The 115,343-nt window shown below is 68.5% G+C and carries 95 protein-coding genes and 5 tRNA genes (2 of these 100 only partly in view); 76 read left to right on the forward strand and 24 right to left on the reverse strand.

The window, feature by feature from the left end; all coding sequences use genetic code 11:
- The 3 genes in view from ACAM54_RS02770 to ACAM54_RS02780 are tightly spaced (at most 14 nt apart) and all read left to right on the forward strand, a layout consistent with a single transcriptional unit that may run on beyond the window.
- On the forward strand, window positions 1–5,451 hold the 3' portion of the coding sequence (locus tag ACAM54_RS02770) for a filamentous hemagglutinin N-terminal domain-containing protein (protein ID WP_369649763.1). 90 nt of this gene lie to the left of the window's left edge; 5,451 of the gene's 5,541 nt are visible here — the last part of the coding sequence; the start codon falls outside the window, past its left edge; its stop codon occupies window positions 5,449–5,451.
- A gap of 14 nt (window positions 5,452–5,465) precedes the next feature.
- Window positions 5,466–6,563 carry a radical SAM protein gene (locus tag ACAM54_RS02775; protein WP_369649764.1) on the forward strand — a complete coding sequence of 366 codons (1,098 nt, stop codon included), beginning with the start codon at window positions 5,466–5,468 and terminating at the stop codon, window positions 6,561–6,563.
- Between the two features lies 1 nt (window position 6,564).
- Window positions 6,565–7,344 (forward strand): glycosyltransferase, encoded by a 780-nt coding sequence (locus ACAM54_RS02780; protein ID WP_369649765.1) that lies wholly within the window; start codon window positions 6,565–6,567, stop codon window positions 7,342–7,344.
- Between the two features lie 18 nt (window positions 7,345–7,362).
- Here the strand turns inward: ACAM54_RS02780 and ACAM54_RS02785 are convergent, their stop codons facing one another.
- The 4 genes from ACAM54_RS02785 to ACAM54_RS02800 all read right to left on the reverse strand — a co-directional run bounded on the left by ACAM54_RS02785 (window position 7,363) and on the right by ACAM54_RS02800 (window position 13,295).
- Window positions 7,363–8,157, reverse strand: a complete 795-nt coding sequence (locus tag ACAM54_RS02785; RefSeq protein ID WP_369649766.1) for a hypothetical protein — start codon at window positions 8,155–8,157, stop codon at window positions 7,363–7,365.
- Between the two features lie 35 nt (window positions 8,158–8,192).
- On the reverse strand, window positions 8,193–10,190 hold the full coding sequence (locus ACAM54_RS02790) for a hybrid sensor histidine kinase/response regulator (protein WP_369649767.1): 1,998 nt from the start codon (window positions 10,188–10,190) through the stop codon (window positions 8,193–8,195).
- On the reverse strand, window positions 10,187–11,182 hold the full coding sequence (locus ACAM54_RS02795) for an ABC transporter substrate binding protein (protein WP_261380268.1): 996 nt from the start codon (window positions 11,180–11,182) through the stop codon (window positions 10,187–10,189). The genes ACAM54_RS02790 and ACAM54_RS02795 overlap by 4 nt, the downstream gene beginning before the upstream one ends.
- Before the next feature lie 223 nt (window positions 11,183–11,405).
- Complete coding sequence (locus tag ACAM54_RS02800; protein WP_369649768.1) at window positions 11,406–13,295, reverse strand: ATP-binding protein; 1,890 nt, start codon at window positions 13,293–13,295, stop codon at window positions 11,406–11,408.
- A gap of 255 nt (window positions 13,296–13,550) precedes the next feature.
- Between ACAM54_RS02800 and phnD the strand changes: the two genes are divergently transcribed.
- The 34 genes from phnD (at window position 13,551) to ACAM54_RS02970 (ending at window position 59,058) form a co-directional block, all read left to right on the forward strand.
- A complete protein-coding gene (gene phnD / locus ACAM54_RS02805) occupies window positions 13,551–14,561 on the forward strand; it encodes a phosphate/phosphite/phosphonate ABC transporter substrate-binding protein (RefSeq protein WP_369650938.1) in 1,011 nt (336 codons plus the stop codon).
- A gap of 14 nt (window positions 14,562–14,575) precedes the next feature.
- Window positions 14,576–15,619, forward strand: a complete 1,044-nt coding sequence (locus ACAM54_RS02810; protein ID WP_145742469.1) for a phosphate/phosphite/phosphonate ABC transporter substrate-binding protein — start codon at window positions 14,576–14,578, stop codon at window positions 15,617–15,619.
- A 182-nt stretch (window positions 15,620–15,801) separates the two neighbouring features.
- Window positions 15,802–16,137, forward strand: a complete 336-nt coding sequence (locus tag ACAM54_RS02815) for a hypothetical protein (RefSeq protein ID WP_369649769.1) — start codon at window positions 15,802–15,804, stop codon at window positions 16,135–16,137.
- 159 nt (window positions 16,138–16,296) lie between these two features.
- Entirely contained in the window at window positions 16,297–17,628 is a 1,332-nt protein-coding gene (gene tssK / locus ACAM54_RS02820; protein WP_145742466.1) for a type VI secretion system baseplate subunit TssK, read from the forward strand.
- Window positions 17,629–17,660: 32 nt separating this feature from the next.
- The gene (locus tag ACAM54_RS02825) at window positions 17,661–18,995 is read left to right on the forward strand and encodes a DotU family type VI secretion system protein (protein ID WP_145742464.1); all 1,335 of its coding nucleotides are present in this window, start codon (window positions 17,661–17,663) and stop codon (window positions 18,993–18,995) included.
- Window positions 18,992–22,591, forward strand: coding sequence for a type VI secretion system membrane subunit TssM (gene tssM, locus ACAM54_RS02830; RefSeq protein ID WP_369649770.1), 3,600 nt, complete (start codon window positions 18,992–18,994; stop codon window positions 22,589–22,591). The genes ACAM54_RS02825 and tssM overlap by 4 nt, the downstream gene beginning before the upstream one ends.
- Window positions 22,588–23,199 carry a type VI secretion system-associated protein TagF gene (gene tagF, locus ACAM54_RS02835; RefSeq protein ID WP_369649771.1) on the forward strand — a complete coding sequence of 204 codons (612 nt, stop codon included), beginning with the start codon at window positions 22,588–22,590 and terminating at the stop codon, window positions 23,197–23,199. Before tssM ends, tagF begins: the two co-directional genes overlap by 4 nt.
- 127 nt (window positions 23,200–23,326) lie before the next feature.
- A complete protein-coding gene (locus ACAM54_RS02840; protein ID WP_369649772.1) occupies window positions 23,327–25,222 on the forward strand; it encodes a protein kinase in 1,896 nt (631 codons plus the stop codon).
- Window positions 25,223–25,276: 54 nt separating this feature from the next.
- Entirely contained in the window at window positions 25,277–26,872 is a 1,596-nt protein-coding gene (locus ACAM54_RS02845; protein ID WP_369649773.1) for a murein transglycosylase A, read from the forward strand.
- 141 nt (window positions 26,873–27,013) lie between these two features.
- Window positions 27,014–27,763: a hypothetical protein gene (locus ACAM54_RS02850; protein ID WP_369649774.1), complete on the forward strand. Its 750-nt coding sequence runs from the start codon at window positions 27,014–27,016 to the stop codon at window positions 27,761–27,763.
- Between the two features lie 28 nt (window positions 27,764–27,791).
- Complete coding sequence (locus tag ACAM54_RS02855) at window positions 27,792–28,973, forward strand: hypothetical protein (protein ID WP_369649775.1); 1,182 nt, start codon at window positions 27,792–27,794, stop codon at window positions 28,971–28,973.
- 146 nt (window positions 28,974–29,119) lie between these two features.
- Window positions 29,120–31,075 carry a caspase family protein gene (locus tag ACAM54_RS02860; protein ID WP_369650939.1) on the forward strand — a complete coding sequence of 652 codons (1,956 nt, stop codon included), beginning with the start codon at window positions 29,120–29,122 and terminating at the stop codon, window positions 31,073–31,075.
- Between the two features lie 34 nt (window positions 31,076–31,109).
- The gene (locus ACAM54_RS02865; protein ID WP_145742452.1) at window positions 31,110–31,667 is read left to right on the forward strand and encodes a type VI secretion system tube protein Hcp; all 558 of its coding nucleotides are present in this window, start codon (window positions 31,110–31,112) and stop codon (window positions 31,665–31,667) included.
- 1 nt (window position 31,668) lies between these two features.
- Window positions 31,669–32,469 (forward strand): type VI secretion system accessory protein TagJ, encoded by an 801-nt coding sequence (locus tag ACAM54_RS02870; protein ID WP_145742450.1) that lies wholly within the window; start codon window positions 31,669–31,671, stop codon window positions 32,467–32,469.
- A gap of 2 nt (window positions 32,470–32,471) precedes the next feature.
- Window positions 32,472–32,987 (forward strand): type VI secretion system baseplate subunit TssE, encoded by a 516-nt coding sequence (gene tssE / locus ACAM54_RS02875; RefSeq protein WP_145742449.1) that lies wholly within the window; start codon window positions 32,472–32,474, stop codon window positions 32,985–32,987.
- Between the two features lie 7 nt (window positions 32,988–32,994).
- Window positions 32,995–34,887, forward strand: a complete 1,893-nt coding sequence (tssF, locus tag ACAM54_RS02880) for a type VI secretion system baseplate subunit TssF (RefSeq protein WP_369649776.1) — start codon at window positions 32,995–32,997, stop codon at window positions 34,885–34,887.
- On the forward strand, window positions 34,863–35,942 hold the full coding sequence (tssG, locus tag ACAM54_RS02885) for a type VI secretion system baseplate subunit TssG (protein ID WP_369649777.1): 1,080 nt from the start codon (window positions 34,863–34,865) through the stop codon (window positions 35,940–35,942). Before tssF ends, tssG begins: the two co-directional genes overlap by 25 nt.
- Complete coding sequence (locus ACAM54_RS02890; protein ID WP_369649778.1) at window positions 35,939–37,273, forward strand: methyltransferase domain-containing protein; 1,335 nt, start codon at window positions 35,939–35,941, stop codon at window positions 37,271–37,273. The genes tssG and ACAM54_RS02890 overlap by 4 nt, the downstream gene beginning before the upstream one ends.
- A gap of 69 nt (window positions 37,274–37,342) precedes the next feature.
- Window positions 37,343–40,072, forward strand: a complete 2,730-nt coding sequence (tssH, locus tag ACAM54_RS02895; protein WP_369649779.1) for a type VI secretion system ATPase TssH — start codon at window positions 37,343–37,345, stop codon at window positions 40,070–40,072.
- Between the two features lie 27 nt (window positions 40,073–40,099).
- Window positions 40,100–42,916 (forward strand): type VI secretion system Vgr family protein, encoded by a 2,817-nt coding sequence (locus tag ACAM54_RS02900; protein ID WP_369649780.1) that lies wholly within the window; start codon window positions 40,100–40,102, stop codon window positions 42,914–42,916.
- Between the two features lie 21 nt (window positions 42,917–42,937).
- Window positions 42,938–45,535 carry a DUF2169 domain-containing protein gene (locus ACAM54_RS02905; protein ID WP_369649781.1) on the forward strand — a complete coding sequence of 866 codons (2,598 nt, stop codon included), beginning with the start codon at window positions 42,938–42,940 and terminating at the stop codon, window positions 45,533–45,535.
- Between the two features lie 82 nt (window positions 45,536–45,617).
- Window positions 45,618–46,670 carry a pentapeptide repeat-containing protein gene (locus tag ACAM54_RS02910; RefSeq protein ID WP_369650940.1) on the forward strand — a complete coding sequence of 351 codons (1,053 nt, stop codon included), beginning with the start codon at window positions 45,618–45,620 and terminating at the stop codon, window positions 46,668–46,670.
- Between the two features lie 36 nt (window positions 46,671–46,706).
- Window positions 46,707–47,360 (forward strand): DUF3540 domain-containing protein, encoded by a 654-nt coding sequence (locus ACAM54_RS02915; protein WP_145742437.1) that lies wholly within the window; start codon window positions 46,707–46,709, stop codon window positions 47,358–47,360.
- A 23-nt stretch (window positions 47,361–47,383) separates the two neighbouring features.
- On the forward strand, window positions 47,384–47,779 hold the full coding sequence (locus tag ACAM54_RS02920) for a DUF4150 domain-containing protein (RefSeq protein ID WP_145742435.1): 396 nt from the start codon (window positions 47,384–47,386) through the stop codon (window positions 47,777–47,779).
- A gap of 46 nt (window positions 47,780–47,825) precedes the next feature.
- Complete coding sequence (locus tag ACAM54_RS02925; RefSeq protein WP_369649782.1) at window positions 47,826–50,204, forward strand: type VI secretion system Vgr family protein; 2,379 nt, start codon at window positions 47,826–47,828, stop codon at window positions 50,202–50,204.
- Between the two features lie 23 nt (window positions 50,205–50,227).
- Window positions 50,228–50,710 carry a DUF6484 domain-containing protein gene (locus ACAM54_RS02930; RefSeq protein WP_145742431.1) on the forward strand — a complete coding sequence of 161 codons (483 nt, stop codon included), beginning with the start codon at window positions 50,228–50,230 and terminating at the stop codon, window positions 50,708–50,710.
- Window positions 50,711–50,733: 23 nt separating this feature from the next.
- Window positions 50,734–51,846 carry a DUF2169 domain-containing protein gene (locus ACAM54_RS02935; RefSeq protein WP_369649783.1) on the forward strand — a complete coding sequence of 371 codons (1,113 nt, stop codon included), beginning with the start codon at window positions 50,734–50,736 and terminating at the stop codon, window positions 51,844–51,846.
- A complete protein-coding gene (locus ACAM54_RS02940) occupies window positions 51,843–52,880 on the forward strand; it encodes a hypothetical protein (RefSeq protein WP_209503138.1) in 1,038 nt (345 codons plus the stop codon). Before ACAM54_RS02935 ends, ACAM54_RS02940 begins: the two co-directional genes overlap by 4 nt.
- 2 nt (window positions 52,881–52,882) lie before the next feature.
- The gene (locus tag ACAM54_RS02945; protein ID WP_145742425.1) at window positions 52,883–54,016 is read left to right on the forward strand and encodes a PAAR-like domain-containing protein; all 1,134 of its coding nucleotides are present in this window, start codon (window positions 52,883–52,885) and stop codon (window positions 54,014–54,016) included.
- Between the two features lie 15 nt (window positions 54,017–54,031).
- Window positions 54,032–54,916, forward strand: a complete 885-nt coding sequence (locus tag ACAM54_RS02950) for a hypothetical protein (RefSeq protein ID WP_225612851.1) — start codon at window positions 54,032–54,034, stop codon at window positions 54,914–54,916.
- Window positions 54,917–54,932: 16 nt separating this feature from the next.
- Window positions 54,933–56,222: a TIGR02270 family protein gene (locus tag ACAM54_RS02955; RefSeq protein ID WP_369649784.1), complete on the forward strand. Its 1,290-nt coding sequence runs from the start codon at window positions 54,933–54,935 to the stop codon at window positions 56,220–56,222.
- Between the two features lie 14 nt (window positions 56,223–56,236).
- Window positions 56,237–56,404, forward strand: coding sequence for a hypothetical protein (locus ACAM54_RS02960; protein ID WP_186454151.1), 168 nt, complete (start codon window positions 56,237–56,239; stop codon window positions 56,402–56,404).
- A gap of 113 nt (window positions 56,405–56,517) precedes the next feature.
- Window positions 56,518–58,173: a type VI secretion system-associated FHA domain protein TagH gene (gene tagH, locus ACAM54_RS02965; RefSeq protein ID WP_369649785.1), complete on the forward strand. Its 1,656-nt coding sequence runs from the start codon at window positions 56,518–56,520 to the stop codon at window positions 58,171–58,173.
- 57 nt (window positions 58,174–58,230) lie between these two features.
- Window positions 58,231–59,058, forward strand: a complete 828-nt coding sequence (locus tag ACAM54_RS02970; protein ID WP_369649786.1) for a PP2C family serine/threonine-protein phosphatase — start codon at window positions 58,231–58,233, stop codon at window positions 59,056–59,058.
- Between the two features lie 46 nt (window positions 59,059–59,104).
- Here ACAM54_RS02970 and ACAM54_RS02975 read toward each other — a convergent pair whose 3' ends face one another.
- The 5 genes from ACAM54_RS02975 to tssA all read right to left on the reverse strand — a co-directional run bounded on the left by ACAM54_RS02975 (window position 59,105) and on the right by tssA (window position 63,518).
- Entirely contained in the window at window positions 59,105–59,665 is a 561-nt protein-coding gene (locus ACAM54_RS02975) for a hypothetical protein (protein WP_369649787.1), read from the reverse strand.
- A gap of 71 nt (window positions 59,666–59,736) precedes the next feature.
- Entirely contained in the window at window positions 59,737–60,219 is a 483-nt protein-coding gene (locus tag ACAM54_RS02980) for a type VI secretion system tube protein Hcp (protein WP_018904085.1), read from the reverse strand.
- A gap of 143 nt (window positions 60,220–60,362) precedes the next feature.
- Window positions 60,363–61,856, reverse strand: a complete 1,494-nt coding sequence (gene tssC, locus ACAM54_RS02985) for a type VI secretion system contractile sheath large subunit (protein ID WP_018904086.1) — start codon at window positions 61,854–61,856, stop codon at window positions 60,363–60,365.
- 40 nt (window positions 61,857–61,896) lie between these two features.
- Window positions 61,897–62,415: a type VI secretion system contractile sheath small subunit gene (gene tssB / locus ACAM54_RS02990; RefSeq protein ID WP_145742414.1), complete on the reverse strand. Its 519-nt coding sequence runs from the start codon at window positions 62,413–62,415 to the stop codon at window positions 61,897–61,899.
- Window positions 62,416–62,486: 71 nt separating this feature from the next.
- The gene (gene tssA, locus ACAM54_RS02995) at window positions 62,487–63,518 is read right to left on the reverse strand and encodes a type VI secretion system protein TssA (protein WP_369649788.1); all 1,032 of its coding nucleotides are present in this window, start codon (window positions 63,516–63,518) and stop codon (window positions 62,487–62,489) included.
- A gap of 71 nt (window positions 63,519–63,589) precedes the next feature.
- Between tssA and tssJ the strand changes: the two genes are divergently transcribed.
- The gene (tssJ, locus tag ACAM54_RS03000; RefSeq protein WP_369649789.1) at window positions 63,590–64,102 is read left to right on the forward strand and encodes a type VI secretion system lipoprotein TssJ; all 513 of its coding nucleotides are present in this window, start codon (window positions 63,590–63,592) and stop codon (window positions 64,100–64,102) included.
- Window positions 64,103–64,120: 18 nt separating this feature from the next.
- Here the strand turns inward: tssJ and ACAM54_RS03005 are convergent, their stop codons facing one another.
- Both ACAM54_RS03005 and ACAM54_RS03010 read right to left on the reverse strand, forming a co-directional pair.
- Window positions 64,121–65,239, reverse strand: a complete 1,119-nt coding sequence (locus tag ACAM54_RS03005) for a type VI secretion system protein (protein ID WP_369649790.1) — start codon at window positions 65,237–65,239, stop codon at window positions 64,121–64,123.
- Window positions 65,240–65,249: 10 nt separating this feature from the next.
- Entirely contained in the window at window positions 65,250–66,575 is a 1,326-nt protein-coding gene (locus ACAM54_RS03010; RefSeq protein WP_369649791.1) for a DotU family type IV/VI secretion system protein, read from the reverse strand.
- Window positions 66,576–66,824: 249 nt separating this feature from the next.
- On the opposite strand from ACAM54_RS03010, the gene ACAM54_RS03015 reads away from it, so the two are divergent.
- Window positions 66,825–67,508: a response regulator transcription factor gene (locus ACAM54_RS03015; protein WP_145742404.1), complete on the forward strand. Its 684-nt coding sequence runs from the start codon at window positions 66,825–66,827 to the stop codon at window positions 67,506–67,508.
- A 9-nt stretch (window positions 67,509–67,517) separates the two neighbouring features.
- On the opposite strand, the gene ACAM54_RS03020 is transcribed toward ACAM54_RS03015, so the two are convergent.
- The 7 genes from ACAM54_RS03020 to ACAM54_RS03050 all read right to left on the reverse strand — a co-directional run bounded on the left by ACAM54_RS03020 (window position 67,518) and on the right by ACAM54_RS03050 (window position 73,439).
- The gene (locus tag ACAM54_RS03020) at window positions 67,518–68,843 is read right to left on the reverse strand and encodes an MSMEG_0569 family flavin-dependent oxidoreductase (protein ID WP_369649792.1); all 1,326 of its coding nucleotides are present in this window, start codon (window positions 68,841–68,843) and stop codon (window positions 67,518–67,520) included.
- 40 nt (window positions 68,844–68,883) lie between these two features.
- A complete protein-coding gene (locus ACAM54_RS03025) occupies window positions 68,884–69,168 on the reverse strand; it encodes an MSMEG_0570 family nitrogen starvation response protein (protein WP_192323533.1) in 285 nt (94 codons plus the stop codon).
- Window positions 69,159–70,157: a sll0787 family AIR synthase-like protein gene (locus tag ACAM54_RS03030; protein ID WP_369649793.1), complete on the reverse strand. Its 999-nt coding sequence runs from the start codon at window positions 70,155–70,157 to the stop codon at window positions 69,159–69,161. The genes ACAM54_RS03025 and ACAM54_RS03030 overlap by 10 nt, the downstream gene beginning before the upstream one ends.
- Window positions 70,154–70,714: an MSMEG_0567/Sll0786 family nitrogen starvation N-acetyltransferase gene (locus ACAM54_RS03035; protein WP_209503145.1), complete on the reverse strand. Its 561-nt coding sequence runs from the start codon at window positions 70,712–70,714 to the stop codon at window positions 70,154–70,156. Before ACAM54_RS03035 ends, ACAM54_RS03030 begins: the two co-directional genes overlap by 4 nt.
- A 2-nt stretch (window positions 70,715–70,716) precedes the next feature.
- A complete protein-coding gene (locus ACAM54_RS03040; protein ID WP_369650941.1) occupies window positions 70,717–71,799 on the reverse strand; it encodes an MSMEG_0568 family radical SAM protein in 1,083 nt (360 codons plus the stop codon).
- A complete protein-coding gene (locus ACAM54_RS03045; protein ID WP_369649794.1) occupies window positions 71,762–72,811 on the reverse strand; it encodes a Nit6803 family nitrilase in 1,050 nt (349 codons plus the stop codon). Before ACAM54_RS03045 ends, ACAM54_RS03040 begins: the two co-directional genes overlap by 38 nt.
- Before the next feature lie 145 nt (window positions 72,812–72,956).
- Window positions 72,957–73,439 (reverse strand): MSMEG_0572/Sll0783 family nitrogen starvation response protein, encoded by a 483-nt coding sequence (locus ACAM54_RS03050; protein ID WP_013539065.1) that lies wholly within the window; start codon window positions 73,437–73,439, stop codon window positions 72,957–72,959.
- 345 nt (window positions 73,440–73,784) lie between these two features.
- Here ACAM54_RS03050 and ACAM54_RS03055 point away from each other — a divergent pair, with 345 nt between their 5' ends.
- Window positions 73,785–75,182, forward strand: coding sequence for a PLP-dependent aminotransferase family protein (locus tag ACAM54_RS03055; protein WP_369649795.1), 1,398 nt, complete (start codon window positions 73,785–73,787; stop codon window positions 75,180–75,182).
- Window positions 75,183–75,196: 14 nt separating this feature from the next.
- Here ACAM54_RS03055 and ACAM54_RS03060 read toward each other — a convergent pair whose 3' ends face one another.
- Window positions 75,197–75,646 (reverse strand): hypothetical protein, encoded by a 450-nt coding sequence (locus ACAM54_RS03060; RefSeq protein ID WP_369649796.1) that lies wholly within the window; start codon window positions 75,644–75,646, stop codon window positions 75,197–75,199.
- Window positions 75,647–75,915: 269 nt separating this feature from the next.
- Here ACAM54_RS03060 and ACAM54_RS03065 point away from each other — a divergent pair, with 269 nt between their 5' ends.
- The gene (locus ACAM54_RS03065) at window positions 75,916–76,281 is read left to right on the forward strand and encodes a hypothetical protein (RefSeq protein WP_369649797.1); all 366 of its coding nucleotides are present in this window, start codon (window positions 75,916–75,918) and stop codon (window positions 76,279–76,281) included.
- 20 nt (window positions 76,282–76,301) lie between these two features.
- Window positions 76,302–76,754, forward strand: a complete 453-nt coding sequence (locus ACAM54_RS03070; protein WP_369649798.1) for a hypothetical protein — start codon at window positions 76,302–76,304, stop codon at window positions 76,752–76,754.
- Window positions 76,755–76,771: 17 nt separating this feature from the next.
- Here the strand turns inward: ACAM54_RS03070 and ACAM54_RS03075 are convergent, their stop codons facing one another.
- On the reverse strand, window positions 76,772–76,999 hold the full coding sequence (locus ACAM54_RS03075) for a hypothetical protein (RefSeq protein ID WP_145742388.1): 228 nt from the start codon (window positions 76,997–76,999) through the stop codon (window positions 76,772–76,774).
- Between the two features lie 291 nt (window positions 77,000–77,290).
- Between ACAM54_RS03075 and ACAM54_RS03080 the strand changes: the two genes are divergently transcribed.
- Window positions 77,291–77,776: a PA2169 family four-helix-bundle protein gene (locus tag ACAM54_RS03080; RefSeq protein ID WP_145742386.1), complete on the forward strand. Its 486-nt coding sequence runs from the start codon at window positions 77,291–77,293 to the stop codon at window positions 77,774–77,776.
- A 71-nt stretch (window positions 77,777–77,847) separates the two neighbouring features.
- Window positions 77,848–78,555 carry a phosphoglycolate phosphatase gene (locus ACAM54_RS03085; protein WP_209503148.1) on the forward strand — a complete coding sequence of 236 codons (708 nt, stop codon included), beginning with the start codon at window positions 77,848–77,850 and terminating at the stop codon, window positions 78,553–78,555.
- 11 nt (window positions 78,556–78,566) lie between these two features.
- On the opposite strand, the gene ACAM54_RS03090 is transcribed toward ACAM54_RS03085, so the two are convergent.
- Entirely contained in the window at window positions 78,567–79,169 is a 603-nt protein-coding gene (locus ACAM54_RS03090) for a chalcone isomerase family protein (protein WP_369649799.1), read from the reverse strand.
- Between the two features lie 326 nt (window positions 79,170–79,495).
- On the opposite strand from ACAM54_RS03090, the gene trpE reads away from it, so the two are divergent.
- The 28 genes from trpE (at window position 79,496) to ACAM54_RS03230 (ending at window position 107,850) form a co-directional block, all read left to right on the forward strand.
- Entirely contained in the window at window positions 79,496–80,998 is a 1,503-nt protein-coding gene (gene trpE, locus ACAM54_RS03095) for an anthranilate synthase component I (RefSeq protein ID WP_369649800.1), read from the forward strand.
- A complete protein-coding gene (locus tag ACAM54_RS03100; protein ID WP_369649801.1) occupies window positions 80,995–81,387 on the forward strand; it encodes a GxxExxY protein in 393 nt (130 codons plus the stop codon). The genes trpE and ACAM54_RS03100 overlap by 4 nt, the downstream gene beginning before the upstream one ends.
- A complete protein-coding gene (locus ACAM54_RS03105; RefSeq protein ID WP_369649802.1) occupies window positions 81,384–81,968 on the forward strand; it encodes an aminodeoxychorismate/anthranilate synthase component II in 585 nt (194 codons plus the stop codon). Before ACAM54_RS03100 ends, ACAM54_RS03105 begins: the two co-directional genes overlap by 4 nt.
- A 6-nt stretch (window positions 81,969–81,974) precedes the next feature.
- Window positions 81,975–83,033, forward strand: a complete 1,059-nt coding sequence (gene ltaE, locus ACAM54_RS03110; RefSeq protein WP_369649803.1) for a low-specificity L-threonine aldolase — start codon at window positions 81,975–81,977, stop codon at window positions 83,031–83,033.
- An 18-nt stretch (window positions 83,034–83,051) separates the two neighbouring features.
- The gene (locus tag ACAM54_RS03115) at window positions 83,052–83,711 is read left to right on the forward strand and encodes a LysE family translocator (RefSeq protein WP_369649804.1); all 660 of its coding nucleotides are present in this window, start codon (window positions 83,052–83,054) and stop codon (window positions 83,709–83,711) included.
- Between the two features lie 20 nt (window positions 83,712–83,731).
- Complete coding sequence (gene trpD, locus ACAM54_RS03120; protein WP_369649805.1) at window positions 83,732–84,757, forward strand: anthranilate phosphoribosyltransferase; 1,026 nt, start codon at window positions 83,732–83,734, stop codon at window positions 84,755–84,757.
- 29 nt (window positions 84,758–84,786) lie between these two features.
- Entirely contained in the window at window positions 84,787–85,587 is an 801-nt protein-coding gene (gene trpC / locus ACAM54_RS03125) for an indole-3-glycerol phosphate synthase TrpC (RefSeq protein ID WP_145742369.1), read from the forward strand.
- A complete protein-coding gene (locus ACAM54_RS03130) occupies window positions 85,584–86,303 on the forward strand; it encodes a uracil-DNA glycosylase (protein WP_145742368.1) in 720 nt (239 codons plus the stop codon). Before trpC ends, ACAM54_RS03130 begins: the two co-directional genes overlap by 4 nt.
- 91 nt (window positions 86,304–86,394) lie before the next feature.
- Window positions 86,395–86,480, forward strand: a tRNA-Tyr gene (locus tag ACAM54_RS03135).
- Between the two features lie 65 nt (window positions 86,481–86,545).
- Window positions 86,546–86,619: transfer RNA gene (locus tag ACAM54_RS03140), tRNA-Gly, on the forward strand.
- Between the two features lie 40 nt (window positions 86,620–86,659).
- A tRNA-Thr gene (locus ACAM54_RS03145) sits at window positions 86,660–86,734 on the forward strand.
- Window positions 86,735–86,808: 74 nt separating this feature from the next.
- The gene (tuf, locus tag ACAM54_RS03150) at window positions 86,809–88,002 is read left to right on the forward strand and encodes an elongation factor Tu (protein ID WP_369649144.1); all 1,194 of its coding nucleotides are present in this window, start codon (window positions 86,809–86,811) and stop codon (window positions 88,000–88,002) included.
- 19 nt (window positions 88,003–88,021) lie between these two features.
- Window positions 88,022–88,097, forward strand: a tRNA-Trp gene (locus ACAM54_RS03155).
- Window positions 88,098–88,234: 137 nt separating this feature from the next.
- Window positions 88,235–88,618 carry a preprotein translocase subunit SecE gene (secE, locus tag ACAM54_RS03160; RefSeq protein ID WP_025569410.1) on the forward strand — a complete coding sequence of 128 codons (384 nt, stop codon included), beginning with the start codon at window positions 88,235–88,237 and terminating at the stop codon, window positions 88,616–88,618.
- Window positions 88,619–89,230 (forward strand): transcription termination/antitermination protein NusG, encoded by a 612-nt coding sequence (gene nusG / locus ACAM54_RS03165; RefSeq protein WP_369649806.1) that lies wholly within the window; start codon window positions 88,619–88,621, stop codon window positions 89,228–89,230.
- Between the two features lie 135 nt (window positions 89,231–89,365).
- Window positions 89,366–89,797, forward strand: coding sequence for a 50S ribosomal protein L11 (rplK, locus tag ACAM54_RS03170; protein WP_012745747.1), 432 nt, complete (start codon window positions 89,366–89,368; stop codon window positions 89,795–89,797).
- Window positions 89,798–90,496, forward strand: a complete 699-nt coding sequence (gene rplA, locus ACAM54_RS03175; protein WP_012745748.1) for a 50S ribosomal protein L1 — start codon at window positions 89,798–89,800, stop codon at window positions 90,494–90,496. It abuts the gene before it with no gap.
- Between the two features lie 248 nt (window positions 90,497–90,744).
- Window positions 90,745–91,278 (forward strand): 50S ribosomal protein L10, encoded by a 534-nt coding sequence (gene rplJ, locus ACAM54_RS03180; protein WP_012745749.1) that lies wholly within the window; start codon window positions 90,745–90,747, stop codon window positions 91,276–91,278.
- Between the two features lie 43 nt (window positions 91,279–91,321).
- The gene (gene rplL, locus ACAM54_RS03185) at window positions 91,322–91,699 is read left to right on the forward strand and encodes a 50S ribosomal protein L7/L12 (protein ID WP_012745750.1); all 378 of its coding nucleotides are present in this window, start codon (window positions 91,322–91,324) and stop codon (window positions 91,697–91,699) included.
- Between the two features lie 254 nt (window positions 91,700–91,953).
- Complete coding sequence (gene rpoB, locus ACAM54_RS03190) at window positions 91,954–96,078, forward strand: DNA-directed RNA polymerase subunit beta (protein WP_025569412.1); 4,125 nt, start codon at window positions 91,954–91,956, stop codon at window positions 96,076–96,078.
- 21 nt (window positions 96,079–96,099) lie between these two features.
- Complete coding sequence (gene rpoC / locus ACAM54_RS03195) at window positions 96,100–100,329, forward strand: DNA-directed RNA polymerase subunit beta' (protein ID WP_369649807.1); 4,230 nt, start codon at window positions 96,100–96,102, stop codon at window positions 100,327–100,329.
- A 102-nt stretch (window positions 100,330–100,431) separates the two neighbouring features.
- Window positions 100,432–101,034 carry a LemA family protein gene (locus ACAM54_RS03200; RefSeq protein ID WP_025569414.1) on the forward strand — a complete coding sequence of 201 codons (603 nt, stop codon included), beginning with the start codon at window positions 100,432–100,434 and terminating at the stop codon, window positions 101,032–101,034.
- A gap of 141 nt (window positions 101,035–101,175) precedes the next feature.
- The gene (gene rsmB, locus ACAM54_RS03205; RefSeq protein ID WP_209502728.1) at window positions 101,176–102,504 is read left to right on the forward strand and encodes a 16S rRNA (cytosine(967)-C(5))-methyltransferase RsmB; all 1,329 of its coding nucleotides are present in this window, start codon (window positions 101,176–101,178) and stop codon (window positions 102,502–102,504) included.
- On the forward strand, window positions 102,485–103,132 hold the full coding sequence (locus ACAM54_RS03210; RefSeq protein ID WP_025569416.1) for a DUF4390 domain-containing protein: 648 nt from the start codon (window positions 102,485–102,487) through the stop codon (window positions 103,130–103,132). The genes rsmB and ACAM54_RS03210 overlap by 20 nt, the downstream gene beginning before the upstream one ends.
- On the forward strand, window positions 103,129–105,459 hold the full coding sequence (locus tag ACAM54_RS03215) for an ATP-binding protein (RefSeq protein ID WP_025569417.1): 2,331 nt from the start codon (window positions 103,129–103,131) through the stop codon (window positions 105,457–105,459). The genes ACAM54_RS03210 and ACAM54_RS03215 overlap by 4 nt, the downstream gene beginning before the upstream one ends.
- Before the next feature lie 91 nt (window positions 105,460–105,550).
- Window positions 105,551–106,252, forward strand: coding sequence for a response regulator (locus ACAM54_RS03220; protein ID WP_025569418.1), 702 nt, complete (start codon window positions 105,551–105,553; stop codon window positions 106,250–106,252).
- 18 nt (window positions 106,253–106,270) lie between these two features.
- Window positions 106,271–106,346: transfer RNA gene (locus ACAM54_RS03225), tRNA-Phe, on the forward strand.
- A 196-nt stretch (window positions 106,347–106,542) separates the two neighbouring features.
- The gene (locus tag ACAM54_RS03230) at window positions 106,543–107,850 is read left to right on the forward strand and encodes a methyl-accepting chemotaxis protein (protein WP_369649808.1); all 1,308 of its coding nucleotides are present in this window, start codon (window positions 106,543–106,545) and stop codon (window positions 107,848–107,850) included.
- 47 nt (window positions 107,851–107,897) lie between these two features.
- On the opposite strand, the gene ACAM54_RS03235 is transcribed toward ACAM54_RS03230, so the two are convergent.
- Window positions 107,898–108,389 carry an SRPBCC family protein gene (locus tag ACAM54_RS03235; protein ID WP_369649809.1) on the reverse strand — a complete coding sequence of 164 codons (492 nt, stop codon included), beginning with the start codon at window positions 108,387–108,389 and terminating at the stop codon, window positions 107,898–107,900.
- Between the two features lie 226 nt (window positions 108,390–108,615).
- Between ACAM54_RS03235 and ACAM54_RS03240 the strand changes: the two genes are divergently transcribed.
- The 3 genes from ACAM54_RS03240 to ACAM54_RS03250 are packed head-to-tail and all read left to right on the forward strand — an operon-like array spanning window position 108,616 to window position 110,834.
- Window positions 108,616–109,305 (forward strand): dienelactone hydrolase family protein, encoded by a 690-nt coding sequence (locus ACAM54_RS03240; RefSeq protein WP_145742351.1) that lies wholly within the window; start codon window positions 108,616–108,618, stop codon window positions 109,303–109,305.
- Window positions 109,302–109,685 (forward strand): DUF427 domain-containing protein, encoded by a 384-nt coding sequence (locus tag ACAM54_RS03245; RefSeq protein WP_369649810.1) that lies wholly within the window; start codon window positions 109,302–109,304, stop codon window positions 109,683–109,685. Before ACAM54_RS03240 ends, ACAM54_RS03245 begins: the two co-directional genes overlap by 4 nt.
- A 36-nt stretch (window positions 109,686–109,721) precedes the next feature.
- Window positions 109,722–110,834 carry a mechanosensitive ion channel family protein gene (locus ACAM54_RS03250; protein WP_369649811.1) on the forward strand — a complete coding sequence of 371 codons (1,113 nt, stop codon included), beginning with the start codon at window positions 109,722–109,724 and terminating at the stop codon, window positions 110,832–110,834.
- Here the strand turns inward: ACAM54_RS03250 and ACAM54_RS03255 are convergent.
- Window positions 110,822–112,222 (reverse strand): hypothetical protein, encoded by a 1,401-nt coding sequence (locus ACAM54_RS03255; protein WP_369649812.1) that lies wholly within the window; start codon window positions 112,220–112,222, stop codon window positions 110,822–110,824. The two genes, ACAM54_RS03250 and ACAM54_RS03255, sit on opposite strands and share 13 nt — an antisense overlap.
- Before the next feature lie 272 nt (window positions 112,223–112,494).
- On the opposite strand from ACAM54_RS03255, the gene ACAM54_RS03260 reads away from it, so the two are divergent.
- On the forward strand, window positions 112,495–114,627 hold the full coding sequence (locus ACAM54_RS03260; protein WP_369649813.1) for a LamG-like jellyroll fold domain-containing protein: 2,133 nt from the start codon (window positions 112,495–112,497) through the stop codon (window positions 114,625–114,627).
- Between the two features lie 9 nt (window positions 114,628–114,636).
- On the opposite strand, the gene ACAM54_RS03265 is transcribed toward ACAM54_RS03260, so the two are convergent.
- On the reverse strand, window positions 114,637–115,343 hold the 3' portion of the coding sequence (locus tag ACAM54_RS03265) for an SMP-30/gluconolactonase/LRE family protein (RefSeq protein ID WP_369649814.1). It continues 400 nt past the right edge of the window; the window shows 707 of its 1,107 coding nt (coding positions 401–1,107); its start codon lies beyond the right edge, outside the window; it ends in the stop codon at window positions 114,637–114,639.

Genomic DNA, 115,343 nt, shown 5'->3' on the forward strand with positions numbered 1-115,343 from the left:
CCGGCCTGGGCGCAGCTCAACCTGCCGACGGGCTTTCCGCAGAGCGGCAATGTGGTGTTCGGCAATGTGAGCGTCGCGCCCAACGGCACGGCGGCCATGCAGAGGCTCAACCAGAGCACGATGAACGCCATCGTCAACTGGAATGCGTTTTCGCTGGCCGGCGGCAAGACGCTGGACATCAACCAGCAGATGGGCGCCGCGAGCGTGATGCTCAACCGCGTGGTGGGCACCGGCGGAGTGATCGAGCAGTCGGTCATCAACGGCACGCTGTCGGCCAACGGGCATGTGTTCGTGGTCAATCCCTCGGGCGTTCTCTTCGGCAGCACCGCCCAGGTGAACGTCGGCGGGCTGGTGGCGTCCACGCTGGACATCAGCGACAGCCAGATCGCCAAGGAGGGCAGCGTGGTGGGCAAGGGCAGCCAACTGCTGTTCGGCGGCGGCCTCAACGATGCCAACAGCATTGCCCGCGTGACGGTCCAGCCCGGTGCGGTCATCAGCGTGGGCGAGGGCGGCACGCTCGGGCTGATCGGTGCGCTGGTGCGCAACGAAGGCGAGATCAACGTGGCGCGCGGCTCGGCGGGCCTCGTGTCGGGCGCCCGGGTGACGCTGGACTTCGAGGGCGACGGGCTGACGAAGTTCACGGTGCCGGTCGAAGGCGGGCTCATGAACACGTCGGTGGCCAGCGTTCAGGCGACCGATCCCACCACCAAGGCGCTGGTGATGAACACCGGCACCATCACGGCCGACGGCGGGCGCGTGGTGCTGGTGGGCGCCTCCGGGCTGGTGCAGCAGGTGGTCAACCAGAGCGGCACGGTGCGCGCGCGTTCGCTGGTCGAGCGCGGCGGCGAGATCGTGCTGGAGGCCATCGGCGCGCAGGTCGACAGCGGTGCGGGCCTCGAGGTGAGCGGCACGCTGGATGCGCGCGGCAGTGCGGCCGGCGTGGCCGGCGGCAGCATCCGTACCACGGCCGGCAACCTGAACGTGCTGGCGGGCGCGCAGATCGCCGCCGGCGGCAACGCAGGCGGCGCCAACGGCAGCTGGACGGCCGAGGCGGGACGCAATCTCTCGATCGTGGCCGATGCCGACGCCGGCAACATCGCGGCCAGCGTCATCGGCAAGGCGCTGAGCCAGGGCACCGACGTGACGCTGACCACGCGTTCGTCCAGCAAGGTGGCGCAGATCAACGACGCCGTCGTGTTCCAGCCCGGCGCCCAGGTGATCAAGGACGGCGGCGGCACGGCCACGCTGCGCGTGAATTCGGTGGGCAACATCGACATGCGCTGGGCGGCCGAGGGCCAAGGTGCAACGATCGCTTCCACCAGCGGCGCGCTGAACGTCGAGTTCAATGCCGACGCGCAGGGCCTGGCCGCCGCCGAGGCCGGCCAGGCCAACGGCATTGCGGCGGCCATCCGGCTGGACCGCGCGCGCATCGATGCCAACGGCGGGAACATCCGCTTCTTCGGGCAGGGCGACAGCGACAACGGGCGAGCGATCGGCGGGCAGGTCAAGGGCCCGGACGCCGATGGCGCCGGCGATATTCGCAGCGGCGTCTGGCTGGGCGGCAGCACCTTGAGCACGCTCGGGGCGGGGAGCATTTCGCTGCGCGGCGAAGGCGGCACCGCCGAGGTGGGCAGCGGCTTCCTGAGCGCCACCGATGGTGTGCGCATCGACGGCGACAGCACGCTGAGCACGCAGGCCGGCGGCATCACCCTGGCCGGCCGCGGCGCCGCGGGAGGCTCGGGCGTGCGGCTGAACGGCGACGACTATTCGGTCGCACTGTCTTCGGCGAGCGGCGACATCGCCCTGACCGGGACGGTGCGCGACTGGACCGGCGGCGGCCCGGTCGGCGAGCCCCCGGACGGCGCCGGCGTACGGATCACCGGCGCGAAGCTGGCCACCGGCGGCGATGTGCGCATCACGGGCCAGGGCGGCGACCTGTCGGGCATGGCCGCCGGCCTGCGCACGCAAGCTGTCGAATTCGGTTCCAGCTACACCGTGGGCGCTTCGAATGGCGTGATGATCGATGGCACGCGGGTCGAGGCCGGCGCAGGCCGCAGCATCGCGATCACCGGCACGGCCGGCAGCGCGGGCTTCGGCTATGACGGCAACGGCGCGGCGCTGGGCTTCGCGCCGCTGGACGCGACGGTCACGCCCTTTGGTGTGCGGCTTTCGTCGTCCCAGCAGACCGACGGGCTGCATGCCGCGGGCGGCAGCATCCGGGTCGCGGCCGGCACGGGCGATGTGAGCCTGACAGCCGGCGCCTTCGAGGGCACGCTGCTCGATGCCGCCAGCGCCACCGGCATGGGCGGCAGCATCGGCGTGACGGGGCGCAACATCCTCGCGCAATCGACGGCGGACGCCAGCGGCCTCGCGGACGCCAGCGGTACGGGCGGCGGCGGCAGCATCGAGATCCGCGGCAGCACCGCGGCCGGCGCCGGCAACGAGAACACGGGCGTGGTTTCGGTGGGCCCGAACCTCACGCTGCTGGCCAACGCCCTGGGCAGCGGCAACGGCGGCAGCATCACCGTCGTGGGCGAGCGTTCGGTGCGCGCCTTTGGCGACCTGCAGGCCCGGGGCGGCAGCGCCGGCGGCAACGGCGGCACGATCGAAACCTCGGGCGGCTCGTTCGACGTGAGCGGCATCCGCGTCGACGCCTCGGCGCCGGCCGGCCTGGCGGGGCGGTGGATCGTCGATCCCTATGACGTCACCATCGTCCACGGCGCGGCAGGCGGCGGCAGCCTGCCGACCAACCCTTTCGACCCGGTGGCCACCTCGACCATCCAGGACGGCGACATCAACAGCGCGCTGAACACCGGCACGAGCGTGACCATCACCACGGGCACTGCGGGAACGGATGCGGGCGACATCCGCTTCGGCAGCGGCATGCTGATCGAGCGCACGGCGGGCAGCGCGCCGCTGGTGTTCGAACTGAACGCGGCGCATTCGATCGGCGACCGCGTGTTTTCCAGCTCGTACCTGGCGCCGATCATCCGCTCGACCACCGGGCCGATGGACGTGATCTTCAATGCCGGCTCGGCCGGGGCGCTCGACGGCTACGTCCATTACTTCGGCAATACGCCGGCCGATCCGGCCATCATCTCCACGAACGGGGGCCGCGTCCTGGCGCACGCCACCGGCACGGGCTATGCGGAAGTGGTTTTCGAGTTCGCCAGCATCGACACCGGCGGCGGCAACCTGCGCCTGCAGACGGACGGGCCCAGCACCACCCAGTTCGTCGCGCTCAGCGGCGATGTGCACACGCGCGGCGGCAGCGTGACGCTGGACTCCGGCTTCGTCGGCGGCAGCCCCGCGTTCAGCGACATCAACATCGACGTGGACGGCACCATCGACACGGGTGGCGGCGCGGTGTCCATCCATGCGCATGGCGTCGGTGGCATCTACGATTCGGTGACCAGCAGGTTCAACAACCGGATCATCACCAATGGCGGGGCGGTGTCGATCCTCAACGGACAGACCGGTGCGCCCTCGGGTTTCGTGCTGCTCCAGGGCACCCAGATCGACACGCGCGTCGGCCAGTCCGATGCGGGGGCCGGCGGCGACGTGAGCATTGCCGGCGGCGGCGTGAGCATCAACGGCGCGCGCATCGACAGCGCCACCGGCGACGTGACCATCACGGGAACCGGCGGCACGGGCCAGAGCGGCAGCGCGGTGCAGCTGGACTACCTGTTCCTGAGGGCCGTGGGGGTGCCGGTTCCCACCGCCATCTCGACCACCAGCGGCAACGTGCTGGTGCGGGGCGTGCAGGACTTCGACCGCGGCTCGAGCGCGTCCTATGCGACGCACGGCGTGCTGGTCACCGGCGGCAGCAGCATCACCACCGGCAGCGGCGACATCGCGCTGCAGGGCCTGTTTGCCAGCGCGCCAGTCGACGGCACCGACAGCGGCGTACGGCTGGAAGACGGCGCGCGCCTGGCCACCACCGGCGGCGGCAGCATCGAGCTGACCGGCAGTTCCCTGCAGGGCACCCCCGGCGTGTCGATCCAGCCCGGCATCTCGTCGTTCACCGGCGGTGTCGGTGCGGCGCCGCAGGTGCAAAGCAGCGGCAACCTGGTGCTGCGCGCCAGCAACGACGGCAGCGCGCCGGCCCTGGCCATCGACGTGCCGGTGAGCGCCGCCGGCGTCATCAACCTGCGGCCGGGCGGCATGGACGCATCGCTCAATGCCTTCGACGCCACGAGCACCGGCATCACCGTCGGGGGCGCGGCGGGGCCCGGCTTCACGCTGTCCGATGCGCTGCTGTCGCGGTTGAGCGCGCCGACGGTGGTGGTGGGCAGCAGCACGCACGACGGCACCATCACCGTGGCCGGGCCGGTGGCGACCGGCGGCGCCCTCACGCTGCAGAACGAAGGCGTGGGCGGCGGCGCCGGCGGCATCGTGCTGAACGGCGCCGTCACGGCGGACCGCCTGGGCCTGCTCTCGGCCGGCGACATCACGCAGACGGTGAAAGCACCGATCACCGCCCAGCACCTGCTGGCGCGCTCCAGCCGCGGCAGCGTGCTGCTGGACCAGGCGGCCAACAACGTGAGCGAGAACACGCTGGGCGGCGGCGCCGCCGGCGCCTTCCGCTACCAGGATGTCGATGGCGTGCGCATCGGCGCGCTGTCGGTCACCGGCTTCGACGCCGGCACCAACCAGCCGCAGGTGGTGTCGGCCACCTCGATGGCGGCCGACACGGTGTTCGTGCGCACGCTCTCGGGCGACCTCACGCTGGACACCGCCGTCACCAGCACCTCGGGCACCGACCTGGTGGCCGCGGCGCGCTTCCAGAATGCGGGCGGCGGCAGCCTGGGCGGCGCGCCCTGGCGCATCTGGGCTGACACCTGGGTGGGCGAGTCGCGCGGCGGCCTCGCCGGCTCGGGCGCCACCCCCAACCTGTTCCACTGCGCCTACCTGGGGCTGTGCACCGTGAGCATCACGCCGGGCGACAACCATTTCATCTATGCCCAGCAGCCGCGGGCCACGGTGGTCATCGGCGACGCCAGCCGGCCCTTCGGCATGGCCAACCCGCCCTTCGGCTTCACCATCGGCGGGCTGATCCTGGGCGACGGCACGGCCGGCTTCATGGGCACGCCCACGAGCCTGGCCGGCATCTTCAGCCCCGCGGGACGCTATGCGATCAACGGCAGCTTCACCTCGGCGGCCGGCTATGCGGTGGACGTGGTGCCCGGGACGCTGACCGTGACGGCCAACCTGCGCCGGCCGGACTTCCCGGGCTCGGACCTGGTGCGCGAGCTGCCCAACACCAACACCTACACCTTCGACCGCAACCTCGGCGCGCCGCCGATCTGCTTTGCCACCGGGCCGCTGGAGGGCGAACGTGCGCAGCAGGGCGGCGACCTGCTGGCGCGCGAATGGTCGCGCGTGCGTTCGCGGCCCAACCTCACGAGCTGCGTGGCCACGGACCGCAAGAACGGCTGCGCGGATTTCTGAGAGCGGACCTGGCCGTGGAACTGCCGCCGCCCCTGTTCCTGTTCCTCCAGACCAACAAGCGCTGCAACCTGCGTTGCGAGCACTGCGACTTCTGGAAGCTCGACGACGCCGACCGCGCGCGCTACCTCGGCGCGGCGCGCCGGCGCGAGCTGCTGGCGGAGTTCGCCGGGATGAATCCCCGGGGCAGCGTGGTGATTTGCGGCGGCGAGAGCATGCTCGACCTGGAAGACTACTTCCACATCTCGCGCAGCTGCCGCGAACTGGGCCTGACCTGCCTGTCGGTCATCAACGGCACCCGCGTGCGCGACGAGGCCATGGCCGAGCGCATGATCCGCGAGGGCCCGCATGGCATCTCGGTGTCGCTCAACAGCCATCGGCCGGCCCTGCACGACCGCACGCGCGGCGTGAAGGGCGCCTTCGGCAAGGCGGCCGATGCGCTGCGCCTGCTGCTGGCGGCGCGCTCGCGCGCGCCGGGCAGCGATACGAAGATCAACGTGATGGGCCTCATCTTCGACGAGAACTACCTCGAGCTGGAGGACTTCTACGCCTTCGTGCTGGACGAGCTGGGCGCCGACAAGCTGAAGCTGAACTTCCTGCAGCCCAGCTTCGGCCAGATGGCGCTGGTCGATCCGTTCTTCACAGCCCACCGCGACGTCGATCCGGACCGGCTGGTCGAGGTGATCCGCCGCTGCGACCAGCGCTTCCGCCTGGGACTGAACCCGCTCTGGCTGCATCAGGTCCACATGTACTTCTCCACGCTGCGCGCCTGCCCGGACGCGGCGCGCGGCTGGGGCTCGCACACGCGCACGCCGGAACACATCTGCAACACCTACGAGCGCAACATCATGGTGGACCACTATGGCGTGGCGCGCCTGTGCTTCTCGGGCAGCTTTCCGGGCATGCGGCTGGACAAGCCCGGCGACTTGCGCCTGTTCTGGCGCGAGGCGGAGTTCGTTCGCACAGCGATGCGCGGGTGCAACCAGTTCTGCGGCATCAGCCACAGCGTGCGACGGGAGACCAGCACCTGCGCCTCGCGCCGCCCGGCCGCGCTCTTTCCCGCGGCGCGGCCCACGGCCCGCACCATCCCCGTACTGGCGGACCGCGGAAGCTGAGGTGAACGACGCGCCGCTCAGGGTGGCTGTGGTCACCCCCTATCACCGCGAGCCGCCAGCCGTGCTGCGCCGCTGCATGCAGAGCGTGCGCGCGCAGGGCCATCCGCAGGTGGTGCACTACATGGTGGCGGACGGCCTTCCGCAGCCAGAGCTGCTGGCCGAATGGCCGCAGGTGCGGCATGTCCCGCTGCCGCACGGCAACGCCAACTTCGGCTGCACGCCGCGCGGCATCGGCGCGCTGTGCGCGCTGGCCGACGGCGCCGACATGGTGTGCTTCCTGGACGCGGACAACCTGTTCCTGCCCGGCCACGTCGCCTCGGTGGTGCAGGCCTACGCCGAGGCCCGGGGGCGGGGCCGGCCGGTCGATGCGGTGTTCTCTTCCCGGTACATGTTCCTGCCGGGCCACGAGCACCTGCGCATCGTTCCGCCGGACGAGGCGCCGGGCTCGGATTTCGTGGACACCAACTGCATCAGCCTGGCCCGCTCGGCCGGGTTTCTCTGGGGCGCCTGGTCGCAGCTGCCGCGTTCGCTGACCCCCGTGTGCGACCGGGCGATGTGCTGGCTCATGCAGCACCACGGGCTGCGGGTGCGCTGGACCCGGCAGAGCACCGTGCTGTACGAATCGCACTGGCGGGCCACCTATCTGCAGGCCGGCCTGCCGCCGCCCGAGGGGCTGCACGACGAGCTGCTGAGCTCGGCCGGAGTTGGCCTGACACCGGAGGAACTCTGGGGCCTGCTGCGGGTGCGGTGGACCTTCGATCCGCCGGCCCGGCGGGCATGACGGACCCGGCGCGCCGGCTCATCCCGGGAGGCCGTGGCCGCCCAGTGCGCCCAGCGCGCGCGGCAGGTCGCCGTGCCAGGTCTTCAGGCCCTGGTGCGACAGGCGCGACTGCAGGTCGACGAACACCTGGCCGCCCAGCTGCTGCCAGCGCCGGCAGAAGGCGAAGTCCTCGCTCAGGTAGCGGCCGGTGGCGGGTTCGAACTGGGTGTCGAAGAAGCGCCAGTGCGGCAGGTGCGCATTGGCGTGGTCGCCGGCCTCGGGGGTGTAGCGCAGCTCGGGCATGGCCGCGGCCATGCGTTCGAACACGCCGCGGGCGATCAGCATGAAGCCGGTGGGTGCGTCCAGCACCTCGACGAAGCCGTCGGTGTCGGCCTGCGTCGGCGTGTGGCGCAGGTTCAGCGGATAGCGCGCATGCAGTGCGTCGAAGTCGGCCTGCGTGGCGCCCGCCGGCAGCGGCCGCGCCAGGCCCTGGGCCGGCCAGCCATCGTGCTTGTGCGGGTAGACGCCGGCCACCACCTCGCGGCCGGACAGCAGCAGGCGCAGCGCCGCATCGGGCGCGAAGCCGACGTCGGCGTCGATCCAGAACAGGTGCGTCCACTGCGCATCGGCCATGAACTCGGCCACCAGCCGGTTGCGCGCGCGCGTGAGCAGGCTGTCGCCGTCGAGGAAGCGCGTCTGCATCGCGAAACCATGCGTCCACGCCGCATTGACCAGGCCCAGCAGGCTGCGCACGTAGAGGCTGGTCATGGCGCCGCTGTAGCTGGGCGTGGCGACGAAGGGGCGGATGTCCTTGAGGGCGGCGGTGTCGAGCATGGCGTCGTCGAAGGTGATGGAGGAGGGCGTGCCATTCAGGCCGCGTGCGCATGGCGCCGCGTGGTGAGCAGCGCGCGCAGCTTGGCCGGCGCGACCGGCTTGGTCAGCAGCATCACGCCGCCATGGCGCAGCCGCTGCAGCACCTCGGGCCCGGTGGCGCCCGAGACCAGCACCGCCAGCGCATCGGGCTGCAGGCGCCTGGCGGCGTCGATCACGTCCATGCCGTCGCCGTCGCCGGCCAACTGCAGGTCGCACAGCACCGCGTCGAAATGCACATCGCCCGTGCCCAGCCGCGCGATGGCCTCGGCGCCCGTGGCCACGCATTCGACCTGGCAGCCCCACTGCTCCAGCAGCGCGCGGCTGCCGTCGAGGATGGCGGGGTCGTCGTCCACCACCATGCAGTGCAGGCCGGCCAGCGGCGTCAGCGCGAGCGGCACGGGCTCGGGCGCGGTGGCGTCGGCCGCATGGGCCGCGGGCAAGGTGAGTGCGAAGGTGCTGCCTGCCTGCAGCGCCGAGCGCAGCGTGATGCGGGTGCCCAGCAGCGCCGCGATGCGCGCGCAGATCGCCAGGCCCAGGCCGAAGCCGCGGCGCCGGTCGCGCTCGGTGTTGGCCACCTGGTAGAACTCCTCGAAGATGCGGCCCTGGTGGATGGGCGCGATGCCGATGCCGTTGTCGCGCACCTCGATGCGCACGCTGTCGCCATTCTTTCCGCGGCTGCGGCGCGCGGCCACCAGCACGGTGCCGCCGGCCGGCGCATGGCGCAGCGCATTGGCCACCAGGTTGCCGACGATGCGCTGCAGCAGCGCGGCGTCGCTGCGCACCGCCAGGCCGCGGTCGCTCCAGCGCAGGCGCACATGCGTTTCGACCGCGGTGGCGGCATGCTGCGCATCGAGCTGGTCGAACAGCGCCGCGAGCGGCACCTTGGTGATCGCCGGCGTCAGCACCTGGGCATCGAGCCGCGAGATCTCCAGCAGGTCGTCGAGCAGCACGCCCATGAACTCGGTGCTCTCCTGCAGCCGCAGCATGGCGGGGCGCTGCGCGGGGCTGGCGCCCGGCAGCAGGCCGTCGATGAACAGGCCCATGGCATGCAGCGGCTGGCGCAGGTCGTGGCTGGCTGCGGCCAGGAAGCGGGCGCGCGAGAGCGCCGCCTGCTCGGCCTCGGCCATGCGCTGCAGCGCCACCGCGGTGGCCTCGCGCACGCGCTCCTCGCTGATCTGCCGGTTGCGCTGCAGGCGTTCGGCCAGGCGGTCGATGTCGTGCGCGAGCACCGTGAGCTCGTGCGCGCGGCCCCTGCCGGAATTGCCGGTGGACGCGCGGCTGTCGCCCTCGGCCACATCGCAGCGCGCCTCGAAGTGCCCGGCCTCGAGCGCGGCCACGGTGCGCGAGATGCGCCGCAGCGGCCGTGCCACCGTGCGCGCCATGTGGCGCACCGAGGCCCAGGCTGCGAGCAGCGCCACCAGCGCAATGCCGATGCTCGCGATCAGCGAGCGGCTGCGTTCGCGCGCATAGGCCGTGGTGTCGCGGAAGGTCTGCACCAGGCCGATGGGCGTGTCGCCGGCGGCGGTGGAGCCGGCCGGCGCGAAGGCGCTGGCACGCGAGGCTTCGCGCAGCGTGACCGGCGAGGTGAACATGCGCAGCTGCGCGAGCGACGAGGCCTTGGGGCCGGCCGTCACGTAGACGCCGGCGCTGTTGCTGATTTCCACGCGCATCACCTGGCCGCCGCGCAGCGCGGCATTGGCCACGTTCTGCAGCGCGGGCAGGTCGCCGGCATAAAGGCTCAGGTCGGACATGGCCGCCACCTGGCGCGCCACCGCCTGGCCCTCGGCGTCGAAGGCGGCCTCGAGCGTCTGCAGCCGGCTGTGGGTGAACCAGCCCGTGAGCGCGAGCGCCACCGCGGCGCACGGCACCACGCCGAGCCGGAACAGGTCGCGCTGCAGGTTGCCGCGCACCAGCAGCGTGGGCGTCGGCGCGGTGGGGTGAAGCGGCGCCGATGCATCGGCGCGCCCGCCCGGGGAGGGCAGCGTCTCGCTCATCGGACGACCGTGAGCCGCTCGGTCAGTTCCCGTTCCTCGGGCAGGCGCAGGCCGAGTCCGCGCGCCACGGTGACGTTGACCCGCACGGTCGCGGGCGCAGCCGATTCGACCAGCGGGTTGGTGCTGCCGCCGGCGCCGCTCGCCAGCTTCTGCCCGAGCTGGCGCGCCTGCTGGGCCAGTTGCGCCGGCGTGGAGACGGCGGCGGCCAGGCCGCCCGAGCGCACCAGCCCTTCGCTGGCACCGAACACCGGCAGGCCCGCGCCGGCGCCGGCGCGCAGCACCGAGAGCGTGGCGGCCTGGTTGTCGCCGATCAGGTCGGGCAGCACCAGCAGGGCATCGCTGCGCGGCAGCACCGAGTGCAGCGCGCCGGCCAGCGACCTGTTGTCGGGTGCGTACTCCACCTGGATGTCCCAGGGCGGATTGCCGTTCTGCGCGGCGCGCTGCAGCTCGCGCACCAGCGGTTCGGATTCGAGCGTGGCGACCACGCCGATGCGGTGCTTCTGCGGCAGCACCGCGCCGATCAGCGCCAGCTGGTCCGCCATGGCCGGATCTCGCAGCAGCACGCCCACACGCCGGTCGCCGCGCTTGAGCGCCGGGCTGCTGGCGCGAAGGCTCTCGTAGTCGAGCCGGCTCAGCATCGCGAGCACCAGCGGCTGCTGGCCCGGGCGCTCCAGCGCGGCGCGTGCGGCGGGCGCGCCCACCGCGAGGGTGAGCGCGGCGTTCGCGGGCGCGGTGCGCAGGCTGCGCGTGCGCACGCCGGCATTGGCGCCGCGTTCGGACTCGGGTTCGGCGCGGGCCGTTTCCACCGGCTGCGCGGCTTCGGCGCCGCCCGGGGCCAGCCGCACCAGTTCGAAGCGGCTGCCGGGCTCCTGGCTCGCGCGCAGGTGCTGCACGAACTCGGCATGCGCAGGGAGCTCGTCGCCCACCAGCACCGTGAGCTCGGCCGCCGCGGCACTGGCCGCGGGCTGCGCCATGCACACCAGGGCCAGCACGGCGCAGGCGCCTTGGCGTCGCCGTTTCCGGAGGAGCGAGATGAGAGGGTTCACGGCAACAAACTTGGGCTGCGGCTGCAGCAGGTGCAGCACCCAATGTACGGAAGCCGCCTGCTTCGCGCGATAAGGCAGAGGGCTTATGTCGGTGCCCGCAGCCCCGCGCCGCTGTGATGAAGATCACAGCGCGGCAGCCGCTTGGCCTATGTCCGACGCACTACCCTCGTCAGGCGTCGGCGTTCGACAGCACCGCCGCGCGCTGCGTCTGGATCGCCTGGCGCAGCACGCGCGGCGACACCGGTTTGTAGAGCACTGCGATGCCGGCGCTCGCCACTTCGCGCAGGCGGTCCGGCTTGGTCTCGCCCGTGACCAGCAGCCGTGCCGTGCCCGGCCCGATGCCGCGCGGGTGGCGCTCGAGCGCGGCGATCACGTCCAGGCCGTTGTCGCCGCCCTGCAGCAGCAGGTCGCTCACCACCACGTCCGGCGGCTGCTCCCAGGCGTCGGCCAGCGCCAGCGCTTCGGCGCGCGTCTGCGCGGCCAGCACTTCGGCGCCCCAGTTGGCGAGCACCACCGTCAGGCCCTCGAGGATGGTGCGCTCGTCGTCGATCACCAGGATGCGCAGGTTCTCCAGGCTCGCTTCTTCTTCGGCGGCGCCGGGGGCGGGCGCGGCGGCCGGTTGCGGCAGCGCGGCCGGCGCCGAGCGCACGAGCACGCGCACGCAGGTGCCCTTGTGCGGCCTGGACGTGAGGTCGACGCGCGTGTTGAGCAGCTCCGCCAGGCGCTGCACCGTGGCCAGCCCGAGGCCCATGCCGCGTGCGCCGCGCGGTGCCTGGCGGCCCGCGGTCTCCACCTGGTAGAACTCCTCGAACACGCGCGCCTGGTGCTGCGGCGCGATGCCCACGCCCGTGTCGACCACGTCGATGCGAACCCCCTTGCCGCGCCGCCGCGCACCGATCAGCACGCCGCCCTCGAGGGTGTGGCGCAGCGAGTTCGACACCAGGTTGTTGAGGATGCGCGAGAGCATCACGTAGTCGCAGCGCACCCAGAGTTCGGTCTTGCGCGCCACCAGGCGCAGCCCCTGCTGCTCGGCCACCGGCCGGAAGTTGCGGCTGATCTCGTCGAACAGCCGATCCAGCGGAAAGTCGGCCCACTGCGGCTGCAGCACGCCGGCGTCGAGTTGCGAGAGATTGAGCAGCTCGGAGAACAACCGGTCGAGCGAGTCGACACACTCGCGGATGTGGCCGATGCGCTGCAGGCGCGCCGGATCGGTCTCGCCGTTGGCCAGCCCGTCCGAAAAGAGCGTGAGCGCATGCAGCGGCTGGCGCAGGTCGTGGCTGGCCGCGGCCAGCAGGCGCGTCTTGGCCTGGCTTGCCACTTCGAGCTGCTGGTTCTTGCGCGCGAGCTCGGCGGTGGCCTCGCTGATGCGGCTTTGCAGCAGGCGATGGCTCTCGGCCAGGGCGCGCGCCGCCTGGTTGAAGCCGTGCTGCAGGTGCCGGATCTCGGAGGTGCCTTCGATGGCCACGCTCGCGTCCTCGCCCGCGCCCAGCCGGTCCACGGCCTTGCCGAGCGCGCGGATCGGCTCGCTGATGCGCCGCGCCGCCCACCAGCCGGCGAGCCCCACGCCCACCAGGCTGATCGCCAGCACCAGCACCACGTTGAGCCAGACCGAGCGGCGCGCGTCCTGCACCGCGTCCAGGCTCATTTCCACCATCACCTTGCCGTTGTGCCTGCCTTCGTCGCTGACGATGGGCACCACCACCTGCAGGCCCTCGCCGCGCGCGCGGTCGACGGTCTCGGAGTTGGCGACGATCTCGCCGTCCTCCGACCAGATCTGCACCTGCTGCACGTGTGGCTGGTAGGTACCCGACTGGGCGGTGCGCTGCAGCATGCGGCGGTCCATGCGCAGCAGCGGCGTCTGCGCCGCGGTGGCCACCTGCATGGCCACCGTCTGCGCGTTGGCGCGCATCAGCTCGGTCAGGTTGCCCAGGTGCTGGCGCGTCAGCACGGCAATGGCCGCCAGCGTGGCCGCGGTGGCCGGCACCAGGGCGAGCAGGATCAGCTGCTGGGCGAAGGTGAGGCGCGCAAGCCCCCGGAGGACGTGGAAGTTCCAGTTCATGGGGGAATTGGGCGCATGAAGGTCGAGCTTAGAGGGACGGCCGTACGAGCGAAAGGTGGGAAAAACATCACGAAAATCACTTGTATTTGGTATCTAATTGCGACGCGTTGCCCATGTTAGACCCGCTGGTCCGCAGCGGCCCCATGTCTTCGTGTTCCAAAAATGCTGGCCTCCCCATGCCGCGTCCGGAAGGCTTCCGGCGCTTCCGATGCCTCCCGCCGTCCGAAGTCCGGGCGCGCCGCCGCCATGGTACGCATGGTGTGCCGCGGTGCTGCAACCGCCGCGCTGGCGCTGCTTGCCGGCCTGCCGCTGGCGGCCTCTGCCCAGCCCGCGCCGCAGCCCGATGCGCCGGTTCGCTTTGGCATCCTGCCGCTGGGCGGTGCCTTCGAGTCGCGCAGCGACTGGGATCCGCTGCTGGCCGAACTCAGCCGCGCCATCGCCAGGCCCGTGAGCGTGCTGTCGGTCAACTCGTATGACGCGCTCGACCAGGCCATCCGGCGCGATGAGGTCGACATGGCGTTCCTCTCCGGCAAGATGGCGCTCGACGCCGTCACCCAGCGCCGCATGAAGGTGGTGGCCCAGGTGGTGCGGCACGACGGGCTGCCCGGCTACCGGGCCCTGCTGCTGGCGCGCAAGGCGCCGCCCTTCAACAGCATGAAGAGCCTGCTCGCGGAACCCGAGCGCTGGCGCCTTGCGCGCGGCGAGCGGCAGTCGGTGTCGGGCTTCATCGTGCCGCAGCTGCAGCTGTTCCTGCCCAACCACATCGCAATGGAAACGCGCTTCCTGAGCGAGATCGTCGGCACCCACCAGACCACCGCGCTGGCCGTGGCCAACAACGAAGCCGACGTGGCCACCAACAACACCGCCGATTTCGAGCGCTTCAAGCAGCGCTTTCCGGCCGAGGCCGAGCGGCTGCAGGTGCTGTGGGAGTCGGAGCTCATTCCGCATGCGCAGATCGTGGTGCGGCGCGAATATCCGCCCGAGCTGCGCAGCCGCGTGCAGGCCTTCCTGGTCGGCTACGGCCGCGCGAAGGGGCCCAAGGGCGACGCCGAGCGCGTGGTGCTCAAGTCGCTGCACGACCTGGCCGGCTTCGTGGCTGCGGACAACAGCTCGCTGCAGCCCGCCGCCAAGCTGGCCTACCAGCTGGCCCGGCAGAACGCCATGAGCGCGCAGTGGGTCAACGATGCCGCGCGGCAGGCGCGGCTCTCGCGCATCGAAAGCGGGTACGCGGAACAGACCGCCGTGCTGCGCGACCTGTCTCCCTGACGCGGGCCCCGTCCATGCTGCGTCTCCTGCGTTCGGTTGCCGCGGCGCTCGCGCTCCTGGCCGTTGCCGCCGCCTGCCTGGCACAGGGCCGCGCCGGCACGGCGGACAAGGCAGGTGCCGCGCCGGTCAAGTCGATCCGCTTCGGCGTGCTGCCGCTGGGCGGCGCCGTCGAATCGCGCGCCCTGTGGACGCCGCTTCTGGCCGACCTGAGCCAGGCCATGGGCGTGCCCGTGAGCGCCTACTCGGTGGCGTCGTACGAGGAGCTCGACCGCGCCATCAAGCGCGACGAGATCGACATGGCCTTTCTCTCGGCCAAGATGGCGCTCGATGCCGTGATGCAGCGGCGCATGAAGGTGGTGGCGCAGATCGCGCGCCGGCCCGGCATGCCGACGCACCGCGCCGTGCTGCTGACGCGCAAGACCGGCCTGCCCAGCACGCTGGAGGCCGTGCTCGCCGAGCCCGAGCGCTGGCGGCTGGCGCGCGGCGACAGCCGCTCCGTGACCGGCTTCCTCGTTCCGCAGAGCCAGCTTTTCCTGCCGCGCGGGATTGCGATGGAAACGCGCTTTCGCGGCGAGATCGTCGGCACCCACCAGGCCACCGCGCTCGCCGTGGCCAACGGCGATGCCGACGTGGCCACCAACAACACCACCGACTTCGAGCGCTTCAGGGAGCAGTTCCCGGTGGAGGCCGCGCGGCTGCACATCGTCTGGGAGTCCGAGCCGCCGCCCGGTGCGCAGATGGTGGTGCGGCGCAGCTATCCGCCCGAGTTCCAGGCGCGGCTGCAGGCCTTCCTGGTGGGCTACGGACAGGGCAAGGGCCCGCGCGCGGATACCGAGCGCGAGGTGCTGAAGACCCTGCGCGCGGCCTATGGCTATGCCACCGCCGACGACAGCGCGCTGCTGGCCGAGGCCATGCTCGAATACCAGCTCGGCAAGCAGAGCGCCATGGCCGCCGCCTGGGTCAACGACGCGGCGCGCGAGAAGCGCCTGCAGCGCCTCGAGAAGAACTACCGTGAGCAGGTCGAGGCCTTGCGCGCCGGAGCTGGCACCGCACGATGACCAATTGCGGCCAAGGCGCTGCGCCGGCCGAGCACTGAAGGTGAAGGCCCCTGTCGAAGCGGCAGCGCACATCCGAGTCGATATCATGTGCCGGGCCCGCCAGGGCAACGGGTCATCCAAGGGAGAACATGCCACGTCGACGAACGCGAATTCGGTTGCGCATGACGGGTTGGAAGAGCCCCATGCCGGCAGCATTGCTGCAAAGGCGAGGCGATCCGATGAAAACGCGGTGGTGGCTGCCACTGAATATGCTGGCCTGGACCTTGGCAATGCCCTTGCTCAGTGTCGGCCTGCGCTTCCTGGACCAGCAGCGGATCCTGGCGATGTCGGGGAGCGTCGTGGCGGCCGGAGCGCTTGCGCTGTGGGCCGCCTGGATCTACGCGAGATGCGTTCCGGCAGCGCCCGAACTTTCGCGCCGCATCGGGTACTTCGTGGCGTTCGTCGCCGCGATGCTTGCGCTGGGCGCAGGAACCCTTTGGCTGACCTTCTGGACGATCGTCGCGATCTACGGGCTGTAGCACCCGCCCGGAGGTGCCCGCTCCTTTTGCGGTGCATCTACTCCCTTCGCCGTAGCTCCAAAACCCCGCATCTAGGCCGTTAGGCGGATTTGCCCGCCGCGGCGCGCGCCGGAAACTTCGTGTTTCTTTCAGGCAGCCCTTGCCGTTGACGGAGTGCGGATGAGTTGGCGAACAAAAGTGGTCTGGAGCGAGGGGATGCTGCTGCAGCCCCAGCACCTGCAGCAAAGCGAGCGTCATGCCGACCATGCGAGGCATGTGCTGCTGCGTTCCACCACGCCCTATGCCTGGGGATTCGCGGAGATCGAGATCGATCAGGCCGCGCTCACGCTGGGCAAGCTCGCACTGGTGCGCGCGGTGGGCCTCTTCGGCGACGGCACGGTGTTCGACATGCCGGCGGTCGATCCGCTGCCCGAGCCCATCGACATTCCACCCGCCATGCGCGACGAGGCCGTGGTGCTGGCGCTGCCGCTGCGCCGCGCCGGCGCCCGCGAGGCCGACGCCGAAGACTATGAAGAGCTGGTGCGCCATCGCGTGCTCGAGTCCGAAGTGCCCGACTCCAACACCGCCGGCGAGCGCACCGCGGTGCTGCAGCTGGGCCAGCTCCACACGCGCCTGATGCGCGCCAGCGAAGCCACCGACGCCTGGACCACGCTGGGCGTGGCGCGCGTGCTGGAGCGCCGCGTCGACAACCAGGTGCAGCTCGACCGCGCGATGCTGCCGCCGCTGCTGGACGTGGCGGGCCATGCGGTGATCCGTTCCTGGCTCGACGAGCTGCTGGGCCTCCTGCGCCAGCGCGGCGAGGCGCTGGCCGGCCGCATGACGCAGGGCGGCACCGGCGGCGTGGCCGAGATCGCCGACTTCATGCTGCTGCAGACCGTCAACCGCAACGAGGCGGTCTTTGCGCACCTGGCCCGAAGCGCCATGCTGCACCCGCAGCATTTCTTCGAGCATGCGCTCGGGCTGGCCGGCGACCTCGCGAGCTTTCGCGATTCGCGCCGCGTCACGCGCTTCGGCCCCTACATCCACGACGACCTGGCGCTGAGCTTCCGCCCGCTGATGGACGACCTGCGGCGCAGCCTCTCGATGGTGCTGGAGCAGTCGGCCATCCGCATCGACCTGCACGACCGCAAGCACGGCGTGCGCGTGGCGGTGGTGACCGACGTGGAGCTGCAGCGCAAGGCGACCTTCGTGCTCGCGGTGAATGCCAACATGCCGAGCGAGGCGCTGCGCGCGCGCTTTCCCACGCAGGTCAAGATCGGCCCGGTCGAGCGCATCCGCGACCTCGTCAACCTGGCGCTGCCGGGCGTCACGCTCACGCCGATGCCGGTGGCACCGCGGCAGATTCCCTTCCACACCGGCGCCAACTACTTCGAGCTCGAAACGCGCAACAGCGACCTGTGGCGCCAGCTGGAGCAATCGGGCGGCATCGCGATGCACATCGCGGGCGACTTCCCCGGCCTCGACCTCGCGTTCTGGGCCATCCGTTCCTAGCCGCACCGGGCTGACGAAAACGGAACACCATCATGAGCACACCTCCGGATCCCTTCGCCGCCTTCGAGTCGGAGCGCACGGTCATCAAGCCGAAGCCGCGCACGCCGGCCGGCACGCCGCCGCCTGCCGCCGCCCCGGCGCCTTTCTTCGGCGGCGTTGATCCGACACCCGCCGCCGAGGTCGGCGAGATCGGCCTGCTCAATCCTCTGGTCTCGGCCGCGGGCAAGCTGCTGGTGCTGATCGGCAAGCTGCGCAACCTGGTGCAGCCGCCCAACGTGCCGGCGCTGCGCGCCTCCACCGCCGACGCGGTGAACCAGTTCGATGCCGCCGCGCGCCGCGCCGGCGCCAGCAACGAATCGGTATTGGCCGCGCGCTACGTGCTGTGCACCGCGCTCGACGAGGCCGTGGCCAACACGCCCTGGGGCGTGCAGGCCGGCTGGAACAAGCAGAGCCTGCTGGTGCAGTTCCACAACGAGACCTGGGGCGGCGAGAAGGTGTTCCAGCTGCTTGCCAAGCTCGCGCAGGACGTGCCCACGCACCGCCAGCTGCTGGAGCTGATCTACAGCGTGCTCGCGCTCGGCTTCGAAGGCCGCTACCGCGTGGTCGACAACGGCCGCGCGCAGCTCGATTCGGTGCGCCAGCGCCTGGCCGACCTGATCGCCAAGGACCGTCCGCCGCTCGAAGCCGAGCTGTCGCCGCACTGGCGCGGGCAGGGCGCGGGCACGGTGCGGCTGCGCGAATCGCTGCCGCTGTGGGTGTTCGCGGCCGGCTTCGCGCTGCTGCTCGCGCTGGCCTGGTTCGGCCTGCGGCTCACGCTCAACTACCGCTCCGACACCACCTATGCTGCGGTGTCGAGCCTGCGCGTGCCCAACATTCAGATCGCGCCGCCCGCCGCGCCGGCCAAGTCGCCGCGGCTCGCGCGCTTCCTCGAACCCGAGATCAAGCAGGGCCTGGTCACCGTGACCGACGAGGCCGACCGCAGCGTGGTGCGGCTGCGCGGCGACTCCTTCTTCGGCTCCGGCAGCGCCGAGCCCATGGCCGCATCGCTGCCGGTGCTGCGCCGCATCGGCCAGGCGCTGGCCGAAGTGAAGGGCGAGGTGCTGATCACCGGCCACTCCGACAACCAGCCGATCCGCTCGCTGCGCTATCCCTCCAACTGGCACCTGTCGGCCGCGCGCGCCGATGCGGTGAAGGGCGCGCTCACCACGCTGGTCGATCCGGCGCGCATGCGCTCCGACGGCAAGGCCGACGCCGAGCCCGTGGCCGCCAACGACACGCCGGCCAACCGCGCGCGCAACCGGCGCGTCGACATCGTGCTCCTGTCCGAGCCGGACCGCGTGGCTGCCGCGGCGGGAGTGACGAAATGATCAAGAAAATCTTCGGCTTCCTGTTCAGCCCGCTGCTGCTGACCCTGCTGGCGCTGGTCATCGTTGCGCTGCTGATCTGGTGGATCGGCCCGCTGGTGAAGATCGGCGCGTGGGTGCCGCTCGAAAGCGAGCTCGCACGCGCGCTGCTGATCGGCGCCATCGTGCTCATCGTGGTGCTGCGCGCGATCTACCGCAGGTGGCGCGCGCGCCGTGCGAGCCAGCACCTGACCGACGGCCTCATGAAGGCGCCCACCGTCAAGACCGATGCCCCCGTCAACGGCGAGCAGAAGATCCTCGACACGCGCTTCAGCGAAGCCGTGGCCACGCTCAAGCAGATGCGCCTGCATGCCGCGGGCAAGAAGCCCGGCTGGCGCGACTGGCTCTCCATTTCCGGCGGCAGCTACCTGTACGACCTGCCGTGGTACGTGTTCATCGGCGCCCCGGGCGCGGGCAAGACCACGGCGCTGGTCAACTCGGGCCTGTCGTTCCCGCTGGCCGAGAAGTTCGGCCCCGGCGCGATTCGCGGCGTGGGCGGCACGCGCAACTGCGACTGGTGGTTCACCGACGAGGCCGTGCTCATCGACACCGCCGGCCGCTACACCACACAGGACAGCCATCAGTCGGAAGACAAGAGCGCATGGGAAGGCTTCCTCGGCCTGCTCAAGAAGGCGCGCCCGCGCCGGCCGCTCAACGGCGTGTTCCTGACCGTGAGCGTGGCCGACCTGCTGAGCCAGGGCCCCGAGCAGCGCATGCAGCTGGCCGCCTCCATCCGCGCGCGGCTGCTCGAGCTCGACGCCAAGCTCACCACGCGGCTGCCGGTGTACGTGCTCGTCACCAAGAGCGACCTGCTCTATGGCTTCACCGACTACTTCGACGATCTCGGCAAGGAGCAGCGCGCGCAGGTCTTCGGCTTCACGCTGGCGGCCGACGAGAACGTGCAGGCCGACGAGAAGGGGCTGTCCACCGCCTTCCACCGCGAGTTCGCGCTGCTGCACAACCGCGTCAACGACGGGCTCATCGCACGCATGCAGCGCGAGACCGACGGCACGCGCCGCGCGGCGATCTTCGGCTTTCCGGCGCAGTTCGGCTCCATCGGCTCGATGCTGTCCGACCTGCTCGACCAGGTCTTCACCGGCTCGCGCTTCGCGCAGCCGCCATGGGTGCGCGGCGTGTACTTCACCAGCGGCACGCAGGAAGGCAGCCCGATCGACCGCGTGATGGGCAGCCTTTCGCGCAGCTTCGGCATCGAGCGCGCCATGCTCGCACCGCAGAAGTCGAGCGGCCGCAGCTACTTTCTGACCGCGCTGCTGCGCGAGGTGGTGTTCCCCGAGCAGCGCCTGGCCGGCGCCAACGTGAAGCTCGAGCGCCGGCGCCATGCGCTGCGCATGGCGGGCGTGGCGGCCATGACGCTGGTCACGCTCGCGCTGCTCGCGGGCTGGGGCTACAGCACGCTGCAGAACCTCAACTACCTGAAGTCGGTCGAGGCGCGCGTCGAGCCCGCGCGCCAGACCCTGGCGGCGCTGCCGTCGCGGGTGCAGAACCTGGTCGAGGTGGCGCCCGTGCTGCAGGGCCTGCGCGACATCTGGAAGACGCCCGACAACCGCCAGGGCGACGAGCCGCTGTCGATGACGCTCGGCCTCTACCAGGGCGACAAGCTCGACGCCGCCGCCATGCTCACGCACCAGCGCGCGCTCAACGACGCCTTCCTGCCGCAGATCGCCAAGCGCATCGAGGACCAGCTGCGTACCGCGCAGAAGGACAACCTCGAGTACACCTACGAGGCGCTCAAGAGCTACCTCATGCTCTACCAGCCCGAGCACTTCGATGCCGAGGCGCTCAAGGCCTGGATCACGCTCGACTGGGCGCGCAGCCTGGACCGCGGCATTCCCGAGGACCAGCGCCAGGCGCTCGAGGACCAGCTCGACGTGCTCATCGCGCAGGGCCCGCCGCGCTCGCCGCTCAAGATGGACGAGAACCTGGTGCGCAGCGTGCGCGCCGTGCTCGCGAGCTACCCGCTGGAGCAGCGCGTGTTCAGCCGCCTGAAGCGCCAGCGCGCCACCAAGGACATTCCGGCCTTCAGCATCGCCACCGCCGCCGGTCCCTCGGCGCCGCTGGTGTTCGAGCGCATCAGCGGCAAGCCGCTGACCGAAGGCGTGCCGGGCATGTTCACCTACGACGGCTACCACAAGCGCTTCCAGAACGAGGTCACGGTGCTCACCGGCCTGCTCGCGCAGGAAGACCCGTGGGTGCTCGGGCAGGATCGCAGCGCCACCGACCGCATGCGCGACGTGGCGGCGCTCGGCGCGCTGACCGACCGCGTGCGCCGGCTCTACCTCGCGGAATACGTCAAGGTCTGGGAGGCCCTGCTGGCCGACGTGCGGCTGATCCGCGCCAGCGGGCTCGAGAAGAACATCGAGGCCGCGCGCATTCTCTCGGGCGTGGGTTCGCCGCTGGCGAACTTCCTGCGCGCGGTGGTGAAGGAAACCACGCTCATTCCCGCCGACCAGCCCAAGGACGTGGTGAGCAAGGCCACCGCCACGGTCGCCAACACCCGCAAGGGCCTGGAAGACCTGTTCGGCGGCGATCCCAACAAGCCCGTGGCCAGCGGCAAGCGCATCGAGAGCATCGTGGACGACCGCTTCGAGCCGCTGCGCCGCCTCGTCACCGCCGCCGGGCCGAACCAGCCCGCGCCCATCGACGACGCGCTCAAGCTCTTCAACGAGGTGTACGTGTACCTCAACGCCGTCGACACGGCCGTGAAGGGCCGCACCTCGCCGCCCCCCGGCGACGTGGCCGGCAAGCTCAAGTCCGACGCGGGCCGGCTGCCCGAGCCGGTGCGCACGATGGTCGAGAACCTGAGCCAGTCGGGCGCGGCGCAGGCCCAGGTGGCCGAGCGCGGCAACCTGAGCCAGGATCTGAAGCCCGTGACCGATTTCTGCAACCGCGCCATCGCGGGCCGCTATCCCTTCGTGGGCAGCAGCAAGCGCGACGTGCTGCCCGAGGACTTCGGCCAGATGTTCGGCGCCGGCGGCCTGATGGACGACTTCTTCCAGAAGCGGCTGGCCGCGCTGGTCGACACCAGCACCAAGCCCTGGCGCTACAAGCCCGTGGCCGAACGCGGCGCCGTCACCACGCAGGCGCTGGCGCAGTTCGAGCGCGCCGCGCGCATCAAGGACATCTTCTTCCGCGGCGGCGGCCGCGGGCCGTCGATGCGGCTCGACTTCAAGCCGGTGGAGATGGATGCGGGCATCACGCAATTCATCCTCGACGTGGACGGCCAGCTCGTGAAATACGCGCACGGCCCGGTGGTGCCCATGGCCGTGCAGTGGCCCGGGCCCAAGGGCAGCAACCAGGTGCGCATACAGGTGAGCCCGCCTTCGGCCACCGGCAGTTCGGGCGCCGCGGTCGACGGGCCGTGGGCGCTGTTCCGCGCGCTCGACGACGGCCAGCTCGAAGCCGGCGATGCGCCCGAGAAGTTCTTCATCACCTTCCAGATCGGCGCCCGCAAGACGCGCTTCGAGGTCACGACGAACAGCGTGCAGCATCCGATCCGTTTGAAGGAGCTGCGCGAGTTCTCCTGTCCGGAGGGGCTGTGAGCGTAGCCACTGCGTTGCCCGGATGGTTTGGCAAGCTGCCGGGCATGGGCGACTTCGCGCACCGGCGCCTGCCCGAGTCGTTCCGCTCGGTGTGGGACCCGTGGCTGCAGCGCGGGTTGGCGCGGCTGCGCGATCGGCATGCCGACTGGACGTCGCATTACCTCGAGGCGCCGGTCTGGTGCTTTGCACTGGGGCCGCAGGTGGTGGGGGATGGCGGGTGGATCGGCGTGCTGATGCCGTCGGTCGATGGGGTGGGGCGGTACTTTCCGTTCACGCTGGCGGTGGAGCTCGATGCTTCCGCGGGCGGGGCGCTGCAGGGCGAGGCGCTGCAGCAGGCGCTGCGGTGGTGGGCGCAGGGGACGCGGGCTGCGCTCGAAGGGCTCGAGGGGGATCTGGATGCGCTGCGGTTTGATGCGGTGCTGCAGAGGTTGTTTGCTGCGGATGGCCTCTCACCGTGCGAGGGGACTGTGGAGTCGCTTGCCTTGCCGGGGGTGGGGGAGTCTCTATGGCTTGGCGATCCGGGCGCTGGCGACGGGGCTCGGATGCTCGTTGCCGGATTGCCTTTGGATGCTCGGTTTGAAGCTTTGTTTTTGGGAGGTGGGGAATGAATTTCCTGCTTCCTTTTGTTGTCGGGGGCCGGGTCTCGCCTCGGCGGGCGACTCCCGGCCCCGGAAAGCAAACACGCCAAGCAATACAAAAAGGAGCCAGTCAATGACCGAAGCTCCAGGAACCAGTATGCCCCCAGAAGACGACCGCACCCGCGTCATGTCGAGGCCCGCCCAGTCCGCGAGCAACGAGACCGAGACCGACACCGCCGCCACCGTCATTACATCCGGCTCCACAAGCCTCTCCAATGCGCCTGCAGCCTCCGCTGCAGAAACCAGCGAAGCCGGCCTCCTCCCCGTAGGCAGCCGCCTCGCAGAATTCGAGATCACCAGAGTCGTCGGCCAGGGCGGCTTCGGCGTGGTCTACGAAGCCTGGGACCACACGCTGGAACGCGTGGTGGCGATCAAGGAATACCTGCCGACTTCGCTGTCGACAAGGCAGCAGGACGGAACAGTGGTCCCCCTGTCGGAGCGCCACCGCGAAACCTTCGACCTCGGCATGCGCAGCTTCATCAACGAAGCCCGCCTGCTCGCGCAGTTCGACCATCCCTCGCTGCTGAAGGTCTACCGCTTCTGGCAGGAGCGCGGCACCACCTACATGGTGATGCCGTTCTACCGCGGCGACACGCTGCGCCAGGCGCTGGTCTCCATTCCCGCGGGGGTGGACGAGGCCTGGCTGATCCGCATCATGGACGGCGTGACGCAGGCGCTGGCGGTGATGCACGGCGCCAACTGCTACCACCGCGACATCGCGCCCGACAACATCATCCTGCTCGAAGGCTCCGGCCGGCCGGTGGTGCTCGACTTCGGCGCCGCGCGTCGCGTGATCACCGACAAGACGCAGGCGATCACCGTCATCCTCAAGCCGGGCTACGCGCCCATCGAGCAGTACGCCGAGATGCCCGACATGTCGCAGGGCGCGTGGACCGACGTCTACGCGCTCGCGGCGGTGATGCACGTGGCCGTCTGCGGACGCGCGCCGCCGCCGTCGGTGGCGCGGCTTTTGTCCGACAGCTACGTGCCGCTCGCGGGCAACGACATCCTGCGCCAGCGCTACAGCCTGCGTTTGCTGCAGGCGATCGACGCGGGCCTGGGCGTGCGGCCCGAGTCGCGGCCGCAGTCGATGGCCGAGTTCCGCGCCGCGCTCGACCTGGAGGTGGGCCACAGCATCGCGCCGCCGCCGCGCACCACGCCCGGCGGCTCGGGTGCGCGCGGCACCGGCAACGCCGACCTGCCGACGACGATCGGACGCGGCAAGGCATCACCCGCACCGGCACCTGCTCCGGGCGTGGGCGCCGGCGGAAAGAACAACGGCAAGGCCCTGGCCGCGATCGCCTCGGTGGCCGTGCTGGCCGCCGCCGGTGGCGGCTGGTGGTGGTACCAGGGCCGCACGACCGCGGGCGCGGAAGGGGACAACAACAGCGGCAAGCAGGTCGCCGTTGCACCGCCGCCGCCGCCCGAGCCGCGCGTGGTCCAGGCGCCGCCGCCGCCACCGCCTCCTCCCCCGCCGGCGCCCCGCACGCCGCTCGAATCGCTGCAGTCGCTCGCGGCCGGCGCCGCGCCGGGCTTCGACGTGACGGCCGCGCCAAAGAAGCCCGAGGTGTCGATCGGCAAGGACAAGCTGGCCTTCGAGGTCCGCAGCAAGCGCGAGGGCTTCGTCTACGTGTTCCTGCTGTCCAGCGGCGGCGAGATGTTCCTGCTGTTCCCGAACCTGCTCGACAAGTACAACAAGATCACCGCCGGCAGCCCGCTCTCGCTGCCGCGCGCCTCCTGGCCGATGGATGCGGGCGGCCCGGCCGGCACCAACCAGTTCGCGGTGCTCGTGAGCCAGCACGAGCGCGACTTCAGCGCCTCGGGCGTGCAGAACGACGGCGTGTTTCCGCAGTTTCCGCTGCCCGTGCTGGCGGCGCTCGAAGCCAGCCGCGGCACGGGTCCTTCGCCTTTGCTGGGCAAGCCGGTCTGCGCGCCCAGCACCCCGTGCAACGACGTCTACGGCGTCGCGAATTTCAAAATCGTCGAGAAGTAATCGTCTGCAGAGCGTTGGCCCGATGGGCCGTTCTTTTCGGACAAGGAGGCTTTCATGAACACACCACAGTCGCCGGTCTTCACTACCGCCCTGCGCTGGGCCGCTGCCGCTGCCGCCGTGATTGCCGCGGGCTGCGCCGGCACGCCGCCGGCCGCGACCTCCGGTGCCGCCGCCGCAGACATGGCGGCCGGACAGTCGACAGCCGCAACGCCGCCACCACCACGACCGGCCGCCTCGAACACCGCCGGCCAGGCGCGCACCTTCTCGACCCAGCTGGCCACCTACACATCGGTCAGCTTCGATGCCGTGCCCGGCTGGGCGCGCGACGACTTCTCCGAAAGCTGGCCGGCCTTCCTCGGCAGCTGCAAGGTGCTCACCGGCCGCGGCGCCGAGTGGAAGGAGGTGTGCGCGCGCGCCCTGCGCGTCGACAGCAAGAACAACAGCGCGATCCGCGCCTTCTTCGAGCAGGAGTTCTCGGCCTACCAGATCCGCGACGACGACCGCAAGCCCGATGGCGTGGTCACCGGCTACTTCGAGCCCGAGATCCCGGGCAGCCGGCAGTACGCGGCGCCGTTCATCTACCCGGTCTACGGGCAGCCCGAGGACATGCTGTTTGCCGACGCGCGCAAGCTGCCGGCCGGCAACGGCACGGTGGCGGCGCGGGTCGAGGGCCGCAACGTGGTGGTGCAGACCGGCCTCAGCACGCGCGACATGGGCGCGCCGGGGCTCTATGCGCTCGACCTCTCCGGCATCACGCGCGACACGCTCGACCGCAAGGTCCGCCTGCGCATCGAAGGCAAGCAGCTGCTGCCCTACTACACGCGCGAAGAGATCGAGACCAAGGGCGCGCCCAATGCGCGCGTGCTGGCCTTCGTGAGCAGCGCCACCGCGCTCTACGAGATGCAGATCCAGGGCTCGGGCCGCATCAAGCTGGCCAACGGCGACATCATCCGCGTGGCCTATGCCGAGCAGAACGGCCAGCCCTTCCGTCCCACGCTGGCGCAGGCGGCCAACGGCAAGCCGCGCAGTCCGGTCAAGGTGCGCGGCTCGTCCATCGAACTGCAGCTCGACGACGGCGACGAGGACGACGACGTCGGCGACACCTCGACCAGCACCATCCGCACGCGCGGCTTCACGCTTGCGCGGCCCACCGCCAGCGGCGCGGTGCTGGTGCCGGGGCGGCGCACGGCCGGGCCGGTGATCGGCTCGGGCATCAAGGACCCGAGCTACGTGTTCTTCAAGGAGTCGCCCTCGCCCTCGGGCGGGCCGGTGGGCGCGTTCGGCGTGCCGCTGTCGGCGGGCCGCTCGATCGCGGTGGACCCGCGCAGCACGCCGCTCGGCTACCCGGTGTTCGTCTCCACGCGTGCACCCGGCACCGGTGCACCGATGCAGCGGCTGACCATTGCGCAGGACACCGGCGGCGCGATCCGCGGCGCGGTGCGGGCCGACTACTTCTTCGGCAACGGCCAGCAGGCCGCGAACAACGCGCGCCGCATGAAGGAGCGCGGCCAGCTCTGGATCCTGCTGCCGCGCGGCCTGGCCGTGGCCACGGCGGCGGTGTCCTCGGCCATCCGCACGCGCGGCGGCCCGGCGGGCGCCGGCCTGCCGCAGTGCCTGGTGCCGACCGAAGGCGTATGCGTGGACGACTGATCGACTCGGGTCTTCAACCATGGGCGCGACAGGGCTTGTTCGGGAAACACCGCGGAACCGGCTTTGCCGGGCCGCTGGTGTTGCCCCCTGCAAGGGGGTGCGAGAAGCGACACGAAGTGCGCGAAGCCTGGGAGTGAGCCAATGATCGAAACGCTGTCGTCCGCGGAAAGCACCGAGCTCGTGCGCCTCTGGCGTCGCCGGCAGACGCTGTCCCCCGACGACATGGGCACCATGTACCGCATCGTCGGCAATGCGCTCGTGGCCTGCAACCCGCCCGAGCTCCAGGTGCTGGGCGAGGGCCGGCAGGAGCTGGTGGCGCAGTTCATCTACGTGAAGGTGCTGCGGCTCGATGCCGATCCCGACGAGGCCGACGAGCGCGCGGGCCACAGCGCACCCTCCAGCGCCTTTGCGCTGTGCGCCTACTTCCGCCGCTACCTGATCGACTGCACGCGCGCCAGCGCATTCCGGCGCAAGCTCTCGATCGGCGACCAGGTGAGCGAAGCGCAGCTCGAAGACGCGCTGGGCGCCGGTGAAGACCTCGATGGCTGCCTCGCGGAGCACGGCCTGAGCGCCGGCGCGGTGCAGCTGGCCGCGCGCGCTTTCATTGCCGAACTGCCCGAACCCGAGCGCATCCTGCTGTGCGAGGGCTTCGGCAAGGAGGCCGAGGGCGGCCTCTCGGGCATCGCCTCGCGCCACGCCATCGCCTCCTACCACTACCGCGCGGGCCGGCTGGGCCTGGTGCACAAGCGCGAGGGCCTCACCGCCGACTACGCCAGGACCCGCCTGGGCGGCTGGATCCAGCAGACCCTGGGCATTGCGATCGAGCCCGACAACATGGCGGCGATCCTGCAGGTTTTCAAAATCCTCGGTGCTGAAGCGTCTTATGCCTGAAGACATAGCCATTCAGGAACAGACCGCCATGAACACCGACCTCTGGCCCCCGCTCAGCGTGATCCGAAGCGCGCTCCAGGCCGCGGGCGCCGCGCCTGCGATGCCTGGCATGTCCGGCGCACCCGGCCAGGAAGCCGCCGTGGCGGCCGTCGCGATGCCCGGTGCCGCACCCCATGTCGCGCCGCAGGGCACCGCGGCTGCGCCGCCGCGCGCGGTGCTCGATCTCGTGCTTCCGCTCACCGAATTGGCCCGGCGCCGCGAGGCTGTCGCCCAGCGCGCCTTCAGTGCGCGCTGGGCGCCGGGCCGCCTCGTGAGCGTGGTGCACGAAGGGCGGCTGCTCGGCGTGCTGCTCGACCGCTGCATCCACGGCAACCTTTGGCAGGGCTGGATGGCCGCGGGCGAGGCCGACTGGGCCGGGCCTTTCGACGTGCTGCTCGAGCCCGACGACGAGCCCTTCGAACCGGCTTTCGGCCTGGTGCAGGCCTGGAACATGCTCACGCTCGAACCGAGCCCGCAGCTGTGCGCGCGCGTGCTTGGCGAAGTCTCGGCGACCCGGCTCGCCGCGATCCGCGCGGTGCATGACGAATGGGCCGCGCAGGCGCCGCTGGCCATCGCGCCCGAGCCCGGCCGCATCGCGCTGCGCACCGTGGGCGGCGTGTTCTCGGTGCTGTCCGGCACGCCGCTCGGTGCGCAGGACCCGCGCGCCGACTACCAGGCGCTGTACCGCGCGGCCGGCCTGCAGCTGAGCCCGGCGCGTGTGCAGTCCCCCGGCGCGACGCCGGCCACCGCACCGGCTTTCCCGCGCGCCCGGCCGCAGGAGCGGCCCGAGGGCGGCTGGTGGGGCAGCATCCGGCACTGGTTCGGTTCCGGCGGATGGCTGCGTCCCGCATTTGCGGTACTGGCGCTGTTTGCGGTGGTGCAGAACGCCGGCCTGCTCGGCAGCCGGGATGCGGAACAGGACGATGTGCGCTTTCGTGCCGTGCCCGCAGCGCCCGCTGCAACACAGGCCAACCTGGTGGTGCGCTGGAAAGACGGCGTGCGCGTCGACGAGGCCGACCGGCTCCTGCAGGCGGTGCCGGCCGAGGTGGTCGGCGGCCCGGGTGCGAACGGCGTCTGGCGGCTGCGCGCGGCCGATCCGGTCGGCGGCCTTGCGGTGCTCGCGGCATCGCCACTGGTCGAATCGGCCGGGCCCGCGACGGAACGGCCATGACGTTCACGCTGCGTCCGCTTTTCTCCCTCCCCCGCCGGGGGAGGGCAGGGGCGGGGGCAGGCGGCGAATCCATCGGGCGCTCTGCCCGCCCCCATCCCAGCCTTCCCCCGGCGGGGGAAGGAGCAACGCCATCGCGCTTGTCGCGCGTGCTGCCGGTGCTGGCACTGATCGCGTTCGCCGGCAGCGCCTTCGCCACCCAGCGCGCGCTGCTCGTCGGCGTCTCCGAGCTCGTCAACCAGCCGCAGTCGCTCTGGCTGCAGGCGCCGCGCAACGACGTGATGCTGATGCGCGATGCCTTGCTGAAGCAGGGCTTTGCGGCATCCGACATCACCGTGCTCGCCGACGGCGTGGGCGGCGCGGTGCTGCCCGAATCGCAGGCCATCCACGATGCGCTCGGCCGGCTGCTCGCGCAATCGAGAAGCGGCGACTTCGTGCTGCTCTACTTCTCGGGCCACGGCACCCGCCTGCGCGACACCAGCAAGCTTTACCAGGAGCCCGACGGCCTTTCGGAAAACTTTCTCGCACGCGATGTGCGCGGCACGCTCGGCAGCGACGGCGCGCTCACGGGCGACCTGCGCGATGCCGATTTCGATGCCTGGATCCAGGCCTTCCTGGCACGCAACGTGTTCGTCGCCTCCGTCTTCGATACCTGCTCGGCAAACTCGATGACCCGCAGCAGCACGGCCGAGAGCCCGCTCGTTGCCGAAGGGCCGGCCGACGACGAGGTGCGCTGGCGCGGGCTGCGCATCGGCCAGCTGATCGGCGCATCCGGTCCGGCCGCGCGCGCCGCCGTGGCGCGGCCTGCCGCGGCCGAGCCGGTGCCGCGCGCGCGCTATGTCGCGCTCTTCGCTTCCGAGAGCCACCAGATCACGCCCGAGCTGCGCCTGCCGCGCAAGAGCCGCAACGCGCGCCCGCAGGGCCTCTTGACCTGGGCCGTGGTGGAGGCGCTCTCGCGCAGGCCCGCCACCTGGCGTGACCTGTTCGACGGCGTGCTCGCGAGCTATCCGCCGGTGATCGACGAACTCGCGCAGCGCTTTCCCACGCGCGAGCTGCCATCGCCGGTGGCCGAGGGCAACCTCGATGCGCCGATCTTCGCCAACCGCGCACAGCCGGTTTCGACGCGGCCGGTCTGGCGCGCGCAGCGCTCCGGCGACACGCTGGTCCTGCAGGCCGGCCAGCTCGACGGCCTGGTGGCGCAGCAGCCGCTGCGCGTGCTGGCCACGATGGAAGACGGCACGGTGCGCAGCGCCGAGGGCCTGCTCCTGCAGGCCTACACCGACAAGGCGCGCATGGCCGTGCCGCCCGCGCTGCGCGAGCTGTCCGGCGCCGCGCTCTGGAACATCACGCCGCTCGGCGAGCCGGCTTCGGTCGCGCTGCGCGTGCGCGCGGAGCAGGGCTTGCCGCCCGGGCTGAGTCTCGACTACCCCGCCTCGGTCGTCGCCGTGGCCGAGGCGGACGGCGCCGACGTGCACTGGAGCGCCACCCGGCTCGAAGTGCTCTCGGCCGCGCTCGGCGCAGGCGCAAGGGCGCTGCCGGCCGATTCCGCAGCCGCCCGCCGGCATCTCGAAATGCTGGCCCGGCTCAAGTGGCTCAACCAGCTCTACACCATTGCCAGGGATGCGCAGTTCGATGGCTTCGAGGCGCTGTTCGAAGTGTGGAACGGCGATCGCCTGGTGCGCAGCGGTCCGGCCCGGCAGGCCGGCGCCGGGCTGCTGCCGCTGCGCGGCGGCGAGCGCGCCGTGCTCAACGTGCGCAACACCACCGGGCGCTCGGTGGACCTAGTCGTCGTCGGCATCGATCCGCAGGGCGGCGCGCGCCAGGTCTATCCCGGCGACCCGGGCGAGACCAACCGCTTCAAGCGCGGCACGCGCGACGCGCCCGCCGTCAAGCGCTTCGAGCTGCCCTGGTTCAACGCCGAAGGCGGCCGGCTGCTGGTGCTGGCCGCGCCGGCAACGCCCTACAGCGCGCCGCGCCTGTTCGGCGCGGGCACGGCCGACGGAGTGGCCCAGGTGCGGGTGCGCGGCGCCCTGCAGCCGGACAGCGAACGGCAGAGCTTTGCCGCGATGGTGCATTGGGCGGGCGAAGCCTTGCCCGCCAGGTAACGACAGACAACCGGATTTTTTTCAGGAGATCGACATGAGCTGGACCTACGATGGAAAACTGGACCCCGACGAGGCCCTGCGCCTGCTCGACTACCTGTCGGGCGAATCGGGCAACGACTTCGCGATGATGATCGAGAGCAAGGGTTCGCCGATCGAAGGGGAGTCCAAGCGCACGTACGAGGACGGCAAGCAGCGCATGGACATCGGCGGCTATTCGTACAAGTCCGACGTCGTCGTGCCGCCCGGCTCCAGCAAGGGCAAGCTGCGCAACCATGCCTTCATCGTGATCCGCGACTGCGATGCGGCCACGGCCTCCATCGCGAGCCTGCTGAAGAGCCAGGACAGCGACCTGAAGGTGACCATCTCCGTTTTCAAGGCCGGCGGCGACAGCTCGAAAGACCTGCAGTCGCACCTCGAGTTCGTGCTCGAGGGCGCGCGCGTGAACTGCCATGCCATCGTCACCGGCGGCACGCCCAAGCGGCCCTGCGACATCATCTTCTTCGACTACACGAAGCTGGAGATCCGTTCGGCGCCGCAGCAGCAGACGGGCGCGCGGGGAGCCGTGCGCACCTGCACCTTCGCGGGGAACTGACATGGCCACCTCCGCTGAACTCCTCAAGTCCGCCGACCCTGCCGCCGCGCTCAAGGCCCTGAGCGACGAGGTCCGCGCCAGGCCCGCCGACAGCAAGCACCGCGTCTTCATGGCGCAGCTGCTGTGCGTGCTGGGCCAGTGGGAACGCGCGCTCAACCAGCTCACCGTCGCGGCCGAGCTCGATGCGCTTGCCGTTCCCATGAAGCAGGTGTACGGCGACGCCGTGCGCTGCGAAGGCCTGCGCGCCGAGGTGTTTGCCGGCACGCGCACGCCGATGGTCTTCGGCCAGCCCGACGAATGGCTGGCGCTGCTGATCGAATCGCTGCTGCGCCAGGGCCGCGGCGAGAACGAACTCGCCGAAGACCTTCGCCAGCGGGCCTTCGACGGCGCACCTGCCATCGCCGGCACCATCGACGGTGCGCCCTTCGAATGGCTGGCCGATGCCGACATGCGCCTGGGCCCCGTGCTCGAAGCCTTCGTCAACGGCAAGTACTACTGGATTCCCTATGCCCGGCTCGCGCACATCAAGATCGATCCGCCCGAGGACCTGCGCGACTGCGTCTGGATGCCCGCGCACCTGCAGTTCGAGAACGGCGGCGAGACGCTGGCGCTCATTCCCACCCGCTACGAAGGCACCGAGAAGAGCCAGGACGGCGAGCTGCTTCTCGCGCGCAAGACCGAGTGGCGCGAACTGCGCCCCGAGGTCTGGGCCGGCTGCGGCCAGCGCGTGCTCGGCAGCGATGCCGGCGAATACGCGCTCATGGACGTGCGCGAGATCCTCTTCGAAAGCCAGGGCGCATAGCCATGGCCGAACTCACCGCCCAGGAACGCCTGCAGCCGTCGCTGCTCGACCGCCTGGTGGACGACGCGCCCACCGAGAAGCGCGAGAGCGACGACAAGCGCACGCTCACCAAGCAGGCGCTGCGCTCGGCCGTGCTGCGCGACCTGAGCTGGCTCTTCAACGCCACCGGCTTCGGGCTGGCCATGGACGACAGGCAATACCCGAACGCGGCGCGCTCGGTCATCAACTACGGATTGCCTATGCTGTCTGGCCAGTTCACCTCGTCGGTGCAGCGTGTCAGCATGGAACAGGCTTTGAAGAACGCAATCCTGCAGTTCGAGCCGCGCATTTTGTCCCGCACTCTCGAAGTTGAACTCGTCATGGAAGGCTCGGCACTCGACTCGCACAACAGCATCGGCCTGCAGATCCGCGGCATGCTGTGGGCGCAGCCCGTGCCGCTCGAGTTCCTGATGCGAAGCCGCGTAGACCTGGAAGAAGGACGCATCGAGATCGTGGACATGGCGCAAAACCCAAGGTGAGTCCGACATGGACCCTCGGCTGCTGAACCTGTATGAACAGGAACTGCGCTATTTCCGCGAGAGCTCCTCGGAGTTCGCGCGCGCCTTTCCGAAGATCGCGCACCGCCTGGGCATCGAAGGCCAGGAGGTCGCCGATCCGTACGTCGAGCGGCTGATCGAGGCCACGGCCTTCCTGTCGGCGCGCGTCAATCTCAAGCTCGACGCCGAATACCCGCGCTTCACGGGCCACCTGCTCGATATCGTCTATCCGAATTTCCTCGCGCCCACGCCGGCGATGGCGGTCGTCTCGTTCTCGCCCGATCTCGACGACGCCAACCTCGCGACCGGTCCGAAGCTGCCGCGCGGCGCCGGGCTGCGCGCGCGCCAGGCCGTGGGCCAGAACACGCATTGCGAGTTCCGCACGGCGAGCGCATTGCGCATCTGGCCGGTCGAGGTGCGGCGCGCCCAGTACTTCACCTATGCGCCCGATCTGCCGCTCGCCACGCACCCCCAGTCCCGTGCCATCCGCGGCGGCCTGCGCATCATGCTGCATGCGACGGCGGGGCTCAACTTCAGCCAGATCGCGCTCGACGAGCTGGTGCTGCACCTGGGCGGCGCCGAAGACGTGGCCTGGCAGCTGCAGGAGTGCGCGCTGGGCCAGCCCATCGGCGTGATGGTGCGGCCGCTGTCGCCCACCGGCGCCTTGCAGGGCGCCGCGCAGAGCCTGCCGGCCACGGCGATCCAGCCGGTCGGCTTCGAGGACGACGAGGCGCTGCTGCCGGTCACGGCCACCGGCTTCTCGGGCTTTCGCCTGCTGCAGGAGTACTTCGCGTTTCCACAGCGCTTCCAGTTCCTGCGCATCGCCGGGCTGCAATCGGTGCTCTCGGCGATGCCGGTCGCCGAGGTCGAGCTCGTGCTGCTGTTCTCGCGCGGCGATGCGGCGCTCGAAAAGCTGGTGAGCGCCGACAACGTGCAGCTGCACTGCGTGCCGGTGGTCAACCTGTTCAACAAGCGGCTCGACCGCGTGCCGCTGACCGAAGGCGTGAGCCAGTTCCACCTGGTGCCCGACCGCACGCGGCCGCAGGACTTCGAGGTGCACACCGTCACCGAGGTGATCGGCCATGGCGCGCCCGGTGCCGATGCCACGGCGGCCGAGCAGGTGTTCCGGCCGTTCTATTCGGCCTTCCATGGCACGCGGCACAGCCACCCGGCCTACTTCACGACCACGCGCGAGCCGCGCATGCTGTCGGTGCGCCAGCGCACCGAGGGCCATCGCAGCAGCCACATCGGCTCCGAGGTCTACATGCAGATCGTCGATCCGCAGCAAGCGCCGTACGCCGCCACGCTGCGGCAGCTCGCGGTGACGGCCATGTGCACCAACCGCGACCTGCCGCTGCTGATGCCGCTGGGCCGCGACAACGACTTCGATTGCGTCGATTCCTTCCCCGTGCAGCGCGTGCGCATGGTGCGCGGCCCGTCGCGGCCGGTGTCGCCGGTGGTGAGCCAGGGGCTGGGCTGGCGGGTGGTCGATCACCTGGCGCTCAACTACCTCTCGATCTCCGACAGCACGCCGGAACAGGGCGCCGCCGCCTTGCGCGAAACGCTGATGCTCTATGCCACGCACGCCGACGAGATGCGCCAGGGCCAGGTGCGCGGGCTGCTCTCGGTGAAAGCCAAGCCCGTGGCGCGCCGCCTGCCGCTCAAGGGGCCGATCGCCTTCGGGCGCGGGCTCGAGGTGACGCTCGAGGTCGACAAGGACGCATTCCACGGCCACAGCGTGTTCCTGTTCGGCGCGGTGATGGCGCGCTTTCTCGCGCGCCACGTGGAGGTCAACCATTTCGTCGAGACCGTGCTGCGCGTGGCGGGCAAGGGCGAGACCATGCGATGGAGGCCGCTGTGCGGGACCCGGCAGATTCTGTAGCCGGGAGAGTCGACACCGCGCTGCGCGGGTGGTCGGCCGAGCCGTGGTCCTTCGACTACTTCGCGGTGCTGCGCCGGCTGGAGTCGGTGGCCGCGACCACGCCGCGCTGGGGCCGCGCATTGCTGCCGAGCGCGGAGCCGGTGCGCGTGGGGCAGGAGCCGTCGCTGTCGTTCGCGCCGGCCAGCTTCAGCCGCTTCGAGCCGGCAAGCACGCATTCGCCGCCGCGCCTGCGCCAGCATTTCTTCAGCTATGTCGGGCCCAACGGTCCGCTGCCGGTTCATTTGAGCGACTTCATCCGCGAGCGCAGCCTGAACCATGGCGATCCGACCTGGCTGGCCTTTCTCGACAGCTTCCTGCACCGCTTCTCGCTGCACTTCTATCGCGCATGGGCGCAGGCGCGGCCCGCGGTGGCGCTCGACCGGCCGGGCGAGGACCGCTTCCGCCTGCAGGTCGGCGCCTTCGTGGGCATTGGCACGCCGGGGCGCATCGAGCGCGACGAGGTGCACGACGATGCGCGCCTGCATTTCTCGGGCTGGCTCGCGCGCCGCGTGCACAACGCAGAGAGCGTGGAATCCGTGCTGAGCAGCTATTTCGGCGTGCCGGTGAAGCTCGAGCGCTGGGTCGGCCACTGGATGAGCCTGCCCGCCGGCGAGCTCACGCGGCTGGGGCAGGGCGAGAGGTCGCGCTCGATGGGCATGGGCGCGATGCTCGGCATGCGCGCGTGGGACCGGCAGCACCGCGTGCGCCTGCACATCGGCCCGCTCACGCTCGCGCAGTACCGCATGTTTCTGCCGATCGGCAATGCGCAGCCGGTGCTGCAGCGCTGGATGCAGCAGCTGCTCGGCGACGAATTCGAATGGGACGCCGAGCTGGCGCTCGAGAAGGCCGAGGTACCCGCCACGCGCCTCGGCCAGGCCAAAGGCAGCGCGCCGCGCCTGGGCTGGGTCTCGTGGCTCGGACAGCGCACGCGCGCGAAGGACGCGGCGGACGTGCGCATCGGCAGCCGCCCGATGAGCGCCCGTACCGCCCGGGCCACCGTGGGAGCCGCCGCATGACGACGACGCCAGCGTACCCGGACACGATGACGCACGCGGCCGCGCTGGCGCAAGCCGCGGCCCTGGTCAAGGCGCAGCAGCTGGACGCGGCGGACGAATTGCTCGACCGCCTCCTGGAGGCCGCGCCGGCCGACCCCGACGCCCTGCACTACCGGGGCTTGCTGCGCCATGCGCAAGGCCGCAGCGACGAGAGCATCGCGCTGATCGGACGGTCGCTCACGCTGCAACCCGCGCAGAGCGGCGCCTGGAACAACCTGGGCAACCTGCTGGTCGAGGCCGGCCGCATCGACGATGCAATGCGCGCCTACGGCAACAGCGTCTCCTTCGCAAAAGGAGGCGACGAGGGCGCCGATGCGCTGAGCAACATCGCATCGCTCGAACGCCGCAAGGGCCACTGGCAAGCCGCCGAGCGTTTCAGCCGCCAGGCGATCGAACTGCGGCCGGAATTCAGCGAGGCCTGGTACAACCTGTCGATCGCGCTGATGGAACAGGGGCGCATCCATGAGAGCGTCATTGCCAACAGCCGTGCGGTGCTGCTGCAGCCGCGCAACCTGAGCGCCCGCTCGCAGGTGATTCGCGCGCTGGAACTGCTCGGCGAGCATGAGCAGGCCCTCGGCATGTACCGGGAATGGCTGGCCGAAGATCCAGGCAATCCCGTGGTCACGCATCTGCTGGCCGCCTGCGAGGGGCATGCGCCCGCGCGCGCCAGCGACGGCTATGTGGAGACCGTGTTCGACAGCTACGCCGGAAGCTTCGACGCCAGCCTGGAGAAGCTGCACTACCGCGCGCCCGAGCTGGTGGCGCAGGCGGTGCAGGAAATGCATGGCGCGCCGGCCGCGAGTCTGGCGGTGGTCGATGCCGGCTGCGGCACCGGACTCTGCGCGCCGCTGCTGCGGCCCTGGGCCGCGCACCTGGCCGGTTGCGACCTGTCGGTCGGCATGCTGCAGCGCGCCGAGCAACGCGGCGGCTACGACGTGCTGCACAAGGCCGAGCTCACCCACTACCTGCAGACCCAACCCGGCCGCTTCGACCTGGTGGTGTCGGCTGACACGCTGTGCTACTTCGGCGACCTGCACGAGGTGCTGGCAGCCGCCGCGCGCGCGCTGCGCCCGGCAGGCGGGGTGGTGTTCACGGTCGAGGCCATGCCCGGGGGCCAGGACGACTTCAGGCTCGAAGGCAGCGGCCGCTACCGCCATGCGGCCGCGCATCTCGACGCCTGCCTTGCGGCCGCCGGTTTCGGTGCCGTGCGCATCGAGCCGATCGTCCCGCGCCGCGAAGCGGGGCAGGACGTGCAGGGATGGCTGGCGAGCGCAAGGCTTTCTGCGCATTGACGCCGGATACGGATCGTCGAACTTCGAATTTACCGGCATGAATCGTCTTCAACAGATACGGAGTCTTCCATGAGTGAAATCAGTCGCACCGCCCTTTTCGGCAAGCTCAACTCGCTGGCCTACAAGGCCATCGAAGGCGCCACGGTGTTCTGCAAGATGCGGGGCAATCCGTACGTGGAACTGGAGCACTGGTTCGCCCAGCTGCTGCAGGCGCAGGACTCCGACCTGCACCGCGTGATCCAGCACTACGGGCTCGACGTGTCCGTCATCGCCAAGGACATGACGGCCGCGCTCGACCGCCTGCCGCGCGGCGCCACCGCGATCAGCGACTTCTCCCCGCACATCGAGAACGCCATCGAGCGCGCCTGGACCTATGCCACGCTGCAGTTCGGCGAGGCGCAGGTGCGCACCGGCTACCTCCTGGTGGGCATGCTGAAGACGCAGAGCCTGCGCAATCCGCTGTTCGGTTTGTCGAAGCAGTTCGAGAAGGTCAAGGTCGAGGACCTGGCCGACAACTTCGCGAAGATCTGCGACGCCTCGCCCGAATCGCAGATGCGCGCGCAGGACGGCACCGGCATGGGCAGCGGCGCTCCGGGCGAGGACAGCGGCGCCATGGCGCCCGCCGCCATGGGCAAGGGCGATGCGCTCAAGAAGTTCGCGGTCGACCTCACCGAGAAGGCGAAGAAAGGCGAGATGGACCCGATCACCGGGCGCGACGAGGAGATCCGCCAGATCGTCGACATCCTGATGCGCCGCCGCCAGAACAATCCGCTGCTCACAGGCGAGGCCGGCGTCGGCAAGACGGCCGTGGTCGAAGGCTTCGCGCAGCGCCTGGCGCGCGGCGACGTACCGCCGCAGCTGAAGGATGTGAAGCTGCTCACGCTCGACATCGGCCTGCTGCAGGCCGGCGCGAGCATGAAGGGCGAGTTCGAGCAGCGCCTGCGCCAGGTGATCGACGAGGTGCAGGCATCGCCCACGCCCATCATTCTCTTCATCGACGAGATCCATACGCTGGTGGGCGCGGGCGGCGCGGCCGGCACCGGCGATGCGGCCAACCTGCTGAAGCCGGCGCTGGCGCGCGGCAACCTGCGCACCATCGGCGCCACCACCTGGGCCGAGTACAAGAAGTACATCGAGAAAGACCCGGCGCTGACGCGGCGCTTCCAGGTCGTGCAGGTGCCCGAGCCCGACGAGGTCAAGGCCATCCTGATGCTGCGCGGCGTGGCCAGCGTGCTCGAGAAGCACCACCGCGTGCAGCTGCTCGACGAGGCCATCGAGGCAGCCGTGAAGCTGAGCCACCGCTACATTCCCGCGCGCCAGTTGCCCGACAAGGCCGTGAGCCTGCTGGACACGGCCTGCGCCCGCGTGGCCGTGTCGCAGCATGCGACGCCTCCCGAGGTGGAGGACTGCATGCGCCGCATCGAGGGGCTCACGGTCGAGCAGGAGATCATCGGCCGCGAGGAAGCCATCGGCATCGACGTGACCAAGCGCGCTGCGCAGGTGTCGGCGCTGCTGGCCGAGTCGAAGGTGCAGCTCGAGGCGCTCAATGCGCGCTGGCAGGAGGAGAAGGGCTTGGTCGACCGGCTGCTGGAATTGCGCAGCAAATTGCGCGCGGGGAGCAAGCCGGTGGACACTGCTTCCGCCGAGGGCGATGCGAAAGCCGATGTGCCCCCATCCCAGCCCTCCCCCGGCGGGGGAGGGAGCGAAGACCGGGCTGCGCTGCTTGAAGAACTGCATGCGCTGCAGGCAAAGATCCATGCGGTGCAGGGCGAATCGCCGCTGATCCTGCCCTCGGTCGACGAGCAGGCCGTGGCCTCGGTGGTGGCCGACTGGACCGGCATTCCCGTCGGCCGCATGGTCAAGAACGAAGTCGAGGCGGTGCTCAAGCTCGCCGACACGCTGAACCAGCGCGTCATCGGCCAGAAGCACGGCCTCGAGATGATCGCGCGCCGCATTCAAACGTCTCGCGCGCGGCTGGACAACCCGCAAAAGCCCATCGGCGTGTTCATGCTCTGCGGCACCTCGGGCGTGGGCAAGACCGAGACCGCGCTGGCGCTGGCCGAGGCGCTCTACGGCGGCGAGCAGAACATCATCACCATCAACATGAGCGAGTTCCAGGAGGCGCACACCGTCTCCACGCTCAAGGGCGCGCCGCCGGGCTACGTGGGCTACGGCGAGGGCGGCATCCTGACCGAGGCCGTGCGCCGCCGGCCCTACAGCGTGGTGCTGCTCGACGAGGTGGAAAAAGCCCACCCCGACGTGCACGAGATCTTCTTCCAGGTGTTCGACAAGGGCTGGATGGAAGACGGCGAGGGCCGCATGATCGACTTCAAGAACACGATCATCCTGCTGACCACCAACGCCGGCAGCGAGCTCGTGATGAGCATGTGCCGCGACCCGGAGCTGCTGCCCGACTCCAACGCGCTGGCCGATGCACTCAAGGCGCCGCTGATGAAGGTGTTCCCACCCGCGCTGCTGGGCCGCATCGTCACCATTCCCTACTACCCGCTGTCGCCCGAGATGATGAAGAAGATCGTGCGGCTGCAGCTGGGCCGCATCAAGAAGCGCGTGGAAACCAACCACGGCGTGCCCTTCGAGTACAGCGACGCGGTGGTCGACCAGGTGGTTGCGCGCTGCCAGGACCCGGAGTCCGGCGGGCGCGTGATCGACGCGATCCTGACGAACACCGTGCTGCCGACGATTTCGGTCGAATACCTGCAGCGTCTGGCGTCGGGCGGCGAGATTCGCCGCGTGGCGCTCGACGTGAAGGATGCCGACTTCACCTACGCCTTCGACTGAGCCGCTTCCACCTTCAAGAGAAAAAGAATGGCCGACCACGAGTTCCGCATCGAGACAGATTCACCCGCCAAGGACGACCTGATGTTCTGGCGCATCGTGGGCCACGAGGCGCTGGCGCGTCCCTCGGCCTACGAGCTCACGGTGCTGTCGAAGAGCAAGGCGCTCGATGCCAAGGACATCCTCGGCCGTGCCTTCGACGTGGTCATCCAGTTCCAGGACAAGGACGGCGGCGTGCACGAGCGCCACTGCCAGGGCCACGCGGTGCGCTTCGTCCGGGCCGGGCATGTGGGCCGGCATTTCGAATACCGCATCACGCTGCGCTCGTGGTTCTGGCTGCTCACCAAGCGCACCAACTCGCGCATCCTGCAGGACAAGAAGGTGCTCGAGGTGCTCGACGCGGTCTTTGAAGACAGCCCGATCAAGCGCTTCAAGAAGACCAAGGCCGGCAACGTCATCGGAACGCACAACCCGCGGCGCTATTGCGTGCAGCACCAGGAGAGCGACTACCGCTTCCTCTCCCGTCTGCTGGAGGACGAGGGCATCTATTACTGGTTCGACGCGCACGACGCGCCGGGCACCATGCACCTGTCGGATGCGAGCGACCTGGCCCACGAGAAGCTGCCGGTGGAAGGCACCTTGCGCTACATGCCCAGCGACGCCAGCGAAGCGCGCCACAACGAGATTTCGCGCTGGGTGAGCTCGCGCCAGTTCGACACCGGCAAGCAGGCCTCGCGCGACAGCGATTTCAAGGCGATCAAGAAGAAGCTGGGCGCCGTCATCGATGCGAAGGACGATCACGAGCTCGCCGATTTCGAGGAGTTCGAGTTCCCGGGCGGCTACTTCACCGGCGATGACGGCGAGAACCGGACCAAGCTGCGCGGCGAGGAACTCAATGCGCGCCGCGACCGCCACTGGGCGCTGACCTCCTGGCCCGACGTGACGGCCGGCCGCAGCTTCAAGTTCGAAGGCGATCCCGACGGCACGCGCAACGGCGAGTACGTGATCGCGGCCTGCACCTTCATGGCAAGCCACCCCGGCTATGAAAGCGTGGGCGCCGGCGCGGCCGTTTCGCAGGATGTGCACTCGGCGCTGGCCGACGTGCTGCAGGACGATGCGGTGAACGCTGACACGCTGCAGGTGCTGGAAGACCTGATCGCCAGCACGCCGATGCTCAACGCGTCGCAGCCGGGCACCAGCGCCTTCCTGATCACCGCGATACCGATGGAGCGCGCCTACCGGCCGCCGCGCCTCACGCCGCGCGTGACCATGCCCGGTCCGCAGACCGCCATCGTGGTCGGCCCCGCCGGCGATGAGCTGCACGTGGACGACCATGGCCGCGTGAAGGTGCACTTCCACTGGGACCGCTACGACGAGAGCAACGAGAAGTCGACCTGCTGGGTGCGCGTGTCGCAGCCCTGGGGCGGCAAGGGCTGGGGCGGGTATTTCATCCCGCGCATCGGCCAGGAGGTGATCGTCGACTTCATCAACGGCGACCCCGACCGTCCGATCATCGTCGGGCGGGTCTACAACGACGACCAGCCCATTCCCTACAAGTCGCCCACGCAGAGCGGCTTCAAGACCCGCTCCACGCCCGGCGGCGGTCCCGCGAACTACAACGAGATCATGTTCGAGGACAAGAAGGGCGAGGAGAACATCAACATCCATGCCGAGCTGGACATGAGCCGCAGCGTGGAGAGGGATGACTCGACCACGGTGGACCGCGACCAGACGGTGACGGTCAAGCGCGACCAGACGAACCACGTGGACCGCGACCGCAAGAGCACAGTGACGCGCAACGACACCAACATGGTGGTGGTCAACCAGAAGAACACGGTCAAGGGCAACCAGAACAACCAGGTGGTGGGCAACCGCGAGACCTTCGTCGACAGCAACGACACGTTGACGGTGGCCGGCACCCGCACCACCGACGTGACTGGTGCACGCAGCGACACCTCGCGTGCCGGCGAAACGCGCAATGTCATCGGCAACCAGACCATCAGCGTCACCGGCAATGTGACCTACAAGGCCGCGAAGATGAGCTTCGAGGCCGGCCACATCGACTGGCTGGTGACCGGCGCCAGCAGCAAGTACATCACCGTTCCCACCGGGCCGCTGGGGTTGATGGCCAACAAGATCAAGCTCATGAGCAACACCGGCATCGAGATGATGGCGGCGGGCAACATCGATGCGACCTCGGTCGGATCGAACACCACGGTGCTGGGGCCCAACACCAGCGGCTACATCGGCAACAACAGCGAAGCCAACATCGGCATGGCGCGATCGACCTTCATGGGACTGAGCATCGATAACGCGCTGGCGCTCGCCATCTCGAACTTTGCCGGCGTGGCGATCGAGAACACGCTCGGCATCAAGCTGGTGAACTGCGTCGCGCCCGAGATCGAATCGGTGGGGATGGACTTCAAGCAGGCGCCGCTGCACACCTTCACGCCAGGGGTAGGCGCGGGCGCCGCGGCTGGAGCAGCCGCGGCCGGCGTGCTGGGTGCGGTGGCGGGCGCTGCGACTGCCTTCAAGGACGTGAAAGCCACCCTCAAGCAGTATGCCGACGCGGCCAAGGCGCTCGACGAAGCCGCAGCCGAGGCACTCGACCAGAAGTTGCCGGGTCTCGCGGGCCGCCTGTCTTCGCTGGCGGGCGCGACGCGCAACCGGCGCATCGAAGGCATCATCGGCGCGATCCCGGTGGTGGGCACGGTGGCCGTCGCGGCGGCTGAAGGCATCATCGAACACGAGGGCATGAAGACCACGGCCGAGCAGACCGCAGACCTTGCCAAGACGCGAAACGCGGACGACACGGCAGCGCCTCCCCCACCGCCCGAAGACGACTGACCAGGCAGCGCGCACGCAACCATGCAAGTCCTCAAACCGCAGGCGCTGGGCCTGTCGACCCGCCCCATCGAGTTTCGCAAGCGTTTCGGCCTGAGCGTGAGCGCGTACCTGCACCTGCCCTTCGAGCAAGGCGCGCGCGGCACGCTGTGGGCCGAGCAGTCGATGTGGTCTTTCCTGGCCAAGGAAATGGCGCAACCGCTGATCGACGAAGGCGTGGCCAAGCTCACGCCCGAATACCTCGTGCATGGCAGGGCCTTTCCGCCGCCCGAGCGGCCCAACGGCTGCGCGGTGCGTGCCCGCTTCGGCTCGCTGGAAAAAACCCTGCTGGTGCTCGGCGAACGTCATTGGGACGGCACCCGCGCCAGCGAAGCGCAGCCCTTCGCCGAAATGGCCATCGATTGGACGCGCGCCTACGGCGGCACCGACTTCGCGGACAACACCGCGGGACGCGGTCGGCAGGCGCAGGATGGCGTGACCTGGCTGCCCAACATCGAACTGCCGAACGATCGCCTCTTGCGACCCGATCAAGCCGTCGCGCCTGCCGGCTTCGGTGCGCTCGACGCCATGCATCCCCAGCGCGCCCGGTACCGCGGCACATACGACGCCGACTACCTGAAGCAGCACGCGCCGGGTTTCGCGCCCGACACCGATTGGCGCTACTTCAATCTCGCGCAACCCGACCAGTGGGTGGCCGGCGCCATTGCGGGCGACGAAGTTTTCTCGTTCGAGCACATGCACCCTGCCAAGGCGAAGATCGAAGGCCGGCTGCCCGGCATGCGCGCGCGCGTGTTCGCCGGCTACAGGATCGCGGGCAGCGACGAGCCCAAGATGCGCGAAGTGCCTCTGCGGCTGACCACCGTGTGGTTCTTCCCGCATGCGGAGCGCTGCATCGCGATCTTCCAGGGTCTGGCCGAAGTGGCTACCGACGACGGCTCCGACGTGGCCAGCCTGATGGGCGCGGTCGAGCGCTTCGGGGAGGAGAAGCCCGACGCACACTATCTCGAAGCGGTCGCAAAGCGGGCCGATCCGAAGATGGGACCGATCTACGCCATCGTCGACAGCGATCTCCTGCCCGAAGGAGTGAGCACCGCCGATCCCGACATCGAAGCCGCGAAGGAACCCTTCGGTTCCGACGGCCTCCAGGGCGAAGCGCAGTACCGCCGCGCAGCCATGGACGTGGTCTTCGCTCGCGACCGGGCCACCGCCATGGGCCAGGACCCCGACGCGCTCGGCCTGCGCGTTCCGCCGCGCGAGAAAGTGCCCACGGGCGATGCGTTGCCGGCCTACCTCGAAGAGAAGATCAAAGAGGCCGAGGCGCAGCAATGGGCCGCAGTGGAAGATGCGGTCGTGGTTCTGGAGCGTGCGCTGGCCGTGTCGGACACCTACGGTATCGACATCGCGAAGCTGCAGCACCGCGGCCCGCCGCTCTTCAACGCCGCAACGCAACTGGCCGCCATGCAGGCGCAAGCGGCCGCCAGCCCGAATCCGCCTGACCTGTCGCCGGTGTTCCGAAAACTCTGCCAGATCGAGGAGACGCAACGCGCAGGCTACCTGCAGGCCGCGCACAAGCAGCCGCCCGCCGACGCGATGGCAAAGGAGGAGGCGGCCACGCTGCGCTCGGAGATGTCGCGCGCGATCGCGGCGGGAATCAAGTTCTTTGCAGGGGTCGATTTCACGGGCGCCGATTTTTCGGGGCTCGACCTGCGCGAGGCGAACTTCGAAGGCGCGTGGCTGGAGAGCGCGGACTTCTCCAACGCCAACCTGTCGGGCGCGAACTTCACATCCGCCGTGCTCGCTCACGCGAGCCTGGAAGGCGTCGTCGCCATCGGCACGAACTTCGCCAAGGCCAATCTCGGCAACGCCCTGCTTGCGCGCGGCGTGTTCGATGACGCCGTTTTTTGCGAGGCCATGCTCATGGGCTGCGGCTTTGCCGGCACGCAGGCGCGGCGTGCGAAGTTCAGGCAGTCCAACCTGCTCGAAACCACCTGGGGCGAAGCCGACTGGACTGGCGCCGATCTCGCCGGCCAGACCTTCTACAAACTCGACCTGAAGGGAGTGCAGTGGCCCGAGGCCGACCTGTCGGCCTGCAACTTCATCGAGTGCGACCTGTCCGGTGCCCACATGGACGCGGCACTGCTGGTGAGCGCTACCTTTGCGTCGTGCAGGCTCGACGGCGCCAGGCTTCTGGCCGCGCAGTGCATGGGAGCGGTGGCGGTAAAGGGCTCGAGCCTGGCCGGGGCCGACATGAGCCAGGCCGACATGCGCAATTTCAACTTCGGCGCCAGCGACCTGCGCGACGCCAAGTTCGTCCGTGCGGTGTTGGACGGCGCGAACCTATGCGACACGCTGCTGACAGGCGCCGATCTGCGACTGGCCAGCGCCAAGGGCGCCTTGATGCGAAAGGCTGCCTGCGGCAACGCGCTGCTGTCGGGCGTGAACTTCGCCGATGCGGTCTTCCAGTCGGCCGACCTGCGCGGCGCCGACCTGCGGCGCAGCAACCTCTTCGGCGCTGACCTCAGCCGCGTGCGCCTTGACGGCTCGACCAGCTTCGACGGTGCCCTGCTGAAGCGCGCACGCACCTATCCGCGACTGACTGCCGAACAGCAGGCCTCGCCATGAATATCGCGCCCATCTGCCCCGAGCAAGTTTTTTTCCGCTTGATGGGAAGGCGCGCAACGCCGAGGGTGAACCCGTGAGCAGCATGAGCCCTGATCTGCTCGAGATCGCGGTGAGCATTGGCGAGACGCTGGAGAACCTCGACCTGTCGAAGGGCGCCTACGCCGGCCGGTCGCTTGGTGGCGGCGTGTTCTCCAGGGTGAATTTCGCGCAGGTCGACTTTCGTGGCGCAGACCTCCGCGAGACCGTGTTCGATCAGTGCGACCTGCGCGGTGCCATCGTCCCCAACGCCAACCTGCGCAGGGCCGTGTTCAACCGCTGCGTGCTCGATCACGCCGACCTGCGCGATTCGAACCTGCATGGGGCCGTATTTTCCGAGTGCGATCTCGTGCACGCCCAATTGGCGCAATGCACGATGTCGATGGCAATCGTTGCAAAGTGCAAGCTCGACCATGCCGTGCTGCGCGGAGCGCAGCTGGATGCGGCGCTGTTCAGCCAGTCGGTGCTGCTTGACGTATGCGCAGACGACACCAGCTGGCAATACACTGCGTTGAACGAATGCGACGTGTCGCACCTCACCTGGACCGGTGCGCGCATGTTGCGCAACGTGTTCTTCAAGACCTCGTTGAGGGGCATGTCCTTCGCGGGGACGCAACTCGAGGGGTGCCAGTTCTCGTCGGCCGACCTGAGCGGCGCTGACTTCAGTGGCGTGTTACTGCAACAGTGCAACTTCCAGGGCGCACTGCTCGACGGCGCGTGCTTCGCGAAGGCTGTGGCACCGTCGACCATTTTCTGCGAAGCCGGCGGCAAGGAAGTCGATTTCTCGCAAGCGCGGCTGAGGCAGGCGCTGTTCACGGGCGCGCGCTTCGCGGGTGGCAACTTTGCCGGCTGCGATCTCTATCAGACGCACTTCGCAGGCGCGAAGCTGCGGGGGGCGAACTTCGGCGGAGCCGAACTCACGTATGCAGATTTTCGCCATGCCGACCTGTCCCGCGCCGACCTGCGCGGCGCCACCATGATGCGCACCGTGCTGCACGGTAGCCTCACAGACGAGGCGCAGATGGGCGACCGCGCCGGCGCGATCGAAACCGATGCCGATCTCGCCGCGTCCGAACGCTGGCAACCGCTCGTGGCCTGAAACCGCGGGACAACTCACACACCAGGGAGCACTTCCATGAACGACACCATCGCACGCAGCGCACCGGCCAGGGGCCGCAAACAGCAACCTGCCGAGGCCATCGGTGGCACTTGGTGCGTGGGCATCCTGTCTTTCGACGAAACCGGGGCATGCAGCGTGTCGAGCGGCCCACTGCGCCTGCACGCCAAGCGTGCCGCCAGTTGCTTGCTTGAACCGGCGGCCGGCGACAGCGTGGCCTGCCTGCGCATCGCGCCCGACGAGGTTTGGATCATGGCGGTGCTGCAGCGCGAAGAAGGCACGGTGAACGTGCTGGGTTGCGGAGGCGACCTGACAATTGCGCCGGCGGGCGTACTCCAATTGCAAGCCGCACGAGTCGGCCTGAAAGCCGGCACGCTCGAAATCGCCACGCAGACGGCCACGCTGGCCACCGATACCGCCGACGTGGTGGGCCGCCGGTTGACGCTGGCCGGTACCACCGTCAAGGTGATCGGCTCCGTTCTGTCGACCGTGATGGACCGCGTGCAGCATTTCAGCCGCCACTACCTGCGCACTACCGAAGGCATCGACCGCGTGGCCGCAACGCACGTGGAGGTCGAGGCCAGGCAGCTGATGCGGCTCGAAGGCGAGCACGCGTTGGTCAATGGTCGTGAGCTCATCAAGGCGCGCGGCGCGCAGATCCATTTCGGCTGAGGCGCCAGAAAGGAGGTCACGCCATGTTTGCCAACTGTCAGCTCATGGGCACCGACATGGGTTTTCCCGATGTCTGCATCACGCCCGCCGCGCCGTCGCCGATCCCGGTGCCGTACCCGAACATCGCGATGGGTCCGATGGCCATACCCAACTGCCCGACGCTCCTGATCATGGGTGGACCGGCCCACAACCTGGGAACCACCATCCCGATGACCAACGGCGACAACCCCGGCGTGCTGCTGGGCGTGGCCTCGGGGACCGTCATGGGGCCGAGCCGGCACCTGACGGGCGCTTTCACCGTTCTCTGGAACGGCATGCCTGCGACGCGGCTCACCAGCATGTCGCTGCAGAACAGCACCAACTGTCCGGGCGTGCGCACGGTGCCGAGCCAGCCGCTCGTGGTGCTGCTGGCACCGTAGGACAACACAGGGCGCGTGGGCGCCGAGGAAGGGGAGAGGAGCCTGCATGGCCGATCACGAATTCCGCATCGAAAGCGATTCGCCCGCCAACGGCGAACTGATGTTCTGGCGCATCGTGGGCCATGAGGCGCTCGCGCGCGCGTCCACCTACGAACTCACCGTGCTCTCGAAGAACCATGCGCTCGACGCCAAGGACATCCTGGGCCGGGCCTTCGACGTGGTCATCGAGTTCCAGGACAAGGACGGCGGCATGCACGAGCGCCACTGCCAGGGCCATGCGGTGCGCTTCGAGCGCACGGGCCACGTGGGGCGGCACTTCGAATACCGGATCGGCCTGCGCTCCTGGTTCTGGCTGCTCACCAAGCGCACCAACTCGCGCATCCTGCAGGACAAGAAGGTGCTCGAGGTGCTCGACGCGGTGTTCGAGGACAGTCCGATCAAGCGCTTCAAGAAGACCAAGGCCGGCAACGTGATCGGCGCCCACAATCCCCGGCGCTATTGCGTGCAGCACCAGGAAAGCGACTATCACTTCCTGTCGCGGCTGCTGGAAGACGAAGGCATCTACTACTGGTTCGACGCGCACGACGCGCCCGGCACCATGCACCTGTCGGATGCGAGCGACATCGCGCACGACAAGCTGCCCGTGGAAGGCACGCTGCGCCACGTGGCCACCGACACCACCGAGGCGCGCCACAACGAGATCTCGCGCTGGGTGAGCGCGCGCCAGTTCGACACGGGCACCTACGCCTCGCAGGACAGCAACTTCAAGTCCATCAAGAAGAAACTCGAGGCCGCAGGCGGCGAGCCCGACAAGCACGAGCTGGCCGAGTTCGAGGCCTTCGAGTTCGCGGGCGGCTACTTCACGGGCGGCGATGCGGACGACAAGGGCAAGCTGCGCGGCGAAGAGATCGTCGCGCGGCGCCAGCGCCATTGGGCCCTGACCACCTGGCCCGACGTGGCGGCCGGGCGCAGCTTCAGCTTCGAGGGCGACCCCGACGGCACGCGCGATGGCGACTACGTCATCGCCGCCTGCATCTTCGCGGCGAGCCACCCCGGCTACGAGAGCATTCCCCATGCCACGCCGAGGATGCCGATCGAGCAGGCGCTGCGCGAGGCGCTCGACGACGATGCCGTGAACGCCCAGGCGCGGCCCGCGCTGGAGGCGCTGATCGCCGATGCGCCCGCGCTGCGCACCGACCTGCAGGGCACCAGCGCCTTCCTGATCACCGCGCTGCCGATCGACGTGCCGTTCCGCCCGCCGCGCCTCACGCCGCGCGTGGTCATGCCCGGGCCGCAATCGGCCATCGTGGTGGGGCCCGCGGGCGAGGAGATCCACGCCGACGACTTCGGACGTGTCAAGGTGCACTTCCACTGGGACCGCTACGACAAGAGCGACGAGAAGTCCACCTGCTGGGTGCGCGTGTCGCAGCCGTGGGCAGGCAAGGGCTGGGGCGGGTACTTCATTCCGCGCATCGGGCAGGAGGTGATCGTCGACTTCCTGAACGGCGACCCCGACCGCCCGATCATCGTGGGCCGCGTCTACAACGACGACCAGCCGATCCCGTTCGGCTCGCACACGCAGAGCGGCTTTCGCACGCGCTCCACGCCCAAGGGCAGCGCCTCGAACTGCAACGAGTTCCGCTTCGAGGACAAGAAGGGTTCCGAGCAGGTGTACCTGCACGCCGAGAAGAACCAGGACATCGAGGTCGAGAACGACGAGACCCACTGGGTCGGCCACGACCGCACCAAGACCATCGACCACGACGAGACCACGCACGTCAAGCACGACCGCACCGAGACGGTGGACAACAACGAGACCATCACCGTGCACGGGCAGCGCACGGAAACGGTGGACAAGAACGAGACCATCACGATCCACCAGAACCGTACGGAGACGGTGGACCTGAACGAGACCATCTCCATCGGCCAGAACCGCACGATCACGGTGGGTGCGAGCGAGACCGCGACGGTGGCGCTGCAGCGCACGCATTCGGTGGGGATCAACGAGACCATCACCGTGGGTGCGGCGCAGGAGATCACGGTGGGGGCGATGCAGGCGGTGACGGTGGGGGCGAGCCAGACGATCAATGTCGGGGCGAACCAGTCGAGCAGCATCGGGGCGAACCGGTCGGTGGATGTGGGGGCGAACCTCTCCACCAATGTGGGCGCCGACGAATCGCGCACCGTGGGCGCAGGCCGCACGACCAGCGTGGGAAAGGACGACGCGCTCAACGTCGGAAAGAACCTCGTGATCGACGCGGGCGACTCCATCTCGATCACCACGGGCAGCGCGAGCATCACGATGAAAAAGGACGGGACCATCGTCATCAAGGGCAAGGACATCACGGTCGAGGGCTCCGGAAAGATCAACGTCAAGGCGAGCAGCGACATCGTGATGAAGGGCTCGAAGATCCTGCAGAACTGAACACCATCGACGGAGCACACACCATGAGCGGCAGAGACCTGATCGAGAGCGGAATGCAGCAAGCCCTGGCCACCCTGCCATGCGGCGGCGTGGTGACCGGCGAGCTCGTCGCCATCGCCGACGAGGGGCGCGCGCCCCTTGTCATGTTCCCGGGCCAGACGGGTACCGCGGCCGTGCGCGCGCGCAGCGTGGTCGACCTGCACGGCGCGCACATCGGAGCGGCGGTGGTGCTGATGTTCGAACAGGCCGATGCGGGCCGACCCATCGTGATGGGCGTGCTTCGCGGGAACGAGGGCTGGCCGCTTGCCGAGAGGCCCGCGCAGGTGGAGGTCGACGCCGACGGCGCGCGCATGGTGGTGAGCGCCCGCGAGCAGATGGTGCTGCGTTGCGGCAAGGCCAGCATCACGCTCACGCGCGCCGGCAAGGTGCTGATCCAGGGCAGCTACGTGCTGAGCCGGTCCACGGGCGTGAACCGGGTCAAGGGCGGGGCAGTGCAGATCAACTGAACAATCGATCGGACGGGCCCGCCATGGAGATCGTGAATGCCACCGGAATGACCGCCGGCTACACCATGGGCGTGGAGCCCTCCGGCCGCGAGCTGCTGGTCGTGGTGGTGAAGGGCACGTTCGCGATTCCCCAGGACGGCGGCACGGCGGAGCTTCTTGCAGTGCAGCGCCCGTTGATCACGGCCGACACCTTCACCGGCGCGCCGGGGTATTCGGCGCCCGCGGAAGAGGTCGACTTCGCGCCGCGCAAGCTGCGCTGCGACGTGCTGGTGTCGGGCAGCGCGCACGCGCCGCATGGCGAGCCCGCGCAGCGCATTGCGGTGGGCGTGCGGCTCGGGGGCTGGACGAAGGTGTTCGCCGTCGTCGGCGACCGGCACTGGGAAGCGGGGCTCTCCGGTTGCCGGGCGTCCGCGCCGCTGCCCTTCATGACGAAGCCCATCACCTATGACGTGGCGTTCGGCGGCGTGGACGAGCGCCACGAAGATCCGGCCCGGCACGCCGCCTACATGGCCAACCCTGTGGGTCGCGGCTGGCACCACAACCTGCAGGCCCGCTTCGTGGACGGTGCACCCTTGCCGAACACCGAGGAGCTCGGCCGCCCCGTCGACGCGCCCGACGGGGTCTTCGCACCGATGGCACTCGGCCCGCTCGGCAGGGGCTGGTCGGGCAGGCTGCCGCATGCGGGCACGTACGACCAGGACTGGATCGACAACACCTTCCCGTTCCTGCCGGCCGACTTCCGCGACGACTACTACCAGGCGGCACCCGCCGACCAGCAGATCGCCTATCCGCTCGGCGGCGAGGAGATGGCCTTGGCCAACCTGACGCCCGAGGGGCACACGCGGTTCAGCCTGCCGTCGCGCGACGTGCCCGTCACCTTCTTTCACCGCAAGGGCGGGCATGAGGAAACGCGCGCGGTACTCGACACGATCGCCATCCATGCGGACCAGGGTTTCATGACGCTCGCCTGGCGCAGCACCGTGCCGCTTCGCAAGAACATGTTCGAGATCTCCAGCATCCTCGCGGGTACGAAGTCGCGCGGCTGGTGGCGCGCCCGCGCCCTCGGCAAGACCTACCACCCTTCGCTGGGCGACCTGGTGCGCGGCCGGCGCGAGGCGCCGCAGGAGGCGTCATGAGCGCGACCCCGATCGTGGTCAGCCGCACCGGCATGGTGACGGGCGTCGGGCTCGACGCGGCCACAAGTTGCGCCGCGATCCGCGGCGCCATCGACAATTTCCAGCAGACAGCGTTCAGAGACCGCAACGGCGAATGGATCATGGGCTGCGAGGTCGCGCTACAGGCGCCATGGCGCGGCGAGAAGAAGCTGCTGGCGATGGCCGCGCGCGCGATCGGCGAATGCCTGGAAGGCTTCGGCCGGGCGGCCTGCGAGGCGACGCCGCTGTTGCTGTGCCTTGCCGAAGCCGATCGGCCGGGCCGCGCCGTGCGCGACGATGCGCGGTTTCTCGAAGCCTTGCAGCAGGAGATGGGCTTCGGCTTTCATCCGCAGTCTGCGGTCATCGCGCAGGGCCATGTCTCGGCCGCGGTGGCGCTGTACCGCGCGCGCCAGCTCATGGATGCGTCGGTCGCCTCGCAGGTCGTGGTGGCGGCGAGCGACAGCCTGCTCGACGGCGCGGCGCTCGCCGATTGCGAGGCGCGCGACCGGCTGCTGACGAGCGCGAACTCCGACGGCTTCATTCCCGGCGAGGGCGCGGCCGCGCTGCTCGTGGAGCCGCTGCGCGCGCAGCCGTGGGGGCAGCTGGTGTGCCGCGGCATCGGCTTCGCGGTCGAGAAGGCCCACATTGATTCCGAGGAGCCGTTGCGCGCCGACGGGCTGACCTCTGCCATCAAGCAATCGCTGCAGGAAGCGGGCTGCGGCGAGAGCATCCTCGACTTCAAGATCATTGATGCGTCCGGCGGACAGTACGTGTTCAAGGAGGCCACGCTCGCGTTCGGCCGCATCGACCGCACCAAGCGCATCGAGTTCGACGTGTGGCATCCGGCCGATTGCATCGGCGAAGTCGGCGCACCCGTGGGGCTCGCGATGATCGCCGTGCTCAAGGCGGCCTTCGAAAAAGCCTATGCCCGAGGAAACAACGTGCTGCTGCACCTGGGCAACGACGACGGCAAGCGCGCGTCGATGATCTTCTCCTGGCATTTCACGGGAGGCTGAGCATGGCCAACCAGGTCTTCGCGAACGGGCGGGAGGTGGCATGCAAGGCCGGCGCGGGCAAGACCATCTGCGCCACGCCCGACGTGTGCATGACGCCGCCCGAGAACCCCGCGACGCCGCCGGGCGTGCCCGTGCCCTACCCGAACACGGGGCTCGCATCGGACACCACCGACGGCAGCCGCAGCGTGCAGATCTCCGGCCAGGAAATCATGTTGAAGAACAAGTCGTACTTCAAGACTTCGTCGGGCGACGAGGCGGGCAGTGCGGCCAAGAAGGGCGTGATCTCCAGCAAGAACAAGGGCAAGGTGTATTTCATCGACTGGTCGATGGACGTGAAGTTCGAGGGCGAGAACGCGGTGCGGCACCTGGACAAGACCACCAACAACCACGGCAGCCCGACGGCCAACGAATCCATCCCCTGGCCGTTCGTCGATTCGATGGCGGACGGCAATATCGACAAGACCGCGTGCGACGGCGACAAGGCGCGCGAGGAGCGCGCCTGCGCCGAGTACAAGCCGGCCAAAAAGGGCGGCAAGGACGTCTGCGCCGAGACCGGCCTTGGCGGCGATTTCGCCTCGATCAAGGGCGACCTGCCCGGTGCCGCGAAGCGCGCGAGCGAGAACGAGTGCGCTGCGGCGCGGCGCTGCCGCCTTGTGCCCTACCAGGCGTCGCCCAAGGTGGAGGACGGCATCAAGGGCTGCTGCCCCGCGCAGACCGGCGACCACATCGTTCCGAAGAGTTCGTTTTTCAAGGACAGCTATGGCGGCAGCCCCATGACGGGCTGGAAGAAATATCGCATGGAGGACGCACCCTGCATGTGCACCGAAGGCGGCAGTTGCTCCGGAACGCACGGGCTGCGGCACACGCACCACAAGACGACCTCGAGCGTGCCGAACGGGACGCACCGGCCGTTCGACGAGGAGGTGACGCACTGTGCCGCGGGCGCGAAGGCCGTGGCGCCGCACTGCGACCAGAAGTGCATCGAGGCCCAGCTCAAGGAAGGGCACAAGGGGCTGGGCGATACGAGCAAGGACGTGAAGCATTCATCGACCGGCAAGACGGACATCGAACACTACTCGTCGCTGCAGGACACCATCAACAAAACGGCCGGCTCGCTGGGCGCGCCGCTGCCATGAACACAAGGAGCCGCCGTGGCCGAAAAGGTTTCTATCAAGCGTGAGTTCGTGCGGGGCGCGGCGCGCCTGGCGGACCTGGTGTACGTCATCAGCCAGATGAAGACGCTGCTGGAGCAGGACATCGCGCACGTGAGCCTGGTGGGGCTCTACAAGGGCAACTGGGGCGACGCCTTCAACACCACCTGGAACGCGACCGCGATCGCCGTGGCGAAGCTGCCGTTGGAGAAAGTGGTGCTCATCGGCGAGGACGGCGACGTCGCCACCTACGTGGGCGGGCGGCGCGAGGACGAGACGATCGCCCCGCAGCCCGTGATGATCCGCAACGCCCGCGAGATCGGGGGGCACGTCCATGCGTGCGGCAGCAAGCGGCAGGTCTTCAAGCGCACCGGCGAGCGGCAGTGGATCGACATGAGTGCGCCGCGCGCTGCGCAGACTGAGGTGTTCGGCTTCGAGGCGATCGACGGCTATGCGGACAACGAGATCTACGCGGTCGGCTGGGCCGGCGAGATCTGGCGCCACGACGGCGCGGCGTGGACGCAGTGCGGCAGTCCGACCAACGTCATCCTCACGGCCGTTTGCTGCGCGGGCAATGGCCTCGTGTATGCGGCCGGACAGGGCGGCGTGCTGGTGAGCGGACGCGGCGATGCGTGGACGCCGGTGGACTGGGAAGACGAAGTCACGGCCGACCTGTGGGACCTGTGCTGGTTCCAGGACAGGCTGTACGTGGCGACCATGTCGGGCCTCTACACGCTGGACGCGAATCGTCTCGTGCCCGTGGACTACGGTGCGATGGGGCCGGTCACCGGCTACAGCCTCAGCACGGCGCAGGGCGTGCTCTGGTCGGTCGGAAAATCCGACGTGGCGTCGTTCGACGGCACGGCGTGGCGCAAGTACGACTGAGCGGGCGCCCCCTCGCATGACCACCGACACCATCGCACGCAGCGCGGCCGCGCCGATGACGCTCGTCGTGCAGCGCCATGCGGAGGAATCCGCGCTGCTGTGCAACCAGCGATTCTTCCTCGCCGCTTCCGGGCACACCAGGTTGCATCACCTGTGGCGCCTCGACGACAGGCTGGCCGCGCACCTGGACGGCCTGGCGGTGGCGCGCGATGCGGGCAGCAGGGCATGCGACGAGGCGCTCGCCCGCGCCGGGCGCGGCGAGGTGTTCGCGGCCATCGTTCTGGCGCTGGAGAACCACGACCTGCCGCGGATCGAACGCCTGCTGGCCATTGCCGAGCTGTTGCCCGATGTGCGCGATGCGGTCGCGCTGGCCGGCGGCTGGGCGTCGGGCGAGTCGCTGCGCGGCATTGCGAAGGACATGCTCGATTCGCCTCACGCATTTCGCCGCGCTGTCGCCATCGCCGCTTGCGACTTCCACATGGTCGACCCCGGCGATGCGCTGCACGCCGCCGTCGCCGATGCCGACGTGGTATTGCGCGGGCAGGCGTTGCGCGCCGCGGGCGAGTGCGGCAGGCGCGATCTCGCGGCCGTGTGCATCGCCGCGCTGCAAGACGAAGATGCCGGCTGCCGCTTCTGGGCCGCGCGCTCGGCCGTGCTGCTCGGCGAGCGCCACAAGCCCGTCCACCCGCTGCACGACGCAACGCTGCTGCCCGGAACGCTCCACGGCCGGCTCGCGCTGTCGCTGCTGTTCAAGCTCGCGACGCCTGCGCAGGCTGCGCCGCTGCTGGCGGAGATGCTCGACAAGCCCGCCCACGTGCGCGACGCCGTGCGCTGCGCGGGCACGGTGGGCGACACGCGGCTGGTGCCATGGCTCATCGCACGGATGGAAGAGCCGGCGCTCGCGCGTCTCGCGGGCGAAGCGTTCAGCACCATCACCGGCCTGGACCTGGCCTGGCTCGACCTGGAGCGCAAGCCTCCCGAGGGCGTCGAATCCGGTCCCCGCGACGCGCCGGAAGACGACGACGTCGCCATGGACGAGGACGACGGACTGCCTTGGCCCGATCCCGCGCGGATCAGCAGCTGGTGGGCCGCCAACGGGCGCGGCTTTGTGCCGGGCGAGCGTTATTTCCTGGGCCAGGTGCCGTCGTGGGCGCATTGCGTGGGTGTGCTGAAGCACGGCTTCCAGCGCCAGCGCCTGGCGGCCGCGGAATACCTCTGCCTGCTGCGCCCCGGCAGCAAGCTCTTTCCGACGGGAGCGCCGGCATGGCGCCAGCAGCGCTGGCTCGACCAGTGGCCGGACGAATAAATGAAGGATCGCCGATGGCTGCGAAATACATCCTCGCCGCGCTGGCTGCGGCATTCCTGTTCGCGGCGGGGCTGCGCTGCGCGAGAGGCGGTTCGGTGCGCGACCCCGCCACCCGCACCTGGCTCCTCATCGCGTTGATCTTTACCGCCGTCGCCGCCTGGCTGCAATGGCATACCTCTTAAGGCGAGATTGCCAACCCGCTCCACGGAATGAATACTCCTTCTGAGTTTTTTCGCCCGTGCATGCGCGGGCTGTGTTCGGGCGTAGAAGGGCATAGAGCCCCGGGGGCAGATTCATGATCCATATCGCTGTCATCACCCGGCAAGGCGCTCCGGCGGGGCAGCCCATCGCTGCCGATTTCGGGCCCAACGGGGGCACCATCGGACGCGCCGACACCAACACGCTGGTGCTCGTCGATCCCGACCGCACGGTCTCGCGCGTGCACGCCCAGGTGCTGTGCCGCGACGGCCAGTACTTCGTCATCGACCGCGGCAGCAATCCGATGCAGTGCAACGGCGTGCCGCTGGGCTCGGGCAAGGAGGCCCCGCTCACCGATGGCACGCGGCTGGTCGTCGGCAGCTTCGAACTCAGCGTGCGCATGACGGCCGCGGCGCCGCCGCCGTCGCTGGCGATTCCCAACACCATCATGTCGGCGCCGACCGGCGCCGCTGCGGCCGCGAGCACCAGCGACGATCCCTTTGCCGACCTGCTTGCGGGGCTCGGATCGCCGGCCGCGGCCGCGCCTGCCGCGGCCCGTGCGCCGGGTGCCAGGGCGGCCGCGCCAGCAAGCGCGGATCCGCTGCTCTTTCCCGACCCGATGGAAAGCGGCTCGCGCAATGCGCAGGCCGCACAGGTCGATCCGTTCGCCAACCTGCTCGGGCCCACGCCGGCCTCCGCGCCGGCCGCGGGCCTCGGTGCGCTCGACGATTTCTCCGACCTCGGTGCGCCGCCCGCGCATGGCAAGGCCTCGGGCATCGACGAGCTCTTCGGCGGCATGGGCGGTGGCGGCGGCATCGGCGGCGATCCGCTCGCGCTGTCGCCGCTGGCCGACCCGCTGCTGCAGCCGAACACGGCGTCGTCCGCCGATCCGCTTGCCGCATTGCAGAGTGCGGCGCCGCCTGCGCCGACGCCGCGCTCCGATCATCTGCCGATCGACCAGTTCGGCTTCACGCCGCCGAAGGCGATCACGCCGGCACCGGCCGCCGCGCCGGCGGAAGCGCCGCCGCGCTTCGACGACATCACGGGCCAGCCGATACGCATCAGCGGCCCCGAGGTCGCCAGCCGCCCGTTCGAGCCGCCGCCGCCACCGCCACCGCCGCCCATCCAGCGGGCACCCGCCGCGGCCCCGCGCACCGCCTCCGACGACGAACTGCTCGCCGCCTTCCTGCGCGGCCTCGCCAGCACGCACCAGCCGCCCGAGATGCTCACGCCGGGCCTCATGGAGCGCATCGGGTCCATCCTGCGCAGCGCCACCGAAGGCACGCTGCAGCTCCTGCTCACGCGCCAGGAATTCAAGCGCGAGGTGCGCGCCGAGGTCACGATGATCGCGGCGCAGGCCAACAACCCGCTGAAGTTCTCGCCGACGGTGGAGGTCGCGCTGGCGCACCTGCTCGGGCCCGGCGTGCGCGGCTTCATGCCGCCGGAGGCCGCGATGCGCGACGCCTTCAACGACCTGCGCGCGCACCAGTTCGGCGTGATGGTGGGCATGCGCGCGGCGCTGGCCCATGTCATTGCGCGCTTCGAGCCTGAGGAGCTCGAGAAGAAGATCAGCGCGAAGTCGGCGCTCGACGCACTCTTCAGCGCCAACCGCAAGGCCAAGCTCTGGGACCAGTTCGTCGCGCTCTACGGCGGCATCGCGAGCGAGGCGGAAGACGATTTCCACAACCTCTTCGGCAAGGCCTTCCTCGAGGCCTACGAAGAGCAGATGGCGCGCCTCAAGTCGGACACCTGAAGAAGAGCGCTCCCTCAGGCACCAGTACACAGCACCAGCAAACGCGAGGCACCCCGCTTGGAAATCGAAATCGTCACGCTGTCCCGGCAGGGCGGCCGCAACTACAACGAAGACGTCCATGGCCACTGGCACGACGAGCGCTACGTCGCCTGCCTGGTGGCCGACGGCGCGGGCGGCCATGGCGGCGGCGACGTGGCGGCGGCCACGGCGCGCAGCAGCGTGCTGGGCGGCTTCTCGGCGGCGCCGGGGCTGGACGAGTTCACCTTGCGCATGCTGGTCGAGCAGGCCAACCGCGACGTGGTGGCGAGGCAGGCCGAAGGCGGCAAGCTCGCCGGCATGCGCTCCACGGTGGTCTTCGCGGCCATCGACCTGGAGAGCCAGGCGCTGGCCTGGGTGCACAGCGGCGACAGCCGCGCCTACCTGTTCCGCGGCGGCGCCATCGTGGCGCGCACCACCGACCACAGCCTGGTGCAGCAGATGGTGGCCGGCGGCATGCTCGACGAGGAAGGCGCGCGCCTGCATCCGCAGCGCAACATGCTGCTCTCGGCGCTGGGCTCGGTGGAGGAGGCGCCCGACATCACGGTGTCCGACCGCATGCGCCTGATGCCGGGCGACGTGCTGCTCCTGTGCAGCGACGGCGTGTGGGAGCCGCTGGGCGACGAGTGCCTGGTCGACACGCTGCACGCCTCGCGCACGCCCAGCCAGTGGACCGAGCAGCTCGACGCGCAGATCAGGGCACGCGCCAAGCCGGGCCACGACAACTACACGGCGCTCACGCTGTGGGTGATTCCCGATGACGTCGACGACGCCACGCGCCTGATGCCGGCGGCCGAGGAAGAGACGATGCCGGCGGCCATCGAGCCGGACGAGAAGCCGGCGGATTAGCAACGGGTCCTGCGCGGCGCTGCCGGCCGTCCGCCGGCAGGCCCCCTCAGGGCTTTTTCGGCCGGTAGGCCTTGAGCGTTCCCGTGACCGTCACGTCGACCGTGACTACCACGAGCGCCGACTCCATCTTTCCGTTGTCCTGCCGCTTCATCGGCTTGCGGGTGGTGGTCGAGGTCGAGCTGCCCTTCCAGCGGATCGTGCTCGAGCGCACCGCCTCCTTGTTGCCCATGTAGTTCTGCTCCAGCACCGTGATGGCGCCGGTGCCCGGGTTCTTGGAAAGGATCGAGGTGTGGTGCGGGTGGCCGACCGTCGCGGAGGGGCTGTCCACCCAGCCCGAGTCGTCGGAAAAGGTGACGTCGGTCGTGGTGGTGGTCGTCATCTCGTAGTCGCGGTACTGGAGGATGTCGCCGGGCAGCGCGTCCTTGAGCGCGACTTCGTCGCCCCAGATGTAGTCGTCGTCGGCGCCCATCGGGCCGAAGTCCGACGAGGTGCCGGCGCCGGCCTGGCCGAGGGCCGAGTTGGCCAGGTCCCAGCATTCGCCTGCGCCGATCTGCTTGCCCAGCTGTGCGCTGGCCCACTGAAGGACCTTGGCGTTGAGTGTGGCCATCGCGTGTCTCCTGCTGGAAGGTCGATCAAGGGGCGGCCGCCGTCCACCGGGCGGCCGTGGCGCAAGGCGCCTCAGACCTTCTTGTTGGCGGCGATGTCCCAGCCGGTTTCCTTGGTGCCGTCGCCGGAACCATCGGCCTTCTGCGGCGTGTACTCGTACTTGAACTTCGAGAAGTTCAGCGTGATGGTCTCGGTCAGGCGGTCTTCGCCGCCGCTGCCGCCGGTGTGGATGTTGCTGACGATGATGTCTTCCATCGTGAGCTTGATGTACTCGAGCGGCGTGGCGCCGGCCTTGCGGACCACCAGCGTGCCCTTCTTGATGTGCTGGCCGTTGCAGCAGTCGAGCAGCAGCAGGTGCGAGGAGGCATCCACGTACTTGGTGACCGAGAGGTCCTGCACGCTCACCTTGCCTGCGCCCGAGCCGCCGCCGACGTGGCCGGTGCCGGACTGGCTGGCACCCCAGCTCCAGGAAAGAACGTCGATTTCCTTCTTGTGCGAATCGTCCTTGGATTCACCGTCGACGCCCTCGAGCTTCAAAAACATGTCTGCAGCCATGATGCTTACCTTTCAGTTGTGTGCGAGTCAGAGAAAAAAAGGGCTTCCGTGCAGTGCCTGGTCGGCGGTGGTGCCCGGGAGCTATGGAGAGAACGAGCAATGGGCCCCGTTTTCAAAGGCCCACCGACGGCATATGCCGCCCGTTACTTGCCGCCCTTGGCCGAGGGCAGCTTGGACACCAGCCGCAGCGACACCGTGAGGCCTTCGAGCTGGTAGTGCGGGCGCAGGAAGAACTTGGAGGTGTAGTAGCCGGGGTTGCCCTCGACCTCTTCCACCACCACCTCGGCCGCGGCCAGGGGCTTCCTGGCCTTGGTCTCTTCGGAGGAGTTGACGGGGTCGCCGTCCACGTAGTTCATGATCCATTTGTTGAGCCAGCGCTGCATGTCGTCGCGCTCCTTGAAGCTGCCGACCTTGTCGCGCACGATGCACTTCAGGTAGTGCGCGAAGCGGTTGCAGGCAAAGAGGTAGGGCAGGCGGGCCGCCAGGTTGGCGTTGGCCGTGGCATCCGGGTCGTCGTACTCGGCCGGCTTGTGCAGCGACTGCGCACCGATGAAGGCCGCGAAGTCGGAGTTCTTGCGGTGGATCAGCGAGAGCAGGCCGGCCTTCGACAGTTCCGCCTCGCGCCGGTCGCTGATGGCGATCTCGGTCGGGCACTTCTGGTCCACGCCGCCGTCGTCGCTCGGGAAAGTGTGCAGCGGCAGGTTCTCCACCGCGCCGCCCGACTCGATGCCGCGGATGCGCGAACCCCAGCCGTAGAGCTTGTAGGAGCGGTTGATGTTGGTGGCCATCGCATAGGCTGCGTTGGCCCAGGCGTACTTGCTGTGGTCGGCACCGGCGGTGTCTTCCTCGAAATCGAACTCCTCCACCGGATTGGTGTTGGCGCCATAGGGCGTGCGCGCCAGGAAGCGCGGCATGCACAGGCCCAGGTACTTGGCGTCGTCGGAGTCGCGCAGCGAGCGCCAGCCTGCGTACTCGGGCGTGAGAAAGATCTTGGTCAGGTCGCGCGGGTTGGCGAGCTCCTGCCACGATTCCATCTGCATCAGGTTGGGGCTCGCGCCGGTGATGAAGGGCGCATGCGCCGAGGCCGCGATCTTGGACATCTCGCCGAGCAGTTCGATGTCGGGCGGGCTCTGGTCGAAGTGGTAGTCGCCCACCAGCGCGCCGAAGGGCTCGCCGCCGAACTGGCCGTACTCCTGCTCGTAGATCTTCTTGAACATCGGGCTCTGGTCCCAGGCCGCGCCCTTGAACTTCTTGAGGCTCTTGGCGAGGTCGGTCTTCGAGATGTCCATCACCCGGATCTTCAGGTGCTCGTCGGTCTCGGTGTTGTTCACCATGTAGTGCAGGCCGCGCCACGCACTCTCGAGCTTCTGGTAGTCGGGGTGGTGGATGATCTTGTTGACCTGGTCGGTCAGCTTGGCGTCGATCGCGGCGATCATCGACTGGATCGACTTGGTCACGTCCTTGCCGATGACGGTGCTGTTGCTCAGCGCCTGCTGCGCGAGCGTGAGCACCGCGGCTTCGACGGCGCTCTTGGCCTCGTCGCTGCGCGGCTTGAATTCCTTCTGCAGGAGCGACGAAAAATCGCTGCCCGCATAGGCGACATCCTTGAGTGCGCTCTGCTCGAGTGCTTCGGCCATGGTGGTTCTCCTCGGGGTCCGGTGTGTCGGGTGGTGGGGATCAGGCGGCCGGCTTGGCCGCTTCGTCGTCGGGCTTGGCGGTGGCCGCCAGCGACTGCAGCAGGGCCGGGTCCTCGAGCACCTTGGCCAGCAGTTCCTCGGCGCCGTTCTTGCCGTCCATGTAGGTCACGAGGTTCGACAGCTGGGTGCGCGCCTCGAGCAGCTTGTTGAGCGCGCCGACCTTCCTGGCCACGGCGGCGGGCGAGAAATCTTCCATGTTTTCGAAGGTGAGCTCGACCTTGAGTTCGCCCTCGCCGGTCAGCGAGTTTTCCACCGCGAAGGCGGCGCGCGGCTTCATGGCCTTCATGCGCGAGTCGAAGTTGTCCACGTCGAACTCGAGGAACTTGCGGTCGGCCACGGGTGCGAGCGGATCGGCCGGCTTGCCCGACAGATCGGCCAGCACGCCCATCACGAAGGGCAGCTGGATCTTCTTCTCGGCGCCGTAGAGTTCCACGTCGTATTCGATCTGCACGCGTGGCGCCCGGTTGCGGGCGATGAATTTCTGACTGCTCTTGGCCATGGCGATGCTCCTTGCGGGGGTAGATGGGGCGGTTCGATCAACAGGAAAAAAAAGGGGAGCGGAAAGGGCGGCTACTCGGACGGGCGCTTGCCGGTCACGGTCTCGATCGTGTCCAGCGCGCCGGGTGCGAGGTTGGCCATGATTTCGAGGAAGCTCACGCCGATGAGCTTCTTGGCGCGCTCGATCAGGAGCGGCGCGGGATTGCCGGGCTCGGTCTGTTCGAGAAAGCGGATCACGCGGTCCAGCATCTGCAATGCGTCCTGCCGGCTCTGGATCTCGCCGCGCGCGGCAGCGGGCCGCGGCGTGCCGCCGGCCTGCGCGGCATCGCCTTGTGTCTCTTCGGCGGCGCCGGCTTCTTCGGGCGCACCGATGGCAGCGCTGCAGGCCTTCTGCAGCATGCGGCCGATGGCGCGCAGCGGGGAAAGGTCGATCGCGTCGGAGCGGCCGGTGCGCTCCACCAGCAGGGCCTGCAGCTTCTCGACCCGCCCGGGCACGCCGATGGCGGCCTGGATCAGCTCGGGCCGCTCGGCATGGAGCGCTTCGAGGCCGCCCTGGATCTGTGCCGGCGAATAGGTGGCTTCGCCGCCCACCGCATTCAACGCGTTGTTGGCCACCGCGATGTCGCGCACGCGGATCGCGCCCACGCCCGGCGCCACGCCCACCTGCGCGTCGTACAGGTCGCGCAGCACCATCGTCTCGTCGCCGAGCGGCGCGAGCGCGTTCAGGCGCATGGTGGGATCGTTGTCGTCCTCGGCATCGAGCTTTGGATGTATGCCGTCCCAGAAGGTGTCGAGCAGGCGGGTGAGCAGTTCGAGCCCGGCAACGAAACCGGCAAGCCCCTGCAGCCGCGTGGAGGCGCGCAGCAGCAGCACGGCGGCGCGCACGTCCTTGCTGCGGCGCAGGATCGCGTCGGACTGTTCGGCCACCTCGCGCCACTCCGGCTCCACCGCCGGGATGACGGTGTCGCCGAACTGCTGCTCGGGCTTGCCCTGCGCTGCGGTGGTGAGCGCGGTGAAGGCCGCGTCGTACTCCAGATCGTCGCCGCATGGCGAGGCCTCGCCGATGGGCGTGAGCAGGGCTTCGACAAGTTCGTTGGTCAGCATGTTGCCTGTTCGAGTTGGCTGGTGATAATCAAAGATGCGTCCGAACCGGTCAATGCAACGAAGGGAATAGCATGCGCACGCTGGGTACACACCATTCGTCCTATGGACGCTCTTTTGCTGCGGTCTCGCGGCGCCTGGCATTGGCCTGCGGCCTTGCATTGACCGGTGCCCTGGTCGCGGGCTGCGCAAGCAAGCCCGTGGTCACGCCGGTGTCGATCACGCTCGCGGCCGGTGCCGACGCCAATCCCGATGCGCGCGGCCGCGCTTCGCCGCTCACGGTGCGCATCTATGCGCTGAAGTCGCCCGGCCCCTTCGAAGGGGCCGACTTCTTCTCGCTGTTCGAAAAGGACCAGGCCACGCTCGGCGCCGAGCTGGTGCAGCGCGAAGAGATGCTGCTGCGCCCGGGCGAAAGCAGGAAGCTCGACCTCACGCTGCCGGCCGATGCCAAGGCCATCGGCGTGATGGCCGCGTTCCGCGACCTCGACCGTGCGCGCTGGCGTGAAGTGCGCGCGGTGGAGCCCGGCAAGCCGCAGATGCTCACCGTGACCTTCGGCGCGCGGCAGATCCGCATCGACAGCAAGTAAGCCGCGCCTGCGGGCCATTCATGCCTTCGCCGCGCTGGTGTTCGGCGGGCGGCCCGGCCGTGCGAGCGGCTGGTCGGCGGGCAGGAAGCGCTCGAACAAGTCGGCCACGAACGCACCGCCGGCCGCGCCCGATGCGGCGGCCGTGAGATAGAGGCCGCGCCACCGCGGTCCGCGCGAGCCGCGGCCTTGGCTTTCGAACAAGGCGTCGGCCACCTCGCGCAATGCGGGCTGCAGCGCACGCAGCGCCTCGATGAATTCATGGATTGCGAGCCGGCCCGATGCGCCCGGCTGTTCGCGCAGCAGCGCCATCCGCAGCGCATGCAGCTGGCGCGCCATGGGATCGAACAGGGCATCGAGCCGCCCGGCCGCGGTCTCGCCATGTTCGACCGGGCCGGCCAGGCGATGGCCGATCACCTGCGCCAGCACCTCGGGCGGCAGCGCGCCGCGCAGCGTGGCATAGCCGGCCAGCTGTTCCAGGCCGGTCACCACCAGGTAGACCGGCAGCTGCAGGCGCAGCGTGTCCGAGGCCTCGTCGAGCAGCCGCCGCATCCTGGTGGCCAGCGGCTTCATGCCGGCGCTGGCCGGGTGCAGCAGTTCGCTCGCTGCCACGCAGGCCACCACGCCGTTGATCGGCACGCGGTCGCGCCGCTCGGCCAGCGCGAGGAGCGCCTGGAGCCACAGCGCGCGCGTGTGCGGCGCCGCCGCCGCGTCGCTGACGGCGCTCGGGTGAAGTTCGATGGCCGTCATCGAACCGGTGAGCCACCAGCGCCAGTACGGTTCGCCAAAAGGCTCGCTGCCTGAAGGTGCCAGGTGCTCGGCATGGGCCGCCGCCAGCAGCCCCGGCAGGTTGGCCGCCGCGTCGCCGAGAAAGAGAAACCAGGGCACTGGCGCGGCTTGCTGCCGCGGTGGCTGGCGCAGGAGCTGGCGTGCATGCGACATGGCTTCCCTCATGGCTTCGACCGCGGCTTCGTCGGCTTCGGCCGCCGGCGGGCCGAGCGCGGCAATGCGCCGGCGCAGCGCGCGGCGGCGCGCACCGCGGCCCGCGTCGCGGACCGCGGCGTACAGCAGCACAAAGCCGGCCAGGCACAGCGCGAGCAGGAGCCAGAAAAAGTGGGCAGGCAACAACGCGGCGGGCATGCTGCGGTTCTCAACGCGCAGTGGTCTCGAAGAACTCGAAATCGGCAAGCAGCCGCTCATTGCCCTTGTTGGCAGCGAGCGCTTCGCGCAGCCGCAGCAGGTAGGCCGAAGCGAGTTCGTACGGCGGCCGGTCGGCGGCGCCGTCGAACGGCGTGGGGGACGAGAGCACGGTGACCAGCACGGTGCCGAAGGGCGGGGCCACAAGCCAGCTCGCCGGGATGTCGCGGCCCAGGTCCAGCTTCTCGCCGGCGCGCAGCCGCACCGGCTGGCCGGTGTTCAGGTGCATGACCGAACCGTCGGCGGTGTAGTAGTCCACCCACAGGTAGCTGTCGTGCCTGGGCGCGGCCACCTGCATGCGCACGTCGTCTCCTTCGCGCAGCCGGCCATTGCGGGCCGTCACGGCCGTCACGCCCAGTCCGTGGGCCTTCTCGCGGTTGCGCAGCTGGTAGGGCTTCAGGATGGCGAACACCTCGCAGTGGGGCCACACGCGCAGCCTGACATCGAACGTGGGCGAGCCGGCATCGGGCAGCAGGCCGGCCACCTCGCGCTCCACCCGCTGCAGGTCGGCCGGCAGCGAGACGAAGCCGCTCACGTGCAGCCTGTCGCCCTTGTCGGCGGAAGCCGAGAGATCGGCGCAGGCATAGCTTTGAAGATGCTGCTCGATGCGCTGCGCCGGTCCCGGCTCGCCCGCGTGCAGCCCGGCCGGCCACTGCCACCACAGCAGATAGAAAAGCGGCAGCAGCAGCGCGAGCGCGCCGAGCGCGCGCAGCAGGCTGCGGTCGCGGCGGTGCAGGTCGTGCGGGCCCGGCGGATCCGCCACGCCATAGGGCTGCGGCGTGATGCGGTCCTGCACCAGGCTGCCGAGCGCCAGCGGCCTGAGCCGCAGCTGATGGCCGTGCAGCGCCTTCAGCTTGCCGAGCTCGCCGCGGTCGTCGCTCTCGAAGTAGTACTGCCCCTTGAAGCCGTGCACCAGCGCATGCCAGTAGACCTCGCGCAGTTCGTCGTCTTCGGCGCCCAGCGCCGACAGGTGGTGGAAGAACTCGCTGTGCGCGTTGTTCGAGTTGAACAACTGCACCTGCAGCGGCGCCGCGCCTGCGGCCGCTCCAGGGTGGCGCGCCAGGATCTCGTCGATCCAGGCCACCATCGCAAAGACCGCCGACTCGACCTGCGCGGCGGGCTGGCCCGAAGCGCTGGCGCGCGCCGCGTCGAGCAGCCGGCGCGCCTGTTGCTGCGCAGCATCGTGCGAGGGCGGCGCGGCGCGGCCGGCCGCGATCGATGCGTCGAGGGCGAGGCCGAAGGAGACGAATGCGGAAAAACAGTCGAGCAGCCGGACCATGGATGACCGCGCCCGCTCACCGCGCCTGCGTTGCGGAGGATGCCTTGCACCGGCGTCTGCTGCGATGGCACATCCCCATGTCCCCGGTTCCTTCGAGTAAGGATTCCATCTTCCGAACGCCGGGCGGCGGGCGCCATATCGCTTGGGGACTATGCCGTTCGTCGGGCAAACCGGCTTGCTGCGCGGGGCAATCGCCGGTATCTTCGGCATCCGCTGAGTTCAATGCACGCTGGGACACTGGGACATGCCATGAAAATTCTGATCGCCGACGACCACCGGCTCGTCATCGAGGCGGTCAAGGCCAAGCTGTCGGAGCTCGAGCCCGGCATCGAGTTCGTCCTGGCCATGAGCGTCGACGAATTGCTTGCCGGCGCCACCGACGAGCTCGACCTGGCCCTGATCGACCTCAACATGCCCGGCGCCGATGGCCAGGCGCACATCGACGAGATCCGCCGCCGCCATCCGGCCGTGCCGGTCATCGTGCTCTCGGGCTACGAAGACCCGGCCATCATGCGCAGCGCGCTGGAGCGCGGCGTGCTCGGTTTCATCCCCAAGGCCTACTCGCCCGAGGTCATGCTGTCGGCCGTGCGGCTGGTGCTGGCTGGCGGCGTGTACGTGCCGCCGATGATGCTCACGGCGCTGCCGCCCGGCATCGTGGCCGGCGTGGCACCCACGCAGAACGGCGATGCGCGCCCTGCAGGCGCTTCCTCGCAGACGCTCGAGCACCTGCGCAGCGTGCTCACCGAGCGCCAGGTCGAGGTGCTGCAGCTGCTCTCGCAGGGCAAGCCCAACAAGCTCATCGGCCGCAGCCTGGGCATCAGCGAAGGCACGGTCAAGATCCACCTGGCGGCCATTTTCCGCGCGCTCAACGTGCGCAACCGCACCGAGGCGGTGGTGGCCGCGCAGGCGCTGACCGAGGCGCAGCAGGCCTGAGCCGTGGCTCTAGGCCGCGCGCAGCTGGGCGCCGGGCGGCGCCTCTTGCGCATCGGCCCGGCCTGCCGCTGCTGTGTTCTTCCTCTCTTCGATCGCCGCGGCAAGAAACTCCGCATCGCGCGCCACGCCCGAGAAGCGGCCCGACCCCCAGGTGTGCAGCCAGGGCAGCCCCAGGAAGTAGAGCCCGGGCACGCCCGTCACGCCGCGCTGATGCACCGGCGCGCCGCGGCCGTTGAACACTGGCGCATCCACCCATTCGAAGTCCGGCGAGAAGCCGATGCACCAGAGCACGCTCGCGATGCCTGCCTCGGCAAGGTCCAGGCGCGTGCGCTCCTCGGGCGGCTCCCACACCGGCGTGTAGACCGAGGGCGGCGGCGCCTCGATGCCCCGGGAGGCAATGAACTTGTCGATCGAGGCGTTGATGCGGTTGTAGGTGGCGTCGGCACTGTCCAGGTGCTCGCGCAGGTTGGGCTGGAACTCCAGCGTGCCGTCGCCGCCCAGGCCGGTCAGCAGGCCGTACAGCTCCATGCCCTCGAGCGCGAAGCGCCGCAGGTCGATGTCGCGGCCGCCGTCGCGGCCGGTCACGTAGTGGTTGGTGTTGTCGCGCACGCCCTCGCGCAGCGGATGCTCGGTCACGGGCATGTCGTAGTACTTCATGTCGGCGAGCCAATCGACCACTTCGCGGCCGCGGTAGAAGCGGGCGCAGCGCGGCGCATCGCCGGTGGCAAGGTACACCTTGCGCCCGGCCAGGTGCAGGTCTTCGGCGATCTGCGCGCCCGACTGGCCGCAGCCCACCACCAGCACCGCGCCTTCGGGCAGCTGCGCCGGATTGCGGTACTGCGCCGAGTGGTACTGCACCACGTGCGGCGGCAGCTTCTCGGCCAGGCGCGGCACGATCGGGCGGTGGTAGCCGCCCGAGGCCACCACCACCTGGTCGGCGGTGTAGAGGCCGGCGTCGGTCTGCACCATGAAGCGGTCGCGCTCGCCGGTGCCGGGCACGCGCGCCACGCGCTCGACGGTCACGCCCTCGATGGCCGGCGCCTTCACCTGCGCGACGAAGCCGGCCAGCCATTCGTTGATCTGGTCCTTCACCATGAAGCCGTGCGGATCGTCGCCGCGGTAAGCCCAGCCCGGCAGCTGGCACTGCCAGTTGGGCGTGACGAGGCAGAACGAATCCCAGCGCTGGGTGCGCCAGCTGTGCACGAGGCTGCGCTTCTCGATCACGAGGTGGTCGATGCCGCGCTGCTGCAGGCAGTGGCTCAGCGACAGGCCGGCCTGGCCGCCGCCGACGATGACGACGCTGTAGTGGCTGCGTCCGCCGTAGGGATAGGACATGAGGTCTTCTTTCTTTGTTTCTCTATGGATGCAGGGCGCGTCAATCGAAGGCGACGACGGTGACTTCGGCATCGGCGGTGCCGGTGAAGCGGGTGGCGATGCGCTCGATCTCGGCGAGCTGGTCCATCGCCTGCGAGCACGCGAAGCCGTACCTGGCGCGAACGCGCTCGGAGGCGATGCCCAATGCCTCGCGCGAGCGCCGCAGGAAGTCTTCGAGCGCGTAGCGTTCGCCGGGCGCGAAGAAATCCTGCACCACGGACGAGGGCGAGTAGCAGCGTGTTTCGCTGGCGTCGGGCCAGCGCACCTGGAAGTGCATCACGGGCATGCGAGCGCCTCCTGCGGCGGCTGGATGAAGGCATTGCTGCCGAAGTCCCACAACAGGGCCTCGTTGCCGCCCGCCTGCAGCCGTACCTGCCGCGTCGCATCGACCTCGCCGACCACCGCGCAGGCGATGTCGCGCGCGGCGAAGCGGCCGAGCACCGGCGCGACCTGCGAAGGCGGCACGCTGAGCACGAATCCGTAGCTCGGAAAAGAAGAAAGCCAGCGCAGCAGCGGCACGCCGCCGGGCCTGGGCAGTGCATCGAGGTCGATGCGCGCGCCGACGCCCGAGCACTCCAGCAGCATCATCGCGGTGCCCACCGCGCCGGCCATGCTGATGTCCTTCGCGGCGCGGCACAGGCCGTCTTCCGCAATGGAGGGCAGCAGTTCGAGGTCAGCGCGCAGCCGCGCGGCCGGCGCCGTGGTCGATGCGTTCCAGTAGGGAAAGGGCTCCTCGTAGGCGCCGCGCAGGTCGGCCGCCATCACCAGGAGGTCGCCGGGCCTGGCATCGAAGCTCGTCAGCAGGCGCCGTGCATGGCCGAGGATCGCGACCGCGAGCTGCGGCCGCTCGCTGCGGTTGTTGCTGTGGCCGCCCACCACCGGCACGCCATAGCGCACCGATGCTTCCGCCATGCCGCGCAGCACCTCGTCGGCGGGGTCCATGCCGGTGCTCCACAGCGCATCGACCACGGCCGTGGGCCGGCCGCCCATCGCATAGATGTCGCTCACGTTGACCATCACGCCGCAGTAGCCCGCGAACCAGGGCATGCGCACGATGAAGTCTTCCACCAGCCCTTCGATCGCGAACAGCAAGTAGCCGCCGTGGCCGTCGGGGATGGCCGCGCAGTCGTCGCCGATGGGCACCGCCTGCGCGAGCGCGGCATGGCCGCCGGGCAGCGAGCGGCCGAGGGCCGACACCACGTCGCTGATATCGCGCTTGTGGGCGAAGCCGCGCGTGGCGCGCAGCGCTTCGGTGATGGCGTGGACATCCGTCATGACAGCACCTTCGCGCGCGTGACGAATCCGCTCACCGGGTCATGGCAGGGCGGATAGAAAGCGAGCCCCGCCTGCATGCGCGCATGCGGACGGCCGTGGATGGCGCTCTCCTCGAGCAGCTGCCAGCCGAGTTTCTGGAACAGCGGCACGTTCTGCATCTGCACCTGCGCGAAGAATTCCTTGCAGCCCAGCGCATTGGCGCGCGACACCGCCAGCCGTATCAGCGTGGCACCCAGGTGGCCCTGGCTGCGAAAGGCCGGATGCACGGCCAGCCGCGAGCCCCACCATTCGCCAGCTGCCTCGCCGCGGTGGATGCGCACCGTGCCCACCACCTGCTCGGGCATGCCGGCGTTGCACGACATGGCGACCAGCAGCTGCGCATGGCCGTCGGTGGCGTCGCGGTCGTCGCGCGCGAAGATGCCCTGCTCGATGCAGAACACCGCGCGGCGCAGTGCCATGGCTTCGTCGCGCTCCCACTGCTGCGCGGCTTCGCGCACCAGGTATTCGACCGGCGCGTAGTGCGGGTCGAGTTCGCTGAGGTCATCGATGCACAGCATGTTCAGCCTTCGCTTTCCTTTTCGTAGACCGACAGCGACGAGCAGGCGCCGCACTTGCCGCAGCCGGCCTTGATGTCGGCCGAGCGCAGCCCGGCCGCCACCACGCGCTCGCCCAGCGGCGTCAGCAGCGACTTCATGAATTCCGGCGATGGCGCGGGATGGTCCTCCAGCGGCGTGCCGCTGATCGGCACGAAGGGCACGACAAACGGGTAAACGCCGCGCGCGAGCAATTGATCGCAGGTGTCGAGGATGGCCTCGCGCGTGTCGCCCAGCCCGGCCAGGATGTAGCTGCTGACCTGGCCGCGCCCGAACACGCCCACCGCCGCCTCGAAGGCGCTCATGTAGCGCGAGACGGGCACGCTGGCCTTGCCCGGCATGAGGCGTTCGCGCACCTCGGGCGTCACCACTTCGAGGTGCATGCCCAGCGTGTCGATGCCCGCGGCCTTCATGCGGTGGAACCACTGGTCGTCGTCGGGCGGCTCGCACTGGCCCTGGATCGGGATGTCGACCGCAGCCTTGATCGCGAACGCGCTCTCGCACAGGATGGCCGCGCCGCGGTCGGTGGCGTTGGGCGTGCCGGTGGTCATCACCATGTGCTTCACACCGTCGAGCAGCACGGCCGCGCGCGCCACTTCGGCCAGCTGTTCGGGCGTCTTGCGCGCGATGGTGCGGCCGGCCGCGAGCGACTGGCCGATCGCGCAGAACTTGCAGCTCTTCCTGCGGCTCTCGTAGCGGATGCAGGTCTGCAGCACGGTGGTGGCGAGCACGTCGCTGCCGTGCAGCGTGGCGATCTGCGAGTAGGGCACGCCGTCGAAGGTCTGCATCGCGTAGAAGCGCGGCTGCTTCGGAAAGCTGATGCTCGCGATGGGGATGCTGCCGCGCATCACGCGGCTCACGCCCTGCGCGTCGGGTGCCTCGGCCGTGAACGGCGAGTGCCAGGCGCTGGAAGTGTGGACCGGCACCATGATCGTGTGGCCGTCCACCGTCACGGCCTTGTGGTCCGACGGGCCGGCGCCGCCGCGGCGGCTCGCCGCGCCGGCCGAAGGATCAACCAGCCGCAACCCGAAGGACTGGAGCTCGGTCATCAGCTGCCGGCTGTCCGGCGGGGTCGTCGTGGTGGTGGTCATGGTCGGGGCTCCGTTGAACGAGAGGTTGCGTGAGATGCATCGGCACGGTGGTCTGCGCGGGCCGGTCGTTGATGGCGAGCGACAGCAGTTCGGGCCGCGCGTAGTGGCCGACCGAATCCATCATTCGCTTGCGCTTGGCGATCAGTGCCATGTCGAGGTCGGCCACCACCATGCCTTCGCCCTCGGTGAGCGGCGGCGCAAGGTGCTTGCCCTCGGGCGAGACGATGGCGGTGTGGCAGCCGCCGCGCAGCGCCTTCTGCAGGTTGGCGTCGGGTGTGACGCTGCGGATCTGCTCGTCGCTGAGCCAGCCGGTGGCGTTGACCACGAAGCAGCCCGACTCCAGTGCGTGGTGGCGGATCGTCACTTCCATCTGCTCCGCGAAGACCGGGCCCACCAGCGAGCCGGGAAACTGCGCGCAGTGGATTTCTTCGTGCTGCGCCATCAGCGCGTAGCGCGCGAGCGGGTTGTAGTGCTCCCAGCAGGCCAGCGCGCCGACGCGGCCGACGGCGGTGTCGACCACCTTGAGGCCGGCGCCGTCGCCCTGGCCCCAGACCATGCGCTCGTGGTAGGTGGGCGTGATCTTGCGGCGCTTGAGCGCGAGCGTGCCGTCGGCGTCGAACACCAGCTGCGTGTTGTAGAGGCTGCCGTGGTCGCGCTCGTTCACGCCCAGCACCACCACCATGCCGTGATGCCGCGCGCGCTCGGCCACGGCCTGCGTGACCGGACCGGGAACGACCACCGCGCGCTCCGCCAGCCGCAGGTGCGGCGCGCCCTGCAGCACCGGCGGCAGCACGAAGCTGAAGTAGGGGTAGTAGGGCACGAAGGTCTCGGGAAAGACCGCGAGCTGCGCGCCCCGGGCCGCGGCCGCGTCGATGGCGCCGCACACGCGATCCAGCGTGCCGTCGGGCCGGTCGAAGTCGGGCGCGATCTGGATCGCCGCGGCACGCACGATGCGTGGGGAAGAGTTCATGGTCACCCCCTGTCCGCAGCGGCAAGCGAAGCGAAGCCAATTCGGGGAACACCGCAGAACCGGCTTTGCCGGGCTGCTGGTGTTGCCCCCGGCGAGGGGGTTGGCGAAGCGACACGAAGTGCGCGAAGACTGGGGGTGGACATGTTCACAGCGTCCAGGTGTCGAGGATGACGGCGCCGGCCTTCTTGTGCAGCAGCACGAGGTCCAGCACGTCGAGCGGGTTGATCGGCGTGATGCCCTCGATCAGCGCGCCTTCGCCGTGGCCGTACAGTGCCTGCAGCGCGAAGCGGCAGGCATACACCTTGCCGCCTTCTTCCATGAACTTGCTGATCTGCTTGTTGAAGTTCTGGTGGCCCGGAAAGGCCTCGTCGCCCAGCGTCGGAAAGCCGCGCTGCACGCCCAGCGTCACGCCGGGGCCGTACAGCAGGACCGAGGTCTCGTAGCCCTTGCGCCGCAGCCGCGTGGCCTGCAGCAGGTTCACGAAGCCGATCGAGCCCTCGAAGGCCACGGTGTGGAAGGTGACGAGCGCCTTCTCGCCGGGATCGGCCTTGACGTCTTCGAACACTTTCTCTTCGTAGTCGACGAGGAACTCGCCTTTCTCGTTGCGGGGGCGGGTGACTTTGGGCATGGGGTACTCCGGTTGAAAGGGGGATGAACGCAGGTCTTGCGTGCCTTTCTCTTCGCAGGCGATGTGCCAGCGCCTGGCGCGGCGCGTGCGATCAATGCGCGATCAATCCGCCCGGGTGCGGCCTGGGCGCCCGAAAACTTTTTTCGGGTCCCGTGAAAAGTCGCTGCAGAGGCGGTCGGCGCGGCCCTGGCCGCACCGGAAAGACGCATCCGCCATGCGATCAATGCACCCGATCAATGGAGTTGATCGCACCTGATCGAGGCGCCCGGCCCCCTGGAGCGGGCGCGATTCCTGCGTGCCTGATCGGTGGCCCGATGCAATCAATGGATGCAATCAACTCCGCCGATGACCACGATCACCGCCCACTGGCGCAAACAGCTGCGCAACACCACCAAGCCGGCCTACCTGCTGCTGGCCGAATTGATTGCCGACGACATCAAGACCGGGCGCCTCGCGGTGCGCGACCGGCTGCCTACCTTGCGCGAACTCGCGGCCGAGCTGGAGCTCAACTACACGACCGTGGCGCGCGGCTATGCCGAGGCGCGCAAGCGCGGCCTGATCGATTCGCGCGCCGGCACCGGCACCTTCATCCGCTCGGGCAGCCCCAGCCTGCGGCTGCGCGGCGGCAGCGGCGCCGAGATGACCATGAACATGCCGCCCGAGCCCGACGACCCGCACCTGATGGCGCGGCTGCACGACAGCGCCAGCCGCGCATTCGCAGAGGCCGACCTGCACGACCTGCTGCGCTACCAGGACTTCGGCGGCACCGCGCACGACCGCGAGGCCGCGATGCACTGGCTGCGGCCCTTCGTGCCCGATGCCGGCATCGACCGCATCCTCGTGTGCCCCGGCATCCATGGCGTGCTCACGGCGCTGTTCTCGCAGCTCGCGCGGCCGGGCGAGCTGATCTGCGTGGAGTCGCTCACCTATCCGGGCGTGAAGGCCATCGCGGCGCAGCTGGGCGTGCAGCTGCATGCGCTGCAGCTCGATGACGACGGCCCCATTGCCGATGCCTTCGAGCACGCCTGCAAGACGCTCAAGCCCAAGGCGCTCTATTGCAACCCCACGCTGCTGAACCCGACTGCCGGCACCGTGTCGCGCGCGCGGCGCGAGGCGCTGGCCGACGTGGCGCTGCGCTATGCGGTGCCGATCATCGAGGACGACGCCTACGGCATGCTGCCGCGCCAGACGCCGGCCGCGCTCGCCACGCTGGCGCCCGGGCTCACCTACTACGTGAGCGGATTCTCCAAGTGCTTTGGCGCGGGCCTGCGCAGCGCGTATGTGTGCTCGCCCACCGTGGTCCAGTCGCAGCGCCTGGCCGGCGCGATGCGCGCCACCACCGTGATGGCCTCACCCATCACCAACGCGTTGACCACGCTGTGGGTCGAGGACGGCACCGCCGAGGCCATGCTGCAGGCCGTGCGCGGCGAATCGATGGCGCGGCAGGCGCTGGCCGCGCGGCATCTCGGCGGCAGCGGGCTGCAGGCACATCCCGAGGGCTTCCATGCCTGGCTGCCGCTCTCGCCGGGCTGGAGCCCGGTGGAGTTTGCCTCCTACCTGCGCACGCAGAACGTCGGCGTGGTGGCGAGCGCGGCCTTTTCCACCGATGGCGATCCGCCCGAGGCGGTGCGCATCTGCCTGGGCGGCCCGATGTCGCGCGAGCAATGCGACCAGGCGCTGCGGCTCATTGCCGACACGCTCGCGCATCCGCTGCATCCGCACGCCACGCTGCGCGGCGGCTGAGCGCAGCGGCCGCGTCAGGAGCAGTCGAGCTTCATCGCCTCGATGCGGCCGCCGAAGCCCAGCTTGCGCATCAGGCCGCCCTCGCGGCTGTTCGCCGGGAAGTCGACCGTGCGGTCCCTGAACATCGCGTGCTCATACACCTTCAGCGTGGCGCGCGGGCCCACGCTCACGCTGTCGATGTCGCGCCTGAGCTGCCTTGCGGTGCCCCGGTCCATGCTCTGGACTTCGGCCGGCCCCACCAGCGTCAGCATGTCGCCCTGGAAGTTGCGGCCGGTATAGAACTGGGCCCAGCAGCCCGAGGCCAGCGCGGGGTCCTCGATGCGCACGGGCACGAGCAGGATCGTGGGATCGGGCTGGTTGGCCGCGGAGGCGGCGGGACTGGTCGAGCGCGTGGGGCCGGACATCTGGGAGCAGGCGCCGAGCGCCACGGCGCCGGCAATCAGGAGATAGCGGAAATTCTTCATTGGATGGGATGGTGATTTGCTGTTGGTTGGGTTGCGGTTGGGAAGCGAGCCGCCCAGGCTACCGGCCACGGCTTCCCGCCGCGTAGGAGCAAGGCCCAAGCTCCCGTCCCCGCGACGCGACGGAGGCGTTTGCCGCGCGCAACGCCGGGCGCGAAATCTCCGCGAATGGCTGCGGCCCGGATGCGCCCATTTCCTACGCTGGCCGGTGCCGAGGATGCCCAGTCTGGCGATTCGCATCCATCCGATTTTTTTCATCATCGAAGGAAGCCATGGCCACGAGCAGCATCCTGGGAGGCGACCGCCCGCCGGAGGAACCGAAGGGAAAGGACGTCGACAGCCTGGGGCCCAGCGACACGAGCGACAGCGGAAGCGACGTGCGCACCTCGCGCGAGCGCAGCGCCATTCCCGAAGACGCCGCGGAAGGCGCCATTCCCATCGCGCATGAAAGCAGCACCGATGCCGAGGGCACCGGCGAGCGAGCCTCGGCGGACGCGCCGCCCTCGGCGCTCGATGCGGACATCCTGCCGGACCGCACCGAGGACGCGGGCTCGGCCGCCGGGCTTGCCGGCACGGAGGAAGAAAACGACGACAACGACGACGATGAAGCGGAGGACGCCGGCAACAAGCCCGCCTGAGGCGAGTTCGGCGCAACGCCATGCACGGCCCACTTGACTGCGCGCTCCACGGGCTCCAGCAGCTGGCCTATGCACGGATCACGCGCGAATTCCACCGGGCCTGGCAGGCGAGGGCGGACTGTCCCGCATCGTGCGAAGCCGCGATCGGCGAGTCGCACCGCCGGGTGCAGCACTGCGAGCAGGTGCTCGCGCAGTTGCGCCTGCTGATCGACGATCCACACCAGATCGCGGAAATCAAGATTGCGCGCGCGCTGTACCTGCGCCTGCTGCTGGAAAGCGCGCCCGTGCGCCTGCAGTCGTGGAGCGACAGCGAAAGCTTCGACGACATGCCCAGGTCCCACCTGTTCGAATGGATTTCCTACGACTTCGAACGGCTCGAGTTGGCCGAGCTCGAGGGCTCCATGACGCCCGAGGAAGCCGCTTCGTACGCGCACGCGCTCGACGCGCGCGCCAGCAGCCTGCGCGAGGAGTGAGCGCGCGGGCAGGCCCCTCAGCCCCGGCCCAGCACGATCGCGCCTTCCTGGATGTAGCGGTCGAATTCGAGCTTGGGAATGGCCGCGGTCAGCGACTGGCCCTGGTCGGTCCAGGTGAGCACGACGCTGTCGTCGGCCATCATGATCTGGCAGTTGCCCTTCGGAATCTTCAACTGCGGGCCGTCGCCGGCGCGAAAGGCCACATCGCCCGCGATGCGGGCGTCGATCTGCGTGGTGGAAGTCATGGGACTGTAGATCCTTCGAAAAGCTGCAAGCCTTATTTCTCGCGCGCTCCTGGCTCGCACGTGTAGGCAAGAACACCATTCCCGCGCCGGCCGCAGGCCTGCGGAGATTCGCAGGCCGGGGCGTGCCCCGAAGAACGCTTACAGCGGACGTCAGGCCAAACCGACACCGGTCCTCGTTCGCTCGAACACCATTTCTCCTGGGACCAGCGCGATGAGGCTGCCTTCGGCACCGCCTTTGCTGGCAATTTTCAACCCGCCTCCCTATCGATGAGGCATACGAAGGAGTCAGACATGGCCAATTACACGAACACCGCGGACACCGCCACCACCGAAGACGTGGTCAAGGTGCTGAACGATCTTCTGGAGAACTCGCGCGACGGCGAATACGGTTTCCGCGCCTGCGCCGAGGAGGTGGATTCCCCGCAGCTCAAGCAGGTCTTCCAAAGCCGCTCGGCCGAGTGCGCCAAGGCCGCGGCAGAGCTGGTCCAGCTCATCCAGCGTTTCGGCGGCTCGCCCGACAAGGGCGGCACGGCGACCGGTGCCATGCACCGCGGCTGGGTGCACGTGAAGGGCTCGGTGGGCGCCAACAGCGCGCTCTCCATGCTCGAGGAATGCGAGCGCGGTGAAGACGCCGCGGTGGCGCGCTACCGCAAGGCGCTGAAGGAAGACCTGCCGGCCGACGTGCGCGCCGTGATCCAGCAGCAGGCCGATGGCGCCAAGCGCAACCACGACCAGATCAAGCGGCTGCGCGACGAGATGCGCAGCAAGAGCAAGTAAGGGGCTGCGCCGCCCGGCGGGGCCGCACGGGGCAAAATGGACGGCGTCCTGCAACTCCGGCGGCCTTGCCCTTGACCTCCATTCACCACGACCTCACGCGCTTCGATGCCGCCATCGTCGATCTCGACGGCACCATGGTCGACACCCTCGGCGATTTTGCGGTGTCGCTCAACCACATGCTGGGCGACCTTTCGCTGCCGCCGGTGGCGCCGGCCGCCATCGAGAAGATGGTGGGCAAGGGATCGGAGCACCTGATTCTCTCGGCACTCGCGCATGCGATGCCGTCCGCCGGCGCGGCGTCCGAGAGGGCCGACGCGCGGGCGCTCTTCGACCGGGCCTGGGAGCGTTATCAGCACCACTACCTGGCCATCAACGGACAGCATTCGGCGGTGTACCCGGGCGTGGTCGAAGGGTTGAAGGCGCTGCGCTCGCGCGGCCTGCGCCTGGCCTGCCTCACCAACAAGCCGACCTCGTTCGCCAAGCCGCTGCTGGCGGCGAAGGGGCTCGACGGCTTTTTCGACTTCGCGTTCGGCGGGGATGCCTTTGCAACGAAGAAGCCCGACCCGCTGCCACTCCTGAAGACCTGCGAAGCGCTGGGCACCGCGCCCGCGCGCACGCTGATGATCGGCGATTCCAGCAACGACGCCAAGGCCGCGCGCGCCGCGGGCTGCCCGGTGGTGCTGGTCACTTACGGCTACAACCACGGCGAACCGGTGCGCGGCGTCGATGCCGACGGCTTCGTGGACTCGCTCGCCGACATCGACCGAAGCGTTTCCTGACAGCGCCGCGGCTACTTGCCGAGCAGCGCGTCCTTGAGCTTCCAATCGGCCGGCGCCGGCCCGAGCCAGATGCGCAGCAGCGCGTTGAAGAATGCCGGCTCCTTCACCGGATCGGGCTGCGGCACGCCGCGCACCGTCACCAGCGTGCCCGTGCCGGGCAGCCAGTCGATGGTGAAGGTGTCGCCGGCCTTGAGCTGTTTCTGGTCGGAGAACATCCGGCCCATGCGCAGCAGCCCCGGAATGAGGTTGACCATTTCGCTCTTGGGCGAATTCTCTTCCACGCCCTTGGTGAAGAACCTGCCCAGCTCGTCGGCATCGATGTCGCGCAGCATGGTGATGGCCACGCGCTTGGGCCCGGGCGCGGCCAGCGCCTCCTCGGGCGTGGAGACCTTCTTGCCGACGTACAGCCCCGCCGCGTACACCTTGAAGACCGCCTTGTAGCGCACCCCCGCGCCGTTGAGCTGCAGGGTGCTGCCGCGCAGGTCGAGGGTGTCGTTCAGCTTGACGCCGGCCACATCGACCTGCGCGGCCGAGGCGCCGAGCGCGAACCAGGCGCAGGCCAGCACGGCCAGGCGGGAGAACGACAGGGTCGGGAGCGAAAGGGCAGCGGGCACGTGGCTTCCTTGATTTGCGAACGATCGTTCGAATGTATCTTTTCGTTTTACTCGCGGTCTTCGGGGGAACCCTGAAGGCGGCAGTTGCACCCGGCGGCGTTTTCGTGGGCTAAACTCCACGCTCCATGTTCGTTCATCACATCATTCAAACAGGTGAAGGCAGCCGGGGAGCCTGGCCCTGGCGTCGCCATACATCGCTGACTGTTTGATTGCACGGCGCACGCCGTGCGCCCGCGGCACCGGATCGCTTTTCTCGACTCCGGGCCACCAGTGAATGACCTTGCCGCCGGCCAAGAAGCGCCGGCAGGCAACTGGAGAACGAATCCGTGATCACCGAACTTGAATTCAAGAGCCTCAGCGCCCGGGGCTACAACCGCATTCCGCTGATGGCCGAGGCCTTTGCGGACCTCGAAACGCCTCTTTCCCTCTATCTGAAGCTCGCCCATTCGCAAGGCGGCGGCAAGCACAGCTTTTTGCTCGAATCGGTGGTGGGCGGCGAGCGCTTCGGGCGCTACAGCTTCATCGGCCTGCCGGCGCGGACCTTGCTGCGTGCCACCGGCTTCGGCGCCGAGGCCGTCACCGAGGTGGTGACCGACGGCCAGGTGGTCGAGACGGCCGCGGGCAATCCGCTGGACTTCATTGCCGAATACCAGAAGCGCTTCAAGGTGGCACTGCGGCCCGGCCTGCCGCGTTTCTGCGGCGGCCTCGCGGGCTACTTCGGCTACGACACCGTGCGCCACATCGAACGCAAGCTCGAAAAAAGCTGCCCGCCCGATGCGCTGGGCTGCCCCGACATCCTGCTGCTGCAGTGCGAGGAACTGGCGGTCATCGACAACCTGTCGGGCAAGCTCTACCTGATCGTCTATGCCGACCCGAAGCAGCCGGAGGCCTACGCCGCGGGCAAGCGCCGCCTGCGTGAGCTGAAGGAAAAGCTCAAGTATTCGGTGAGCGCGCCCGTCGTGAAGCCCACGCAGCCGCATCCGCCCGAGCGCAGCTTCGCCAAGGCCGACTACCTGGCGGCCGTGGAGCGCGCCAAGGAAATGATCGCCGCCGGCGACTTCATGCAGGTGCAGGTGGGCCAGCGCATCAGCAAGCGCTACACCGAGTCGCCGCTGTCGCTGTACCGCGCGCTGCGTTCGCTGAACCCGTCTCCCTACATGTACTACTACCACCTGGGCGATTTCCACGTGGTGGGCGCCTCGCCCGAGATCCTGGTGCGCCAGGAGAACACGGGAGACGGCGAGCAGAAGATCACCATCCGCCCGCTGGCCGGCACACGCCCGCGCGGCGCCTCGCTCGAACTCGACAAGGCGGCCGAGGAAGAACTCATCAACGACCCGAAGGAGCGCGCCGAGCACGTGATGCTGATCGACCTCGCGCGCAACGACATCGGCCGCATCGCCAAGACCGGCACCGTCAAGGTGACCGAGGCCTTCGCGGTGGAGCGCTACAGCCACGTGATGCATATCGTGAGCAACGTCGAAGGCACGCTGAAGGACGGCATGACCGCCATCGACGTGCTCAAGGCCACCTTCCCGGCCGGCACGCTCACCGGCGCACCCAAGGTGCATGCGATGGAACTCATCGACCAGCTCGAGCCCACCAAGCGCGGCCTGTACGGCGGCGCCTGCGGCTACATCAGCTACGCGGGCGACATGGACGTGGCCATCGCCATCCGCACCGGCATCGTGAAGGACCAGATGCTGCACGTGCAGGCCGCGGCCGGCGTGGTCGCCGATTCGGTGCCCGAGCTGGAGTGGAAAGAAACCGAGGCCAAGGCGCGCGCACTGCTGCGGGCGGCCGAACTGGTCGAGGAGGGGCTGGAATGAGCAACGTACCCGACATCCAGAACGACTTCTCGCACGAGATCATCGGCGCCGCCGTCGAGGTGCAGCGCGTGCTCGGTACGGGCCTTGGCGAGGACGCCTACGCGGCCGCGCTGGCCATCGAACTCGCCGAGCGCGAGATCGGCTTCGCGCAGGGCGTGGCACTCTCGGCCAGCTACAAGGGCCGCTCGCTCGGCGAGGTGTACCGCGCGGGCTTCGTGGTCGAGCAGTCGGCCATCGTCGAGCTCAAGGCGGTCGACGTGCTGACCGACCTGCACCGCGCGCAGGTGCTCGCCGCGCTGCGCCTCTCGGGCCTCAAGCTGGGCCTTCTGATCAACTTCAACGTGTTCCCCGTCGTCAAGGGCGTGCACCGGATTGTGAGCAAGCCATGAAACTGCTGATGATCGACAACTACGATTCCTTCACCTACAACATCGTCCAGTACCTGGGCGAGCTGGGTGCGGACGTGCAGGTGCACCGCAACGACGAGATCACGGTGGCGCAGATCGGCGAGCTGATCGCTTCCGGCGTGACCCGGCTCGTGGTGTCGCCGGGGCCTTGCTCGCCGGCGGAAGCGGGCGTTTCGGTGGCGGCCATCACGGAGTTCGCGGGCAAGCTGCCGATCCTCGGCGTCTGCCTGGGCCACCAGGCCATCGGCGCGGCCTTCGGCGGCAGGATCGTGCGCGCGCAGCAGCTGATGCACGGCAAGACCAGCGAGATCACGACCACGCGCGAAGGCGTGTTCGCGGGGCTGCCCGAGAAGTTCATCGTCAACCGCTATCACTCGCTCTCCATCGAGCGCGAAAGCTGCCCGAAGGCGTTGGCGATCACCGCGTGGACCGACGACGGCGAGATCATGGGCGTGCGGCACACCGGCTTTGCGCATGACGTGCGCATCGAGGGCGTGCAGTTCCACCCCGAGTCGATCCTCACCGAGCATGGCCACGCCATGCTCAAGAACTTCCTGGACTGACCCGCCATGACAGACCGCTCCTGCCTCGTCGACCTGCGCAGCGACACCGTCACGCAACCCACCCCGGCGATGCGCGAGGCCATGATGGCGGCGCCGCTCGGCGACGACGTCTTCGGCACTGACCCGAGCGTCAACGCGCTGCAGGAGAAGATCGCCGCGCTGCTGGGCTTCGAGGCGGCGCTGTTCGTGCCCACGGGCACGCAGAGCAACCTGTGCGCGATCCTTTCGCACTGCGGCCGCGGCGACGAGTACATCGTGGGCCAGCAGGCGCACTGCTACCGCTGGGAAGGCGGCGGCGCCGCGGTGTTCGGCAGCGTGCAGCCGCAGCCGCTCGACCATGCGCCCGACGGCACGCTGCCGCTGGCGCAGATCGAAGCGGCCATCAAGCCCGACGACGCGCACTTCGCGCGCACGCGGCTGCTGGCGCTGGAGAACACGCTGGGCGGCAAGCTGCTGCCGTTCGCGTACGTGCAGGCGGCGACCGATCTGGCCAAGCGCAAGGGGCTGCAGCGGCACCTCGATGGCGCGCGGCTTTTCAACGCTGCCACGGCGCAGGCCGCGTTGAACAAGCGCAGCGATATCCGCGCCGAGGCCCGCCGCATCGCGCAGTGCTTCGACAGCGTGTCGGTCTGCTTCAGCAAGGGGCTGGGCGCACCCATCGGTTCGGCGCTGGTCGGTTCGCACGAGTTCATTGCGCGGGCGCACCGCATCCGCAAGATGGCGGGCGGCGGCATGCGCCAGGCGGGCCTGCTCGCCGCGGCGGCTTCGCATGCGCTCGATCACCACATCGATCGGCTCGCCGACGACCATGCACTCGCCCGGCGCCTGGCCGAGGGGCTGGAAGGCATCGAGGGACTGAAGGTCGAGACGCCGTACACGAACATCGTGTTCGTCGACCTCGCGGGCGCGGCGCAGGCGCGTTCGGCCGAACTGCTCGCGAGCCTCAACGGGCAGGGCATCCTTGCCACCGGGCTCTATCGGCTGCGCTTCGTGACGCACCTCGATGTCGATGCGGCCGGCGTGGACCGCGCCGTGGCGGCGATCCGCGGTTTCTTCAACGCCTGAACCTCAAGGAGCCGTGCGATGCCCGATCTTCCGCATCTGCTCGCCTTCATCGCCGCCGGCTGGCTGCTGAACCTGACGCCGGGGCCCGACGTGCTCTACATCGTCGCCAACTCGCTGCGCTCCGGCGTGCGCGCGGGCATCGTCGGCGGCTTCGGCATCCTGACCGGCTGCTTTGTCCACATCTTCGCGGCGGCGGTTGGCGTCGGCACGTTGCTGGCCACCTCGGCGGCGGCCTTCGCGGTGCTCAAGTACGTCGGCGCGGCCTACCTGCTTTACCTGGGTGTGCGCATGGTGTTCTCACGCGCCAAGGCGCCGGCCGACCTGCAGCAGGCGGCGGCCGCATCGGACGGGCGCGGGCTCAGGGAGATCTTCCTGGGCGGCTTCTGGACCAATGTGCTGAACCCCAAGGTCGCCTTGTTCTTCCTGGCCTTCGTGCCGCAGTTCATCGCGCCGGACGCCGACAGCAAGGGCCTGTACTTCGTGCTGCTGGGCGTGCTGTTCAATCTCAATTCCATTCCCGTCATCGTGGGGTGGGCCGCGTTTGCCGGCTGGATGGCGCACCGCAGCGCCGTGCAGAAGGGCATGCACTGGCTCGACCGCGCGGCCGGCGTGCTGTTCATCGGCTTCGGCCTCAAGCTTGCATTCACGGACGCGCCGGCCGGACGCGTCGGCCCCTGAAAACACCGAGGAGACTCTTCATGATCACCCCCCAGGAAGCGCTCCAGCGCACCATCGAGCACCGCGAGGTGTTCCACGACGAAATGCTGCACATCGTGCGGCTCATCATGAGCGGCGAGTGCTCGCCCGTGATGATGGCGGCGCTGATCACCGGCCTGCGCGTCAAGAAGGAGACCATCGGCGAGATCACCGCGGCCGCGCAGGTGATGCGCGAGGTGTCGACCAAGGTGCCGGTGAAGGACACCACGCACCTGGTCGACATCGTCGGCACCGGCGGCGATGGCTCGCACACCTTCAACATCTCGACCTGCTCGATGTTCGTCGCGGCCGCAGCGGGCGCCAAGGTCAGCAAGCACGGCGGGCGCAGCGTGTCGAGCAAGTCGGGCAGCGCCGACGTGCTGGAGTCGCTGGGGGTCAACATCAACCTGCAGCCCGAGCAGATCGCGCGCTCCATCGAGCAGGTGGGCATCGGCTTCATGTTCGCGCCCAACCACCATCCGGCCATGAAGAACGTCGCTCCCGTGCGCAAGGAACTCGGCATCAAGACCATCTTCAACATCCTCGGGCCGCTGACCAATCCGGCGGGCGCGCCGAACATCCTGATGGGCGTGTTCCACCCCGACCTCGTGGGCATCCAGGTGCGCGCATTGCAGCGCCTGGGCACCGAGCACGCAATGGTGGTGTATGGCCGCGACGGCATGGACGAGATCTCGCTCGGCGCCGCCACCATGGTGGGCGAGCTCAAGGACGGCGAGATCCGCGAATACGAACTGCACCCCGAGGATTTCGGCTTTGCGATGTCGAGCAACCGCGCGCTGCGCGTGGAAACGCCCGAGCAGTCGAAGGCCATGCTGCTGGGGGTGCTCGACAATCAGGCCGGCCCGGCGCTTGACATCGTGCTGCTCAACGCCGGTGCGGCCCTGTACGCCGCCAACGTGGCCGATTCGATGGCCGCGGGCATCGAGCGTGCGCGCGAGGCCGTGGCATCGGGCGCGGCGCGTGCCAAGCTGACCGAACTGGTCAAGGCCTCCACGGCCGCCGCGTGAAGCAGGAAAACAGCCAGGAACGCAGAAAAATGTCCGACATCCTCGACAAGATCATTGCCGTCAAGCGGCAGGAAATTGCTGCAGCGCAGAAGAAAAGCCCGCTCGAAGCCGTGCGCTTCGACGCCGAAAGCCGCGTGCTGACGCGCGATTTCGAGGGCGCGCTGCGCGCCAAGATCGCCGCCGGCCATGCCGCGGTGATCGCCGAGGTCAAGAAGGCCAGCCCGAGCAAGGGCGTGCTGCGCGAAGACTTCATTCCCGCCGACATCGCGCAGAGCTATGCCGAGGGTGACGGCCAGGTCAGTGCGGCCTGCCTTTCGGTGCTGACCGACAGGCAGTTCTTCCAGGGCGGCGTCGACTACCTCAAGCAGGCCCGCGCCTCGTGCGACCTGCCCGTGCTGCGCAAGGACTTCATCGTCGACGCCTACCAGGTGTACGAATCGCGCGCGATGGGGGCCGATGCCGTGCTGTTGATCGCCGCCTGCCTCGACGACGCGCAGATGAAGGACTACGAAGCCATCGCACGCGGGCTCGGCATGGCGGTGCTGGTCGAAGTGCACGATGCGGGCGAACTCGAGCGCGCGCTCAAGCTCAAGACGCCGCTCATCGGCGTGAACAACCGCAACCTGCGCAACTTCGAGGTCTCGATCCAGGCCACCATCGACCTGCTGCCCAGGCTGCCGGCCGACCGGCTGGCCGTCACCGAATCAGGCATCGCCACGCGCGAGGACGTCGCAACCTTGCGTGCGGCCGGCGTTCACGCCTTCCTGGTCGGCGAGGCCTTCATGCGCGCCAAGGAACCCGGCGAGGCGCTCGCCGCATTGTTCAAATGAACCGGCCCGATCAGCTGGCGAGCAGCGATCCCGCCGACTGGCCCGTCGCGCCGGGCTGGCAGCCGCTGGTGGACGGCTTCTTTGCCGGCATCGTGGGCCAGAAGCTGCGCAGCTTCCTGCGCGAGCGCCTCGATGCCGGCGCGGTCATCTTTCCGCCGCAGCCGCTGCGGGCCCTGGAGCTGACACCGCCCGAAGACGTGCGCGTCGTCATCCTGGGGCAGGACCCGTACCACGGGCGCGGCCAGGCCGAAGGGCTCGCGTTCTCCGTGGCGCCCGGCGTGGCGCTGCCGCCGTCGCTGCGCAACATCTTCAAGGAGCTCCAGCGCGACCTGGGAACGCCACCGCCGCAGTTTCCGAACCCCGGTGGCAGCCTGGTGAAATGGGCCACCCACGGCGTGCTGCTGCTCAACACCTGCCTCACGGTCGAGGAAGGGCAGCCGGCCAGCCATTCCGGCCGCGGCTGGGAGGTGCTGACCGATGCGGTCATCCGCCACGTATCGGATGGCGAGAAACCTGTTGTTTTTATGCTCTGGGGCTCGCATGCCCAAAGTAAGCGTGCGTTGATCGATATTGGCCGCCATAAGGTGCTGATGTCGAATCATCCGTCGCCGCTTTCCGCGCTGCGCCCGCCCGTTCCGTTCATCGGCTGCGGCCACTTCGGCGAGGCGCGCGCCTGGCGGCTTGCGCACCAGCCGGGCGGCGAAATTCACGGATAATGCCGGCTGTTTCGCCTCGTGCAGTTCCCCGCATCTTCTTGGTGCTGAGTTCTGCGTAGTCACAAAACCGTGCTATATTTCGAGGTTCGCCGGAGAGGTGGCCGAGTGGTTAATGGCAGCAGACTGTAAATCTGCCCTCTAACGAGTACGCTGGTTCGAATCCAGCCCTCTCCACCAGCGATGAATTTGGTTTCTAAGAGCGATTGGATCTAGCGCTTTGGGTGCCTTGAAGTGCCCCCGATGCGGGAGTAGTTCAATGGTAGAACCCCAGCCTTCCAAGCTGATGACGCGGGTTCGATTCCCGTCTCCCGCTCCAGAGACCCGGTTCGGCGCCGGAAAGCGATTGGTTAGACAAAGCCCTTTTGGCTCAGTGGTAGAGCACTCCCTTGGTAAGGGAGAGGTCGCGGGTCCGATTCCCGCAAAGGGCACCAGTTTCTAGGGGGTTGCAACGGCAGGTTTGCAACCCATCTGCATACGTTGAAATCGTTTTTTTCGGAGTCGAAAAATGGCAAAAGGTAAATTCACCCGCACCAAGCCGCACGTGAACGTGGGCACGATCGGTCACGTTGACCACGGCAAGACCACGCTGACGGCGGCCATCGCCACGGTGCTGTCGGCCAAGTTCGGCGGCGAAGCCAAGGCCTACGACCAGATCGACGCGGCGCCCGAAGAAAAGGCCCGCGGCATCACCATCAACACCGCCCACGTCGAGTACGAGACGGCCAACCGCCACTACGCCCACGTCGACTGCCCCGGCCACGCCGACTACGTCAAGAACATGATCACCGGCGCTGCCCAGATGGACGGCGCCATCCTCGTGTGCTCGGCCGCCGACGGCCCCATGCCCCAGACCCGTGAGCACATCCTGCTGGCGCGCCAGGTGGGCGTGGGCTACATCATCGTGTTCCTGAACAAGTGCGACATGGTGGACGACGCCGAGCTGCTCGAACTCGTCGAAATGGAAGTGCGCGAACTCCTCGACAAGTACGAATTCCCGGGCGACGACACCCCCATCATCCACGGCTCGGCCAAGCTCGCCCTGGAAGGCGACAAGGGCAAGCTCGGTGAAGAAGCCATCATGAAGCTGGCCGACGCCCTCGACACCTACATCCCGACGCCCGAGCGCGCCGTGGACGGCACCTTCCTGATGCCTGTGGAAGACGTGTTCTCGATCTCCGGCCGCGGCACTGTGGTGACCGGCGCCGTCGAGCGCGGCGTGATCAAGGTCGGCGAGGAAATCGAGATCGTGGGTATCCGCCCGACCGTCAAGACCACCTGCACCGGCGTGGAAATGTTCCGCAAGCTGCTGGACCAGGGCCAGGCGGGCGACAACGTGGGCGTGCTGCTGCGCGGCACCAAGCGCGAAGAAGTCGAGCGCGGCCAGGTGCTGTGCAAGCCCGGCTCGATCAAGCCGCACACGCACTTCACCGCCGAGGTGTATGTGCTGTCCAAGGACGAAGGTGGCCGTCACACGCCGTTCTTCAACAACTACCGTCCGCAGTTCTACTTCCGCACGACGGACGTGACCGGCGCAATCGAGCTGCCCAAGGACAAGGAAATGGTCATGCCTGGCGACAACGTCAGCATCACCGTGAAGCTGATCAACCCGATCGCGATGGAAGAAGGCCTGCGCTTCGCCATCCGCGAAGGCGGCCGCACCGTGGGTTCGGGCGTCGTGGCAAAGATCCTCGACATCTGAGCCGAGCAAAGAGTACCGGAGGGGTATAGCTCAATTGGCAGAGCGTCGGTCTCCAAAACCGAAGGTTGTAGGTTCGATTCCTACTGCCCCTGCCACTTAGGTGGCGCCTCCGAAAAACCCCCGTCGTTCACCCGGCGGGAGGCTAAAAAGCCCATCGTGACCCGATGGGCTTCGGCGTCTCAAGAAGGCGCATTGAATTGAAGGCCGAAAGGCCACAGGAAATCAGCCGAACATGGCCACTTCTCAAATCGAAACCGTGAGCACGGGTGCCGACAAGGCCAAATTGGCCGCGTCGGTGCTGCTGGCAGTGGGCGCCATCGTGGCGTTCTACCTGCTGGCGCGCCAGGGCTCGCTGGTGCAATGGGCTGCGTTGCTGGTCGGCCTGGCCGCGGCCGTGGGTGCCTTCGGCAGCTCCGAGAATGGCCGCCAGTTGTGGGCTTTCGGCCGCGACTCGTGGCGCGAGGTCAAGAAAGTCGTCTGGCCGACCCGCAAGGAAGCCATGCAGATGACGGCCTACGTGTTTGCCTTCGTGGCGGTCATGTCCGTTTTCCTCTGGCTCACCGACAAGACGCTCGAATGGGTGTTTTTCGACCTCATTCTGGGCTGGAGAAAATAAATGACCGACGACGCAGTTGAAGCCACGCCGAGCAGTCCCGAGGAGGAAAACACCTCGGTGCTGGCCCCCGCCGCCAACCCCGATCTGCGCTGGTACGTGGTGCACGCCTATTCGGGCATGGAAAAGGCCGTCGAGCGCAACATCATCGAGCGCATCAACCGTGCCGGCATGCAGGACAAGTTCGGCCGCATCCTGGTGCCGACCGAAGAAGTGGTCGAGATCAAGAACGGCCAGAAGCGCACCACCGAGCGCCGCTTTTTCCCGGGCTACGTGCTGGTCGAAATGATCATGGACGACGAGAGCTGGCACCTGGTGAAGCACACCAACAAGGTGACGGGCTTCGTTGGCGGCGCCAAGAATCGTCCGGCCCCGATCTCGCAGAAAGAGGTCGAGGGCATCGTCAGCCAGATGCAGCAGGGCACCGAGAAGCCGCGCCACAAGGTCGAGTTCACCGTTGGCGAATTCGTGCGCGTCAAGGAAGGCCCGTTCACCGACTTCAACGGCACCGTCGAGGAAGTCAACTACGAGAAGAGCAAGGTCAGCGTGTCGGTCATGATCTTCGGCCGCGCAACGCCTGTGGAGCTCGAGTTCAGCCAGGTCGAGAAGACCTGAGTCCGCCGGTCCCCGGACCGGAACCATTCCCGGCTGCGCGTTGTCCGACTCGGCGCGCGGCCTTGATCGAAGAGTCGTTCAACCCCGGGGAGCCGCGGCGAAAGCCAAGGCGATATCACCCGCAAGGAGCAAAGCATGGCGAAAAAAATCGTCGGCTTCATCAAGCTGCAAGTGCCAGCTGGTAAGGCCAACCCGTCACCACCCATCGGTCCCGCACTGGGCCAGCGTGGTTTGAACATCATGGAGTTCTGCAAGGCGTTCAACGCGCAGACCCAGAGCGTCGAGCCTGGTCTGCCGCTGCCGGTGGTCATCACCGCGTTCGCTGACAAGAGCTTCACCTTCATCATCAAGACGCCGCCGGCGATCACCTTGATCAAGAAGGCCATCAAGCTGGACAAGGGCTCGGCTCGTCCGCACACCGACAAGGTCGGCAAGATCACGCGCGCACAGCTCGAAGAGATCGCCAAGACCAAGATGAAGGACCTGACTGCCGCCGACCTGGATGCAGCAGTTCGCACCATCGCCGGCTCTGCCCGTTCGATGGGCGTGAATGTGGAGGGCGTGTAAATGGCCAAGATCACCAAGAAGCAAAAAGCGCTCGCAGGCAAGGTCGACAGCAACAAGCTGTACCCGCTGGCTGACGCGATCGGCATCGTGAAGGAAGCCGCCACCGCCAAGTTCGACGAATCGATCGACGTGGCCGTGCAGCTGGGCATCGACGCGAAGAAGTCGGACCAGGTCGTGCGTGGCGCCGTCGTGCTGCCCAACGGCACCGGCAAGACCAAGCGCGTGGCCGTGTTCGCCCAGGGCGCCAAGGCAGAAGAAGCCAAGGCCGCCGGTGCCGACATCGTCGGCATGGACGACCTGGCTGCCATGGTCAAGGCTGGCGACATGCCTTTCGACGTCGTGATTGCCGCCCCTGACGCCATGCGCGTGGTCGGTACGCTCGGCCAGATCCTCGGCCCGCGCGGCCTGATGCCCAACCCCAAGGTTGGCACGGTGACCCCGGACGTTGCCACGGCCGTGAAGAACGCCAAGGCTGGCCAGGTCCAGTTCCGCGTCGACAAGGCCGGCATCGTGCACGGCACGATCGGCCGCCGCTCGTTCGACAACGACAAGCTGCAAGGCAACCTCGCCGCGCTGATCGACGCTCTGGTCAAGGCCAAGCCGGCGACCAGCAAGGGCGTGTACCTGCGCAAGGTGGCGGTGTCGTCGACCATGGGCCTGGGTGTCCGCGTGGACACGCAGACCATCGCGGCGAGCTAAGCAAAGAGATTTGCCTCGCCCGCAAGGGCAGGGCGAATGTGGTGGGTCGCGGCAGCTCCGGTTGCCGCGAGCCATCCAAGACCGCTGGTGTGCAGGGCGCTGCACTTAATCGCCGGATCGATCCTTCCGGTATCCAGCGCAGATGGCGACCCCACTGCAAGGAATTTGATTTTTGTTCCTGACAGTTGGTCGCTGCATGAAGCGCGATCCGAGGCCCCGGCCGAAGGTCGCATTAAAAGGAGTAGACCTTGAGTCTGAATCGCAGTGAGAAAGAAGCGGTCATCAGTGATGTGACCAGCCTCGCCGCTAAAGCTCAAACGCTCGTGATGGCGGAATACCGTGGCATCACGGTGGCCGATATGACCAAACTGCGCAGCGAAGCTCGCAGCAAGGGTGTGACCCTCAGCGTGTTGAAGAACACGCTGGCACGCCGTGCTGTCGCTGGTAGCGCATTTGAGATCGTTGGCGACCAGATGACCGGCCCGCTGATCTATGGCTTTTCCGAAGACGCAGTGGCCGCCGCCAAGGTGGTGGCCGATTTCGCGAAGACCAACGACAAGTTGGTGATTCGCGGCGGCGCATTCGGCGGCAAGGCCCTGGACGTGAACGGCGTGAAGCAACTGGCCAACATCCCTTCCAAGGAAGTGCTGCTGGCGCAATTGCTGGGCTTGATGCAATCCCCGATCTCTCGTACCGCCCGCGTGCTCGCGGCGCTGGCCGAGAAGCGCGGTGGTGGCGAAGCTGCACCCGCCGATGCACCGGCAGAAGCGCAGGCTGCTTGAGCCTTGCGTTTGAAATATTCAACCCAATTGTTAGGAAACAAAAATGGCATTCGATAAAGACGCATTTCTGACCGCGCTCGACAGCATGACGGTCCTGGAACTCAACGACCTGGTGAAAGCCATCGAAGAGAAGTTCGGCGTGAGCGCCGCTGCAATGGCTGCCCCCGCCGGCGCTGGCGGTGGTGCTGCCGCTGCCGTGGCCGAAGAGCAGACCGAATTCAACGTCATGCTGATGGATGCAGGCGCGAACAAGGTTTCCGCGATCAAGGCCGTGCGCGAAATCACCGGCCTGGGCCTCAAGGAAGCCAAGGACCTGGTGGAAGCCGCTCCCAAGGCTGTCAAGGAAGGCCTGTCGAAGGCTGACGCTGAAGCCGCCAAGAAGAAGCTGGAAGACGCCGGCGCCAAGGTGGAACTGAAGTAATTCAGACCCGCTAGAGGGCTGGAGGTGCCTGAAAAGGCCCTCCAGCCTTTGCCGCTTTCAGAGCGCACCCGAAAACCGGAAAAAAGACGGCTTTCGAGTGTCTTCTGACCCCGACTGCAGAAGACCCCTTGGTTCGGGCGATGTGCAACGCATCGCTGTCCGCCAACGGCTGGTAGTGGCCAGCCGCCAAGCAGTGGTGCCGTTCGCCCGGCACCGCTGACAAGTCGCTGAAGATCTCAAGCTCCGGAGCTCTCATGGCCCAATCGTCCGCGTACAGTTACACCGAACGCAAGCGCATCCGAAAAAGTTTCGGCAATCGCGACAGCGTCGTAGAAATCCCCTACCTGCTGCAGATGCAGAAAGACGCGTACACCGCGTTCCTGCAAGCCGGCATTCCTCCCAAACAACGCACCGTCGAAGGCCTGCAGGCCGCGTTCGACGCTGCCTTCCCGATCGTCTCGCACAATGGTTTTGTCGAGATGAAGTTCCTCGAGTACAACCTCGCGAAGCCGGCCTTCGACGTGCGCGAGTGCCAGACCCGCGGCCTGACCTTCGCCTCGGCCGTGCGCGCCAAGGTCCAGCTCATCATCTATGACCGCGAATCGTCGACCTCGCAGTCGAAGGTGGTCAAGGAAGTGAAGGAACAAGAGGTCTACATGGGCGAAGTGCCGCTCATGACCGAAAAGGGTTCGTTCATCATCAACGGCACCGAGCGCGTGATCGTCTCGCAGCTGCACCGTTCGCCGGGCGTGTTCTTCGAACACGACAAGGGCAAGACGCACAGCTCGGGCAAGCTGCTGTTCTCGGCCCGCGTGATCCCCTACCGCGGCTCGTGGCTCGACTTCGAGTTCGACCCGAAGGACATGCTGTACTTCCGCGTTGACCGCCGCCGCAAGATGCCGGTCACGATCCTGCTGAAGGCCATCGGCCTGAACCCGGAATCGATCCTCGCGAACTTCTTCGTGAACGACAACTTCCGCCTGATGGACAGCGGCGCCCAGATGGAATTCGTTCCCGAGCGCCTGCGCGGCGAAGTCGCGCGCTTCGACATCACCGACAAGTCGGGCAAGGTCGTGGTCGCCAAGGACAAGCGCGTCACCGCGCGTCACACGCGTGAGCTCGAGCAGGGCGGCACCACGCACATCAGCGTGCCGGAAGACTTCCTGGTCGGCCGCGTCATCGCCCGCAACATCGTCGACGCCGACTCCGGCGAAATCCTGGCCAAGGCCAACGACGAGCTGACCGAAGCGCTGCTGAAGAAGCTGCGTACGGCCGGCGTGCAGGACATCCAGGTCATCTACACGAACGAACTGGACCAGGGCGCGTACATCTCGCAAACCCTGCGCATCGACGAGACGGTGGACGAGTTTGCAGCCCGCGTGGCCATCTACCGCATGATGCGCCCCGGCGAGCCGCCGACGGAAGACGCGGTGCAGGCCCTGTTCCAGCGCCTGTTCTACAACCCGGACACGTACGACCTGTCGCGCGTGGGCCGCATGAAGTTCAACGCCAAGGTCGGCCGCGACGAATCGACCGGCCCGATGGTGCTGACCAACGAAGACATCCTGGCCGTGGTCAAGATCCTCGTGGACCTGCGCAACGGCAACGGCGAAGTCGACGACATCGACCACCTGGGCAACCGCCGCGTGCGCTGCGTCGGCGAACTGGCCGAAAACCAGTACCGCACCGGCCTGGCACGTATCGAGAAGGCCGTGAAGGAACGTCTGGGTCAGGCGGAGCAAGAGCCGCTGATGCCGCACGACCTGATCAACAGCAAGCCGATCTCGGCCGCGCTGAAGGAATTCTTCGGCGCCTCGCAGCTGTCGCAGTTCATGGACCAGACCAACCCGCTGTCCGAAATCACCCACAAGCGCCGCGTGTCGGCCCTTGGCCCGGGCGGTCTGACGCGCGAACGTGCAGGCTTCGAAGTGCGCGACGTGCACGTCACCCACTACGGCCGCGTGTGCCCGATCGAAACGCCCGAAGGCCCGAACATCGGCCTGATCAACTCGCTGGCCCTGTACGCCCGCCTGAACGAATACGGCTTCATCGAGACGCCGTACCGCCGCGTGGTCGACAGCAAGGTCACCAACGAGATCGACTACCTGTCGGCCATCGAAGAAGGCAAGTACGTCATCGCCCAGGCCAATGCGGCCCTGGACAAGGACGGCAAGCTGACCGGCGACCTGGTTTCGGCGCGTGAGGCCGGCGAATCGATCCTGGTCGGCGCCGAACGCATCCAGTACATGGACGTGTCGCCCGCGCAGATCGTGTCGGTGGCTGCCTCGCTCGTGCCGTTCCTCGAGCACGACGATGCGAACCGCGCGCTGATGGGCGCCAACATGCAGCGCCAGGCCGTGCCCGTGCTGCGTCCCGAGAAGCCGATGGTCGGTACCGGTATCGAGCGCGTCTCCGCGGTCGACTCGGGCACCGTGGTCACGGCCACCCGCGGCGGTATCGTCGACTACGTCGATGCGACCCGTGTCGTGGTGCGCGTGAACGACGCCGAAGCGGCAGCCGGTGAAGTCGGCGTGGACATCTACAACCTGATCAAGTATCAGCGTTCGAACCAGAACACCAACATCCACCAGCGTCCGATCGTCAAGCGCGGCGACAAGATCGCCAAGGGCGACGTGATCGCCGACGGCGCATCGACCGACCTCGGCGAACTGGCTCTCGGCCAGAACATGCTGATCGCGTTCATGCCCTGGAACGGCTACAACTTCGAAGATTCGATCCTGATCTCGGAACGCGTCGTCGCCGAAGACCGCTACACCTCGATTCACATCGAGGAACTGGTGGTGATGGCCCGCGACACCAAGCTCGGTGCCGAGGAAATCACGCGCGACATCCCGAACCTGGCCGAGCAGCAGCTCAACCGCCTGGACGAATCCGGCATCATCTACGTGGGTGCCGAAGTGCAGCCGGGCGACACGCTGGTGGGCAAGGTCACGCCGAAGGGCGAGACCACGCTGACGCCTGAAGAGAAGCTGCTTCGCGCCATCTTCGGCGAGAAGGCTTCCGACGTGAAGGACACGTCGCTGCGCGTGGACCAGGGCTCGCAAGGCACCGTGATCGACGTGCAGGTGTTCACCCGCGAAGGCATCACGCGCGACAAGCGCGCCCAGCAGATCATCGACGACGAGCTCAAGCGCTTCCGGCTCGACCTGAACGACCAGCTTCGCATCGTCGAAGCCGACGCGTTCGACCGTATCGAGAAGCTGCTGACCGGCAAGGTGGCCAACGGCGGCCCGAACAAGCTGGCCAAGGGCACCAAGCTCGACAAGGCCTACCTGTCGTCGGTCGAGAAGTTCCACTGGTTCGACATCCGCCCGGCGGACGACGAAGTGGCCACGCAGCTCGAGTCGATCAAGAACTCGCTGGAGCAGACGCGCCACAGCTTCGACCTCGCGTTCGAGGAAAAGCGCAAGAAGCTCACGCAGGGCGACGAGCTGCCCGCGGGCGTGCTCAAGATGGTCAAGGTCTACCTGGCCGTCAAGCGCCGCCTGCAACCCGGCGACAAGATGGCCGGCCGGCACGGCAACAAGGGTGTGGTGTCGAAGATCGTTCCGGTCGAAGACATGCCCCACATGGCCGACGGCACGCCGTGCGACATCTGCCTGAACCCGCTGGGCGTGCCTTCGCGGATGAACGTGGGCCAGGTGCTCGAAGTGCACCTGGGCTGGGCCGGCAAGGGCATCGGCAACCGCATCGGCGACCTGCTGCAGCAGGAGGCCAAGGTGGCCGAGCTGCGCAAGTTCATGGAGCAGCTGTACAACGGCTCGGGCCGCAAGGAAGACCTCAGCCTGCTGAGCGACACCGACGTGCTCGAAATGGCGGCCAACCTGTCTTCGGGTGCCACCTTCGCCACGCCGGTGTTCGACGGCGCATCGGAAGAGGAAATCCGCGGCATGCTGAAGCTCGCCTACCCGGACGACATCGCCAAGCTCAAGGGCCTGACCGAGACGCGCACGCAGGCCTACCTGTACGACGGCCGCACCGGCGACCAGTTCGAGCGTCCCGTCACCGTCGGCTACATGCACTTCCTGAAGCTGCACCACCTGGTGGACGACAAGATGCACGCCCGTTCGACCGGCCCGTACTCGCTCGTCACGCAGCAGCCGCTGGGCGGCAAGGCGCAGTTCGGCGGCCAGCGTTTCGGCGAAATGGAAGTGTGGGCGCTGGAAGCTTACGGCGCCGCCTACGTGCTGCAGGAAATGCTGACCGTGAAGTCCGACGACGTGCAAGGCCGTACCAAGGTGTACGAAAGCATCGTCAAGGGCGAGCACTCGATCGAAGCCGGCATGCCGGAATCGTTCAACGTGCTGGTCAAGGAAATTCGTTCGCTGGGGCTCGACATCGAGCTCGAGCGTTCTTAATTTGAAAAGGGAAAGAGTCTTATGAAATCGCTACTCGACCTGTTCAAGCAATTCACGCCCGATGAGCATTTCGATGCCATCAAGATCGGCATGGCTTCGCCCGAGAAGATCCGTTCGTGGTCTTTTGGCGAGGTGAAGAAGCCAGAGACGATCAACTATCGCACGTTCAAGCCCGAGCGCGACGGCCTGTTCTGCGCCAAGATCTTCGGCCCCATCAAGGACTACGAGTGCCTGTGCGGCAAGTACAAGCGCCTGAAGCACCGCGGCGTGATCTGCGAGAAGTGCGGCGTCGAAGTCACGCAGACCAAGGTGCGCCGCGAGCGCATGGGCCACATCGACCTGGCCGCGCCCTGCGCGCACATCTGGTTCCTGAAGTCGCTGCCGTCGCGCCTGGGCCTCGTGCTCGACATGACGCTGCGCGACATCGAACGCGTGCTGTACTTCGAAGCCTACGTGATCACCGACCCCGGCATGACCCCGCTGAAGAAGTTCGGCATCATGTCCGAGGATGACTACGACGCGAAGCGCAAGGAATACGGCGACGAATTCGTCGCCAAGATGGGCGCCGAAGGCATCAAGGACCTGCTGGAAGGCATCGAGCTCGACAGCGAGATCGAACGCCTGCGCGGCGACCTGACCGGCTCCGAAGTCAAGGTCAAGAAGAACTCCAAGCGCCTGAAGGTGCTGGAAGCCTTCCGCAAGTCGGGCATCAAGCCCGAGTGGATGGTGCTCGACGTGCTGCCCGTGCTGCCGCCGGACCTGCGTCCGCTGGTGCCGCTGGATGGCGGCCGCTTCGCGACCTCCGACCTGAACGACCTGTACCGCCGCGTCATCAACCGCAATTCGCGCCTGCGCCGCCTGCTGGAGCTCAAGGCTCCGGAAATCATCGCGCGCAACGAAAAGCGGATGCTGCAGGAGGCTGTGGACTCGCTGCTGGACAACGGCCGCCGCGGCAAGGCCATGACGGGCGCCAACAAGCGCGCGCTCAAGTCGCTGGCCGACATGATCAAGGGCAAGAGCGGCCGCTTCCGCCAGAACCTGCTGGGCAAGCGCGTCGACTACTCGGGCCGTTCGGTCATCGTGGTGGGCCCGACGCTCAAGCTGCACCAGTGCGGCCTGCCGAAGCTGATGGCGCTCGAGCTGTTCAAGCCCTTCATCTTCTCGCGCCTCGAAGCCATGGGCATCGCGACCACGATCAAGGCTGCGAAGAAGGAAGTCGAATCGGGCACGCCGGTGGTCTGGGACATCCTGGAAGAAGTGATCAAGGAGCACCCGGTGATGCTGAACCGTGCGCCTACGCTGCACCGTTTGGGCATCCAGGCGTTCGAGCCGATCCTGATCGAAGGCAAGGCGATCCAGCTGCACCCGCTGGTTTGCGCGGCCTTCAACGCCGACTTCGACGGCGACCAGATGGCCGTCCACGTGCCGCTGTCGGTGGAAGCGCAGATGGAAGCCCGCACGCTGATGCTGGCCTCCAACAACGTGCTGTTCCCGGCTTCGGGCGAACCCTCGATCGTTCCTTCGCAGGACGTGGTGCTGGGTCTGTACTACACGACCCGCGACCGCATCAACGGCAAGGGCGAGGGCCTGATCTTCTCCGACATCGGCGAAGTGCAGCGCGCGCTCGACGCCAACGAAGTCGAACTCACCGCCAAGGTGGCAGTGCGCATCACGGAGTACACCAAGGACAAGGAAACCGGCGAATTCACGCCTTCCACGTCGCTGGTGGACACCACCGTGGGCCGCGCGCTGCTGTCCGAGATCCTGCCCAAGGGCCTGCCGTTCTCGAACATCAACAAGGCGCTGAAGAAGAAGGAAATCTCCAAGCTCATCAACGTCTCGTTCCGCAAGTGCGGCCTGAAAGAGACCGTGGTGTTCGCCGACAAGCTGCTGCAGAACGGCTTCCGCCTGGCGACCAAGGCCGGCATCTCGATCGCGATCGACGACATGCTGGTGCCCGCCGAGAAGCACGGCATCATCGAGCGCTCGGCCAAGGAAGTGAAGGAGATCGAGCAGCAGTACGTCTCCGGTCTCGTGACCTCCGGCGAGCGCTACAACAAGGTGGTGGACATCTGGGGCAAGGCCGGCGACGAAGTGTCGAAGGTCATGATGGCCAAGCTGTCCAAGCAGAAGGTCATCGACCGCCACGGCAAGGAAGTGGAGCAGGAGTCGTTCAACTCCATCTACATGATGGCCGACTCCGGCGCCCGCGGTTCCGCAGCGCAGATCCGCCAGGTGGCCGGCATGCGGGGCCTGATGGCCAAGCCGGACGGCTCGATCATCGAGACGCCCATTACCGCGAACTTCCGCGAAGGCCTGAACGTGCTGGAGTACTTCATCTCCACCCACGGTGCCCGAAAGGGTCTGGCCGACACGGCGCTGAAGACGGCGAACTCGGGCTACCTGACCCGTCGTCTGGTCGACGTGACGCAAGACCTGGTCGTGACCGAGCAGGACTGCGGCACGCACGGCGGCTACCTGATGCGCGCCATCGTCGAAGGCGGTGAAGTGATCGAGTCGCTGCGCGACCGTATCCTGGGCCGTTCGGCTGCCGACGACGTGCTGCACCCGGAAAACCGCTCGGTGCTGCTGAAGGCCGGCGAGATGTTCGACGAGGACAACATCGAAGAGCTCGAGGCGCAAGGCGTCGACGAGGTCAAGGTGCGTACCGCGCTGACCTGCGAAACCCGCTTCGGCATCTGCGCGACCTGCTACGGGCGCGACCTGGGCCGCGGCGGCCTGATCAACATCGGCGAAGCCGTCGGTGTGATCGCTGCGCAGTCCATCGGCGAACCCGGCACGCAGCTCACGATGCGTACCTTCCACATCGGTGGTGCGGCATCGCGTGCAGCGGTGGCCTCGAGCGTCGAAGCCAAGTCCAACGGCGTGATCGGCTTCAACGCCACGATGCGCTACGTGACCAACAGCAAGAACGAGCTGGTGGTGATTGCACGTTCGGGCGAGATCGTCATCCATGACGAACACGGCCGCGAGCGCGAACGCCACAAGGTGCCGTACGGCGCGATCCTGGCGGTCAAGGCCGACCAGCAGATCAAGGCCGGCCACGTGCTTGCCAACTGGGATCCGCTGACGCGCCCGATCATCACGGAATTCGCCGGCAAGACGCAGTTCGAGAACGTGGAAGAAGGCCTCACCGTCGCCAAGCAGGTGGACGAAGTGACCGGCCTGTCGACCCTGGTCGTGATCGATCCGAAGCGCCGCGGCGCCGCCAAGGTCGTGCGTCCGCAGGTGAAGCTCATCGACGCCTCCGGCGCCGAAGTGAAGATCCCGGGCACCGACCACTCGGTGACGATCGGCTTCCCGATCGGCGCCCTGGTGCAGGTGCGCGACGGCCAGGACGTGGGCCCCGGCGAAGTGCTGGCGCGTATTCCGGTCGAAGGCCAGAAGACCCGCGACATCACCGGCGGTCTGCCGCGCGTGGCCGAGCTGTTCGAAGCCCGTTCGCCGAAGGACAAGGGCATGCTGGCCGAAATGACCGGTACCGTGTCGTTCGGCAAGGAAACGAAGGGCAAGATCCGCCTGCAGATCACCGATCCGGAAGGCACGGTCTGGGAAGACCTCGTGCCGAAGGAAAAGAACATCCTGGTGCACGAAGGCCAGGTGGTGAACAAGGGCGAAAGCGTGGTCGACGGCCCGGCGGACCCGCAGGACATCCTGCGCCTGCTGGGTTCGGAAGAGCTCGCGCGCTATATCGTGGACGAAGTGCAGGACGTGTACCGCCTGCAGGGCGTGAAGATCAACGACAAGCACATCGAGGTGATCGTTCGCCAGATGCTGCGCCGCGTCGTGGTCGACAACATCGGCGAGACCAGCTACATCTCGGGCGAACAGGTCGAACGCAGCGAAATGCTCAACACCAACGACGCCCTGCGCGCCGAAGGCAAGATCCCCGCGACGTTCACCAACCTGCTGCTGGGTATCACGAAGGCATCGCTGTCGACCGACTCGTTCATCTCTGCCGCTTCGTTCCAGGAAACGACGCGCGTGCTGACCGAAGCCGCGATCATGGGCAAGCGCGACGAGCTGCGCGGCCTGAAGGAAAACGTCATCGTCGGCCGCCTGATTCCCGCGGGCACCGGCATGGCCTACCACCAGGCGCGCAAGGCCAAGGATCAGATGGACGAGGCCGAGCGCCGCGCCATCGCCGAATCCGAAGCCGCCGAACTGGCCGGTGCGACCAGCGATGTTTCCACCACGGCCGACGCCAGCGAAGGCGCCGCGTCCGAATAACTGGGTAGCATCACCGGCCATGACCGGTATCCGACGCCCCCCGACCGCCCCCGGTTGGGGGGCGTTTTTCTTTGAGTTGTCTATTGCGAAGCGTTTTTGCCGATGAGCGTGTTGCCCGATTCGATGGTCGGCTGGATCGTCATTGCCGTGCTCCTGTTCTGGTTCGTGGGCGCTTACAACCGGCTCGTGCGTCTGCGCGCGGCCGTGCTCCAGGCCTATGCCACGCTCGATGCGGCCTTGCGGAAGCAGCTGGATTTCGTCCAGGCCAGCATCACGGCCGCCCTGCCGGAAAAGGCTGCGTCCAGCCATTCGTCGGCCGTGGCGCCGCTGCAGGCCGCCACCACCCAGCTGGCGACCCTGCTGGGCGCCACCCGGCTGCATCCGCTCGACCCCGGCGGCATGGCCGCGCTGGCCACGGCGCTGCAGGTGCTGATCACGGCCTGGCAGCGCCAGCATCCGGACGCGGTGACGGTCTTCGAGGCGGACGGAACGCTCTCGCGGCCGGCGCCGCTGCTGCCGGCCGGCGCCGGTGCGGCGTCCGGCACGCTCGAACCCATGGCCTGGCCCGAGCCTTCGGCCGCCGCGGAAATCGCACGCAGCCAGTTCAACCTGGCGGTGGGGCAGTACAACGCCGCCATCGTCCAGTTTCCGGCGCTGCTGGTGGCATGGATGGTGCGTTTGCGTCCGGCCGCGCCGTTGCTTTGAAGCCGCCCGGACGCCGGCGCTGCATTTTTTCTTCGTACGCTCGCGGGGCGCCGCGCCTGCGGCGCGCCCGTTGACGCCCATTACCATCGCCCCAACTTGTCAGAACTATCTTCCGATCATTCCGCCGGCACCGCGCCGCCGATGCAACCGCCGCTATGGCGCCAGCTGCAGCTGACTGCGGCGGCGCTCGCGTCGATTCGCGCCGGCAGCTCGGGCAACGTCGCGTTCGAAGCCGTCGAGCCCGCCATGCGCCCCGGCGTGCAGGCGCTCGGTTTCCAGGTGCTGCGTTGGCTCGGCCGCGCCGAGGCCTTGCGCCGCCACTTGGCCAAGCGCACGCCGCCGCCGCTGCCCGACGCGCTCCTGTGCACCGCATTGGCGCTGGCCTGGGATGCGCAGCACGCGCCCTACGAGCCCTTCACGCTGGTCGACCAGGCCGTCGAGGCGGCCAAGCGCAATCCCGCCACGCGCGCGCAGGCGAGCTTCATCAATGCCTGCCTGCGCCGCTTCCTGCGCGAGCGCGACGAGCTCGTGGCCGCGACCGACCATGAACCGGTCGCGCAGTGGAACCATCCGCGCTGGTGGATCGAGCGGCTCAAGCGCGACCACCCGCGCGACTGGCAGCGGGTGCTCGCCGCCGACAACGCGCAGCCGCCGATGACCCTGCGCGTCAACCTGCGCAAGACCACCGTGGCTTCCTATCAGCTCGCGCTCCAGGCAGTGGGCCTCGAGGCCGTCCGGGTAGGGCAGGCGGGCCTGCAGCTGGCGCGTGCGCGCCCGGTGCAGCAGCTGCCCGGCTTTGCCGACGGCGAATGCTCGGTGCAGGATGCCGCCGCGCAGCTGGCGGCGCCACTGCTGCTCGAAGGCCTGCTGCCCGCGGCCGGAGCGGCACCCCTGCGCGTGCTCGATGCCTGCGCCGCCCCCGGCGGCAAGACCGCGCACCTGCTGGAATTCGCCGGCCCGGCGGCCGTCGAGGTGACGGCGCTCGAGGTCGATGCCGCCCGCAGCCGCCGCATCGACGAAACCCTGGGCCGGCTCGGCCTGTCCGCCAGGGTGCTGGTGGCCGACGCCGCGCGGCCGTCCGCCTGGTGGGACGGCACGCCATTCGACGCCATCCTGCTCGATGCGCCGTGCACCGCCTCGGGCATCGTGCGGCGCCATCCCGACGTGCGCTGGCTGCGCCGCGAGAGCGACACCGCCCAACTGGCGGTCCAGCAGGCGGCGCTGCTCGCGGCCCTCTGGCCCCTGGTCCGGCCCGGCGGCCGGCTGCTCTATTGCACCTGTTCCGTCTTCCGGGAAGAGGGCTCGCAACAAATCGATGCGTTCCTTGCGCACAACACCGACGCCCGATTGGGGGCATCGCCGGGCCATTTGCTTCCCCAAAGCGGGGCGAATGCCCGCGCCGTCCCGGACAATCCCTCAGGTGACCACGACGGCTTCTTCTACGCCCTGCTTGAAAAACGTCCGCGCTGAGGCTCGCAGGCGGCGCGTCCTGGCGCCGCTGGCCGGGCTCCTGCTGGCCTGGGCATTGCTGCTGACCTGCCTGCTGCCGATTGCGGTGGCGCAGGGGCGCGTCGTGCCATCGGTCACCCAGATGCGGCTGGAGCAGGCCGACGACGGCGTCTATCTCACCGCGGCCGTGCAGTTCGAGCTGCCCTCGCTGGTCGAGGAGGTGCTCGACAAGGGCATTGCCATCTATTTCGTGGCCGAGGCCGAGGTCTTCCAGGAGCGCTGGTACTGGACCGACCGCAAGGTGGCGCAGGTCACGCGCCACATGCGGCTGGCCTACCAGCCGCTCACGCGCCGCTGGCGGCTCAACGTGTCGCCGGTGCCCATCACCGGCGCCGCGGGATTCGGCGTTTCGCTGAACCAGAACTTCGACAGCCTGGCCGACGCCATGGACGCCGTCAAGCGCGTCGGCCGGCTGCGGCTGGGCGACGTGGCCGAAGTGGGCGACGAGCCGCTGCACCAGGTCGTGTTCCGCTTCCGGCTCGACACCTCGCAGCTGCCGCGCCCGTTCCAGATCGGCGTGGTCGGCCAGGCCGACTGGAACATCGTGGCCGAGCGCAGCGCCAAGCTGGCGCTGGAGAAGCAGCGGTGAGCAACAAGCCGCGCAGCGGCGCAGCGGCCACGCCCGCCGCCCGCCGCGCGCGCGCGCTGCGCTGGGCCGTGGGCGTGGGCGCCGCGCTGGTCACGGCCATCGGCCTGGTGCTGATGTTCCTGCTGGCCCAGGCCACCAACAACCGCGCGCTGTACGAGCGCTACTACGTGCGCCTGTTCGGCATCAACGTGGTGGTGGCGGTGCTGCTGGTGCTGGTGATCGGCTGGGTCGCCTTCCGGCTGCTGCGGCGGCTGCGCCAGGGCAAGTTCGGCAGCCGCCTGCTCATCAAGCTCGCGGCCATCTTCGCGCTGGTGGGCGTGGTGCCGGGCGCGCTGGTCTACGTGGTGTCCTACCAGTTCGTCGCGCGTTCGATCGAGAGCTGGTTCGACGTCAAGGTGGAGGGCGCGCTCGACGCCGGCCTGAACCTCGGCCGCGCCACGCTCGACTCGCTCGCGGACGACCTGGCCGCCAAGACGCGCGTGGCCAGTGCCCAGCTGGTGCAGGTGCCCGATGCGAGCGCCGGCCTCGTCCTCGAGCGCATCCGTGACCAGCTCCAGGCCAGCGACGTGGTGCTCTGGACCGGCACTGGCCAGCTGGTCGCCGGCGCCGGCGCCTCGCGCTTCCAGCTCAACCCCGAGCGGCCGACCACCCAGCAGCTGCGGCAGGTGCGCGCCGACCGCGCCATCGCCCACATCGAAGGCCTCGACGAAACCGCGGTGCCGGGGACCACCCTGCCTCCCGCCACTGTGCGCGCACTCGCGATGGTGCAGCGACCGGGCTTCGACTTCGACACGGCGCCGCGCTTCCTCCAGGTCACGCAGCCGCTGCCGCCCGCGGTGGTTGCCAATGCGCTCGCCGTCCAGGAGGCCAACCGCGAATACCAGGAGCGGGCACTGGCCCGCGAGGGCCTGCGGCGCATGTACATCGGCACCCTCACGCTGAGCCTTTTCCTGGCCGTGTTCGGCGCCGTGCTGCTGGCCGTGCTGTTCGGCAACCAGCTCGCGCGGCCGCTGCTCGTGCTGGCGGACGGCGTGCGCCAGGTGGCCGGCGGCGACCTGCGGCCGACCGCCGTGCTGCAGGGCAAGGACGAGCTGGGCGGCCTCACGCGCTCCTTCGCCGTCATGACCCAGCAACTGGCGGATGCCCGCGGCGCCGTCGAAAAGACCATGGGCCAGCTCGACGCCGCCCGCGCCAACCTGCAGACCATCCTGGACAACCTGACCTCCGGCGTGATCGTGCTCGACGCCAAGGGCACCATACTTTCCACCAACCCCGGCGCCACCCGCGTGCTGCGCGCGCCTTTGGCCGCCTACGAAGGCATGCCGCTCGCCCAGGTGCCCGGGCTCGCGGACTTCGGCAACAGCGTTCAGCAGCAGTTCGACGAGTTCCAGGTCGAGCGCATGCAGCACGGCCTGGACCACTGGCAGCACGCCTTCGAGCTGCATGCCAGCGGCACCGACCTGCCGCAGCAGGACAGCGCCATCAACATCGTGGCGCGCGGCGCCGAGCTGCCGGGGGCCGCGCGGCTGCTGGTGTTCGACGACATCTCCGAAATCGTCTCTGCCCAGCGCGCCCAGGCCTGGGGCGAAGTGGCGCGCCGCCTCGCCCACGAGATCAAGAACCCGCTCACGCCCATCCAGCTCTCGGCCGAGCGGCTCGAAATGAAGCTCTCGGGCAAGGTCGCGCCGCCCGAGCAGGCCGTGCTCGTCAAGTCGGTCAAGACCATCGTCGACCAGGTCGACGCCATGAAGCGGCTGGTCAACGAATTCCGCGACTACGCCCGCCTGCCCGCGGCCGACCTCAAGCCCGTCGACCTCAACGCGCTGCTCACCGACGTGCTCCAGCTCTACAGCGCCGAGAACGCGCCCATTGCGCTGCGCTCCGAGCTGGACGAGCGCTGCCCGCCGATCCGCGGCGACGCCCAGCAGATCCGCCAGGTCATCCACAACCTGCTGCAGAACGCCCAAGACGCCGCCGAGGCCGCCGCCAGCACCACCGGCCGCGCCGGCGAGGTCGTCATCCGCACCCGCCTGGGCGATTCGGGCCAGCGCGTGCGCCTGACCGTGCAGGACAGCGGCCCGGGCTTTGCCGAGAACATCCTCAAGCGCGCCTTCGAGCCCTACGTCACCACGAAAACAAAAGGTACAGGTTTGGGACTGGCCGTGGTCAAGAAGATCGCGGACGAGCACGGCGCCCGCATCGAGCTTTCCAACCGCGTTGTCGATGGGGCTGTAGCAGGGGCGCAAGTCTCGCTATCATTCGCGCTGGCAGGCGAGCCGCAAACAGCGGTCGCTCACACCGAAGATCCGAAGTCTTCCGCCGCCTGAGCGTGAAAGAAACCCGTCGCGCACAGACGATGGGGCGGCTGGCGGACCCTACACACATTGCAGATACCGGCGCATACAACAAGCAGCACTCATGGCAAACATTCTCGTGGTCGATGACGAGCTGGGCATTAGGGACCTGCTCTTCGAAATTCTCAATGACGAAGGCCACAACGTGGAGTTGGCGGAAAACGCGGCCGAGGCACGCGCAGCGCGGCAGCGCGCACGGCCCGACCTCGTGCTGCTCGACATCTGGATGCCCGACACCGACGGCGTCACGCTGCTCAAGGAATGGTCCACTGCCGGGCTGCTGAGCATGCCCGTCATCATGATGAGCGGCCACGCCACCATCGACACCGCCGTCGATGCCACCCGCATCGGTGCCTTCGCATTCCTCGAGAAACCCATCACGCTGCAGAAGCTCCTGAAGGCCGTGGAGCAGGGCCTTGCGCGCGAAAACGCCAGGCGCGCGGCGGCGGGCGTGGTGCCCCCGGCCCCGGGCATCAATCCCTCGGCTGCCATCACCACCACCGGCGACAGCCTGCTGCTGGCTTCGCTCGCCGCCGTGCCGGTGCCCGACGCCGGACCGCAGTCGACCCAGAGCTTCGACCTCGACCGCCCGCTGCGCGACGCGCGCGACGGCTTCGAGAAGGCCTACTTCGAATTCCATCTGGCCATGGAGAACGGCTCGATGACCCGCGTGGCCGAGAAGACCGGCCTGGAACGCACCCATCTCTACCGCAAGCTCAAACAACTTGGCGTCGATCTTTCGAGAGGGCGCAGAAGCGCTGTATAATTTAAGGCTGCACACCAAGGCCCGGTAGCTCAGTTGGTAGAGCAGCGGATTGAAAATCCGCGTGTCGGTGGTTCGATTCCGCCCCAGGCCACCAAATTCCTGCGTCTCTCAAAGGCGCAACCCCAAAAAGCCCCAAGCAAATCAACAGCTTGGGGCTTTTTGCATTCCGAAGCGCCTCAGTTTTTCGAAACCCCGGGTTTACGCCTGGGTCCGAACCCTCAAGTTTCCGCACAGCACTGCCGATATCCCTGGCAACTGGCCCCGCGTCGGCGGCCGTCATGGAAAAGCACATGCGCAATTGGAAGATCAGTGCCCAGCTGGGCGCGGCGTTCGGGATCGTGTTGCTGTTGATGGCGACGGGGCTCGTGATCGGCATCGCGGGCCTTCAGGACATCGCCGCCGGCAGCGGCGTCGCCCCGGAACTGGCACGGCGTATCGGCTCGACACAGAAGCTCATGGCCGGCTTCGGGCTCGCCGCGCTGCTGGCCGGCGTCGGCTGCAGCGTCTGGCTTGCGCGCAGCATCATGCAGCCCCTTGGCGAGGCGATCTTCATTGCCGAGACCGTGGCCTCGGGCGACCTCAGCAAGGAATTCGAGACCGAGCGCGGCGGCGATTTCGGGCGGCTGCTGCGCGGCATGGGCGAGATGGAAGATACGCTGACGGACGTGGTGACGCGCATCAAGGCGTCGACCGATTCGATCGTGGTGGCATCCGGGCAGATCGCAGCCGGCAACCAGGAGCTGTCCTCGCGCACCGAGGAGCAAGCGAGTTCGCTCGAGCAGACCGCGGCCTCGATGGAAGAGCTCACGAGCACCGTCAAGCAGAACGCCGACAACGCTCGCCAGGCCAACCAGCTCGCGCTCTCGGCTTCCGAAGTGGCGGTCAAGGGTGGCAGTGTCGTGGGGCAGGTGGTCGACACCATGGCGTCGATCAATGCCTCGTCCAGGAAGATCGTCGACATCATCGGCGTGATCGACGGCATCGCGTTCCAGACCAACATCCTGGCGCTGAACGCCGCAGTGGAAGCCGCGCGTGCAGGCGAGCAGGGCCGCGGCTTCGCAGTCGTCGCGTCGGAAGTGAGGAGCCTTGCACAGCGCTCGGCTGCGGCGGCCAAGGAAATCAAGGGCCTGATCGACGATTCGGTGGGCAAGGTCGACGTGGGCAGCGCGCTCGTCGGCGAGGCCGGCAAGACGATGGAAGAGATCGTGAGCGGCGTCAAGCGCGTGACCGACATCATCGGCGAGATCACGGCCGCGAGCCATGAACAGGCGCAGGGCATCGAGCAGGTGAACCAGGCGATTGCGCAGATGGACCAGGTGACGCAGCAGAACGCGGCGCTGGTCGAGGAGGCGGCGGCCGCGGCCCAGTCGCTGCAGCAGCAGGCCGACAGCCTCTCGCAGGTGGTCGCAACCTTCAAGCTCGACGACGATGAAGAGGACGGACTCGCCGCCGCGCCGCCCAGGCCCGCACCCGTCCAGGCGCGTGTCGTGCAGCCGGTGCAGCCGGCTCGGCGTGCCCTTGCCGCCGCAACGCAGCGCAAACCGGCGGCGGCCATTGCGGGAGCATCCGCTGCCAGCGGAGACTGGGAGACCTTCTAAGCCCGTGCGTGCGTGCGTGCGCGCCGGCCGCGGGCGGCAACGAACGGTCAGGCCGGCTGCCAGCCAGCCTTGTGCGCATCGGGGTTCTTGTCCGCGACAAGATTCAGCCTGATGCCGTGCTCGAGAAACGCCTTGAGCCCTGCAAGCGTCCAGGTGAAGCCTTGAGTCGACTCGGCAACGTACTTGAAGAGTTCGTCTGCATCGCCCGTCCAGCCAGACTCCGTGATGACGACATAAGTCGTTCCATCTGCGCGTGCGGAGAACTTCCATTCGACCGTTGTGCGGCCGCTGTACCCGTCCCACTCGATCACGATGCGCTTGTCGGGTTCGATGTCTTTCACGAGCAACGACGTGGATGCTCCATACATCTCCCAGTCCCATCTGACCTCATGACCGGTCTCGAGCCGGCCGCTGCTTTGGGTGAACCAGAAGTTGGTTGTCACACGGGGATCGATGAACGCCCCGAACACCTCTGCGACAGGCTTGCGGATGAGCATCTCCGTTTGTGCGACAGGTGCTTTCGTGATCTCGACTTTCATGGATGACCTCCGTGCCAGCTGATATTGGCATGGAGAGCTCCGCACCATGAGCACTCGGCGCCATGGACCCACCCGCAGTGCAGTTTTCTTTCAATATGCAACGCTGCACTCCACCTACGCCAATGTGAGCATCGCCCTACAGAAGAAGCGCTGCAAAAAAATAAGCTGACCGATGGCGAGGCCGAGCAGATGAGATGAAGCGCCTCGTGCAAAGGAAGCCAAAAAATTGGACCCCCCATCCAGAACCTTCGAGCGCCGCGCGCTCCGAATTCCGCTGCGCTCTTCCGTGACGCTGGAGGCTGACCTGTGCCTGCCGGCGGCCTCGCGCGGGATCGTGCTGTTTGCGCACGGCAGCGGCAGCAGCCGCTTCAGTCCGCGCAACCGACAGGTCGCTGAGAGCCTCAACGAGGCCAAGCTGGCCACGCTGCTTGTCGACCTCCTGACCTCCGACGAAGAGGCCATCGACGAGCGCACGCGTGAGCTGCGCTTCGACATCGACATGCTGGCCGACCGGCTCGTCGGGCTGACCGACTGGCTGGGCGACTGCGAGCCCGCCGCGGGTCTGAGGATCGGCTACTTCGGCGCGAGCACCGGCGCCGGTGCCGCGCTGGTGGCGGCGGCGCAGCGGCCCGACGCGGTGCACGCCGTGGTTTCGCGCGGCGGACGGCCCGACCTGGCCGGGCAGGCGCTCGAGCGCGTGCGCGCACCCACGCTGCTGATCGTCGGCGGCAACGACGGGCCGGTGATCGATATGAACTGGCAAGCCCTTGCGGCGCTGCGCGGCGAGAAGCGGCTTTCGCTCGTGCCCGGTGCAACGCATCTTTTCGAGGAACCCGAAGCGCTGGGCGCGGTGTCGAAGCTGGCGCGCGACTGGTTTCGGGACCATCTCGATCCCTCCAGGAGTACGAAGAAATGAGCAAATCACCCAGGCACCAGAAATGGCCCGACCACCAGGTGCGCGAAGAGCCGCTTCGCCAGCCGATGGAGGCCGAGGTCGAAGGCGTGGTCGTCGCGAGCTCGGCGGACGTGATCAAGGTTGTCGAAGACAAGTCGCCGGTGCGCTACTACTTTCCGCGCACCGACGTCCGCACCGACAAATTGAAGCGTTCGCAGACCACGACCGAATGCCCGTTCAAGGGCACCGCGAGCTACTACAGCCTGAACGTGGGCGAGCGGCAGCTGGCCGACGCGATCTGGTCCTATGAGGATCCATACGACGAGCACCAGGCGCTGAAGGGCCGCATGGCCTTCTATGACGACAGGCTGCCGGAAATCCATGTCCGCCCGAAGAGCTGACGCGCCGCAACGCATGAAGAAGAAGGTTGCCCGCGCATGAGTGAAGCGCTCGACACGCTGGCCGATGCAACGCTCCTGGGGCTGGCCGTGCCCGACCTGGCGCTTGCAGCGGCCGCAGCCCTTGCCGCCTACCTGGCGATGCGGCTGGTGCTGCGCTACGTGATCGGGCGTGTGCGCAGCCTCGCCCAGCACACCAGCAATCGCGTCGACGACACGGTGGTCGAGGTGCTGGCCGGCACCAACCGCGCGTTCCTGGTGCTGGCCGCGCTGCTGGTCGGCGTGGGCATGCTCGACCTGCCCGAGCGCTGGAACCAGCGCGTCGGACAGCTGTGGTTCATTGCCCTCGCGCTGCAGGCGGGCCTGTGGTTCACCCGGGCCATCGGCTTCGGGCTGCGCCGCTACGAGCAGCGCCACTCCTCCGCGAGCATGACGCAGATCAGCGCGTCGGCCATGCTGATGTCGTGGTCGATGCGCACCGTGCTGTGGGCGGTGATCCTGCTGGCGGTGCTGTCGAACCTGGGCGTCAACATCACCGCCTTCGTGGCCAGCCTTGGCGTGGGCGGCATTGCGATCGCGCTTGCGATGCAGAACATCCTGGGCGACCTGTTCGCCTCCCTCTCCATTGCGGTCGACAAGCCGTTCGAGGTGGGCGATGCGATCGGCATCGGCGATCTCTCGGGCACGGTGCAGCACGTGGGCCTCAAGACCACGCGGCTGCGCAGCCTGAGCGGCGAGCAGATCGTGATCGGCAACACCGACCTGCTCAAGCAGACCGTGAAGAACTATCGCCGCATGGACGAGCGCCGCATTGCCTTCAAGTTTGGCGTGAGCTACCGCAGCACACCCGAACAGCTGGAGGCCATACCGGGCATCGTGAGGCGGTTGATCGAGTCGCGGCCGTCGCTGCGGCTGGACCGTGTGCACTTCCAGGCCTTCGGCGAAAGCTCGCTCGACTTCGAGGTGGTGTACTTCGTGACCACGCCGGACTACGGGCTCTACATGGACGAGCAGCAGCGTCTCAACCTGCAGATGATGCGCGAGTTCGCTCGCCTGGGCGTGGAGTTCGCGATTCCGGCGCGATCCCTGCATGTGCTGTCGCCCGAGGGCCGGCGCGCGGTGGCGAAGGAACTGGCCGCTCAGGAGGCGTAGGGACGCTGCAGGCAGTGCGCCACCGACGCCAGCAGGTCGTCCGGATGCAGCATGGCCGCGCGTGCCTTCTGCGCGGTTTCGTACTGGTGCAATGCGGCCTGCAGCCGCGGTGCCGTGGCCAGCGCGTGCCAGACCGGAGCCAGCGCGGCGTGCGTTGGCGCTTCGCCGCGCGCGAGCTGCTGCGCGAAGGCCAGGCTCGCGGGCTCGGCGAGCAGCACGGCCTTCGCTGCGGCGCCCAGCGGCTGCGGCAAGGCTTCGGACGGTGCCGAGCAGCAATAGATCACGTGGGGCGGCAGCAGGCGGCGGATCGGGCGCAGGCCCTGCAGCGATGCGCCGGCGATGCGCTGCTCTCCGTCGGCCGATGCAAAGGCGTAGACCGCGTCGGCACGGGCCTGCGCAAGGCGCCGCAGCCCGCGCAGCAGGCGCGGAAAGTCGGACGTGGCGGCGGCCGGCGATGCCTTGGTTTCGGCAAGAAGAACGAGGCTGGCGCCACCCGCTTCGCCGCGCACGATGGCGGCGTCCCATTCTTCCTTGGCCTTGCCCGCTTCTCCCGGAAATCCGCGCGGCGTGCGAAGACCGCGTGCGACGCGGTAGGTGGAGTCGGCTTCCCGGCAATGGCGGTTCAGCATGTCGGCGATGCTGCGAAACGCCTCGACAGCGGCCTGCTCGGCGATCCGGCCCTGCTGCGCCGATGCGCGCCCTTCGGCGGCCGCGGCATCGCTGCCCGCGAGCGGTCCGCGCTGTTCGCACAGCGCCTGGTAGCGCTGCACGCGCTCGAGCCGGAGCAGCTCGCTGCCGCGGACCAATCGCTGCAGTGCGGGGCTGGAGCGGATCGCATCCAACGGCGCGCGAAAGTTGTCGGGGCCCGGGAGTTCCTGTGCGAGCAGCTGCCCGATGGCCTCTGCAAGCTCCGCCCAAGCGCCCGCTGCTGCAAGGCCGTGCAGCCGGACCAGCGCGTCGCGCACGGCGCCGGCCGCCTCGCGCCGCAGCTTGCCGGGGTGCGCGATGGCATCGACCGCCATCCTCAGGGTGCGCCGATCCGCCGCGCGCTGCCTGGACAGCTGCACATGTTCATGCACCTGCGCGTCCTGCGCTTGCAGCATCGCGGCCTTGAACGCCGGGTCGCCGTATTCGGGCGCGAGCGCGTCGCGGATCAACTGCGCCAGCGCGCGGGTGAAGAGCGCCTGCGCACCGTCGTCGCCGGCTGGCGCCGCGGGCGATGCCTTCTCGATGCGCGCAACCTCGATCGCAAAGGCGATCGTGGCTTCGGTGCCGCCGGCCACGGCCGCCTCGGCGTCGGCCGCCAGGGGCGGCAGGCGGTACCTGCGCGGAGCGGTGCGCAAGGCAGCCAGGAGAAGCGCGTCGAGGTGATGCGGCTGCAAATCCATTCGAACGTACTTCAATGCTGAAAGATCGTTGGTTGCCCTGGGGAGCGAACTTCGCTGGCCCACTCTACGTCATCGAAGCGCATGTGGTCGTCGGCGTGACATTTCTGAGCGCATCGATGCTCCGGGTGACACCAATGTCATCCGGGGCAGGGCTTCTGGCGCGTTCACGGCGTTTCGTCGCCCGTGTTCGATCAGGCGGCGAATAGGAAAGGATTCATCCGCGGATCGGGCATGCATGTTGCGGTAACGAGTTAACAAAACTCGATCCCGACATGCATCAGTCACAAAGCGAAAACAACACCAATCCCCTGGACCGTCGCGCGTTCTGCGTGGGCGCCGTGAGCCTCGCCGCCCTCGGCACCACCGCCTGCGGAGGAGGTGGCGGTGGCGGCGGTGTGGCGGGCGGCCTCGGCGCGCTGGGCAGTGCGCCGCAGGCGGACGCATCGGCCCCGGCGGCCGCCCCGCCAGCCGCGCCCGACGCACCCGCTGCGCCCGACGCGGCCCCTCCCGCACCGCAGGCGCGCAAGTTCGTGCACCCCGGCCTGCTGCACACCGAGGCCGACTTCGAGCGCATGCGCCAGAAGGTCGCGGCCAATGCGCAGCCCTGGGTCGCCGGCTGGAACGCGCTCACGTCCAACGGCCGTTCGCAGCTCGGCGCCAAGCCGCGGCCGCTGGCCACGGTGATACGCGGCGGCGACGGGCAGAACTTCGCGCAGATGTACATCGACATCGCGCGCGCCTACCAGCTCGCGCTGCGCTGGAAGGTGTCCGAGGACACGCGCTATGCCGACCTCGCGGTCGTGTTCCTCAACGAGTGGTCGGCCACGCTGACCTCGATCCAGGGCAATGCCGACCGCTTCCTGGCGGCGGGCATCTACGGCCAGCAGTTCGCGAACGCGGCCGAGATCATGCGCTCCTATCCGGGGTGGGCGGCCAGCGATTTCGCGCGCTTCCAGAACATGATGCTCACGGTGTTCTATCCGCTCAGCCACGACTTCCTCACCAGGCACAACGGTGCGGTGATCACCAACTACTGGGCCAACTGGGACCAGTGCGCGCTGGGCTCGATCCTGGCGATCGGCGTGCTGTGCGACCGGCTCGACCTGTACGAGGAGGCGATCAGCTACTACAAGACGGGCCAGGGCAACGGCGCGGGCCTGCAGGCGGTCTACCACGTGCATCCCGGCTATCTCGGCCAATGGCAGGAAAGCGGCCGCGACCAGGGCCACTGCACGCTGGGCATCGGCCTGGCGGGCGCGTTCTGCGAGATGGCCTGGAACCAGGGCGACGACATCTACGGCTACGAGAACAACCGCTTCCTTGCCGGCGCCGAGTACGTGGCCAAGTCCAACCTGCGCGACGGCACCGGCGACTTCTACGCCGTGCCCTTTCTCACCAGCGCCAATCGCCAGGGAACGAAGACCGTGCTGGGGGACGGCCTCGGCCACCGGCGCGGCATCTGGGAAAGCGTCCACAACCACTATGCCAACCGCCTCGGCATCGCCACGCCCTACACCGCGCTGCAGGCCGAGCAGATGCGGCCCGAGCTGGACGGCAACAACGGCGACCAGCTCGGCTTCGGAACGCTCACCTACACACGCGATCCGATCGCGACGCCGGTGCGGCCGAGCGGGCTCACCGCGCGCGTGCACGGACCGCAGGTCGAGCTGTCGTGGTGGGGCTGCACCGGCGCGCTGAGCTATTCGGTCAAGCGCGCCACCATGGCGGGCGGTCCGTATGCCACGGTAGCCGCGGGCATCAGCGATACGCTGACCTTCATCGACAGCACCGTCGCGCCCGGGGTGGTGTACCACTACGCGGTGGTGGCGCTGACCGCGGCCGGAGAGGGCAACCCCTCCGACGAGGTCAGGGTCGCCCTCAAGCCCGAACTGCTGCTGCAGCGCGACTTCGGCGAAACGCAGGCGGCCGACGACTACGCCGAGCTCCCCGTGGGCGTGGTGAAGAACCTGGCCGACTTCACCATCGCATGCCGCGTGTTCCTGGACGAGATCCCGACCTGGTCGCGCGTCTTCGACTTCGGCTCCGGCGAGCGCCGCTACATGATGCTCACGCCGCGCAGCGATACCGGCAAGGTGCGCTACGCCATCTCGCCGGTCCACGGCTACAACATGCAGATGATCGAAGGCACGTCGCCGCTGCCGACCGGCCGCTGGGTGCATGTGGCGGTGACCCTGTCCGGCACGCTCGGCACGCTGTACGTCGACGGCGCGGTGGCCGGCAGCAATGCGCAGATGAGCTTCGCGCCCTGCGAACTCGGCGAGACGACGAAGAACCTGCTCGGGCGTTCGCAGTATCCGAACGATCCGCCGCTGCGCGGGCGCCTCGGCGATCTCCGCATCTACCATGGCGCGCTGGGCGCCGCGGAGGTTGCGGCGCTGGCCTAGGGCCGGACGCTAGACGGCCCCGTGCGCCTCCACGTAGAGCGCATAGAGCGAATGGCTGCTCGCCATGTAGAGGCGGTTGCGCTTGGGCCCGCCGAACTCGAGGTTGGCGCAGCGCTCCGGAAGGCGGATGAAGCCGATCGGCTTGCCTTCGCGGTTGAAGACCTTCACGCCGTCCATCTCTTCGGATTTTCCGAGCGGCAGGTGGGCCTTCAGGCCGCCGCCGACGTCGGTGGGCTCGGGCGCGAATGCGCCGTTGAAGCCCCATCCGCACCAGAGGTTGCCGTCGCGGTCGACGCGGAATCCGTCGAGCGCGCCGGGGCCGTCCGCGTCGATGAGCTTGGTCTTGTTCGACACGCTGGCGCCATCGGCTGCAACGTCGTAGCTCCAGATGCTGCGGTTGGGCGTGCCCTTCCACTCGACCACGTAGAGCTTCTTCTCGTCCGGCGAGAACGCGAGCCCGTTCGGGTTCACCAGATCGGTGATGACGGCGCTGAGCTTGCCGTCGCTCGCGATGCGGTAGACGTTGGTGGTGGCCTGCTCCGGCGTGGCCTTCGATCCTTCCCACTCGCCGTTGATGCCGAAGGTCGGGTCGGTGAACCACACGCTGTCGTCCGACTTCACGACCACGTCGTTGGGCGCGTTGAGCTTCTTGCCCTCGTAGCTGTCGGCCAGCACGGTCATGCGGCCGTTCTTCTCGGTGCGCACCACGCGGCGCG

Origin of the sequence: Variovorax sp. V93, from assembly GCF_041154485.1 — a bacterium.
Taxonomy (GTDB): Bacteria; Pseudomonadota; Gammaproteobacteria; order Burkholderiales; family Burkholderiaceae_C; genus Variovorax; species Variovorax beijingensis_A.

Bases quoted from the DNA above. Each gene is read 5' to 3' on its own strand.
- ACAM54_RS02785 (WP_369649766.1), bottom strand. From the start codon at position 8,157: ATGCTCGACACCGCCGCCCTCAAGGACATCCGCCCCTTCGTCGCCACG.
- ACAM54_RS02790 (WP_369649767.1), bottom strand. From the start codon at position 10,190: ATGAGCGAGACGCTGCCCTCCCCGGGCGGGCGCGCCGATGCATCGGCG.
- ACAM54_RS02800 (WP_369649768.1), bottom strand. From the start codon at position 13,295: ATGAACTGGAACTTCCACGTCCTCCGGGGGCTTGCGCGCCTCACCTTC.
- phnD (WP_369650938.1), top strand. From the start codon at position 13,551: ATGGTGTGCCGCGGTGCTGCAACCGCCGCGCTGGCGCTGCTTGCCGGC.
- ACAM54_RS02810 (WP_145742469.1), top strand. From the start codon at position 14,576: ATGCTGCGTCTCCTGCGTTCGGTTGCCGCGGCGCTCGCGCTCCTGGCC.
- ACAM54_RS02815 (WP_369649769.1), top strand. From the start codon at position 15,802: ATGCCGGCAGCATTGCTGCAAAGGCGAGGCGATCCGATGAAAACGCGG.
- tssK (WP_145742466.1), top strand. From the start codon at position 16,297: ATGAGTTGGCGAACAAAAGTGGTCTGGAGCGAGGGGATGCTGCTGCAG.
- ACAM54_RS02825 (WP_145742464.1), top strand. From the start codon at position 17,661: ATGAGCACACCTCCGGATCCCTTCGCCGCCTTCGAGTCGGAGCGCACG.
- tssM (WP_369649770.1), top strand. From the start codon at position 18,992: ATGATCAAGAAAATCTTCGGCTTCCTGTTCAGCCCGCTGCTGCTGACC.
- ACAM54_RS02840 (WP_369649772.1), top strand. From the start codon at position 23,327: ATGCCCCCAGAAGACGACCGCACCCGCGTCATGTCGAGGCCCGCCCAG.
- ACAM54_RS02845 (WP_369649773.1), top strand. From the start codon at position 25,277: ATGAACACACCACAGTCGCCGGTCTTCACTACCGCCCTGCGCTGGGCC.
- ACAM54_RS02850 (WP_369649774.1), top strand. From the start codon at position 27,014: ATGATCGAAACGCTGTCGTCCGCGGAAAGCACCGAGCTCGTGCGCCTC.
- ACAM54_RS02855 (WP_369649775.1), top strand. From the start codon at position 27,792: ATGAACACCGACCTCTGGCCCCCGCTCAGCGTGATCCGAAGCGCGCTC.
- ACAM54_RS02865 (WP_145742452.1), top strand. From the start codon at position 31,110: ATGAGCTGGACCTACGATGGAAAACTGGACCCCGACGAGGCCCTGCGC.
- ACAM54_RS02870 (WP_145742450.1), top strand. From the start codon at position 31,669: ATGGCCACCTCCGCTGAACTCCTCAAGTCCGCCGACCCTGCCGCCGCG.
- tssE (WP_145742449.1), top strand. From the start codon at position 32,472: ATGGCCGAACTCACCGCCCAGGAACGCCTGCAGCCGTCGCTGCTCGAC.
- tssF (WP_369649776.1), top strand. From the start codon at position 32,995: ATGGACCCTCGGCTGCTGAACCTGTATGAACAGGAACTGCGCTATTTC.
- ACAM54_RS02890 (WP_369649778.1), top strand. From the start codon at position 35,939: ATGACGACGACGCCAGCGTACCCGGACACGATGACGCACGCGGCCGCG.
- tssH (WP_369649779.1), top strand. From the start codon at position 37,343: ATGAGTGAAATCAGTCGCACCGCCCTTTTCGGCAAGCTCAACTCGCTG.
- ACAM54_RS02900 (WP_369649780.1), top strand. From the start codon at position 40,100: ATGGCCGACCACGAGTTCCGCATCGAGACAGATTCACCCGCCAAGGAC.
- ACAM54_RS02905 (WP_369649781.1), top strand. From the start codon at position 42,938: ATGCAAGTCCTCAAACCGCAGGCGCTGGGCCTGTCGACCCGCCCCATC.
- ACAM54_RS02910 (WP_369650940.1), top strand. From the start codon at position 45,618: ATGAGCCCTGATCTGCTCGAGATCGCGGTGAGCATTGGCGAGACGCTG.
- ACAM54_RS02915 (WP_145742437.1), top strand. From the start codon at position 46,707: ATGAACGACACCATCGCACGCAGCGCACCGGCCAGGGGCCGCAAACAG.
- ACAM54_RS02920 (WP_145742435.1), top strand. From the start codon at position 47,384: ATGTTTGCCAACTGTCAGCTCATGGGCACCGACATGGGTTTTCCCGAT.
- ACAM54_RS02925 (WP_369649782.1), top strand. From the start codon at position 47,826: ATGGCCGATCACGAATTCCGCATCGAAAGCGATTCGCCCGCCAACGGC.
- ACAM54_RS02930 (WP_145742431.1), top strand. From the start codon at position 50,228: ATGAGCGGCAGAGACCTGATCGAGAGCGGAATGCAGCAAGCCCTGGCC.
- ACAM54_RS02935 (WP_369649783.1), top strand. From the start codon at position 50,734: ATGGAGATCGTGAATGCCACCGGAATGACCGCCGGCTACACCATGGGC.
- ACAM54_RS02940 (WP_209503138.1), top strand. From the start codon at position 51,843: ATGAGCGCGACCCCGATCGTGGTCAGCCGCACCGGCATGGTGACGGGC.
- ACAM54_RS02945 (WP_145742425.1), top strand. From the start codon at position 52,883: ATGGCCAACCAGGTCTTCGCGAACGGGCGGGAGGTGGCATGCAAGGCC.
- ACAM54_RS02955 (WP_369649784.1), top strand. From the start codon at position 54,933: ATGACCACCGACACCATCGCACGCAGCGCGGCCGCGCCGATGACGCTC.
- ACAM54_RS02960 (WP_186454151.1), top strand. From the start codon at position 56,237: ATGGCTGCGAAATACATCCTCGCCGCGCTGGCTGCGGCATTCCTGTTC.
- tagH (WP_369649785.1), top strand. From the start codon at position 56,518: ATGATCCATATCGCTGTCATCACCCGGCAAGGCGCTCCGGCGGGGCAG.
- ACAM54_RS02975 (WP_369649787.1), bottom strand. From the start codon at position 59,665: ATGGCCACACTCAACGCCAAGGTCCTTCAGTGGGCCAGCGCACAGCTG.
- ACAM54_RS02980 (WP_018904085.1), bottom strand. From the start codon at position 60,219: ATGGCTGCAGACATGTTTTTGAAGCTCGAGGGCGTCGACGGTGAATCC.
- tssC (WP_018904086.1), bottom strand. From the start codon at position 61,856: ATGGCCGAAGCACTCGAGCAGAGCGCACTCAAGGATGTCGCCTATGCG.
- tssB (WP_145742414.1), bottom strand. From the start codon at position 62,415: ATGGCCAAGAGCAGTCAGAAATTCATCGCCCGCAACCGGGCGCCACGC.
- tssA (WP_369649788.1), bottom strand. From the start codon at position 63,518: ATGCTGACCAACGAACTTGTCGAAGCCCTGCTCACGCCCATCGGCGAG.
- tssJ (WP_369649789.1), top strand. From the start codon at position 63,590: ATGCGCACGCTGGGTACACACCATTCGTCCTATGGACGCTCTTTTGCT.
- ACAM54_RS03005 (WP_369649790.1), bottom strand. From the start codon at position 65,239: ATGCCCGCCGCGTTGTTGCCTGCCCACTTTTTCTGGCTCCTGCTCGCG.
- ACAM54_RS03010 (WP_369649791.1), bottom strand. From the start codon at position 66,575: ATGGTCCGGCTGCTCGACTGTTTTTCCGCATTCGTCTCCTTCGGCCTC.
- ACAM54_RS03015 (WP_145742404.1), top strand. From the start codon at position 66,825: ATGAAAATTCTGATCGCCGACGACCACCGGCTCGTCATCGAGGCGGTC.
- ACAM54_RS03020 (WP_369649792.1), bottom strand. From the start codon at position 68,843: ATGTCCTATCCCTACGGCGGACGCAGCCACTACAGCGTCGTCATCGTC.
- ACAM54_RS03025 (WP_192323533.1), bottom strand. From the start codon at position 69,168: ATGCCCGTGATGCACTTCCAGGTGCGCTGGCCCGACGCCAGCGAAACA.
- ACAM54_RS03030 (WP_369649793.1), bottom strand. From the start codon at position 70,157: ATGACGGATGTCCACGCCATCACCGAAGCGCTGCGCGCCACGCGCGGC.
- ACAM54_RS03035 (WP_209503145.1), bottom strand. From the start codon at position 70,714: ATGCTGTGCATCGATGACCTCAGCGAACTCGACCCGCACTACGCGCCG.
- ACAM54_RS03040 (WP_369650941.1), bottom strand. From the start codon at position 71,799: ATGACCGAGCTCCAGTCCTTCGGGTTGCGGCTGGTTGATCCTTCGGCC.
- ACAM54_RS03045 (WP_369649794.1), bottom strand. From the start codon at position 72,811: ATGAACTCTTCCCCACGCATCGTGCGTGCCGCGGCGATCCAGATCGCG.
- ACAM54_RS03050 (WP_013539065.1), bottom strand. From the start codon at position 73,439: ATGCCCAAAGTCACCCGCCCCCGCAACGAGAAAGGCGAGTTCCTCGTC.
- ACAM54_RS03055 (WP_369649795.1), top strand. From the start codon at position 73,785: ATGACCACGATCACCGCCCACTGGCGCAAACAGCTGCGCAACACCACC.
- ACAM54_RS03060 (WP_369649796.1), bottom strand. From the start codon at position 75,646: ATGAAGAATTTCCGCTATCTCCTGATTGCCGGCGCCGTGGCGCTCGGC.
- ACAM54_RS03065 (WP_369649797.1), top strand. From the start codon at position 75,916: ATGGCCACGAGCAGCATCCTGGGAGGCGACCGCCCGCCGGAGGAACCG.
- ACAM54_RS03070 (WP_369649798.1), top strand. From the start codon at position 76,302: ATGCACGGCCCACTTGACTGCGCGCTCCACGGGCTCCAGCAGCTGGCC.
- ACAM54_RS03075 (WP_145742388.1), bottom strand. From the start codon at position 76,999: ATGACTTCCACCACGCAGATCGACGCCCGCATCGCGGGCGATGTGGCC.
- ACAM54_RS03080 (WP_145742386.1), top strand. From the start codon at position 77,291: ATGGCCAATTACACGAACACCGCGGACACCGCCACCACCGAAGACGTG.
- ACAM54_RS03100 (WP_369649801.1), top strand. From the start codon at position 80,995: ATGAGCAACGTACCCGACATCCAGAACGACTTCTCGCACGAGATCATC.
- ACAM54_RS03105 (WP_369649802.1), top strand. From the start codon at position 81,384: ATGAAACTGCTGATGATCGACAACTACGATTCCTTCACCTACAACATC.
- ltaE (WP_369649803.1), top strand. From the start codon at position 81,975: ATGACAGACCGCTCCTGCCTCGTCGACCTGCGCAGCGACACCGTCACG.
- ACAM54_RS03115 (WP_369649804.1), top strand. From the start codon at position 83,052: ATGCCCGATCTTCCGCATCTGCTCGCCTTCATCGCCGCCGGCTGGCTG.
- trpD (WP_369649805.1), top strand. From the start codon at position 83,732: ATGATCACCCCCCAGGAAGCGCTCCAGCGCACCATCGAGCACCGCGAG.
- trpC (WP_145742369.1), top strand. From the start codon at position 84,787: ATGTCCGACATCCTCGACAAGATCATTGCCGTCAAGCGGCAGGAAATT.
- ACAM54_RS03130 (WP_145742368.1), top strand. From the start codon at position 85,584: ATGAACCGGCCCGATCAGCTGGCGAGCAGCGATCCCGCCGACTGGCCC.
- tuf (WP_369649144.1), top strand. From the start codon at position 86,809: ATGGCAAAAGGTAAATTCACCCGCACCAAGCCGCACGTGAACGTGGGC.
- secE (WP_025569410.1), top strand. From the start codon at position 88,235: ATGGCCACTTCTCAAATCGAAACCGTGAGCACGGGTGCCGACAAGGCC.
- nusG (WP_369649806.1), top strand. From the start codon at position 88,619: ATGACCGACGACGCAGTTGAAGCCACGCCGAGCAGTCCCGAGGAGGAA.
- rplK (WP_012745747.1), top strand. From the start codon at position 89,366: ATGGCGAAAAAAATCGTCGGCTTCATCAAGCTGCAAGTGCCAGCTGGT.
- rplA (WP_012745748.1), top strand. From the start codon at position 89,798: ATGGCCAAGATCACCAAGAAGCAAAAAGCGCTCGCAGGCAAGGTCGAC.
- rplL (WP_012745750.1), top strand. From the start codon at position 91,322: ATGGCATTCGATAAAGACGCATTTCTGACCGCGCTCGACAGCATGACG.
- rpoB (WP_025569412.1), top strand. From the start codon at position 91,954: ATGGCCCAATCGTCCGCGTACAGTTACACCGAACGCAAGCGCATCCGA.
- rpoC (WP_369649807.1), top strand. From the start codon at position 96,100: ATGAAATCGCTACTCGACCTGTTCAAGCAATTCACGCCCGATGAGCAT.
- ACAM54_RS03200 (WP_025569414.1), top strand. From the start codon at position 100,432: ATGAGCGTGTTGCCCGATTCGATGGTCGGCTGGATCGTCATTGCCGTG.
- rsmB (WP_209502728.1), top strand. From the start codon at position 101,176: ATGCAACCGCCGCTATGGCGCCAGCTGCAGCTGACTGCGGCGGCGCTC.
- ACAM54_RS03220 (WP_025569418.1), top strand. From the start codon at position 105,551: ATGGCAAACATTCTCGTGGTCGATGACGAGCTGGGCATTAGGGACCTG.
- ACAM54_RS03230 (WP_369649808.1), top strand. From the start codon at position 106,543: ATGCGCAATTGGAAGATCAGTGCCCAGCTGGGCGCGGCGTTCGGGATC.
- ACAM54_RS03235 (WP_369649809.1), bottom strand. From the start codon at position 108,389: ATGAAAGTCGAGATCACGAAAGCACCTGTCGCACAAACGGAGATGCTC.
- ACAM54_RS03245 (WP_369649810.1), top strand. From the start codon at position 109,302: ATGAGCAAATCACCCAGGCACCAGAAATGGCCCGACCACCAGGTGCGC.
- ACAM54_RS03250 (WP_369649811.1), top strand. From the start codon at position 109,722: ATGAGTGAAGCGCTCGACACGCTGGCCGATGCAACGCTCCTGGGGCTG.
- ACAM54_RS03255 (WP_369649812.1), bottom strand. From the start codon at position 112,222: ATGGATTTGCAGCCGCATCACCTCGACGCGCTTCTCCTGGCTGCCTTG.
- ACAM54_RS03260 (WP_369649813.1), top strand. From the start codon at position 112,495: ATGCATCAGTCACAAAGCGAAAACAACACCAATCCCCTGGACCGTCGC.